This window comes from Acuticoccus mangrovi (assembly GCF_016411865.1).
Classification (GTDB): Bacteria; Pseudomonadota; Alphaproteobacteria; order Rhizobiales; family Amorphaceae; genus Acuticoccus; species Acuticoccus mangrovi.
This window is the reverse complement of the sequence record NZ_JAEKJA010000005.1, coordinates 1-112123: the sequence shown is the minus strand read 5'-3', so window position 1 is coordinate 112123 and position 112123 is coordinate 1. Positions and strand designations below refer to the sequence as shown.

Annotated in this window: 106 protein-coding genes and 3 pseudogenes (1 of these 109 cut by a window edge); 52 read left to right on the top strand and 57 right to left on the bottom strand. The window is 70.1% G+C overall.

Annotated features, from left to right (window positions below; genetic code table 11):
* Window positions 1-2809, bottom strand: partial view of a calcium-binding protein gene (locus JCR33_RS07205; RefSeq protein ID WP_198881362.1) — the 5' portion only. It extends 2549 nt beyond the left edge of the window; the window shows 2809 of its 5358 coding nt (coding positions 1-2809); the start codon lies at window positions 2807-2809; the stop codon falls past the left edge of the window.
* A 224-nt stretch (window positions 2810-3033) separates the two neighbouring features.
* Between JCR33_RS07205 and JCR33_RS25255 the strand changes: the two genes are divergently transcribed.
* The 5 genes and pseudogenes from JCR33_RS25255 to JCR33_RS07180 all read left to right on the top strand — a co-directional run.
* Window positions 3034-3165, top strand: coding sequence for a transposase (locus tag JCR33_RS25255; protein WP_198881361.1), 132 nt, complete (start codon window positions 3034-3036; stop codon window positions 3163-3165).
* Window positions 3166-3177: 12 nt separating this feature from the next.
* A pseudogene (locus tag JCR33_RS25625) lies at window positions 3178-3375 on the top strand (IS5/IS1182 family transposase); the annotation flags it as partial.
* Complete coding sequence (locus JCR33_RS07190; RefSeq protein WP_198881522.1) at window positions 3314-3586, top strand: transposase; 273 nt, start codon at window positions 3314-3316, stop codon at window positions 3584-3586. The pseudogene JCR33_RS25625 and the gene JCR33_RS07190, both read left to right, overlap by 62 nt.
* Window positions 3587-3595: 9 nt before the next feature.
* The gene (locus JCR33_RS07185; protein WP_198881360.1) at window positions 3596-3739 is read left to right on the top strand and encodes a hypothetical protein; all 144 of its coding nucleotides are present in this window, start codon (window positions 3596-3598) and stop codon (window positions 3737-3739) included.
* Between the two features lie 127 nt (window positions 3740-3866).
* Window positions 3867-4089, top strand: a pseudogene (locus tag JCR33_RS07180) (transposase); the annotation flags it as partial.
* A 240-nt stretch (window positions 4090-4329) separates the two neighbouring features.
* Here JCR33_RS07180 and JCR33_RS07175 read toward each other — a convergent pair.
* Window positions 4330-4788 (bottom strand): toxin-activating lysine-acyltransferase, encoded by a 459-nt coding sequence (locus JCR33_RS07175; protein ID WP_198881358.1) that lies wholly within the window; start codon window positions 4786-4788, stop codon window positions 4330-4332.
* 500 nt (window positions 4789-5288) lie between these two features.
* Complete coding sequence (locus tag JCR33_RS25620; protein WP_408628752.1) at window positions 5289-5564, bottom strand: recombinase family protein; 276 nt, start codon at window positions 5562-5564, stop codon at window positions 5289-5291.
* Between the two features lie 365 nt (window positions 5565-5929).
* On the opposite strand from JCR33_RS25620, the gene JCR33_RS07165 reads away from it, so the two are divergent.
* Complete coding sequence (locus tag JCR33_RS07165; RefSeq protein WP_211110132.1) at window positions 5930-8542, top strand: SH3 domain-containing protein; 2613 nt, start codon at window positions 5930-5932, stop codon at window positions 8540-8542.
* Between the two features lie 154 nt (window positions 8543-8696).
* On the opposite strand, the gene JCR33_RS07160 is transcribed toward JCR33_RS07165, so the two are convergent.
* The 13 genes from JCR33_RS07160 to JCR33_RS07100 all read right to left on the bottom strand — a co-directional run bounded on the left by JCR33_RS07160 (window position 8697) and on the right by JCR33_RS07100 (window position 21858).
* A complete protein-coding gene (locus JCR33_RS07160) occupies window positions 8697-9173 on the bottom strand; it encodes a DUF992 domain-containing protein (protein ID WP_198881357.1) in 477 nt (158 codons plus the stop codon).
* A 126-nt stretch (window positions 9174-9299) separates the two neighbouring features.
* Window positions 9300-10148, bottom strand: a complete 849-nt coding sequence (locus JCR33_RS07155; protein ID WP_198881356.1) for a fumarylacetoacetate hydrolase family protein — start codon at window positions 10146-10148, stop codon at window positions 9300-9302.
* Between the two features lie 120 nt (window positions 10149-10268).
* Entirely contained in the window at window positions 10269-11855 is a 1587-nt protein-coding gene (locus tag JCR33_RS07150) for a phospholipase D-like domain-containing protein (protein WP_198881355.1), read from the bottom strand.
* A gap of 85 nt (window positions 11856-11940) precedes the next feature.
* Complete coding sequence (locus JCR33_RS07145; protein WP_198881354.1) at window positions 11941-13647, bottom strand: thiamine pyrophosphate-requiring protein; 1707 nt, start codon at window positions 13645-13647, stop codon at window positions 11941-11943.
* A gap of 41 nt (window positions 13648-13688) precedes the next feature.
* On the bottom strand, window positions 13689-14744 hold the full coding sequence (locus tag JCR33_RS07140; protein WP_198881353.1) for an alpha/beta hydrolase family protein: 1056 nt from the start codon (window positions 14742-14744) through the stop codon (window positions 13689-13691).
* 25 nt (window positions 14745-14769) lie between these two features.
* On the bottom strand, window positions 14770-15213 hold the full coding sequence (locus JCR33_RS07135; protein WP_198881352.1) for a DMT family transporter: 444 nt from the start codon (window positions 15211-15213) through the stop codon (window positions 14770-14772).
* 19 nt (window positions 15214-15232) lie between these two features.
* Window positions 15233-16009 carry a glutathione S-transferase family protein gene (locus JCR33_RS07130; RefSeq protein WP_198881351.1) on the bottom strand — a complete coding sequence of 259 codons (777 nt, stop codon included), beginning with the start codon at window positions 16007-16009 and terminating at the stop codon, window positions 15233-15235.
* Between the two features lie 2 nt (window positions 16010-16011).
* On the bottom strand, window positions 16012-17037 hold the full coding sequence (locus JCR33_RS07125) for a branched-chain amino acid ABC transporter permease (protein ID WP_198881350.1): 1026 nt from the start codon (window positions 17035-17037) through the stop codon (window positions 16012-16014).
* 8 nt (window positions 17038-17045) lie between these two features.
* The gene (locus tag JCR33_RS07120; RefSeq protein WP_198881349.1) at window positions 17046-17924 is read right to left on the bottom strand and encodes a branched-chain amino acid ABC transporter permease; all 879 of its coding nucleotides are present in this window, start codon (window positions 17922-17924) and stop codon (window positions 17046-17048) included.
* Window positions 17924-18652 (bottom strand): ABC transporter ATP-binding protein, encoded by a 729-nt coding sequence (locus tag JCR33_RS07115; protein ID WP_198881348.1) that lies wholly within the window; start codon window positions 18650-18652, stop codon window positions 17924-17926. Before JCR33_RS07115 ends, JCR33_RS07120 begins: the two co-directional genes overlap by 1 nt.
* Window positions 18652-19392, bottom strand: coding sequence for an ABC transporter ATP-binding protein (locus JCR33_RS07110; protein ID WP_198881347.1), 741 nt, complete (start codon window positions 19390-19392; stop codon window positions 18652-18654). The genes JCR33_RS07115 and JCR33_RS07110 overlap by 1 nt, the downstream gene beginning before the upstream one ends.
* 91 nt (window positions 19393-19483) lie before the next feature.
* Entirely contained in the window at window positions 19484-20758 is a 1275-nt protein-coding gene (locus tag JCR33_RS07105; protein ID WP_198881346.1) for an amino acid ABC transporter substrate-binding protein, read from the bottom strand.
* A 65-nt stretch (window positions 20759-20823) separates the two neighbouring features.
* Window positions 20824-21858 (bottom strand): NAD(P)-dependent oxidoreductase, encoded by a 1035-nt coding sequence (locus JCR33_RS07100; protein ID WP_211110129.1) that lies wholly within the window; start codon window positions 21856-21858, stop codon window positions 20824-20826.
* A 151-nt stretch (window positions 21859-22009) separates the two neighbouring features.
* Here JCR33_RS07100 and JCR33_RS07095 point away from each other — a divergent pair, with 151 nt between their 5' ends.
* The gene (locus JCR33_RS07095) at window positions 22010-23029 is read left to right on the top strand and encodes a LacI family DNA-binding transcriptional regulator (RefSeq protein WP_198881344.1); all 1020 of its coding nucleotides are present in this window, start codon (window positions 22010-22012) and stop codon (window positions 23027-23029) included.
* A 12-nt stretch (window positions 23030-23041) separates the two neighbouring features.
* On the opposite strand, the gene JCR33_RS07090 is transcribed toward JCR33_RS07095, so the two are convergent.
* Window positions 23042-24259 (bottom strand): serine hydrolase domain-containing protein, encoded by a 1218-nt coding sequence (locus tag JCR33_RS07090; protein WP_198881343.1) that lies wholly within the window; start codon window positions 24257-24259, stop codon window positions 23042-23044.
* 382 nt (window positions 24260-24641) lie between these two features.
* Between JCR33_RS07090 and JCR33_RS07085 the strand changes: the two genes are divergently transcribed.
* The 8 genes from JCR33_RS07085 (at window position 24642) to JCR33_RS07050 (ending at window position 33931) form a co-directional block, all read left to right on the top strand.
* Window positions 24642-25940, top strand: coding sequence for a M24 family metallopeptidase (locus JCR33_RS07085; protein WP_198881342.1), 1299 nt, complete (start codon window positions 24642-24644; stop codon window positions 25938-25940).
* A gap of 13 nt (window positions 25941-25953) precedes the next feature.
* Window positions 25954-26955 (top strand): thiamine pyrophosphate-dependent dehydrogenase E1 component subunit alpha, encoded by a 1002-nt coding sequence (locus JCR33_RS07080; protein ID WP_198881341.1) that lies wholly within the window; start codon window positions 25954-25956, stop codon window positions 26953-26955.
* A gap of 296 nt (window positions 26956-27251) precedes the next feature.
* Window positions 27252-28247 (top strand): alpha-ketoacid dehydrogenase subunit beta, encoded by a 996-nt coding sequence (locus tag JCR33_RS07075; RefSeq protein WP_198881340.1) that lies wholly within the window; start codon window positions 27252-27254, stop codon window positions 28245-28247.
* Window positions 28237-29337, top strand: a complete 1101-nt coding sequence (locus JCR33_RS07070) for a biotin/lipoyl-containing protein (protein ID WP_198881339.1) — start codon at window positions 28237-28239, stop codon at window positions 29335-29337. The genes JCR33_RS07075 and JCR33_RS07070 overlap by 11 nt, the downstream gene beginning before the upstream one ends.
* Before the next feature lie 216 nt (window positions 29338-29553).
* Window positions 29554-30984 carry an NAD-dependent succinate-semialdehyde dehydrogenase gene (locus JCR33_RS07065; protein ID WP_198881338.1) on the top strand — a complete coding sequence of 477 codons (1431 nt, stop codon included), beginning with the start codon at window positions 29554-29556 and terminating at the stop codon, window positions 30982-30984.
* 4 nt (window positions 30985-30988) lie between these two features.
* Window positions 30989-31888 (top strand): 2-oxo acid dehydrogenase subunit E2, encoded by a 900-nt coding sequence (locus tag JCR33_RS07060; RefSeq protein WP_211110127.1) that lies wholly within the window; start codon window positions 30989-30991, stop codon window positions 31886-31888.
* A gap of 173 nt (window positions 31889-32061) precedes the next feature.
* Window positions 32062-33576: a sensor histidine kinase gene (locus tag JCR33_RS07055; RefSeq protein ID WP_198881336.1), complete on the top strand. Its 1515-nt coding sequence runs from the start codon at window positions 32062-32064 to the stop codon at window positions 33574-33576.
* On the top strand, window positions 33566-33931 hold the full coding sequence (locus JCR33_RS07050) for a response regulator (protein WP_198881335.1): 366 nt from the start codon (window positions 33566-33568) through the stop codon (window positions 33929-33931). Before JCR33_RS07055 ends, JCR33_RS07050 begins: the two co-directional genes overlap by 11 nt.
* Before the next feature lie 103 nt (window positions 33932-34034).
* Here JCR33_RS07050 and ppk2 read toward each other — a convergent pair whose 3' ends face one another.
* The 9 genes from ppk2 to pcaD form a co-directional block, all read right to left on the bottom strand.
* Complete coding sequence (gene ppk2 / locus JCR33_RS07045; RefSeq protein WP_198881334.1) at window positions 34035-34919, bottom strand: polyphosphate kinase 2; 885 nt, start codon at window positions 34917-34919, stop codon at window positions 34035-34037.
* Window positions 34920-35026: 107 nt separating this feature from the next.
* A complete protein-coding gene (locus JCR33_RS07040; RefSeq protein ID WP_211110126.1) occupies window positions 35027-36349 on the bottom strand; it encodes a TRAP transporter large permease in 1323 nt (440 codons plus the stop codon).
* The gene (locus tag JCR33_RS07035; protein WP_232372408.1) at window positions 36349-36906 is read right to left on the bottom strand and encodes a TRAP transporter small permease; all 558 of its coding nucleotides are present in this window, start codon (window positions 36904-36906) and stop codon (window positions 36349-36351) included. The genes JCR33_RS07040 and JCR33_RS07035 overlap by 1 nt, the downstream gene beginning before the upstream one ends.
* Before the next feature lie 221 nt (window positions 36907-37127).
* Complete coding sequence (locus JCR33_RS07030; protein ID WP_198881333.1) at window positions 37128-38162, bottom strand: TRAP transporter substrate-binding protein; 1035 nt, start codon at window positions 38160-38162, stop codon at window positions 37128-37130.
* A 58-nt stretch (window positions 38163-38220) separates the two neighbouring features.
* Window positions 38221-39291 carry a 3-carboxy-cis,cis-muconate cycloisomerase gene (locus JCR33_RS07025; protein WP_198881332.1) on the bottom strand — a complete coding sequence of 357 codons (1071 nt, stop codon included), beginning with the start codon at window positions 39289-39291 and terminating at the stop codon, window positions 38221-38223.
* A 2-nt stretch (window positions 39292-39293) separates the two neighbouring features.
* Entirely contained in the window at window positions 39294-39899 is a 606-nt protein-coding gene (gene pcaG / locus JCR33_RS07020) for a protocatechuate 3,4-dioxygenase subunit alpha (protein ID WP_198881331.1), read from the bottom strand.
* Complete coding sequence (gene pcaH, locus JCR33_RS07015) at window positions 39899-40639, bottom strand: protocatechuate 3,4-dioxygenase subunit beta (RefSeq protein WP_198881330.1); 741 nt, start codon at window positions 40637-40639, stop codon at window positions 39899-39901. Before pcaH ends, pcaG begins: the two co-directional genes overlap by 1 nt.
* Complete coding sequence (gene pcaC, locus JCR33_RS07010; RefSeq protein ID WP_198881329.1) at window positions 40636-41052, bottom strand: 4-carboxymuconolactone decarboxylase; 417 nt, start codon at window positions 41050-41052, stop codon at window positions 40636-40638. The genes pcaH and pcaC overlap by 4 nt, the downstream gene beginning before the upstream one ends.
* Window positions 41049-41846 carry a 3-oxoadipate enol-lactonase gene (gene pcaD / locus JCR33_RS07005; RefSeq protein WP_198881328.1) on the bottom strand — a complete coding sequence of 266 codons (798 nt, stop codon included), beginning with the start codon at window positions 41844-41846 and terminating at the stop codon, window positions 41049-41051. The genes pcaC and pcaD overlap by 4 nt, the downstream gene beginning before the upstream one ends.
* A 95-nt stretch (window positions 41847-41941) precedes the next feature.
* Between pcaD and pcaQ the strand changes: the two genes are divergently transcribed.
* The 6 genes from pcaQ to JCR33_RS06975 all read left to right on the top strand — a co-directional run bounded on the left by pcaQ (window position 41942) and on the right by JCR33_RS06975 (window position 46632).
* The gene (gene pcaQ, locus JCR33_RS07000) at window positions 41942-42856 is read left to right on the top strand and encodes a pca operon transcription factor PcaQ (RefSeq protein ID WP_198881327.1); all 915 of its coding nucleotides are present in this window, start codon (window positions 41942-41944) and stop codon (window positions 42854-42856) included.
* A 104-nt stretch (window positions 42857-42960) separates the two neighbouring features.
* Entirely contained in the window at window positions 42961-43317 is a 357-nt protein-coding gene (locus JCR33_RS06995) for a BufA1 family periplasmic bufferin-type metallophore (protein WP_198881326.1), read from the top strand.
* Between the two features lie 27 nt (window positions 43318-43344).
* Window positions 43345-44199 carry an MNIO family bufferin maturase gene (gene bufB, locus JCR33_RS06990; RefSeq protein WP_198881325.1) on the top strand — a complete coding sequence of 285 codons (855 nt, stop codon included), beginning with the start codon at window positions 43345-43347 and terminating at the stop codon, window positions 44197-44199.
* Entirely contained in the window at window positions 44199-44960 is a 762-nt protein-coding gene (locus tag JCR33_RS06985; protein ID WP_198881324.1) for an HvfC/BufC N-terminal domain-containing protein, read from the top strand. Before bufB ends, JCR33_RS06985 begins: the two co-directional genes overlap by 1 nt.
* Window positions 44961-45022: 62 nt before the next feature.
* Window positions 45023-45580 (top strand): DoxX family protein, encoded by a 558-nt coding sequence (locus JCR33_RS06980; RefSeq protein WP_198881323.1) that lies wholly within the window; start codon window positions 45023-45025, stop codon window positions 45578-45580.
* Window positions 45577-46632, top strand: a complete 1056-nt coding sequence (locus tag JCR33_RS06975; protein WP_198881322.1) for a threonine aldolase family protein — start codon at window positions 45577-45579, stop codon at window positions 46630-46632. Before JCR33_RS06980 ends, JCR33_RS06975 begins: the two co-directional genes overlap by 4 nt.
* A 217-nt stretch (window positions 46633-46849) precedes the next feature.
* On the opposite strand, the gene JCR33_RS06970 is transcribed toward JCR33_RS06975, so the two are convergent.
* The 3 genes from JCR33_RS06970 to JCR33_RS06960 all read right to left on the bottom strand — a co-directional run bounded on the left by JCR33_RS06970 (window position 46850) and on the right by JCR33_RS06960 (window position 51058).
* Window positions 46850-49138, bottom strand: a complete 2289-nt coding sequence (locus JCR33_RS06970; RefSeq protein ID WP_198881321.1) for a putative bifunctional diguanylate cyclase/phosphodiesterase — start codon at window positions 49136-49138, stop codon at window positions 46850-46852.
* A 126-nt stretch (window positions 49139-49264) separates the two neighbouring features.
* Complete coding sequence (locus JCR33_RS06965; protein ID WP_198881320.1) at window positions 49265-50395, bottom strand: alpha-D-ribose 1-methylphosphonate 5-triphosphate diphosphatase; 1131 nt, start codon at window positions 50393-50395, stop codon at window positions 49265-49267.
* Window positions 50396-50398: 3 nt separating this feature from the next.
* Window positions 50399-51058 carry a DUF1045 domain-containing protein gene (locus JCR33_RS06960; protein WP_198881319.1) on the bottom strand — a complete coding sequence of 220 codons (660 nt, stop codon included), beginning with the start codon at window positions 51056-51058 and terminating at the stop codon, window positions 50399-50401.
* A 200-nt stretch (window positions 51059-51258) separates the two neighbouring features.
* Between JCR33_RS06960 and JCR33_RS06955 the strand changes: the two genes are divergently transcribed.
* Window positions 51259-52224: a bacteriorhodopsin gene (locus JCR33_RS06955; RefSeq protein ID WP_198881318.1), complete on the top strand. Its 966-nt coding sequence runs from the start codon at window positions 51259-51261 to the stop codon at window positions 52222-52224.
* A 3-nt stretch (window positions 52225-52227) separates the two neighbouring features.
* Here JCR33_RS06955 and JCR33_RS06950 read toward each other — a convergent pair whose 3' ends face one another.
* Genes JCR33_RS06950 through phnG form a run of 8 tightly spaced genes read right to left on the bottom strand, consistent with a single transcriptional unit; the run spans window position 52228 to window position 57767 of the window.
* Complete coding sequence (locus JCR33_RS06950; protein WP_198881317.1) at window positions 52228-52842, bottom strand: DapH/DapD/GlmU-related protein; 615 nt, start codon at window positions 52840-52842, stop codon at window positions 52228-52230.
* Window positions 52839-53528, bottom strand: coding sequence for a phosphonate C-P lyase system protein PhnL (gene phnL, locus JCR33_RS06945; protein WP_198881316.1), 690 nt, complete (start codon window positions 53526-53528; stop codon window positions 52839-52841). Before phnL ends, JCR33_RS06950 begins: the two co-directional genes overlap by 4 nt.
* Window positions 53528-54298, bottom strand: coding sequence for a phosphonate C-P lyase system protein PhnK (phnK, locus tag JCR33_RS06940; RefSeq protein WP_198881315.1), 771 nt, complete (start codon window positions 54296-54298; stop codon window positions 53528-53530). The genes phnL and phnK overlap by 1 nt, the downstream gene beginning before the upstream one ends.
* Window positions 54295-54828, bottom strand: coding sequence for a GNAT family N-acetyltransferase (locus JCR33_RS06935; RefSeq protein ID WP_198881314.1), 534 nt, complete (start codon window positions 54826-54828; stop codon window positions 54295-54297). The genes phnK and JCR33_RS06935 overlap by 4 nt, the downstream gene beginning before the upstream one ends.
* Window positions 54825-55670: an alpha-D-ribose 1-methylphosphonate 5-phosphate C-P-lyase PhnJ gene (locus JCR33_RS06930; protein WP_198881313.1), complete on the bottom strand. Its 846-nt coding sequence runs from the start codon at window positions 55668-55670 to the stop codon at window positions 54825-54827. The genes JCR33_RS06935 and JCR33_RS06930 overlap by 4 nt, the downstream gene beginning before the upstream one ends.
* Complete coding sequence (locus JCR33_RS06925; protein ID WP_198881312.1) at window positions 55667-56755, bottom strand: carbon-phosphorus lyase complex subunit PhnI; 1089 nt, start codon at window positions 56753-56755, stop codon at window positions 55667-55669. The genes JCR33_RS06930 and JCR33_RS06925 overlap by 4 nt, the downstream gene beginning before the upstream one ends.
* A complete protein-coding gene (phnH, locus tag JCR33_RS06920) occupies window positions 56740-57315 on the bottom strand; it encodes a phosphonate C-P lyase system protein PhnH (RefSeq protein ID WP_198881311.1) in 576 nt (191 codons plus the stop codon). Before phnH ends, JCR33_RS06925 begins: the two co-directional genes overlap by 16 nt.
* Window positions 57315-57767, bottom strand: coding sequence for a phosphonate C-P lyase system protein PhnG (gene phnG / locus JCR33_RS06915; RefSeq protein WP_198881310.1), 453 nt, complete (start codon window positions 57765-57767; stop codon window positions 57315-57317). The genes phnH and phnG overlap by 1 nt, the downstream gene beginning before the upstream one ends.
* Before the next feature lie 124 nt (window positions 57768-57891).
* Between phnG and JCR33_RS06910 the strand changes: the two genes are divergently transcribed.
* Genes JCR33_RS06910 through JCR33_RS06875 form a run of 8 tightly spaced genes read left to right on the top strand, consistent with a single transcriptional unit; the run spans window position 57892 to window position 66518 of the window.
* Window positions 57892-58923: an ABC transporter substrate-binding protein gene (locus tag JCR33_RS06910; RefSeq protein WP_198881309.1), complete on the top strand. Its 1032-nt coding sequence runs from the start codon at window positions 57892-57894 to the stop codon at window positions 58921-58923.
* Entirely contained in the window at window positions 58923-59711 is a 789-nt protein-coding gene (locus JCR33_RS06905; protein WP_198881308.1) for an ABC transporter ATP-binding protein, read from the top strand. Before JCR33_RS06910 ends, JCR33_RS06905 begins: the two co-directional genes overlap by 1 nt.
* A 43-nt stretch (window positions 59712-59754) precedes the next feature.
* Window positions 59755-60525 (top strand): ABC transporter permease, encoded by a 771-nt coding sequence (locus JCR33_RS06900; RefSeq protein ID WP_198881307.1) that lies wholly within the window; start codon window positions 59755-59757, stop codon window positions 60523-60525.
* Window positions 60522-60869 (top strand): hydroxyisourate hydrolase, encoded by a 348-nt coding sequence (uraH, locus tag JCR33_RS06895; protein ID WP_198881306.1) that lies wholly within the window; start codon window positions 60522-60524, stop codon window positions 60867-60869. The genes JCR33_RS06900 and uraH overlap by 4 nt, the downstream gene beginning before the upstream one ends.
* Window positions 60870-60924: 55 nt before the next feature.
* Complete coding sequence (gene xdhA, locus JCR33_RS06890) at window positions 60925-62349, top strand: xanthine dehydrogenase small subunit (protein WP_211110125.1); 1425 nt, start codon at window positions 60925-60927, stop codon at window positions 62347-62349.
* On the top strand, window positions 62349-64685 hold the full coding sequence (gene xdhB / locus JCR33_RS06885) for a xanthine dehydrogenase molybdopterin binding subunit (protein WP_198881305.1): 2337 nt from the start codon (window positions 62349-62351) through the stop codon (window positions 64683-64685). Before xdhA ends, xdhB begins: the two co-directional genes overlap by 1 nt.
* Before the next feature lie 7 nt (window positions 64686-64692).
* Window positions 64693-65490, top strand: coding sequence for a xanthine dehydrogenase accessory protein XdhC (xdhC, locus tag JCR33_RS06880; protein ID WP_198881304.1), 798 nt, complete (start codon window positions 64693-64695; stop codon window positions 65488-65490).
* On the top strand, window positions 65487-66518 hold the full coding sequence (locus JCR33_RS06875) for a guanine deaminase (RefSeq protein WP_198881303.1): 1032 nt from the start codon (window positions 65487-65489) through the stop codon (window positions 66516-66518). The genes xdhC and JCR33_RS06875 overlap by 4 nt, the downstream gene beginning before the upstream one ends.
* Window positions 66519-66622: 104 nt before the next feature.
* Here JCR33_RS06875 and gltA read toward each other — a convergent pair whose 3' ends face one another.
* Window positions 66623-67918 (bottom strand): citrate synthase, encoded by a 1296-nt coding sequence (gene gltA, locus JCR33_RS06870; protein WP_198881302.1) that lies wholly within the window; start codon window positions 67916-67918, stop codon window positions 66623-66625.
* Between the two features lie 201 nt (window positions 67919-68119).
* Here gltA and JCR33_RS06865 point away from each other — a divergent pair, with 201 nt between their 5' ends.
* Window positions 68120-69358 carry an MFS transporter gene (locus JCR33_RS06865; protein WP_198881301.1) on the top strand — a complete coding sequence of 413 codons (1239 nt, stop codon included), beginning with the start codon at window positions 68120-68122 and terminating at the stop codon, window positions 69356-69358.
* On the opposite strand, the gene gltX is transcribed toward JCR33_RS06865, so the two are convergent.
* Window positions 69343-70767 (bottom strand): glutamate--tRNA ligase, encoded by a 1425-nt coding sequence (gene gltX / locus JCR33_RS06860; protein WP_198881518.1) that lies wholly within the window; start codon window positions 70765-70767, stop codon window positions 69343-69345. The genes JCR33_RS06865 and gltX overlap by 16 nt on opposite strands.
* 257 nt (window positions 70768-71024) lie before the next feature.
* Here gltX and JCR33_RS06855 point away from each other — a divergent pair, with 257 nt between their 5' ends.
* A complete protein-coding gene (locus JCR33_RS06855) occupies window positions 71025-73097 on the top strand; it encodes a ComEC/Rec2 family competence protein (protein WP_198881300.1) in 2073 nt (690 codons plus the stop codon).
* A gap of 57 nt (window positions 73098-73154) precedes the next feature.
* Here JCR33_RS06855 and JCR33_RS06850 read toward each other — a convergent pair whose 3' ends face one another.
* Window positions 73155-74339, bottom strand: a complete 1185-nt coding sequence (locus JCR33_RS06850; RefSeq protein WP_198881299.1) for a urate hydroxylase PuuD — start codon at window positions 74337-74339, stop codon at window positions 73155-73157.
* Window positions 74340-74496: 157 nt separating this feature from the next.
* Here JCR33_RS06850 and uraD point away from each other — a divergent pair, with 157 nt between their 5' ends.
* Complete coding sequence (gene uraD, locus JCR33_RS06845; RefSeq protein WP_198881298.1) at window positions 74497-75981, top strand: 2-oxo-4-hydroxy-4-carboxy-5-ureidoimidazoline decarboxylase; 1485 nt, start codon at window positions 74497-74499, stop codon at window positions 75979-75981.
* 2 nt (window positions 75982-75983) lie between these two features.
* Here uraD and JCR33_RS06840 read toward each other — a convergent pair whose 3' ends face one another.
* Window positions 75984-77033 (bottom strand): Ldh family oxidoreductase, encoded by a 1050-nt coding sequence (locus JCR33_RS06840; protein ID WP_198881517.1) that lies wholly within the window; start codon window positions 77031-77033, stop codon window positions 75984-75986.
* Between the two features lie 249 nt (window positions 77034-77282).
* Between JCR33_RS06840 and JCR33_RS06835 the strand changes: the two genes are divergently transcribed.
* Complete coding sequence (locus tag JCR33_RS06835; protein WP_198881297.1) at window positions 77283-77786, top strand: hypothetical protein; 504 nt, start codon at window positions 77283-77285, stop codon at window positions 77784-77786.
* Window positions 77787-77954: 168 nt separating this feature from the next.
* Here JCR33_RS06835 and ychF read toward each other — a convergent pair whose 3' ends face one another.
* The 6 genes and pseudogenes from ychF to JCR33_RS06805 form a co-directional block, all read right to left on the bottom strand.
* On the bottom strand, window positions 77955-79052 hold the full coding sequence (ychF, locus tag JCR33_RS06830; RefSeq protein WP_198881296.1) for a redox-regulated ATPase YchF: 1098 nt from the start codon (window positions 79050-79052) through the stop codon (window positions 77955-77957).
* A 103-nt stretch (window positions 79053-79155) separates the two neighbouring features.
* Window positions 79156-79752 (bottom strand): annotated as a pseudogene (pth, locus tag JCR33_RS06825) (aminoacyl-tRNA hydrolase); the annotation flags it as partial.
* A 27-nt stretch (window positions 79753-79779) separates the two neighbouring features.
* Entirely contained in the window at window positions 79780-80430 is a 651-nt protein-coding gene (locus JCR33_RS06820) for a 50S ribosomal protein L25/general stress protein Ctc (RefSeq protein WP_198881294.1), read from the bottom strand.
* A gap of 345 nt (window positions 80431-80775) precedes the next feature.
* Window positions 80776-82221 (bottom strand): sensor histidine kinase, encoded by a 1446-nt coding sequence (locus JCR33_RS06815; RefSeq protein ID WP_198881293.1) that lies wholly within the window; start codon window positions 82219-82221, stop codon window positions 80776-80778.
* A gap of 130 nt (window positions 82222-82351) precedes the next feature.
* A complete protein-coding gene (locus tag JCR33_RS06810) occupies window positions 82352-83758 on the bottom strand; it encodes a dihydrolipoyl dehydrogenase family protein (protein ID WP_198881292.1) in 1407 nt (468 codons plus the stop codon).
* Window positions 83755-84528 carry a TVP38/TMEM64 family protein gene (locus tag JCR33_RS06805; protein ID WP_198881291.1) on the bottom strand — a complete coding sequence of 258 codons (774 nt, stop codon included), beginning with the start codon at window positions 84526-84528 and terminating at the stop codon, window positions 83755-83757. The genes JCR33_RS06810 and JCR33_RS06805 overlap by 4 nt, the downstream gene beginning before the upstream one ends.
* Before the next feature lie 381 nt (window positions 84529-84909).
* Here JCR33_RS06805 and rpmH point away from each other — a divergent pair, with 381 nt between their 5' ends.
* The 4 genes from rpmH to yihA are packed head-to-tail and all read left to right on the top strand — an operon-like array spanning window position 84910 to window position 87969.
* The gene (gene rpmH, locus JCR33_RS06800; protein WP_108660728.1) at window positions 84910-85047 is read left to right on the top strand and encodes a 50S ribosomal protein L34; all 138 of its coding nucleotides are present in this window, start codon (window positions 84910-84912) and stop codon (window positions 85045-85047) included.
* An 11-nt stretch (window positions 85048-85058) separates the two neighbouring features.
* Entirely contained in the window at window positions 85059-85427 is a 369-nt protein-coding gene (rnpA, locus tag JCR33_RS06795) for a ribonuclease P protein component (RefSeq protein ID WP_198881290.1), read from the top strand.
* Entirely contained in the window at window positions 85427-87274 is a 1848-nt protein-coding gene (gene yidC / locus JCR33_RS06790; RefSeq protein ID WP_198881289.1) for a membrane protein insertase YidC, read from the top strand. Before rnpA ends, yidC begins: the two co-directional genes overlap by 1 nt.
* A complete protein-coding gene (gene yihA, locus JCR33_RS06785) occupies window positions 87271-87969 on the top strand; it encodes a ribosome biogenesis GTP-binding protein YihA/YsxC (RefSeq protein WP_198881516.1) in 699 nt (232 codons plus the stop codon). The genes yidC and yihA overlap by 4 nt, the downstream gene beginning before the upstream one ends.
* A gap of 39 nt (window positions 87970-88008) precedes the next feature.
* Here yihA and JCR33_RS06780 read toward each other — a convergent pair whose 3' ends face one another.
* Complete coding sequence (locus tag JCR33_RS06780) at window positions 88009-89244, bottom strand: hypothetical protein (RefSeq protein WP_198881288.1); 1236 nt, start codon at window positions 89242-89244, stop codon at window positions 88009-88011.
* A 121-nt stretch (window positions 89245-89365) separates the two neighbouring features.
* Between JCR33_RS06780 and JCR33_RS06775 the strand changes: the two genes are divergently transcribed.
* The 11 genes from JCR33_RS06775 to JCR33_RS06725 all read left to right on the top strand — a co-directional run bounded on the left by JCR33_RS06775 (window position 89366) and on the right by JCR33_RS06725 (window position 99479).
* A complete protein-coding gene (locus tag JCR33_RS06775; RefSeq protein ID WP_198881287.1) occupies window positions 89366-89758 on the top strand; it encodes a hypothetical protein in 393 nt (130 codons plus the stop codon).
* 70 nt (window positions 89759-89828) lie between these two features.
* Window positions 89829-90848, top strand: a complete 1020-nt coding sequence (locus tag JCR33_RS06770) for a dienelactone hydrolase family protein (protein ID WP_198881286.1) — start codon at window positions 89829-89831, stop codon at window positions 90846-90848.
* Between the two features lie 73 nt (window positions 90849-90921).
* On the top strand, window positions 90922-91833 hold the full coding sequence (argB, locus tag JCR33_RS06765; protein WP_232372407.1) for an acetylglutamate kinase: 912 nt from the start codon (window positions 90922-90924) through the stop codon (window positions 91831-91833).
* Between the two features lie 27 nt (window positions 91834-91860).
* Window positions 91861-93054 carry an FAD-dependent oxidoreductase gene (locus JCR33_RS06760; RefSeq protein ID WP_198881514.1) on the top strand — a complete coding sequence of 398 codons (1194 nt, stop codon included), beginning with the start codon at window positions 91861-91863 and terminating at the stop codon, window positions 93052-93054.
* A complete protein-coding gene (locus JCR33_RS06755) occupies window positions 93051-94385 on the top strand; it encodes a glycosyltransferase family 2 protein (RefSeq protein WP_198881285.1) in 1335 nt (444 codons plus the stop codon). The genes JCR33_RS06760 and JCR33_RS06755 overlap by 4 nt, the downstream gene beginning before the upstream one ends.
* A gap of 88 nt (window positions 94386-94473) precedes the next feature.
* A complete protein-coding gene (locus JCR33_RS06750) occupies window positions 94474-95238 on the top strand; it encodes a pyrimidine 5'-nucleotidase (protein ID WP_198881284.1) in 765 nt (254 codons plus the stop codon).
* Between the two features lie 89 nt (window positions 95239-95327).
* On the top strand, window positions 95328-96446 hold the full coding sequence (locus tag JCR33_RS06745; protein ID WP_198881283.1) for a hypothetical protein: 1119 nt from the start codon (window positions 95328-95330) through the stop codon (window positions 96444-96446).
* A gap of 76 nt (window positions 96447-96522) precedes the next feature.
* Window positions 96523-97374: a 2,3,4,5-tetrahydropyridine-2,6-dicarboxylate N-succinyltransferase gene (dapD, locus tag JCR33_RS06740; RefSeq protein WP_198881282.1), complete on the top strand. Its 852-nt coding sequence runs from the start codon at window positions 96523-96525 to the stop codon at window positions 97372-97374.
* Window positions 97375-97376: 2 nt separating this feature from the next.
* Complete coding sequence (locus tag JCR33_RS06735) at window positions 97377-97754, top strand: DUF805 domain-containing protein (RefSeq protein ID WP_198881281.1); 378 nt, start codon at window positions 97377-97379, stop codon at window positions 97752-97754.
* Window positions 97751-98890: a succinyl-diaminopimelate desuccinylase gene (gene dapE, locus JCR33_RS06730; RefSeq protein ID WP_198881280.1), complete on the top strand. Its 1140-nt coding sequence runs from the start codon at window positions 97751-97753 to the stop codon at window positions 98888-98890. The genes JCR33_RS06735 and dapE overlap by 4 nt, the downstream gene beginning before the upstream one ends.
* 31 nt (window positions 98891-98921) lie before the next feature.
* Window positions 98922-99479, top strand: coding sequence for a hypothetical protein (locus JCR33_RS06725; RefSeq protein WP_198881279.1), 558 nt, complete (start codon window positions 98922-98924; stop codon window positions 99477-99479).
* 118 nt (window positions 99480-99597) lie between these two features.
* On the opposite strand, the gene phnN is transcribed toward JCR33_RS06725, so the two are convergent.
* From phnN to petA, 4 genes are all read right to left on the bottom strand, one after another.
* Window positions 99598-100209, bottom strand: a complete 612-nt coding sequence (gene phnN / locus JCR33_RS06720) for a phosphonate metabolism protein/1,5-bisphosphokinase (PRPP-forming) PhnN (RefSeq protein ID WP_198881278.1) — start codon at window positions 100207-100209, stop codon at window positions 99598-99600.
* A gap of 166 nt (window positions 100210-100375) precedes the next feature.
* Window positions 100376-101245 carry a cytochrome c1 gene (locus JCR33_RS06715; RefSeq protein ID WP_232372406.1) on the bottom strand — a complete coding sequence of 290 codons (870 nt, stop codon included), beginning with the start codon at window positions 101243-101245 and terminating at the stop codon, window positions 100376-100378.
* Window positions 101246-101248: 3 nt separating this feature from the next.
* Window positions 101249-102550 (bottom strand): cytochrome b, encoded by a 1302-nt coding sequence (locus JCR33_RS06710; protein ID WP_198881277.1) that lies wholly within the window; start codon window positions 102548-102550, stop codon window positions 101249-101251.
* 13 nt (window positions 102551-102563) lie between these two features.
* Complete coding sequence (gene petA / locus JCR33_RS06705; protein ID WP_332461134.1) at window positions 102564-103136, bottom strand: ubiquinol-cytochrome c reductase iron-sulfur subunit; 573 nt, start codon at window positions 103134-103136, stop codon at window positions 102564-102566.
* A 313-nt stretch (window positions 103137-103449) separates the two neighbouring features.
* Between petA and JCR33_RS06700 the strand changes: the two genes are divergently transcribed.
* Together JCR33_RS06700 and hemF are read left to right on the top strand one after the other, a co-directional pair.
* Window positions 103450-103908, top strand: coding sequence for a tRNA (cytidine(34)-2'-O)-methyltransferase (locus JCR33_RS06700; RefSeq protein ID WP_198881275.1), 459 nt, complete (start codon window positions 103450-103452; stop codon window positions 103906-103908).
* Entirely contained in the window at window positions 103908-104825 is a 918-nt protein-coding gene (gene hemF, locus JCR33_RS06695; RefSeq protein WP_198881512.1) for an oxygen-dependent coproporphyrinogen oxidase, read from the top strand. Before JCR33_RS06700 ends, hemF begins: the two co-directional genes overlap by 1 nt.
* Window positions 104826-104874: 49 nt before the next feature.
* Here the strand turns inward: hemF and JCR33_RS06690 are convergent, their stop codons facing one another.
* From JCR33_RS06690 to JCR33_RS06670, 5 genes are all read right to left on the bottom strand, one after another.
* Window positions 104875-105360, bottom strand: coding sequence for an MmcB family DNA repair protein (locus tag JCR33_RS06690; protein WP_198881274.1), 486 nt, complete (start codon window positions 105358-105360; stop codon window positions 104875-104877).
* Between the two features lie 93 nt (window positions 105361-105453).
* A complete protein-coding gene (gene chrA, locus JCR33_RS06685; RefSeq protein WP_198881273.1) occupies window positions 105454-106656 on the bottom strand; it encodes a chromate efflux transporter in 1203 nt (400 codons plus the stop codon).
* A 96-nt stretch (window positions 106657-106752) separates the two neighbouring features.
* On the bottom strand, window positions 106753-107907 hold the full coding sequence (locus JCR33_RS06680; RefSeq protein ID WP_198881272.1) for an AAA family ATPase: 1155 nt from the start codon (window positions 107905-107907) through the stop codon (window positions 106753-106755).
* A gap of 176 nt (window positions 107908-108083) precedes the next feature.
* The gene (locus tag JCR33_RS06675; RefSeq protein WP_198881271.1) at window positions 108084-108650 is read right to left on the bottom strand and encodes an ActR/PrrA/RegA family redox response regulator transcription factor; all 567 of its coding nucleotides are present in this window, start codon (window positions 108648-108650) and stop codon (window positions 108084-108086) included.
* A gap of 71 nt (window positions 108651-108721) precedes the next feature.
* Window positions 108722-110014, bottom strand: a complete 1293-nt coding sequence (locus JCR33_RS06670) for an ActS/PrrB/RegB family redox-sensitive histidine kinase (protein WP_198881270.1) — start codon at window positions 110012-110014, stop codon at window positions 108722-108724.
* A gap of 221 nt (window positions 110015-110235) precedes the next feature.
* On the opposite strand from JCR33_RS06670, the gene phaZ reads away from it, so the two are divergent.
* Window positions 110236-112123, top strand: a 1888-nt coding sequence (phaZ, locus tag JCR33_RS06665) for a polyhydroxyalkanoate depolymerase (RefSeq protein ID WP_198881269.1), incomplete at its 3' end; no start/stop codon positions are given.

Below are 112123 nucleotides of genomic sequence, written 5' to 3'. Positions count from 1 at the left end.
TCGCCGCATCGAAGCTGATCGCCTCCTCTTCGGCGCCGTCGAAAAGCCCGGCGTCGAACGCGGCCGCAAGGTCGATCTCGATCGTTGTCTGGCCGACGATGCGCAGGACTTCCGCACGGCCGTCCGCGTCCGTCGCCGAAAGGTCCATGCCCTCGAACGTGATGACGCTGACCTGCCGGCCGGTCTCGATGACCGGCGCGGGGCCGGTGCCCGCAAGCTCCGCTTCCGGGAGGGACGTGTTCACTGTCACGATGAGGTTCGCGCCGTCGCGTTGGAATTCCAGATCCTCGACGGAAAGCTCGTCGTCACCGCGCAGCTCGACCACGTCACGCCCACCGGACGAGGCGGAGTCCTGCGACTGGCCGCCCTCCAGGCCGTCGAGGAGGTCGAGCGCGTTCTTCACGATCTCGGGGCTCACGCCGTCATGCACGTCGATGTCGGTGATCGTCGTCTCGGAGACGGCGTCGAGGTGGACAATGAAGGTATCGTCGCCCGCGCCGCCGATCGCGGTGGTGAGATCGCTCGCGATGCCGAACACGTCGTCGTCGTCGCCGCCCAGGAAGGTGTTGCCGGCCGGGAGGTCGAAGGTGGTCAGGAACTCGGTCGCAAGACCCGCGATGTCGTCGATGCCGGGGATAAGGGAGGTGACCGTGTCGGTGATCCCGCCCATCGCGTCACCGATCGCGCCGAGCCGGCCGGCCGGCTCGTTGACCTCGCCCACGAGCTCGGCGACCACGGCGTCGAAGAAGTCCGCCACGAGACCGTAGAAGCCGAACTCGATGCGCATGAAGGACGCGAAGTCGAGCATCACGTCGACACCGCTGCCGCCGTCGTAGAGCGATGACGGGACCACGCCGCTCACCATGAAGTCGTCGCCGTCCCCGCCGATGCCGAAGCCGCCTTCGCCGAGGTTGAGGAAGAGGTCGTCGCCGGCGCCGCCGCTGCGCACGGCAAAGTCGGCGACCATCGAGATGATGGTGTCCTCGCCGTCGCCGCCGAACTGGATGGTCGACCCGTCGATGAAGAGGGCCTTCGCCGCCGTTCCGAGTTTGCCGTAGTCCGTCAGCTCGTCGTAGCGGAAGTCGGACGAGAGCATGGCCATGACGTCGTTGCCGCTGTCGCCGAACTGGACGCCGATCGGTGCACCGTCCTTCATGCGCTGAAGGTAGGCGACCATCAGGTCATCGCCTTCGCCGCCGGACTGCATGGTTCCGCCGAGGCCCTTGTTGGCCTGCAGCGTCAGCATGAAATCCTCACCCTCCATGCCAAGCTGGAGGTTGGCCTTGCCGCCCGACACGGCGATGTCGTCGCCCGCGCCGAGGAGCTGGAGGTTGCCTTTGCCGACGCCGACGGCAATGTCGGTGCCCGACCCGCCGACCTGGAGGTTGAACTGTCCGCCGGCGACCAGAATGTTCTGGTCGGTGTCCGGCGAAATCGTGCCGACGTGCTCGTTGTAAAGGTCCATCACCTCGTCGCCGGGGAGCTGGACCTCGAGCCCTGCGATCGCCACGTCGTTCGGAAGATCGGCGACGAGCGTGCCGCCGAACTGGATGTTGCCGTTGCCCGCGCCGATCAGGATATCGTGCCCGTTCGAGCCGACCTGCACGTTGAGGCTGCCGAGGCCGACGAGGACGTCGTCGCCGGAGCCGCCATGCTGGAGGTTGAGGCTCCCGAGCGCGACGAGGATGTCCGCGCCAGAGCCGCCGAGCTGCACATTATAGGAGCCGAGGCCGAAGGCGATGTCGTCGCCGGAGCCGCCGATCTGCACATTGAGGTTGCCGAGCGCGACCATGATGTCGTCGCCATCGTCGCCGTACTGGAGGTTCACAGCAGTCGCGAGGCCGAACAACATGTCGTCGCCCGAGCCGCCGAACTGGACGTTGCCACCGCCGATGCCAACGATAGTGTCGTCGCCGGCGCCGCCGAACTGCTGATTGGCGCCGCCGAGGGCGAACATCCTGTCGTCGCCGTCGCCGCCTTCCTGCCAGTTCTCGATGCTTACGGCGACCATCAGGTCCTCGCCCGCGCCGCCCTTCATCTTCGAGGCGACGCCCGCGGCGATCATGATGTCGTCGCCCGCGCCTCCGTCCATGACGTTGACGCCGCCGACGGCGACGAGGACGTCGTCGTCCGATCCGCCATCGACCGTGTTGACGCCGCCGACGCCGATGATCGTGTCCGCACCCGCGCCGCCGGCGAGGAGGTTGACCCCGCCGATGCCGATGATGCGGTCGCTGCCCTTCCCGCCGTCGACCCTGTTGGCCGCGCCGATCGCCTCGATCTGGTCGTCGCCATCGCCGCCGTTCATGCGGTTATAGGCGCCGACGCCGATGAGATGATCGTTCCCCGCGCCACCATCCATGGCGTTGTAAGCGCCGACGCCGACGAGCTGGTCCGCGCCGTCGCCGGCCTTCATCCTGTTGTAGGCGCCGAGGCCCCGCAGCACGTCGTCGCCGATGCCGCCGTCCATGTCGTTGTAGGCGCCGATGCCGTCGAGGCTGTCATTGCCCTCCTCACCGCGCATCCTGTTGTGGAGGCCGAGGCCGAGAATCCGGTCGTTGCCCTCGCCCCCGTCGAGGAGGTTGGAGGCGCCGACCGCGCGCAGATAGTCGTCACCGTCACCGCCGTAGAGGACGTTTCTCGCGCCGAAGGCCTTCAGCGTGTCATCCCCCTCCTTTCCGTACAGCTTGTTGTAGGCGAGGTTTCGCCCGTTCATCGTGTTGTCGCCGCTGTCACCGTGCTGGATCGGATTGAACTGGTTCTCGAAGAAGTCCCCGACTTTCTTGAAGAATTTGACTGCGCGTCCCATGAAATCTCTCCGTCGTGTCCCGAGGTCCGAGCTCGCGGCGAGCAGCGGATACACGTGGGTCGGACCGGCGGCCAAAAGGTTCAATTTTTTTGATGCTGCGTGAGGAATGAGGTCACGCTAAAATAGAATCCAACGATTCTAGGCTGTAAGTGCAATCTGATCATCCGGGGGATTCCCTCGGTGCGGGTCGCGTGATTCAAGACTGATCTTTGCGGAGGTTGGCCATGACTCGCGATGACCTTACGAATGAGCAGTGGACTCGGATCGAGCCGTTGATCCGGGGCGGTCGCCGCGACGAACGTGGCCCGCGCAGCGACGACCGCACCTTCCTGAACGCCGTCATCTGGATGGCGTGATCCGGCGCACGGTGGCGAGACCTGCCCGAGCGCTACGGCAAGGTCTCGACGATCAAAAGCCGCTATTGCCGTTGGGTTCAGGGCGGCGTCCTGAAGCGTATCCTAGAGGCGCTGGCCGCGATGGCGGCCCTCGAGTGGATCTCGGTCGATCCAGCACTATCAAGGCTCATCCCCAAGCCGCTGGCGCCCGGTACGAAAAGGGGGGCCTGAGGTCGGCGGGCTGGGCCGTTCGCGCGGCGGCCTGAGCTCAAAGCTGCACGTTGCCGTCGATGCGCTCGGCCTGCCGGTGCGCGTCATCATTTCGCCCAGCCATCGCGGCGACGTGCTGTTCGCGGGCGAGCTCGTCGCCGGGCTTCGGCTGGAGCACGTCATCGCCGACCGCGCCTACGACGCCAACCACTTCCGCTTGGCGCTGGCCTAGCAAGGGGCCATGGCGGTGATCCCGCGGCGCGCCGATCGCACCAAGCGCCACCCCTGCGACGCCTGGCTCGACCGCGAACGCAATCTCTTCGAGCGGCTCGTCAACCGTCTCAAGCAGTTCCGCCACGTCGCCACCGGCTGCGGTGAAGGCTAAATTGCACATACAGCCAAGAGCACGTTCAATGAACTTGCGTTTACTGCCCGCGCTCGAGGGTCAAAACCAAATAGCGAGTTGTTTCCATTCCATGTCGGAACTTCGCCTCCGGCGCGGAAGAGCTCCGATGACAGTGCCGTGTTGGCTGACCAATGAACAGTTTGCGCGGATCGAGCCGCACCTTCCGACAGATGTCAGAGGCAAGTCGAGGGTCGACGATCAGCGGGTCATCTCGGGGATCGCCCACGTCCTCAGGTCGGGGGGACGATGGTGCGATCTGCCCGAATGTTATGGGCCCAAGACGACCATATACAATCGCTTCAAGCGATGGGCCGAGCGCGACATCTGGACGGCGGTTTTCGAGGCGTTTGCAGCCGAGGAGCAGGAGCCCGAGACGCTGATGCTCGATGCCCCCACGACAAGGCGCACCGCTGTGCGACGGGCGCAAAAGGCTCCACTTTTCCTGAACGCGTTCTAGAAGCGGTGCGAAGCCATCTAGGAACCGAGCATCAGCGCGTTGTCATTGCTCGGAGCTACGGGTTCGCGGGAAAGCCTTCACCCTGGGCGCAGGCGGATGGCGACCGCATCCCTCACATATGGAAGAGGCCGATCTTCTTGACGGTGCCATCGTCATTCCAGCGCACGGAGTGGCCCTTGGAGCCGCGGAAGTGGTTGCGGAGGTCGCGAGAGATCGCGCGCATATCGCCGTAGGGGGCGATCACGTCGATGAACCAGAGCTGGTCACCGCTCTGCCATGCGTGCGGTGCGACGCCGCCATCGCGCAACATCGCGGCAGCGGTCTCATCGTTCAGCCACGCCCACGTGGCAACGCCCACGATTCTATCCCCGCGGTGCCAGCGGCGAAGTTGGTCAAGCGCCAGAGGCCGCAGAAACACCTCGCCCATGTGCCGCAGCTCCATGCGCGACAGCACCGGCGAATGCATCGCAATTTCCACCAGTTCGCCGAGCACGCGATAGTGTTGCGCCGCCCCCGCTTCGGTCTGCGCGGCGGTGTCTCCCCCGATCCTGCGATCCGTCGCTTCTTCCATCGTCAGAGCCTTGCGCCGTCGGGAGCTTCATGGTTGGCCCATAGCCTCGACGCTTCTTCTGGTGGGCCAGCATTGCGAGCGCATCAAGTGCTTTTCCAGCCGACGGATAGGTATTTGGGCGAAGCTGCCCGGCCCGGACTAGCCCCAGCTCGCGAACGAGCACCCATTCGTCCGTCAAAGAGAGGCCGCTCCACGGACATTGCACAGAAACGGCGCATGTTGCTCGCTGGGTCGATGCACTACAGGTGCAGGCCCGAGGGAAAGAGGTCGACCTGACCCATCACGGGGGGCTCCTTGCGGGTAATCGTCGACCAAGCGGCTGGGACGTAACGATAGGGCGTCGCTGGCGAGACCCCATGCGCTTGGCGACCTCGTCCATGTTGAAGTCGTCGTCCGCCAGCATAGTCCCTACGACTCTAAGATCAGCGTTCGTCAGTTTCCTGGGTCGCCCGCCGGTCCGCCCGCGCGCCTTCGCAGCGTCGAGTCCGGCACGCGTCCGCTCAAGGATGATCGAGCGGTCGAACTCGGCCAGGCCCCGAGGATGTGGAACGCGAGCTTGCCGCCCGGTGCCGTGGTGTCGATCGCCTCGGTGAGAGAGAGAAAGCCGATCCCTGCGCCTCCAGCCCCTCAACAGTCTCGATGAGCTGCTGCTTCATCGACCGGGCCAGACGGTGGAGGTTCCAGACAACGAGGGTGTTCCCATCGCGCAGGTAGTCGATGGCTGCCGCGAACTGCGGCCGATCGCGCTGTGCGCCGGACGCTTTCTCCCGAAACACCTTTTCACAGCCGACAGCGGTCAGCGCATCGAGCGGAAGCGCGAGGCTGCTGATCCTGGGTAGAGACGCGAGCGTCGCCAACCAGCATGCAAATCTCCAAATGCGTGATCCGCCGACATCGCTCCGATCGTACCGGGCCACGGCAAGCCTGCCCACCAAACGGGAGTATGAATCACGTTTATCCCGGTATGGGAATCCGTGACCATGGGTTCACGATCTAGCCGCCGCCACAATTGCGCCATAGGGGGGTTACGTTTTGGTCATTCCGCCCTCTGGGCCCTTCCGGCATGGTGATGAGGCCGGTTACATCGCTCCGCTCGTCGCCCGCTCGCGATGCCGGTGAACGCCGGCAAGGAAGGACAAGAATGAGAAAAGTCGTCGCCACACTCCTCGCCCTCGTCATGGGAACGTCGCCCGGCTTCGCGGTGCCGGCGACCACGACCGCCAACGTCAACATGCGGTCGGGGCCCGGAACCTCCAACAGTGTGCTCGTCACCATACCGGACGGCTCCGACGTCGACCTCGGCAACTGCAACGAGGCCGGCACCTGGTGCTCGGTGACCTACAACAATCAGAACGGCTTCGTGAGCGGCCAGTATCTGAAAGAGAGCGACGATCCCAACGGCTGGCCCCGCGCCTTCGACACCGACGGCGGCGGCAAGATCGTGCTCTATCAGCCGCAGATCACCGCCTGGGACGACTTCAAGACCATCGAGGCCCTCACCGCCGTGGAATACGCCACGGGCGACCTCAAGAACCCCGTCTTCGGGGTGATCGGCTTCCGCGGCGACACCCAGGCCGATTCGGAAAATAACCAGGTGGTGATCAGCAACATCACCGTCACGGAGGTGAACTTCTCCTCCCTCGGACGCGACGACCTCTCCAAGCTGCAGGTGGCGGTGGGCAAGCTGCTGCCGACGGGACCGATCACGATCTCCGAAGAGCGCATCACCGCGAGCCTCGCCGAGCAAAAGCGGATGACCGACGTCAAGGGTCTCAACACCGCCCCGCCGCCGATCTTCCACTCCACCACCCCGGCGCTCCTCGTCCAGACCAACGGTCCGGTCACGATGGGTCCGGTGGAAAATGTCGACGACCTCCAGTTCGTGATCAACACCAACTGGGACATCTTCCAGACCACCGGCGACAAGACCTACTATCTGCGCGACGACAGCTCGTGGCTGTCCGCGAGCGCCCTCGACGGGGACTGGAGCGCCGTCGACACCTTGCCCGACGTCTTCTCCAAGCTGCCCGACAGCGACAACTGGAAGGATGCCAAGGCCGCCGTGCCGGCGAAGCCCTTCGAGAACGGCGCACCCAAGGTGTTCTACTCCGACAAGCCCGCCGAGCTGATCGTCTTCCAGGGTGACCCGAAGAAGGAGGCCGTGCCCGACACCGCTCTGGAGTGGATCTCCAACACCGAGAGCGACGTGTTCTTCGATACGGCCAACAACACCTGGTACGCGCTCCTGTCGGGCCGCTGGTTCTCGGCCGCCTCCCTCGACGGCCCCTGGACGTTCGCGACGCCGAACCTGCCCGCCGACTTCCGCCACATCCCGAGCGACGTGCCCTACTACAGCGTGCGCTACTCGGTGCCCGGCACGTCGGAGAGCGAGGAGGCGCGGCTCAAGGCGTCGATCCCGCACACGGCGCGCGTCGAGGTCGGATCGGTGAAGCCGGACGTCACCTACGGCGGCGACCCGAAGTTCGAGCCCATCGAGGGCACCTCGATGTCCTACGCCACGAACACCAATGTCGACGTGATCGAGGTCGACGGGCACTACTACGTCCTCCAGAACGGCGTCTGGTTCGTGGGCGACACGCCGACCGGCCCGTTCGAGGTCGCGACCTCCGTGCCCGACGCGATCTACACGATCCCGCCCTCCTCGCCGGTCTACAACACCACCTATGTGCGGGTTTACGACACCGAGCCCGGCGCCGTCTGGTTCGGCTACACGATGGGCTATCTCGGCGGCCTGCTCGCCTGGAACACCTTCGTCTACGGCACCGGCTGGTACTATCCGCCCTATTGGGGCGCTCCCTACGGCCCCTATCGCTGGCCGGGCTACTACCCTCGCCCGATCACCTACGGGCTCGGCGCCTACTATAACCCCGTGCGCGGCGTCTACGGGCGCTACGGCTACGCCTACGGCCCCTATCGCGGTCTCGCCGGCGGGGCGGCCTACAACCCCCGCACCGGCACCTACATCCGCGGCGGCGCGGCCTGGGGACCGGGCGGCGAGCGCGGCTTCGTCGCCGCCTACAACCCGCGCACCGGCACCGGCGCCGTCGCCCGCGGCGGGCACAACGTCTACGGCTCGTGGGGCACGGCGGGCGTGCGGCGCGGCTCGGACTGGGCGCGCATCAGCGGCGGCAGCAACGACGCCGGCGGCCGCGGCGTGCACTGGAGCCGGGGCAGCGGCGACCAGGGCTTCGTCGGCGAAGGCCGGCGCGGCAACGTCTATGCCGGGCGCGACGGCAACGTCTACCGCAACACCGGCGACGGCTGGCAGAAGTTCGGCCGCGATGGATGGAACAACGTCGACCGCCCCGATCCGGGCGACCTGCGCGGTCCGGGCGATGGACCCATCGGCGGCGGCGACCGCAATCGCCCGGCGGCCGACCGCGGACCCGGTCCGGTCGTCGGCGGCAGCGGCGGTGCCGGCAACCTCGCACCCAACCGCGGCCCCGGCCCGGCCCGTCCCGACGGCGGCCGTCCGGCCGACCGGGGCACCGGCCCGGCGCGTCCGGGCGGCGATCGCGTCGCCAACCGCGCCCCCCAGCACCTCGACCAGGACCGGCGCGCGCGTGAGCTCGGCAATCAGCGCATCATGCGCGACCGTGGCGGCTTCGGAGGTGGCGGCTTCGAAGGCGGTGGCCGCGCATTCGGTGGCGGCGGCCGCGAGTTCGGCGGCGGTGGCGGCTTCCGCGGCGGCGGCGGTTTCCACGGTGGTGGCGGCGGCTTCCGTCGCCGGTAGCTGAGCACGCACCGACCGGTTCGATCAGGGCCGGCCGGTGCACCCTCCCAGCACCGCGGATACGAAAAAAGCGCCGGTGGCCCCGCCACCGGCGCTTTCGTTTCGGTCCGTTCCCGTCGGGAGGGTTCCGATCTCTCCCGACGGGATCGCCGGATTACTGCGCGGCAACCTCGAGCCGCATCTCCGAGACGCCCGCCGCAATGTTCGCGCCGGTCTGCCCCTCGAGCGACAGGGGCTGGAGGGTGATCGACTTGTCGAACCCGCCGAGCAGCACGTTGGCGCCGGCACCGACCCCGGCGGTCGCCTGGGCGGAGACGCCGTAGTAGCGACCCTCGAGCGCGCCGGCCTTCGGCTCGGAGGTGGGCGCGAACACGCCCCATACGAGGTCGCCGCCGGTGGTCTCGCCGACATCGATCCCGAGCTTGGTGATCGTGCCGTCGTAGGTTTCCGTCAGCCCCTTGATCCCCTCGTACTTGCACTCGAGCGCCTTGCGCGAGCCAAGGATGAGGCCGATCCCACCGTCGACGTGGCATTTCAGCCGGCCAACCTGCACTCCCATGTCCGCCTTGGCGGCGGGCGCGGCCGCGAGCGTTCCGACGGCGATGGAAGCGGCCATCAATGTGCGAAGCATCGGTATCGTCCTCTGTTCTGGCATCGCCTTAGGATGCCGTTGTGATCGTTGCAGCTATCGCCACAACGTACCGCGCGAAAGATAAGTTCGCCCACGGCGACGGAAAGACCCACGTCGCGCGCTCACTCACTCTGCGACAATGCGGTTCACCAGCGTGCCCGCCTTGCCAATTCGCACCTCGACGACGTCGCCGCACTTCATCCACAGCGGCGGATCGCGGCGCTCGCCGACGCCACCCGGCGTACCGGTGGCGATGACGTCGCCCGGCTGCAGCGTGGTGAAGGAGGTGATGTAGGAGATCACCCGCGGGATCGAGAAGATCAGGTCGGACAGCGAGGCCTGCTGCACCACCTCGCCGTTGAGCACGGTGGAGATCGGCAGGGCCGACACGTCGCCGATCTCGTCGGGCGTCACCAGCGCCGGGCCGAAGGCCCCGGTGCGCGGGAAGTTCTTGCCCGGCACGAACTGCGACGTATGGCGCTGGAAGTCGCGCACCGAGCCGTCGTTGAACGGAGCGTAGCCGGCGACGTGGTCCATCGCGTCGGCCTCGGCGATGTTGCGGCCGCCACGCCCGATGATCACCGCCAGCTCGCCCTCGAAGTCGAGGCAGTCGGACGCCGCCGGCTTCACCATCACGTCGCCGTGGGCGACCAGCGTGTCGGCGAAGCGGGTGAAGAGGGTCGGATGAGCGACCTTCGCCCGCTTCGTCTCCTCCCGGTGCATCTCGTAGTTCACGCCGACGCACAGGATCTTCGCGGGGTCGGGAATGACCGGCAGAAGCGTCAGCTCGGCAAGGGCATGCTCGGCCTTGCGGCCGGCCACGTAGTCCGCGGCGGCCCCGAGGAGATCGGCGGCGATCGCCGCCTTCAGCGTGTCGACACCCGGGGCGAGACGGCCGGTGAGGTTGACCACCCCACCGTCGACGAGCGCACCAAAGCCGCACTCCCCGCGGCGGACGAAGCTGATGAATTGCATGGATGACCTTCCGTTCGTGATGGCGCCGAGCGGCGCCGGCCGGGCGCCCTGCGGCGGCGCACGGGTCCCGCCGCCGTCATAGCGAAACTCAGGGCGGCGCGACATCCCCGTTGCCGCGCATCAGACGTACCAGCCCGGCATATAGGGGCGGCAGCGGGCGAAGTCGGCGGTGTCGCGCCGGTTCCACCACATCACGAAGCGGCCCGGCCCGCTCGGCCCGGGCGCGCTCGAGGCATTCGCCGCCGCTGCGCAGCGCCACGGCGTCAGGACGTCCCGCCCGTCGGCCGCGTGGTGGTCGCCGAGATGATGACGCCACAGCGCACCGCGGAAGCGGCCGACGTGCTCCGCCCCCTCCCAGGAAATGCCGGTCTCGGTGTCCATCCGCAGCGATCGGCCGTTGAGATTGGCGCTCGCCACCATCGCCAGCCGATCGTCGACGATCGTCACCTTGGAGTGGACGTAGACGATGCCGCGGCTGCCCATAGCGGCGCGCGAGTGGTCGGCCTCGTCGCTCTCGGGGAGCTTGGCGCCGGCGAGGGTGAAGATGCCGACGCGGGGGGAGAACTCGTCCTGCAGCCCGCCGAGGCGGCGAAGCTGGAGCCATTCGCCGTGGCGCGCACCGTCGCCCCGGTCGTGCTCGAAGGCGACGACGTCGGGCGCCGCCGGCACCACGACGATGAGCTGCAGCTCCGGCACCCGGCGCATGCGGTGCTCGATCGCCGCGGCGATGCCCACGTCGCGCAGAAACTGGTTCTCCAGATAGAGGAACCAGCGCGCCTCGCCGATCAGCGACAGCATGCGCTCGTAGATGGTGCGCGAGACGGTGCGCGGCCCGCGCGCCACCGGCCAGCGCGAGCGCGTCGACTGGGTCACGTGAAAGGCGACGTTGCGCGGCAGCGCACCCTCGTAGGGCTCCGGCGCGGCGAAGCGGGGCGTCGGCGGATCACCCGCCGGAGGCAGCGTCGGCACCGCGATGGCGTCTTCCCCGCGCGTCCTGCCGGCGCGGGCGCGGCGGCCGGCCTCCTCCTGCCAGAGCCAGCGCATGAAGCGGTCAGCCTCGGCCACCACCGGACCCTTCACGTAGAGGCTCACGTCGTGCCAGGTGCGCTCGGCGGGACGGTCGTGCAGCGGATCGTCGTAGCGCCGCTCGTCGACGTCGAGGCCGCCGATCACCCCCTCGCGCGCATCGGCGACGATCATCTTCATGTGGTGCGTCGCCGGCCATAGCCGCGCCGGCGGCCAATAGCGCACGCGCTCGCCGGCGTGTTTGCGCAACTTGGGCCGCACCAGCGGCCAGAAGGCGACGCGCAGCGCCACCCCGAGCTCGCCCGGATGGCGCGCGGGGGCGACGGCGAGGCGCCCGTCGGTGTCGGCGACGATCGGGGCGAGCTCCTCCACCGTGCGCACCGTGCCGGCGTGAAGGGCACCGGCGAATTTCGGGTCGAAGTCGGCCACGAACACGCGCACGGCGACGCCGCGGCGGGCGACGTAGCCGAGGAGATCGGCCCATGTCTCGAGGCCGAGGCCGCGGGCGACCTCGCTGCGCAGCCGCGTCGAGGGCTGGAAGATGCGGAAGCACAGGAGCAGCGACCGCTCCGCCGACAGCGCCACCCTCTCCATGCGCGGATAGGCGGCGGAGGCGAGGATCAGCGGAATGATCGTGTGATCGGTGGCCTCGGGATCGGAGCCGGGAGTGGCAGGTGTCATCGCCGTCGTGGTTCGGGTTCGCGGCGTCACCGCGACGCCCCGCTCCGACAGGTAGCGCGCCGGAGCGCGGAATGAAGGCCGCGGCTCAGTCCGGCAGCACCGAAATGTCGAGGAGCGCCGGCCGGCCCGCCTCGACCGCGCCGATCGCCTCGGCGAGCGCGCCGGCGAGCTCGGCCGGATCGCTTACGCGGCGGGCGAAGGCACGGCTCGCCTCGGCGGTCCGCGTGAAGTCGGGCGTCGGCTTCAGCGCGGTGAGCGGCATCAGATTGGCCTTCGCCGCGTAGCCGTCCGGATAGAGCCCCGAGACCGATGCGCGCACCGCCCCCCACTCCTCGTTGTTGAGCACGATGACGAGCACGGCGAGCCCCAGCGCTTCGGCGATCTGATGGCAAACGGTGGGGTTTGCGAACATGTAGGAGCCGTCGCCCATGGTGGCGACGACGAGGCGATCGGGCTCGGCGAGCTTGGCGCCGAGGGCGGCCGGAAAGCTCCACCCGAGGCCGCCCGAATGGGGCTCCTGGAACCACGAGCGGTGCTCGGTGCGGGCGAGCACGCCGAGCTTGGTGCCGAGTTCGGAGAACACCGAGGAGGTCTTGCCGGCGAGCGCCTCTGACAGCTTCAGGCTGACATACGCTTTAGTGATACCGCGGGTCACGTCCGCGGCCGCCTCGGCGACGTCGGCCCGCGCGGCCGCCGTCGCCTTGGCGATCTTCTTGCGTCGCGCCGAGACCATCGTGCGGTTCCGCTTCTGTCCCGCCATCGCCGCGATGAGCGCGCGGATGGTGTCGGCGCTCTCGCCGGCGATCGCGATGTCGGAGCGGAAGGTGCGCACCGGAAAGCGGGAGAAGATCGGATCGGGGCCGATATTGATCACCGTGTGCGCGTTGGGCGCCTTGTGCCGGTCGGGCCACCACGGGGCGAGAGCGTCGAGGATCACCACCACGTCGGCCGCCTCGAGCCACGGGCCGGGCTCCGGGCCGACGTGCATCGGGTGGGTGGTGGAAATGGCGAGATGCGTCGCCCACCAGGAGGAGACGGCGATGCCCCAGTTGTCGACCCAGTCGGCGAAGGCGGCGAAGCTCGCCGCGTCGCCGGCGCCGCGCTGCGCGATGATGAGCGGCGCCTTCGCCTTGGCGAGAGCCCGGGCGGCGGCGGCGACGGCGGCCGGATCCGGCGCGATCCGCACCGGCGCGATGGTCGGCCGGGCGTCGAGCTCGCCCGCCGGCACCGCCTCGCACAACGTCTCGCGCGGCAGCGAGAGGTACACCGGCCCCTTGGGGGTGGAGTTGGCGATGGCGAACGCGCGGTCGAGGAGGTCGGCGATCTGCTCGGGAAAGCGCAGCTCGTAGTCCCACTTCGCCGCCTCGCGGACGAGGGCGGTCTGGTCGCGCATCTCCTGGCCCCAGGCGATGGGCACGGTGCGCGCGCCGAAGCGGCCTTCCTCGGTGACCGGCGTGCGGCCCGACATCATGATGAGCGGGATGTGCTCGCAGGCGGCGTTGATCGCGCCGGTCGCCCCGTTGGAGAGGCCCACGTTGGTGTGGAGCATCACCGCCTGGGCGTTGCCGGTCATCAGATAGTAGCCGTGCGCCATGCCCATCGCGGCGTGCTCGTGGGGGATCACCAGCGCCTCGGGCAGCTCGGCGTCGTGCGCGGCCGCTTCGGCGAGCCCCTCGATCACGGGCGGGAAGTCGGTGCCGGAATTGGCGAACACGTAGTCGACGCCCAGCGCCTTGAGCCGCGCGAAGATCGCGCCGCCGGCCGTCATCATGGCGGTGGCTCTCTGCTCCATCTCTCTCCCCCTGCAGCCTCTTTACGGGCCTTGCGACGCCCTTATGGCGCGAGACGATCCATCACCCAATCCGCGACCATCGGTCGATAGAGCCAGGGGATGTTGTTGCAGACGTGGTTACCCTCGGCGAGAACTTCCAGTCGTCCGCCACCCGCCCAGTCGATTTGCGCCTCCGCTTCCGCCGGGGGAAAGATCCTGTCCCGGGCGCCGTGGACGACGAGTACCGGCACGCTGGGCGCCGGCACCCCGGTGAGGGTGAACCCTGCCGCCCGCCGGCGCGTCTCGCCCCCGTCCCCGTCCCCCTCCTCGACGCCGAGCGCGAAGCGCATGTTGTCGCGATAGACCTGTGGGAAACCGTCCCACATCGCGCCGAGATCGGCAAAGCCGTTGATCGAGACGGCGCCGCGAAGATCCGCGAGCCCCGCCGCCGCACGCAGCGCCAGATGGCCGCCGAAAGCCATGCCGACGAGCGCCACCTTCCGCGGTGCGCCGGCGGCGCGCAGCGCGTCGATCGCCACCGCGACCGCCGCGGTGATGTCGGGCCGCAGCGGGCCGAGGCAGCGCCCCTCCCCCTGCCCCGGCCCGTCGAGCGAGAGGGTCGCGAGGCCGCGCCGCAGGAAATGGGCCTCGAAGGCGGGGAACTCCTCCTTGGTGGAGTCGGAGCCCGGCACGATGACGACGCTCCCCCTCGCCTCCCCCGGCACGCGCAGATAGCCCGTCAGCGCCGCTCCCTCGAAGGGAATGACGAGGCGCTTCGCCGGCGGGTCGAGGAGCGGTGCCGCCTTCTGGAAGGCGGCGAGCTTGCGCGCGGTGGCGGCCCGCTTCTGGCCGAGATCGTCGAAGAGCATGAACTGGGCGAAGTGGTGGAAGAGCGCGGCGCGGGCGTAGGCCTCGCCGGCCGTCACCGGGTGATCGGCGTCCTCCGCCGCGGCGGCGAGGCGCGCATGACGCTCACCTTCGGCCGACCACGCGGCGCACCAGTTCTCCCACGATCCCGCCGCCTCGATGACGGCGCGCGCGGTGGCGGAGGGGATGCCCGCCACCTCCATGCGCGGGAGCCAGTGTCCGGCGACTTCGAGGAGGCGGTTCTCGGCCATGATAGGCTCCCATGATGGGGCGCCGTCAGCCTCGCTGCACGAGGAGCGCCCCGCCGAGCACCAGGGCGAGACCCAGGATGCGCATCGGCGAGATCGTGCGAATCTCGAGGCCGAAGGCGCCGATGTGATCGGCGAGCATGGCGCCGAGGAGCTGCCCCGCCACCACGCAGACGAAGAAGAGGAGCGCCCCCGTCACCGGCGCGATCACCACCCCGCCGGCGACGAAGATCGCCCCCACCGTGCCGGCGAGGTAGACCCACCACGGCACCGCCGTGAGCGTGGTGCGCGTCATCTCCCCGCGCCCCATCAGAAGGGCGAAGAGGAGGGCGGTGAGGAAGGCCACGAACACCGAGATCGCCGACGCGCCGAACGGGCTTTGGATCGCCCGCACCAACATGACGTTCATCGCCGGCTGGATGGACAGAAGACCGCCGACGAGAACGGCGGCAAGCATGTAGACGATGATCATGAAGGCTCCCTCGGCCGGGTCAGACGGCCGACACTGCCTCCGCCCGCTTCGCCTCGGCAAGGTGCGGATATTTCTCGGTGAGGAGCGAGCCCGAATAGTAGGTCGGCCGGAACGCGTCCGTCGCCTTCAGTTCTTCGAACCAGCGGCCGATGGCGGGGAAGTCGTCCCACATCGGGGCCATGCCGATGTCGTCCATCCGCACGATCACCGGCATCACGGCGATGTCGGCGAGGGTCTGGCACGCGCCCATCAGCCACGGCCCGCCGCTCTCGGCGAGCCAGTGGCCCATGCGCTCCACGCCGCGCCGCAGCCGGCCCGTCGCCTCCGCCATGTCGGCCTCGGAAAAGCCGGTGCGCCCCATCTTCTTCAGGAACTCGCGGCGCAGCGGCTTCGCCTCGCACACGGCCTCGAACTCCGCCTCGCTCATCGCCTGGAAGTGGGGCAGGAAGGCGAGGTTGTAGGAGGGCACCCGCACCGCCGGCGTCGGCACCTCGTCGATGAAGCGCAGCATCGCCCGCATCCGTGCCCGCTCGAACGCATCCTCGGGCACGAGGCGAGGATCGGGTCGCGTCTCGTCGAGATATTCCATGATGACCGCCGAATCGATCACCACCCGCCCGTCGTCGACCAGCGTGGGCACGACCCCGTTGGGGTTCAGCGCCAGATAGTCGGGCTTGAGCTGATCGCCGGAGAAGAGGTCGAGGCGATGCTCCTCGAAGCCCTCCTCTTTGGCGTGGAGCACGTAGCGCACGCGCTGACTGCATGTCGACTGAGGCGCGTTGTAGAGAACGACCATCGTCAATCCCAGTTCAGGATGCGCGGCAGGCGACCCGACCGGGCGAGCGAGCCGATGATGCCGAGAGGAAAGAACATCAGCGCCAGCGCCATCACGAGGCCGGTGGCGAGGATGTTGATCTCCGAGCCGCCGAAGAAGATGACGCACGCCTCGTTGAAGGCGACGATGAGGATCGCGCCGATCACCGGCCCGGCGATGGTCCCCTTCCCGCCGAGGATGCACATCAGCACCATGTTCACCGACACGAGGATGATCAGGAAGATGTTGGGTCGGATGTAGGTGAGATATTCGCCCCACACGGCCCCGGCCATGCCGACGAAGAAGGCCGACATGGCGAACGCCAAGGTCTTGTAGAAGCGGGTGTCGATGCCGGCGCTCTCGGCCTTGATCTCGTCCTTGGAGATCGCGCGCAGGCCGAGGCCGAACTTCGAGTGCTTGATGCGGTAGGTGGCGTAGACGGTGACCGCCGCCATCACCACGAAGGCGTAGTAGTAGGGCACCTTCGCCCACTTCACCGGCAGATCGATCGCCGGCAGCGAGACCCCGGCGGCGCCGCCGACGAAGTCCCAGTTGTCGAACAGGATGCGGAAGATCATCACCAACGCCAGCGACGAGATGATGAAGGAGGGGCCGCGCACCTTCAGCGTGATGCGGCCGATGACGTAGCCCACCACCGCCGCCACCAGCCCGGCGAGCGGCGCCAGGATGATGGTCGAGACCCCGTAGCGGGCGTAGATCATCCCCGCGAAGTAGCCGCCGATGGCGAAGAACACGTTGTGCCCCAGCGAGATGTAGCCCGCGAAGCCGCCCAGAATGTTCCACCCCGAGGCCATCACCACGTAGCTCGCCGTGTAGAGGACGAGGTGGAGCACGTAGTTGTAGTTGGAGCTCGTCAGCTGCAGCAGCGGCAGCGCGAGGAGCACGGCGAGCACCGCGATCGGGAACCACACCGCCCGCGTCTTGTCGGCCTTGAGGGCGAGGCGGGCGTTATAGAGACGGCGCGCCTCGAGGACGGCGGATTGGTCCATGCTCGCCATCATGCAAGCTCCGGTTTGTCGCCGAAGAGGCCCTGCGGCCTGACGATCAGGATGAGGAAAAGGGCGAGGAAGAAGGTCATCGTCGACCAGGTGGCGCCGACATAGGCGCCCACGAAGGCGGCGATGACGGAGAGCAGGAACGCCGCCACCACGGTGCCGAGGATCGAGCCCATGCCGCCGAGCACCACGAGCGACATCAGGATCGCGATCCACTCCCAATGCTTGGCCGGAAAGAAGGAGAACACGAAGGAGACGAGCGCCCCCGCCGCGCCGGCGAGGCCCACCCCGATGGCGAAGCTCACCATGGAGACGAGGTTGACGTTGACGCCGAGCAGCGAGGCGGCGTCGCGGTTCTGCGTCGTGGCGCGGATCGCGTAGCCGAAGCGCGAATATTTCAGGAAGAGCGCCAGGCCCGAGATGATCACCAGCGACACGATGCCGGCATAGAGCTGGCCGGTGGGGATGAAGATGTCGCCGATGAAGATGGCGTCGGTCGCGTAGTCCGGCGAGGTGACGCGCTGGGTGTTGGAGAAGGCGGTGCCGAGCGCGCCTTCGATGATCATCGCAACGGCGAAGGTGAGGAGCACCGTCATCTCCGAGTAGGTGGCCGCCTTCGCCTCCTTCTCGAACACCACCTTGTAGAGGATGACGCCGACGGCGGCGAGGATGACGGCGGCGATCGGCAGCGTCACCAGCGGATCGACGCCCCACAGGCGGAAGCCCCAATAGGCGACGTAGGCGCCGCCGATGATCATCACCGGGTGGGCGAGGTTGACGATGCGCATCACCCCGAAGACGAGGCTGAGGCCGGCTCCCATCAGCGCGAAGACGCCGCCGAGGGCGAGGCCGAGAATGAGGATCTGAAGCGTATGAGCCATCACGCCGCCCTCTTGCCGCCGAGATAGAGTTCCTGGATGCGCGGGTCGCCGAGCACCTCGGCGGCGGGTCCCTCAAAGAGGGTGCGGCCGAGGTCGAGCACCACGCCCCAGTCGGCATGCTTGAGACCCATCAGCGCGTTCTGCTCCACGAGCAGGATGGTGATGCCGTCCTTCGCCATCATCGCCATGATCTCGAACATCTCCTTCACGATCTTCGGCGCGAGGCCGAGGGAGGGCTCGTCGAGCATCACGATGTCGGGCTTGATGATCATGGTGCGCGCCATGGCGAGCGTCTGCTGTTGGCCGCCCGACATGGTGCCCGCCTTCTGGTGGGCCCGCTCCTTGAGGATCGGGAAGCGCTCCATCACCTCCTCCACGCGCCGGTCGAGCTCGTGCGCGTCGTCCATGATGAAGCCGCCCATGCGCAGGTTCTCGCGCACGCTCATCTTGGGAAAGAGCGCCCGCTCCTGCGGCACGAACACGATGCCCTTCCGATAGATCTGGTCCGGCCGCAGCCCGTTGAGCCGCTCGCCCTTGAAGCGCACCTCGCCCTTGCGGATCTTCAGCATGCCGCAGATCGCCTTGAGGAGGGTCGACTTGCCCGCCCCGTTGGGGCCGATGATGCAGTGGACCTTGCCGGGCTCCACGGTGAGGTGCGCCCCGTCGAGGATCGCCGGGCCGTCGCCGTAGCCGGCGGTGATGCCGGTGACCGTCAGAAGCTCGGTCATCACGCGGCCTCCAGCGCGCCGCCGAGATAGGCGTCGAGCACGGCGGGATCCTCGCGCACCATCTCCGGTGGGCCGTCGGCGATCACCTGGCCCTGCGCCATCACTACCACGCGATGCGACAGGCGCATGATGAGGTCCATGTTGTGCTCCACGATGAGCACGGTGAGGCCGGCCTCGTTGAGCTTCCTGATGTGGCCGATGATCTCTTCGAGCAGCGACGGGTTCACGCCCCCTGCCGGCTCGTCGAGCAGGATGATCTTGGGGTCGCTCATGAGCAGCGCCGCGAAGTCCATCAGCTTCTTCTGGCCGTAGGAGAGGTTGGCGCCGTCCTCGTGGGCGAGGCGGGAGATGCCGAGAAATTCCAGGATGCCTTCCGCCTTCGCCACCTCCTCGGGCGGCATCGCCGGCTTCATGAGCCCGCGCCAGCCGCGGATCGGCGCCTGACAGACGATGTTCTCGAGCACCGTCATGTCGGCGAGATTGCGCGAGATCTGAAAGGTGCGCGACAGGCCCTTGGCGGTGATCTCGTGGGGGCGAAGATGGTCGATGCGCCCGCCGTCGAGCCAGACTTCGCCCGAGGTTGGCGCCATGGTGCGGCTGATGCAGTTGAAGGCGGTGGTCTTGCCGGCGCCGTTGGGGCCGATCAGCGCGGTGATCTTGCCGGCCTCGGCGGTGAAGGAGCAGCCGTCGACCGCCCGGATGCCGCCGAAATGTTTGCAGAGATTCGTGACGGTCAGCATCGCCGTCTTCCCCCCGATTGGTGTGTCGTTGGGCCGGGCGCGAACGCCCGGCCGGTCGGCATCAGCGCGGCGAGCCGTCCCTAGCGGGACGTCAGAAACCGCCCTTGGGGTAGCTCATCTCGGAGGTCTTGAACTCGTCGGTCGGAAAGACGAACTGCAGCTCGCCGTCGTTCCACTGGGTCATGAGGTGCGGCTTGTCGACGGGTAGCCCGCGCTCGTCCCAGGCGAAGCGGCCGAGGATGGTGCGCACCGGGTCGTCGTTGGTGCGGGCCGACAGCCATTCGCCGAGCTTGGCGTTGTCGGTGGTGCCGGTCGCCGTCATCGCCTGCTCGATCGCCTGGCAGACGGCGAAGGGGATGGCGCTGTCCTCGTCGGGAACCTCGCCATAGGCCTCCTTGAAGGCCACCGCGAACTCGGGGTTGCCGAACGGCTCGCCCACGAGCACCGACTGGAAGGGCGCATCGATATGCCAGGAGGAGTGGACGAGGATGCCGTCGGCGGACGAGCCGGTGCCCTCGGCGAACTCGGCCTGGGTGCCCTGGCTCAGATAGACGAGCTTGGGCGTCGCCCGCACCGTCTTCAGCGCGCGGGTGAGCTGCACCGCCTCCTCCGCCGACGCGGTGAGGCCGACGATCAGCTCCGCCCCCGACTGCTTGATGGAGTTGGCGAGGTTGAGCCAGTCGTTGAAGCCTTCCTCGGGCCACTTCTCGTTGAACACCACCTCGATGCCGACCTGCTCCAGGTAGCCGGGCGACAGATCGGCCACCACTGAGCCATCGGCGGGATCGGTCACCGTGGTGCCGAGGAGGCCCGCCTCGATGGCGTTGGCGAAGAAGTCGTCGGCCGCGACCACGGCGGCGGTGGTCGGCCGATTGTCCGCCGGCACGAGGGTCTCGATCACCTCTTTCAGCGACGCGCCGGCATATTCGGCGGCGTTCGGCTGGAAGTAGAAGATGTTCTTGTGACCCTGCGTGTAGATGCGCAGCGCACCGCCCGCCGGAACCGGGTGCACCATGTTGTTCTTGGCGAGGATCGAGGCCACCGGGAAGGTCAGGCGCGAGGAGAACGTCCCGTAGACGGCATCGACGTCGTCGACGTTGATGAAGCGCTCATATTGGTTGATGGCGGTGGCCGGGTCGGAGCGATTGTCCGACACGATCAGCTCGACCTGGCGGGCGTTGATGCCACCCTTCTCGTTGATGAGGTCGATGCAGAGCTGATAGCCCTGGCGGTGCTTCTGGCCGGCGATCGAGAAGTTGCCGGTCAGCGGCAACGAGGCGCCGATCTTGATGGGCCCCTCCTGCGCCACCGCACCCGCGGTCATCGCCACGGCCGCAGCCGCCGCGAGTAGTGCAATCCGTGTCATCCCTAGACTTCCTTATGTTGGGCGCCCGGGGTTTGTCCCTCGTGTGCGCCGTTATGGTTGTCGGTCTATTCGGCGGCCTCCGGCATCACTTCCAGGCCCGTCGGCACGGGCCGGCCTTCGCTTTCGAGCTTCAGCCCCGCCGCGAGCGCGGCGGTTTCCAGGAGGGCCGCGAAGTCGCCCTCGAGGTAGGCTTCGGGATCGTCCTTCAGCATCGCGGCCCCGAAGTGGGCTTGCAATTGCTCCCGCGTCGTGGCCGTCACCGGCATCGGTACACCGAGCGCGCGTCCCGCTTCGAGACCGAGGTCGAGGTCCTTGCGCAGCAGGGCCGGGGTGAAGGTGGTGGTCCAGTCGAGGTTCACGAGCGCATTGGTCTTGTAGCGCGTGAAGATGGAGCCCATCACCGAATCGTTGATGAACTCCAGGAAGGCCGAGCGCGGCACCCCCGCCTTCTCCGCCAGCACGGTGATCTCGATGAGGTTCTGCGTGACCACGCCGAGCAGCACGTTGTGGGCGATCTTGCAGAAGCGCGACAGCTCCCCCTCGCCCACGTAGGCGACGCCGCGCGGGGCGTAGACCTCGATGAGGTGCTGCACCTTGTCGAACGTCGCCTTCGGCCCCGAGGCCACGGAGGACAGCTTGCCCGCCTTGACGCACTTGCCGTTGCCCGACACCGGCGCGGCGAGGAATTCGGCACCGAAACCGGCGATCTTCTCGCGGATCGCGGCCGACTGCTCGGTGCCGATGGAGGAGCAGTCCACGAAGATCTTCGGCACCTCGGGCGCCGTCGTCACGCCGTCGGGGCCGAAATAGACCGCCTCCACGTCCTTGCCGGTGGAGACCATGGTGAACAGCACGTCGCATCCACCGAGATCGCGCGGACTGTCGACGAGGACCGCTCCCTTCGCCTCCAGCGGCTCCGCCTTCGCGCGGGTGCGGTTCCAGATATGCACCTTGTGGCCGGCCTTCACCAGGCGCTCGGCCATCGGGTAGCCCATCCGCCCCATGCCGATCCAGCCGATCGTCAACTCACTCATGCGCCGTCCTCCCGAAGCATTCTGTCGCAACGCTCGCCCCCGAGACCGGCCGCGACGAAAGAACATCGCAGACTCAGGATCGATGCGAACGATTGCGCAAACGTTTGCATGACCCTAGCAGCGAATGGCAGGCAGCGTCAATCGTTGATGCTAAGGTTTGCATCTGACATTGAGACAGCAGTCGTGGCCGCAGATTTGAATTCGAATGAATAAAAGAGTGACCCTCAAGGACATCGCCAAGGCGACGGGATTCCACGTCTCCACGGTGTCCCGTGCACTCGATCAGAACTCGCGCATCAACCTCACCGAGGACGTGGTGCGCCAGATTCGCGAGACGGCGGACGCGATGGGCTACCGGCGCAACCGCCTCGCCTCCGGCCTCCGGACCAACCGCACCATGACCATCGGCGTGGTCATTCCGGACATCACCAACGCGCTCTTCCCCCCCATCGTGCGGGGCATCGAGAGCGTGATGGAGCCGGAGGGCTACGCCTCGATCATCGTCAACACCGACAACGTGCCCGAGCGCGAGATGCGGCTCGTCGACGTGCTCACCGAGCGCGGCGTCGACGGCATCCTCCACGCCGCGACGCTGCGCGACGACGACTCGATCCAGCTGATCCGCTCCCACAACGTGCCGGTCGTGACGCTCAACCGCCGCGTGGAGCTCGACCCGCCGGTCCCCTTCGTCATCAACGACGAAGCCTTGGGGATCCGCATGATGCTCGCCCACCTCGCCGAGTACGGCCATCGCCGGATCGCCCACATCGCCGGCCCGGTGGCGCTCTCGACGGGTGCGATGCGCGTCGCCGCCTTCCATGCCGCGCGCGCCGCGATGGGGCTCGCCGAAGCCGACTGCCCCCTCGCCTACGCCGAGCGCTTCGACGAGGAGGAGGGGCACCGCGCCGCGATCGCCCTCCTCGACGGGCCGACGCCCTTCACCGCCCTCCTGTGCGCCAACGACCGTCTCGCCCTCGGCGCCATCGCCGCGCTGCGCCAGCGGGGCCTCAGCGTCCCGCACGACGTGTCGGTCACCGGCTTCAACGACCTCTCCTCGCTCGACGCGGTGACGCCACCGCTCACGACGGTGCGGATCCTCCAGTTCGAGGCGGGCGAGGCGGCGGCGCGCCTGCTTCTCGCCCTGCTGCGCGATCCGCAAGCCGACATTCCGGCCGAGACGGTGCTTCCCGTCGTGCTCGTGCCTCGCGAGAGCGTCGCCACGCCCCGCCCGCTCTGAGCGCGCGGCGCGCTATCGGGTGGCGAGGCGATAAAGGTCCGTCGCGAGGCTCTGCGCGTGGTTCTCGTCCTCCGGCGGCTGGCTGTTGAGGGCGAAGGTGATCAGCACGTCGTCGTCCGCAAACCAGGCGAAGACGGCACGATAGCCGAGCGTCTCGCCCTGGTAGAACCAGAACGCGCCGGTCTCGGGCGCATAGATCCGCACCAGCCCGAGGGCGAAGCCGCGCGGATCCTCCGCCGACACGTCCGCGATGGGCTCACCCGTCTTCATCGACACCATGCGCGTCATCTCGCCGAGCATCGCCGCGCTCATCACCTTGCCGCCGAAGAGGGCGCGCACCCAGGCGGCAAGATCCGTCGGCGTGGAGATGATGCCGCCGGCGGGACCCGCCCACGAGAGGTCGAAGCCGCGCACGTCCTTGCCGACGAGGGGGGCGAGGCTCGCCGTCTCGCAGTCCGGCGCGTAGAGATCGCAGGCTGGATTCTCGAAGTAGCCGTGCGCCATCCCCTCCTGGACCGCACCCGGCACGGCTTCGGGGAAGTAGCGCGTCCCCGTCAAGCCGAGCGGAGCGATGATGCGCTTCTGAAGCACCGTCTCGTACGTCTCGCCCGTCACCGCCTCGATGATCATGCCGGCGAGGATGTAGTTGGTGTTGGAGTAGAACCACGGCGTGTTGGGCGGCAGATCCGGCGCATTGTCGGGGACCACCACGTCGACGAGCTCCTCCAGCGTGTGGTGCGCCTCGGGGTGCGCGGCGTACGCCGCCATGAAGGCGGGGACCTCCGAATAGGTCGGGATCGGGCTCGTCATGTCGAGCAGCGCGCGGATCGAGACGTCGGCCCAGAACGGATACTGCGGCAGATGGTCGCCGACAGTATCGTCGAGCGACAGCGCGCCGTCCTCGGCGAGGAGGGCAAGGAGCGCCGCCGTCACGTGCTTGGTGTTGCTGCCGATCTGAAACATCGTCGCCGCGTCGATGGGCGTCGGGTCGTCGCGCCCTCTGGTGCCGGCGGTGACGACGACGGGGGCGCTGTCGCCGGCACAGGCGATGGTCGCCGACGCGGCGGTGATCCCCTCCGCCTCGCTCCGCTCTTCGAGATAGCCGGTCAGCGCCGCCTGGAACGCGGCGGGCTCGGCCTCGCACGCGGCGGCGGCGCCGCCCCCTCCGATCGCGCCCAGCAGGATGATCCCGGCCAGCCCCCGCACCGCGCCCCGTCGATCGCCGATCATCCGCTGTCCTCCCACGCTCCTCAACCGGGGCGAGCATAGCCGGCGGCGACCGCCGCAACCAGACGCCCGACGCCGCGGTGCGCCCCAATCATGCCAAAATGGCCATTTCGAGAATCCAGCAACGCCGGCGTGTTCCATGAACACACCGCCACCCGCTCGCGCCGTGTCACCCGCGGCATCCTCGGAAATGAAATATCCAACCCGGATATCTCACGAGTTGACTTCAAAGCCTCTCGGTGAGAAAGCTAGACCCAACGAATGCGAACGTTTGCATGCTTTGCATCGCCTCGGCAAGTCTGCCGTGCGACTGATGACATGCATGCGGCGGCTCGCGCGATCATGCCCGGCGGTGGCCGCGGCGTGACGGATTGGAGGACGCCCCATGAACGAAGCGCTCAACCCGCGCATCCTGCGCCCCGGCGACGTCGACCCGAACTGGACCTGGGATCGGCACATTCCCGCCTTCGGCCACAAGGCCGTCGACTTCGAGCGCCGCGTCGATTTCGACCGGCTGCGCGCCTACCGCCTCGGCCGCGCCAAGGAGGCGCTGAAGAAGTCCGACTGCGGCGCCCTCCTCCTCTTCGACGTCAACAACATCCGCTACATCACCGGCACCAAGATCGGCGAATGGGAGCGCGACAAGCTCTGCCGCTTCGCCCTCCTCGCCGGCGACACCGAGCCCTACGTCTGGGACTTCGGCTCGGCCGCGGTCCACCACCGCCTCTATTCGGACTGGCTGGTGCCCGAGCACTGCCGCGCCGGCGTCACCGGCATGCGCGGCACCATTCCGCCCTCGTTCGGCCTCATGAAGTATCACGCCGAGGAGATCGCCGACCTTCTGAAGCAGGCCGGCGTCGCCGACATGCCGGTGGGCATCGACCTCGCCGAGGCGGCGATGTTCTTCGAATTGCAGAAGGCGGGGATCAACGTCGTCGACGGCCAGCAGGTCATGCTCGACGCCCGCGAGATCAAGAACGTCGACGAGATCCAGCTTCTCAACCAGGCCGCCTCGATGGTCGACGGCGTCTACCACATGATCTACGAGGAGCTGAAGCCGGGCGTGCGCGAGAACGACATCGTCGCGATGTCGAACAAGATGCTCTACGAGATGGGCTCCGACGACGTCGAGGCGATCAACGCCATCTCCGGCGAGCGCTGCAACCCGCACCCGCACAACTTCACCGACCGCTACTTCCGCCCCGGCGACCAGGCCTTTTTCGACATCCTGCAGTCCTACCAGGGCTACCGGACCTGCTACTACCGCACCTTCAACATCGGCCGCGCGACCACGGTCCAGAACGACGCCTATGTGAAGTGCCGCGAATGGCTCGACGCGGCGATCGCCCTCATCAAGCCGGGCGTCGGCACCGACGAGGTGGCGAACGCCTGGCCGACCGCCGAGGAGTTCGGCTTCCCCGACGAGCTCTCCGCCTTCGGCCTCCAGTTCGGCCACGGCCTCGGCCTCGCGCTCCACGAGCGGCCGATCATCAGCCGCGTCTGCAGCCTCGAGAACCCGATGGAGATCAAGACGGGCATGGTCTTCGCGCTCGAGACCTACTGCCCGGCGGCGGACGGCTACTCCGCCGCCCGCATCGAGGAGGAAGTGGTCGTCACCGACAAGGGCTGCCAGGTGATCAGCCTCTTCCCGGCCGAGGATCTCCCGATCGCCAACCGCTACTGACGGGGGGCCGACCATGAGCCTCAGCGAGACGGCCGCGCCCGCGCGGCCCGAGAACGCCGCCACCTATCTGCGCCTCTACCGCCAGATGGCGAAGATCCGCGCCTTCGAGGACAACGCCAACGAGCTCTACCTCTCCGGCAAGATGCCCGGCCTCACCCACATGTACTCCGGCCAGGAGGCGGTGGCGGTCGGCATCTGCGAGGCGCTGACGAAGGACGACAAGATCACCTCCACCCACCGCGGCCACGGCCATTGCGTGGCGAAGGGGGCGGAGTTCAAGGAGATGTTCTGCGAGCTTCTCGGCAAGGCGGAGGGCTATTGCCGCGGCAAGGGCGGCTCGATGCACATCGCCGACCAGGACAACGGCAATCTCGGCGCCAACGCCATCGTCGGCGGCTCGGCGGGGATCGCGACGGGGGCGGCACTGGCCGCCAAGCGCCTCGGCACCCAAGGCGTCTCGGTGTGCTTCTTCGGCGACGGCGCGCTCGGTCAGGGCCTCCTCTACGAGGTCATGAACATGGCCGCCCTCTGGAAGCTCCCGGTGATCTACGCCTGCGAGAACAACCTCTACGGCGAATACACCAAGGTGGAGGAGATGGCCGCCGGCGCGCTCGCCGCCCGCGCCAAGGCCTTCGGTATCGAGACCCACGAAGTGGACGGGCAGGACGTCCTCGCCGTCAACCGCCTCGCGGAGGATCTGGTGGAGCGGGCGAGGAAGGGCGAGGGCCCGTTCTTCGTGGTGCTCCACACCTACCGCTATCACGGCCACCACGTCGGCGACATCAACCGCACCTACTACCGCTCGAAAGAAGAGGAGGCGGACTGGAAGGCGAACCGCGACCCGATCACCAACTTCGGCAAGTGGCTGGTGGCGGAGAAGATCGCGACGCCGGAGGAGCTGGGACAGCTCGGCGAGGACGTCGCCCGCGAGGCGAAGGCCGCCGTCGACTACGCCCTCGCCGCCCCCTACCCCCCGGCCGACGAGGTCGACATGCACGTCTACGTGGCCGCCTGACATGCCGGCTCATCGCGATCCGCGCCGAGCGTGGGGGCGCTCCCAACCGCGCCGTAACCTCGACGCCGCCACCATGTCCCACCGTCGCAACGTACTCCCTCCTGTTCCGGTGGAAGACCTGCCGGGAGCCCGCCGTTGCGGGCTTCCGAAGCCGGGACAAAGAGCGGAACACCGCTCTTCGGTGGCGACGTTCCGGCGGAGCCGACACCCTCAGGACCGCGCCGGCGCGAGAATTCCCCACCGAGGGAGCCTCGTGCCGCCCTCCAACAGCCGCCCCCTAAGAACGGCGACATAAGATGCGTGAAATCACTCTGTCTAAGGCCGTCAACGAGGCCATCGCCGAGGAGATGCGGCGCGACCCGACCATCATCCTGATGGGCGAGGACGTCGCCGAGGCCGGCACCCCCTTCAAGGTCCTGTCGGGCCTCGTGGAGGAGTTCGGCCCCGAGCGCATCCTCGACACGCCGATCTCGGAGCCCGGCTTCACCGGCATCGCCGTCGGCGCGGCGATGACCGGCATGCGCCCCATCGTCGACCTGATGTTCGGCGACTTCCTGTTCCTGGTGATGGACCAGCTCTGCAACCAGGCCGCCAAGACGCACTATATGTCCGGCGGCAAGCTCAGCGTGCCGATGGTCCTGCGCACCAACATGGGGGCGACGCGCCGCTCGGCCGCCCAGCACAGCCAGTCGCTGCACGCCCTCGTCGCCCACATCCCGGGCCTCAAGGTGGCGATGCCCTCCTCCGCCTACGAGGCGAAGGGCCTCCTCAAGACCGCGATCCGCGACAACAACCCGGTCGTCATCTTCGAAGACAAGCTGATGTACCAGGACAAGGCGGGGGTGCCGGAGGAGGAATATCTCATCCCCTTCGGCGAGGCGAAGGTGCTGCGCGAGGGGCGCGACATCACCTTCGTCGCCACCTCCTCGATGCGTCAGGTCGCCGAGAAGGCGGCCGAGACGCTCTCGGCGGAGGGGATCGAGGCGGAGATCATCGACCCGCGCACCATCGTCCCGCTCGACGAGGCGACGATCCTCGCCTCGGTGCGCAAGACAGGGCGCGCGATCGTCGTCGACGAGGGGCACCAGAGCTTCGGGGTGACCGCCGAGATCGCCGCCCGCATCGCCGAGAAGGCATTCTATTATCTCGACGCCCCGGTCGGGCGGATGGGGGCGATGGACGTTCCCGTCCCCTTCTCGCCGGCGCTCGAGGATCTCACCGTGCCGACGCCGGAGCGGCTCGCGGAGCGGGCGCGCGCCACCCTGCGCGGGGAGCCCGTCCATGCCGCATGACGTGTTGATGCCGCAGCTCGGCATGGCGCAGGACGCCGGGCTGATCGTCGCCTGGCACAAGGCGCCGGGCGAGGCGGTCGCCGCCGACGACGTGCTGATGGAGGTCGAGACCGACAAGGCCACCATGGAGGTGCCGGCGGGGCGCGACGGCGTGCTGGCGCTGATCCGCGCCGAGGCCGGCACCGAGGTGCCGGTGGGCGACGTCATCGCCATCATCGCCGCCGACGCCGCCGAGGCGGCGCGAGTCGCCGATACCAAGGACGGGGCGAGCACCGGGTCGGCGGCGAGCGTCGCCGATGCTTCGAAGGCGGCGAGCGTCGCCGAGGCGCCGGCCCCCGCCGAGAAGAGCGCGGGGCACGCCCCGTCGGCGCCGGTGGGGAACGGCGCTTCCGGCGCGGCGGCCTCGACCGGCAACGGGGCGAGCGCCCCGGCCGTCCCCCGGCCCGCGGCCCCGGCGGCGGGTGCCGACAGACGCATCCTCGCCTCGCCCAAGGCCCGCCGGGCGGCGGCTGAGCGCGGCATCGATCTCGCCGCCCTCGTCGCCGCAGGCGCAACCGAGCCGATCCTCTACGAGACAGTGCGCACCGCACCCGAGCCGGCCGCCACCCCGGCGCCCGCGGCAGCAGCCGCCGTCGCCGCGGCGAGCATCCTCACCGCCGACGCCGGACGGAGCGCCTTTGATGCGCTGCTCGCCGACGCCGACCCCGCGCCGCCGCGCGCCCGCGCCCTCGCCGCCTTCGCGGCAGGCGCCTGGCGCGCCGCCACCGGCGCCGCGAGCGTCACCGTCGGCTGCGCCGATCTCGCGGGCAGCCCCGCGAGCCTCGCCGATGCCGACCGCGCCGGCCTCACCCGTCTCGCCGACCTCGCCGACGCCGACGGGCCCGCCGACCTCGCCCTCGTCGACCTCACCGGGAGCCGCCTCACCCACTACCGGCCGGCGGCCGGCGGCACGACGCTCACCATCACCGGCGGCGAGGCCTTCGCCCTCTCGCTCGCCTTCGACGAGGCGAGGCTCCCCCTTCCCCTCGCCGCCCGCTTCCTCGACGACCTCGCCCGGCGGCTCGAGGACCCGATTCGCCAGCTCCTGTGAGCGCCCCGGCATGAGGAGCCCGGGCGTCGGGACCGGCGGAACGGCGGCGATATCGCCGCGGGCGAAGGGGCGTTGCGCGCCTCGCGACGTGGCAATCTCCGCCGGTACCGTTTCGCGGCGGCCCCGGCGGGTCTAGAACAGCGGGGCCGGACAATCGGCCGGACCGGACGCGGGGCTGTCGCGTTCGCAAGAGTCTGAGGGACGACGGAGGACCTAATGCAACATACCGAGCTCTATATCGGCGGCGAGTGGCGCGGCGCGTCCGACGGGGGCACCTTCGAGGTCCTCAATCCGGCCACCGAGGAGGTGATCGCCACGGTCGCCTCCGCCACGGTGGACGACGCCATGGCCTCGCTCGACGCCGCCGAAGCCGCCTTCGCCGACTGGCGCGGCCGCACGCCCCGCCAGCGCGGCGAGATCCTGCGCAAGGCGTTCGAGCTCTTCACCGCCCGGCTCGACGAGTTCGCCGACCTGATCACGCTCGAAAACGGCAAGGCCCGGGCCGACGCCATGGGCGAGGCCGTCTATTCGGCCGAGTTCTTCCGCTGGTACGCGGAAGAGGCGGTGCGCGCGGAGGGGCAGATGGGGATGGCCCCGGCCTCGGGCGCGCGCATCCTCGTCCAGCACAAGCCCGCCGGCATCGCCGTGCTCGTCACGCCGTGGAACTTCCCGGCCGCGATGGGCACGCGCAAGATCGCCCCGGCGCTCGCGGCCGGCTGCCCCGTGATCATCAAGCCGGCCTCGGAGACGCCGCTCACCATGCTGGCGCTGATGCCGCTCCTCGAGGAGGCGGGCGTGCCGCCGGGCATCGTCAACGTGCTGCCGAGCCGCTCGTCCGGCGCCGTCGTCGGGGCGATGCTGAAGGACCCGCGGGTGCGCGTGATCTCCTTCACCGGCTCCACCGAGGTCGGCCGCAAGCTCCTCCACGGCGCCGCCGACACGGTGGTGAAGCCGGCGATGGAGCTCGGCGGCAACGCCCCCTTCATCGTATTCGAGGACGCCGATCTCGACGCCGCCGCCGATGGGCTGATGATCGCCAAGATGCGCAACATGGGCGAAGCTTGCACCGCGGCGAACCGCATCTACGTGCACGAGAAGGTGCACGACTCGTTCGTCGAGAAATATGTCGACCGGATGGCCAAGCTGAAGATGGGTGACGGGCGCGCGGAGGGCATCGACGTCGGCCCCCTCGTCAACGCCGAAACGCGCGACAAGGTGGCCGACTTCGTCGACGATGCGGTGGCGAAGGGCGCCAAGGTGCGCCTCGGCGGCCAGCGCCCCAACGTGAAGGGCTTCTTCTACCCGCCCACCGTCCTCACCGACGTACCGGAGAATGCCGAGTGCGTCGCCGACGAGATCTTCGGCCCCGTCGCCGCCATCCAGAGCTTCACCGACGAGAAGGACGTGGTGCGGCGGGCGAACGAGACGATCTACGGCCTCGTCGCCTACGTCTACACCGCCGACCTGAAGCGCGGCATGCAGGTGTCGGAGGCGCTGGAGTTCGGCATGGTCGGCCTCAATCGCGGGCTGGTGTCGGACCCGGCGGCGCCGTTCGGCGGCGTCAAGCAGTCCGGCCTCGGCCGCGAGGGCGGCAAGGAGGGGATGCTGGAGTTCATGGAATCCCAGTACATCTCCGTCGCCTGGTGACGTGATGGACGTCGCCGCGAGCCCCACCACGCGACGCCTCGCCAAGGAGCGCGGCGTCGACATCGACGCCCTCGGCGCCGAGCTCGGCTCCGACACGGTGACCCGCCGCGACGTCGAGCGGAAGGCGGACGGCGGCGCCGCCCCGGCCGCGGCGCCGGCGGGGGGCATCGCGGCGAGCGCCTACTGGCAGGTCGACCACGCCGCCCACGGTCCGGTGCGCGAGGCGGCCGTGCCCCGGCGCGAGCAGGTGGCGGCGGCGAACCTTGCCGCCGCACAGGCCCTCATCCCGGCCGTGACCCATCACGACCGGGCCGACGTCGGCGCGCTCGAGGCCGCCCGCGCGCGCCTCAAGGGCGAGGCGGAGGCGAAAGGGGTGCGCCTCACCGCCCTCGCCTTCCACGTCAAGGCGCTGGCGCGCGCCCTCGTCGACTTTCCCCGCTTCAACGCCTCGCTGTCCGCCGACGGTAAGACGCTGATCTTGAAGGACTTCGTGCACATCGGCGTCGCCGTCGACACGCCGCACGGGCTGATGGTGCCCGCGGTGCGCAACGCCGACGTGAAGGGCCTCCTCGCGATCGCCGCCGAGATCGCCGACTTCGCCGCCCGCGCCCGCGAGCGCAAGCTCCGACCGGAGGAGATGGGCGGCGCCTCGATGTCGATCTCGAGCCTCGGCGGCATCGGCGGCACCGCCTTCACCCCGATCGTGAACCCGCCGGAGGTCGCCATTCTCGGCCTCACCCGCACCGAGACGGCGCCGGTTTGGGACGGCGAGGCGTTCGTGCCCCGCCCGATGCTGCCGCTCGATCTGAGCTATGACCACCGCGTCATCAACGGTGCGGACGCGGCGCGCTTCCTCGCCCACTATGTCCGCCTCGTCGAGGCGCCGACGCGGCTCCTCCATTGATGCGCTGGGGAGGCCACCGAGCCTCCCCTCCTCGCCCGGTGCCGACGGGTCCGCCGCCCGCCGATCCCCGCTGAGGCAAGGCCTGGGCAAGCCGATCCCCCCTAAGGTTCTCCCGACGAGCACGCGAGTGCCCTACGAGCGGAGAAACTTGCCCGGGAGCAGAGGGGGATCCGATGAGCCTAACGTCGGCGGCAAAGCCCATCGCCATGCCTCAGCCGACGCTTCCATCGGTGCTGATGGCCGGCACCACGGCGCTCGCCACCCTTGTGCTGGCGGTCGGCTGGCTCGGCGGGTTCGACACCATGGTCCGCTTCGGCGACGGCTTCGCGGCGATGGTGCCGAGCACCGCGCTGGGCCTGATCCTGCTCGCCGCCGGCGTCCTCTCGGTCATGCGTGGGGCGCCTTCGCGCACCGCGTTGGCGACCGGCGCCGCGATCGGCGTCGCAATCATCACCGTCGCAAGCTTCGCGCTCCGCCTCACCACCCCCGCCAACGGGCTCGACGGCGCCCTCTTTCCCGTCACCATCGGCAACGAGGGGACGGCGCTCGCCACCACACTCCTCACCCTCGGCGGGTGCGTCTGTCTCTGGCGTCTCGGCGGGGCGTGCCGGCGGACCGACCGCGTGTTCGAGGTCGTGGCGAGCATCGGCTTCGCGCTCTCACTGACGGCGGGCGTCGGCTACGTGTTCGGCGCCGAGGCGCTCTACGGCCACTTCCTGTTTTCCTCGATGGCGCTGCCGACCGCCCTCGCCTTCGCGATGCTGTTCACCGCCTTCCTGCTCGCGGCGGGCGAGCGGACCTGGATGCGCTACTTCGTCGGCCCCGGCGCGGGCAGTGCCACGGCGCGGCGCATGCTGCCGGTGGTGGTGATCGGCCCGCTCTGCTTCGTCACCCTCAGGATGGTGGACAACGGCCACATCCTCGCAAGCCTCGGCTACAGCCTCATCACCGTGGCACTCCTGGCGCTCGCCGTCACCACCGTCGCCGTCAACGCGGCGGTGGAGAACGATGCGGAGCGCCGGGCGACGGCCGCCGTCAAGGCGCTCGACCAGTCGAAGCGCGAGGTGGAGCTCCTTCTGGCGGAGGTCCACCACCGGGTGAAGAACAACCTGCAGCAGATCCAGTCGATCATCCAGATCGAGTGCCGCGCGGCCGAGGGCGAGCGCAGCGTCGAGCAGCTCAAGGCGCTGTCGGCGCGGATTCGCTCCATCGGCATCGTCCACCAGCTTCTGATGACCTCGCCGACCATCGCCGAAATCGATCTCAAAGGCTTCGTGGGCGAGCTCCTCGACGCGATCCGCGCCTCGCACGGCCTCAACAAGCGCGGCATCACCATCGACGCCTCCATCGCCCCCTGCACCCTGCCGCTCGAGACGGCAGTCACCATGGGGCTCCTCGTCACCGAGCTCGTGACCAACTCCGTCAAGCACGCCTTCCCGCGGACGGCGAGCGGGCGGATCCTCATCTCGTTCGAGCACGCCGGCACGACCGCTCGCCTCACCGTGCGCGACGACGGCGTCGGCGGCGCGACGGGCGCGACCGACGCCGGCAAGGGCGGCGGCAAGGGCATCGGCAACACGCTGATCGTCGGCCTCGTCCACAAGCTCGGCGGCAACATCACCGTGACGACGTCAGAGGGAACCACCTCGTCGATCGTCTTTGACCTCGGAGCCGACCATGCACGCTGACGAACCTTCCATCGTCATCATCGAGGATGATCCGTTCATCTCGCTGTCCAATCAGTACATGTGCGAGGACCTCGGCATGCGTGTCGTCGGCGTCTGCGACAACGCCGACGACGGCATCCACGCGATCCTCACCCACAATCCCGACTACGTCCTGCTCGACGTTCGCCTCAAGGGCGATCGCGACGGTGTCGCCATCGCCAACGAGGTCATGCGCCAGGGCTTTCGCGGCGGCATCATCTACGCGACGGGATCGAACGATCCGGGCACCATCGCCCGCCTGCAGGCGACGAACCCGCTCGACATCCTCGTGAAGCCCATCGTCGATTCGCAGTTCTCGTCCACCATCCGCGTATAACGACGGGCGATGCGGGCGAGCACGGAGGATGCGGACGGGCGAGGGTGCGATTGGGCTCCGGTACGAATACGCGAGGGTGTGGACGGTCGGCGGGTGCGGGCGGTCAACCGTCGCCCGTCGGCAGGATCTCCGGCCCGCCCACGATGGCCGGGTCGGGCTTCGTCACCACCTTCTCGCTCCGCCCCGCATAGTCGATCGCCGATAGAACGATCCGCTGCGTGGCGAGCCGGGCCCGTCGCTTATCGTCCGCCCGAACCACGCTCCATGGCGCTTCGGCCGTGTTGGTGAAGACGAAAGTCTCGTCGATCGCCTTCGAATAGGCCTCCCACTTCGCAAGGCCCTCGACGTCGATCGTCGACAGCTTCCACTGCTTCAGCGGGTCCTTCTCGCGCGACAGCATCCGCCGCATCTGCTCCGCCCGGCTGACGGTGAGCCACACCTTGAAGAGGCGGATGCCGTCGGCCACCAGCATCCGCTCGAACTCCGACACCTGGCGGAAGAAGAGGTCCCGCTCGTCCTTGGTGCAGAAGCCGAACACCCATTCCACGACGGCGCGATTGTACCAGGAGCGGTCGAAGAAGACGATTTCGCCATAGGTCGGCAGGTGCGCGATGTAGCGCTGAAAGTACCACTGCCCCGCCTCCGCGTCCGACGGCTTGGAGAGCGCCACCACCCTCGCGCCGCGCGGATTGAGGTGCTCGCGGAACCGCTTGATCGCACCGCCCTTGCCCGCCGCGTCCCGCCCTTCGAACACCACCGCGACGCGCTCGCCCTTGGCCTTCACCCACGCCTGCAGCTTCACGAGCTCGATCTGAAGCGCATCGCGTGCCTTGTCGTAGGCCCCGCCGTCCATCCTTTCGGCGTAGGGGTAGGTGCCGGCGAGAACGTCGTTCTTCTCCGCCTTGCGCACGCGCTCGCGCAGCTCGTCCGGAAACTCGGTGTCGAAATAACGGCTGATGGCGCCGTCGAATGGGAGGTCGCGGGTCATCGTCGAAGGTTGGAGCGGATCGGGCCCGACGGCAAGTGCCGCGCCCGCGACCAGCCGGGCCGCGCGCTCCGGCGACGGGAGCCGGACGCGCCCCCACCCGGCCTCGCTCAGCCGGCGAGGAGGCGCGGCAGGAGGAGGGTGACCGCGGGAAAGGCGACGAGCAGCGCCACCCGCACGAGCTCGGAGGTGAAGAAGGGCATCACCCCCGCGAAGGTCTGGCGCATCGGCACGTCCTTCGCGAGGTGGTTGATGATGAAGACGTTGAGCCCGACCGGCGGCGTGATCAACCCGAGCTCCACCACGATGAGGATGATGATGCCGAACCAGATCTTCAGCTCGTTGGGTCCGAGGCCGAAGTCGAGATCGGCGATGACCGGCCAGAAGAAGGGGATCGCCAGGATCACCATGGAGAGGCTGTCCATCAGGCAGCCGAGGATCAGAAAGGCGACGATCACCAGGACGAGGACGGTGTAAGGCCCCATACCGCTGGTGGACAGGAACTCGGCCGCCGCCTGCGGCACGCCGGCCCGCGCCATGAAGATCTTCAGGAGCTCGGCGCCGAAGAGGATGAGGTAGATCATCCCCGTGGTGCGCGCCGTCTCGAGCAGCGCCTCGACGAACTGGCGCCAGTTGAGGCCCGCCCGCACGACGCCGTAGAGCCCCACGAGCACCACGCCGATGGCGGCCGCCGGCGTCGGGTTGTAGATCCCGGCATAGATGCCGCCGATGACGATGGCGAAAATCACCACCACCGGGATCACCCCGAGCGAGGCGGAGATCAGCTCCTGTCGCGGCACCCGCTCCCCCGGCGGCCCGGAGCCCGGCACCAGGCGTACATAGAGCCACACCGTCGCCATGAAGAAACCCACCGCGATGAGCCCCGGGATGAGCGCGGCGGCGAACATCGTGACGATGTTCACCTCGACGATGATGGCGTAGACGATCAGCACCACCGAGGGCGGGATGAGGATGCCGAGGGTTCCGCCCGCCGCGATGGTGCCCGTCGCGAGCTGCGGCGAGAAGCGGTAGCGGCGCAGTTCGGGCAAGGCCACCTGCCCCATGGTGGAGGCCGTCGCCGTGGACGAGCCGGACAGCGCCCCGAACCCGGCGCAGCCGACGAGGGCCGCCATCGCGACACCCCCGCGCAGGCCGCCGAGCCACGCGTTCGCCGCCCGGAAGAGGTCGCGTGACAGGCCGGTGCGCGCCGCGAGCCCGCCCATCAGGATGAACATCGGCAGCACCGAGAGGTCGTAGTTGGAGAACTGGGCGTAGCCGAGATCCTTCAGCTGGTTGAGGAGGATCGCGGGCCGCGCCTGGATCATCGTGCCGACGACGCCGACGAGGATCATGGTGTAGGCGATCGGCACCCGCACCGCGATGAGGAAGAGCAGCGCCAGGAGGCCGCCAACGCCGAGGATCATGCCGTCCATCAGGCCGCCTCTTCCGCACGCGGCGCCGTGAGCCAGGCCGGCCGGCCGAGGAGATGGCGCACTCCCTCCGCCGCGGTGATCAGCGCGGCGAGGAGGAGGAAGCCGAGCGACACCAGGATCGGCGGAAACGCCGTCCACAGCGGCAGCTTCAGGACCGGCGTCACCTCCACATAGCGCATGTAGCTCCCCATCCCCTTCCACATCTGGACGAGGAGGAGAGCGGCGAAGGCGAGCGCGAAGAGCGAGGCGAAGACCTCCATCGCCGCCTTGGTGCGCTCCCCCATTCCCTCGGTGAAGATGTCGACGGTCACGTTGGCGCCGACGAGCTGGCAGTAGGGCAGGAACATGAAGATGACGATGGCGATGATGTGCTTGGTGAGCTCGTGATCGGCCGCGAAGGGCCGCGCGAAGAGGAGGTTCGACACCGCGCTCGCCGCCGTCATCAGGGCAAGGGCGGTGGCGAGCAGGCCACCGGCGATCGCCCACAGCTTGATGAGGAGGGCGAGCGTGCGGACGACCTTGGCGAGCCCGCCCCGCGGCCGGGTCGCGACGCTCAAGACGCCGACGCCGCGATGCGGCCGCGCGCCGTCTCGATCGATGCGCGGCCGCCGTCGTGCGGATCGTCCGTCGCCGCCCGCGCCGTGGCGGGCGCGGTGGTCACGGCGGCTATCGCCGCGCGCCGCAAGGTGCGTCGAGACATGGTCCCCTTCCCACTGTTGTCGCCCGCGGTTCCGGTGCCGCGGGGGAAGGGCGGACGAAGCGCCCGCCCGAGGCCGGTTCAGTCGCCGGACTTATAGTGCGCGATCTCGTCCTTCGCCTTGGCGACGATCTCGCGCGCGTCGAAGTCCTTGTGCTCGGAGATCCACTGCTCCACCACCGGCAGGAGGTCGGCGTTGAAGTCCTGCATCTCCTCGCGCGACAGGACGACGTGCTCGTTGCCGGAATCGACGGCCATCTTGATGCCGGCATTGTCGGCGTCGCGCCAAATCTTGGCCACCTCCTTCAGCCACGCCTCGCCCGAGTTGTCGGTGAACACCTTCTTCAGGTCGTCGGGAAGCCCGTCCCACTTCGCCTTGTTCATCGACACCTGGAAGGTGGTGGTGCCGAAGCGCTCGTTGTCCGGCCCCTCGATCTGGTACTTGGTGGTCTCCTGGAGCTGCAGCGGCGGGATGATCTCGAACGGGATCAGCGCACCGTCGACCGCGCCGGTCGACAGGGATTGCGGCAGGTCCGGCACCGGCATCGTCACCGGCGTGGCACCCATCGCCTCCACCACCGCGTTGCCCGTCGGGCCGGGCACGCGCAGCTTCAGCCCCTTGGTGTCGTCCGGCCCGTTCACCTCCTTGCTGGCCATCTGCAGCGCCTGGCCGGCATGGACGTGGAGGAAGAGCACGTGGACCGCCTCATATTCGGGCGCCAGATAGTCGTCGAACATCGCCCGCATCGCGAGATTGGTGGCGGCGATGTCGTTGGTGAACACCGTCGGCAGCTCGAACGCCTCCGAGCGGGGGAAGAGGCCCGGAGTGTAGCCGTTCACCGTCCACACGATGTCGACCACCCCGTCGGCCACCTGGCGGAAGAGCTGCGGCGGCGATCCGCCGAGGCTCATCGACGGGTAGATCTCGATCTTGATGCGCCCGTTCGAGGCGTCCTCGATCCGCTTCGCCCAGGGCACCAGCATCTTGGTATGGGCGGGCGCCTTGGGGCCGAGGAAATGGTGAAGGGTGAAGGTGAAGTCCTGCGCGAGAGCCGCGCCCGACAACAGCGTCGCAGCAACGGCACCCGCCGCTGCAGCAAGGATTGTACGTCTCATATCTCTCCCTTTCGATCGGCCTGTACGGCCTTCTTTTCGTTGTCATTCGACGTGCCCGCTAGGGGGTACTCCCCGCCGAGCCCATCATCTCCACCGCGGCGACCAGGCGCAGGGCGGTGGCAAGTCCGGCCCCGGTCGCCACGCACATCTGCGGCAGGATCATCCATTCGAGCGCCCACGCGGTGCCGGAGCGCTCCTGCTCGTGGACGGCGGATTGGGCGAAACCGCCCAACCCCGCCGCCGTGAAGCGCGCCAGCGTCACGAGGAGCTCGGCCGCGATCGGGTTCGCCTTGTGCGCCATCGCCGACGAGCCGCCGCCGCCCGCGAGGCGGATCTCGCCGATGCCCTGCTGCGCCATCAGCGCCACGTCGGCGCCGATCTTGCCGAGCGCGGCCGACACCGCGGCGAGCCACGCGGCGTAGGCGGCAAGATTGCCGCGCTCGGTATGCCAGGCGGCGCCGGGATCGGCGAGGCCGAGCGCCGCGGCCATGTGGCGGGCGACCGCGTCGCCCTTCCCCTCCCACCCCTCGCGGGTGCCGACGGGACCGCCAAACTGGAGCACCTCGAGCCGCGGTCGCAGCCCCTCGAGCGCCGCCACCTCCCGGGCGAGCGGCGTCCGCCACTCCTTGATGCGGTGGCGCACGGTGACCGGCAGCGCCGCCTGCATGCGGGTGCGGCCCATCAGCGGCCGATCGCCGAACCGGTCGGCGAGCTCGCCGAGGGCGACGATCAGCGCGCCGAGCCGGGTCTCCAGCATCGCGTTCACCGAACGCAGCGCCAGCACGAGCGCGGTGTCCATGATGTCCTGGCTGGTGGAGCCCTTGTGGACGGCCACCGCATCGTCGCCCGCCGCCGCCTTCAGCGCCTTGACGTAGCCGGGCAGCGGGATCCCGTCCCGCAGGGTGGCGACGGCGAGCGCGTCCATGTCGGGGCGGAAGTCGGCGAGCAGCGCCGCGACGCGCTCGGCGGCGGCATGGTCGGCGAGCCCGTTGGCCGCGAGCGCCCGCGTCAAGGCGAGCTCCACCGTGTTGTAGAGCGCCAGCGTGTGATCGGGCGCGAACACCGCGGCCGTCTCCGCGTCGCCGAAGAGCGGCGCGAACAGGCTGTGCTCGAAGACGGTGACCCCCATCGTCAAACGTCGAGGAAGACGGTCTCGCCGTCCCCCTGCAGGCGGATGTCGAAGGTGTAGACGTTGCCTTCGCGCTCGGCGATCAAGGTCGCCCGCCGCGTCGGATGCTCGATGCGGTTGAGCACCGGGTCGACGGCGTTGGCCTCGCTCTCCTGCGGAAAATACATCCGCGTGTGGAGGCCCACGTTGATCCCTCGCGCCACGATCCAGAAAGCGATGTGGGGAGCCTGCACCCGTCCGTCCCCCAGCGGCACCTTGCCGGGCACGATGGTCTCGAACACGTAGACCCCGTTGTCGCCCGACACGGCGGCCCGGCCCCATCCCTTGAAGTGACGGTCGGAGAGCCCGCGGCGCTCGGCGGGCGAGTTGTAGAGGCCGTCCGCGTCCGCCTGCCAGATCTCCACGCACGCGTCGCGGATCGGCGCGCCGGCACCGTCGAAGATGCGGCCCTTGATGGTGATCTTCTCGCCCTTCACCCCGTCCGAATAGAGCGGGCCGGACCCGAGGTCCTCGGGATAGGTGTTCTCCACCCCGGCGAAGGTCGGCACCATGCCGATATGGACATAGGGTCCGGCGGTCTGCGACGGGGTCTCTCTGAGGCGGGCCATCAGTTGCCCTCCGGCCGGTTCTCAAACGGCGTCGAGCGGCGGCCCCGCAGCACGATGTCGAAGCGCCAGGCGCGGGCGTCGAAGGGAACGGTGGCGTCCATGTCGAGTGTCGCCGTCATCATCGCGATCCCCTCCGCGTCGGGCACGGTGCCGACGATGGGGCAGAGCGGGATCGACGGGTCGCCCTCGAAATACATCTGGGTGATGAGGCGCTGGGCGAAGCCGTGGCCGAACACCGAGAAGTGGATGTGGGCGGGCCGCCAATCGTTCGCCCGGTTGGGCCAGGGATAGGCGCCGGGCCGCACCGTCATGAAGGCGTAGGAGCCGTCCTCCCTGGTGAGCGTGCGGCCGCAGCCGCCGAAGTTCGGATCGAGGGGGGCGACGTAGGTATCGCGCACGTGGCGGTAGCGGCCGCCGGCATTGGTCTGCCAGATCTCGATGAGGGCGTCGGGCACCGGCCGCCCCTCCCCGTCCATCAGCCTGCCGTGGACGATGATGCGCTCGCCGATGGCGCTCAACCCGGGTTGCGCCCAGTTGCGCGTCAGGTCGTGATCGAGCGGGCCGATGGTGTCGTGGCCGAACATCGGCCCGGTGATCTCGGTCGGCGTGTTCTGGAACGAGATCAGCGCCTGACGCGGAGAGCGCAGCACGCTCGTCTTGTAACCGGGGTCGAACGCAGCAGGGTGCAAAGCGAGATCGCGCGGAATGAAGGGGCGCGCGTCGCCGGGATCGTTTCTCACGTCGTTCCTCCGCTCATTTCGCTCTCGCGCTCGGCGTCCATTGCGGCGAGCGTCGTCTTGGCGATCTTGATCGCATGGTTGGCGGCCGGGATGCCGGCATAGATCGCGACATGCATCAGCACCTCGGCGAGGTCTTCGGGCGTCGCGCCGGTGTTGCGGGAGGCGCGCACGTGCATCTCCACCTCGTCCCATCGGCCGAGGCTCGCGAGGATCGCGAACGTGACCATCGAGCGCTCGCGAGGCGTGAAGTGATCGTTCGACCAGACATGGCCCCACGCGGCCTCGGTGATCATCCGCTGGAAGCGTTCGTCGAACGACGTCTTCGCGCCCTCGGCCCGATCGACGTGGGTCGTCCCCAGAACGCGACGCCGCGTTTCCATCCCGGCGGTGAAGGGGTCGAAGCCATCGGTCATCGGGAGAGGCCTTTTCTGGTCATGAAGTCGACGAGCGCGTCGGCGACGGCGTCCGGCCGCTCCACGCAGGGAATGTGGCCGGCCCCGTCGATCACGTGGAGCTCGGCGCCGGCAATGAGATCGATGGTGCCGCCGACGAGCGCCGGCGGCGTCGACCCGTCGGCGGTGCCGGCGATGCCGAGGGTGGGCACGGCGATCGCCGGCGCATCGGCGGTGAGGTCGGTGTCGCGCAGCATGGCGCAGATCGCGGCGTAACCCTCCGCCGGCTGGCGCACCAGCATGTTCACCATGCCGTCGAGGATGGCGGGCTCGGCCTCGCGGAAGGCGGGCGAGAACCACCGCTCCATGATCGCGTCGGACATGGCCGCCAGCCCCTTGCCGCGCACCGTCTCGATGCGCGCGTTCCAGTCGGCGGCGGTCCCGACCTTCGCCGCCGTGCAGCACAGGACGAGACCGGCGAGGCGGTCGGGATGGGCCTTGGCGAAGCCCTGCGCCACCATGCCGCCGACCGAGAGGCCGCACACGACCACCTTGGCGAGGCCGAGATATTCGACGAGGCCGGCGAGATCGGCGACGTTCGCCTCCAGCGTCTCGGCCGGCGCGAGATCGGTGAGGCCGTGGCCGCGCATGTCGTAGCGCACGATGCCGTAGCTCTCCGGCAGCCGGGCGACGACGCCACCCCAGATCCGAAAATCGGTCCCGAGGGAGTTGGCGAACACGATGGTGGGTGCGCCCGGCGCGGCAGGACGCTCCTCATAATGGAGGGTCACGCCCGCAAGGGTGGCAAACGGCATAGCAACCTCTTCCGGCGACATCCGGGCTCAGAGGTTGCCACCGCTTCACGCGAATGAAAAATGACGATTCAGGTTTTTTCTATACCGGAATCGATATGAGTGAGACGAGCCGATTGAGGGTGCGCCATCTGGAAGTCCTCGTCGAGGTGGCACGCCATCGGAGTGTCAGCCGCGCGGCCGACACGCTCAACATGACGCAGCCCGCCGTCTCGCGCACCCTGCGCGAATTGGAGGCGGTGTGCGGCAAGCCGCTGGTGGAGCGCGACGGCCGCGGCATCCGCATCTCGCCGGACGGCGAGATCTTCCTGCGCCACGCGGGGGCGAGCCTCGCGGCGGTCCGCGGCGGCCTCGCCGCCCTCTCGGAGGGCGCGGTGGGCGACGGGCCGCCGGTGCGCATCGGCGCTCTGCCCACCGTGTCGACCACCATCGTTCCCGCGGCGGTCGATCTCTATCTGCGGCAGGGACGCGGCAATCGGCTCCGCATCGCGAGCGGCGACCAGGACCTTCTCCTCGACCGGCTGCGGCGGGGCGGGCTCGACCTCGTGGTCGGTCGCCTGCCCGCCCCGGAGGACATGGAGGGGCTCGCCTTCGAGCCCCTCACCCACGACCGCGTGGTGTTCGTCGTCCACCGCGACCATCCGCTCGCCGCCCCCGGCGCCGGCGCCCTCGACGGCATGGCGCACTATCCCGTGCTCCTGCCGCCGCGCGGGTCGATCATCCGCCCCATGGTGGACCGCCTCTTCGTGGAGCACGGCATTCCGGAACCGCCGCGCGCGGTGGAGACGGTGTCGGACTCCTTCGGCCGCACCTTCGTGCGGCGCTTCTGGGCGGTGTGGATCATCTCGCGGGGCGTCGTGCTGGCGGAGATCGACAGCGGCGAGTTCCGCCCGCTCGCCATCGACACCACGTCGACGCTCGGCGCGGTGGGCCTCACCACCCGCGCCGGGGTGGCCCGCAGCGCCGCGGCCGAAGTCTTCATCGAGGCGGTGCGCAAGGTCACCGTTCGGTGATCCATCGAACACCGACGCTCGCGGACGCTTTATTTCGGCGTGATCCGGGCTCTACTGTAGAGTGCATCCCGATCCTGCAGAACAACAACCACAGGGATGCCGCCATGACCAAGCCTTGGACCCTGACTGCCCTCGCCGGTGCGGTCGCCGCCGCCGCGGCGATGGCGACGAGCCCGGTCGAGGCCGCCAACGAGAAGTGCTTCGGCGTTTCGCTCGCCGGGGACAACGATTGCGCCGCCGGTCCCGGCACCACCTGCGCCGGCACCTCCACCGTCGACTATCAGGGCAACGCCTGGAGCCTCGTTCCGGAGGGCACCTGCGCCACAACCGAGCTGCCGGGCGGTCGCCACGGCGCCACCGAGGCGAACCTCAAGGCGGAGGGCTTCACCGGCCTCGATCGCGACCTGCCCGCTGGCACCGCCACCACCGGGTTGAAGCCCGTGCCCGAGCCTTCGGCCTGAGCCGCGCCGCAGGCGAGCGAGGCGACGATGACCTTCGCCCCCGGCGACGTCCCGCCCCGCGCGGGGATCGGCTTCAAGCACGCCCATGCCGAGGCGCTGCTTGCCGATCCCGGCCGCGTCGGCTTCGTGGAGATCCATGCCGAAAACTATATGGGCGCCGGCGGGCCGCCGCACCGCGCCCTCGCGGCGGTGCGCGAGGTGCTGCCGCTGAGCCTCCACGGCGTCGGCCTGTCGATCGGGGCCGAGGCGGGGCTCGATCCGGCCCACCTCGCCCGCCTCGTCGCGGTCGCCGAGCGCACCCGTCCGGGCCTCGTCTCCGAGCATCTCGCCTGGTCGACCCACGAGGGCGCCTACTTCAACGACCTCCTGCCGCTTCCCTACACCGATCGGGTGCTCGACCGCGTCGCCCGCCACGTCGACGAGGTGCAGACGGCCTTGGGGCGCACGATGCTGCTTGAAAACCCCTCGCGCTACGCCGCCTTCGAGGCCTCCACCATGAGCGAGACGGCGTTCCTCAGCCGCCTCGTGGCGATGACCGGCTGCGGCCTCATCCTCGACGTCAACAACGTGGCGGTGTCGGCGGCGAACCTCGGCTTCGCCGCCGAGGACTATCTCGGCGCATTCCCGCTCGCCGCCGTCGGCGAGATCCACCTCGCCGGCCATCGGGAGGACGCGGCCGGAGACCTCCTGATCGATACCCACGACGGGCCGGTCTCGGCCGACGTCTGGTCGCTCTACCGCAACGTGGTCGAGACGATCGGCCGCCCCCTCCCGACGCTCATCGAGTGGGACGCCGCCGTGCCGCCGTTCGACACTCTCGCCGCCGAGGCGGAGAGGGCGGAGGCGATCCTCACCGCCGTCCGCGCCCGCGAGGCCGTCTGATGGCGGAGCCGCCGCCCCGCCGCGCCGAGGCTCAGGCGGCGTTCGCGGCGGCGCTTCTCGACCGTTCGCAACGGGTCGCCGGCCTCGTCGACGGGCACGGACGGGCGGCGCCGGAGCGCTTCATGGTGTGGCGCAACACGATGCGCGCCTCCCTCGCCGACGCACTCGGCGCCGCCTTCCCCGCCACGCGCCGGCTGATGGGGGACGACTATTTCCGCGCCGCCGCCCTCCACTATGTCGAACGCGAGCCGCCTCGCTCGCCGCTCCTCATGACGTACGGCGGCAACTTTGCCGACGCGATCGCGCGCCTTCCGGGCCTCGCCCCCTACCCGTTCGTGCCGGAAGTGGCGCGGCTGGAGTTTTGCCGCCTCACCGCCTACCACGCCGCCGACGCCGCACCGCTGCGGCCGGAGGATCTCGCGGCGCTCGCCGCCGACGCCCTCCCCACCGCCCGCTTCGATGCCCATCCGGCAGCCGCCCTCCTCCCGCTCCCCGCCGGAGGGCTCGCCGCCTGGCAGAAGAATGCCGACCCACCCGCGGATCCCTCGCCGGAGCCCGCCGCCCTCGTCACCCGTCCTGACCTTGACGTGCGCGTCACACCCCTTTCGGCGGCGGCGGCCGATTTCGCCGCACCTCTTCTCGCCGGGCGACCGCTTGGCGAAAGTGCCGCGTTGGCCGAGAATGCCGATATTGTCGAGGTCCTTAGCGTCCTTCTCCGCGAAGGTGCGTTCTGCCGCGTGAGTGTGACTTCGCCGACCTAGCCAAAGGCCGCCGCGTCCGCCACGACGTCGAACATCTCGGGCTATTCTGGGAGGCCGGCTCCATGCTCATCCTCGCGCGTGTCTACCACGTCGTCTTCTTCTCCATGCAGCGCCTGTTGGAGGACTGGCTCATCGGCACCCTCGGCCGGCTCGTCTTCGCCGGGGTCCTGCTCGTCTATTTCCTCAACAGCGCCCTCACCAAGTTCGGCGACGGCGTCATGGGCCTCGTCGACCTCGACGCCGGCGCCTACGCGCAGATCCTGCCCAAGCAGATGGAGGCGGTGGGCTACGACCCGACCGAGCTCGGCCTCTTCGAGCACATCACCGTCTACGTCGGGACCTATGCCGAGCTGATCCTGCCCTGCCTCATCGTCGCCGGCTTCCTCACCCGCTTCGCCTCGCTCGGCATGATCATCTTCGTCATCGTCATGACCTGGTCCGACATCACCCAGCACGGGGTGGATGCGTCGGCGATCGGCTCCTGGTTCGGTCCCCAGTCCGGCTCACTCATCGCCGACCAGCGCGCGCTGTGGCTCTTCCTGCTGGTGACGCTGGTGCTGAAGGGGCCGGGCCCGATCTCGCTCGACGCCCTCTTCGGCCGCATGTGGCTGCGGCGATGAGCTTCGCGTCCGACAACTGGGCCGGCGCCTCCGACGCGGTGGTCGCCGCCCTCGCCGCCGCGGCCGACGGCTTCGCGCCCGCCTATGGCGGCGATCCCCTCACCCATGAGGCGCATGCGCTCGCGGCCGCCTTCTTCGAGCGCGAGGTGGCGCTGTTCTTCGTCTCGACCGGCAGCGCGGCGAACAGCCTCTCCCTCGCGGCGGCGTCGCGGCCCGGCGGCGTGGTGATCTGCCACGTCGATGCCCACATCGCCCGCGACGAGGCCGGCGCGCCAGGCCTCTTCGCCCCCCACCAGACGCTCGATCCGATCGACGGCGCCGCAGGCCGCCTCACCGCCGACGCGGTCGCCGCCCGCCTTGCCGAATATCCCGAGGGCGTCGTCCACCACGGTCGCCCGACCGCGATCAGCCTCACCAACGTCAACGAGTTCGGTCAGTGCTACGGCGGTGGCGAAGTGGCGGCGATCGCCGACGTCGCCCACGCGCGGGGCGCGATGGTGCACCTCGACGGGGCGCGCTTCTTCAACGCCCTCGCCCATACTGGCGCTGCGCCGGCCGACCTCACCTGGCGCGCCGGCGTCGACATCATGTCGCTGGGCTTCACCAAGGTCGGGGCGTTCTGTGCCGAGGCGGTGGTGCTGTTCGATCCGGCGATGGCGGAGGACTTCGCCTACCGCCACAAGCAGGCGGCGATGCTGTTCTCCAAGAACCGCTTCGCCGCGGCCCAGGCGGTGGCGCTGTTGAAGGACGGTCACGCGCTCGCCCTCGCCGCCCACGCCAACGCGATGGCGACCCGCCTCGCCGCCCTCCTCGAAGCGAGCCCGGAAGCCGCCCTCCTCTTCGCCCCGGAGGCCAACGAGATGTTCGCCTATCTGGCGCCGGCCCTCTCGGCACGGCTTGCCGCCGCGGGCATCGTCGCCCATGCGATCGGCGTGCGCAGCCGCCTTCTGCCGCCGGCTCCCGGGCCGGACTGGACGTTGCAGCGCTTCGTCACGAGCTTTCGCACCGACGCGGCGCAGCTCGACGCCCTCGCTGCCGCGCTGTCCGAGTAGCGCACCTTCCGGCTAGCGCGCTTGCCGCTCAGGTTGGATCAACCTGAGCGAAGAGCAATCGCACCGAATCTGGAGAGCGAGCACGCTTTCCCCGCTCGACCTGACCCAGGTTGAGCGGGACGTACTCCAGCGCGCCCTTGGCGGGGCGGCGCCGATCTTCCGCCGACAGCCCGCGACCGCAGTCCGACCCGGCGCAGGCGTCGGGCATCATCCGAGGTCAGGCCGTGTCGCTGCCGACGAGCATCGCGGCGATGCGGTTCTGCCGGCTCACGAACTCCTGCGCCTCGTGCAGCGGGAGGGCCGGGGCGAAGATGAAGCCCTGCCCCACGGTGCAGCCGATCTCGACGAGCTGCTTCAGCGTCGCCTCGTCCTCGATGCCCTCGGCGACCACCTTCAGCCCCATCTTGTGCGCCATTCCCACGATGGAGGCGACGATCTCACGATCGTGCCGGTTGTGCGTCGTGCTCGCGACGAAGCTGCGGTCGATCTTCACCTCGCGGATGAAGGGCTCACGGATGTGGGAGAGGGAGGCGAAACCGGTGCCGAAATCGTCGAGCGAGAGGTGGAAGCCGCGGGCATAGAGATCGGTGAGGTTCTCGTAGGTGGTCCGTTTCTCGCGGATGAGGACATTTTCCAGGATCTCGAACACGATCTCGTGCCGCTCCACCCCGTACTCCCGTTGGAGGCGCTGGACCTGGGGCAGAAGGTCGACCCGCTCGAGCTGGGCGCAGTTGAGGTTGACCGCGATGTGGCCGACGGGAATGCCGCGCCGATGGAAGGCGGCCACCGCGGCGAAGGCGCCGGCGAGGCTCACGTCGGAGAGGGTGCCGGCAAGGTCGGGATCCTCGAGAGCGGCGAGGAAGTCGCCCGGGCCGAGCACGCCGCGCTCCGGGTGGCGCCACCGGCACAGCGCCTCGAAGCCGACGACGCGGCGCGACGACAGGTCGAGCTTGGGCTGGAAGAAGGGCATGAACTCGCCGCGCGCGAGCCCCTGCCGCGCTTCGGCGATGAACATGCGATGGCGTGCGCGCCGCTCGCGCATCGCCGGATCGAACCGCAGGATGGTGCCCGACGCGGCGCTCTTTGCCTCGGTGAGGGCGTAGTCGGCGGCGCGGTAGAGGTCGACCGGCACGCTGGTGTCGTCCGGAAACACCGCGACGCCGATCGACAGGGACAGCGCCACCGTCTGCCCCGCGACACGCACGTGGCAGCACAGGATGTCGTGGATGCGGCGCACCAGCGCCATGACGCTCTCGGCGCTGCCGGCGTCGTGCAGGATCACGGCGAACTCGTTGCCCGAAAGGCGCAGCACCACGTCGCTGGCGCGCACCAGGCTGGTGAGCCCGCGCGCCACGAAACGCAGCACCTCGTCGCCCGCGGGATGGCCGTGGATGTCGTTGATTTCCTTGAAAGCGTCGATATCGACGATGAAGAGGCCGACGCGGGTGTGCGACTGCGCCGCCGCGTCGACGGCGGCGGCCGCGGCGGTCTCGAGCACGTTGCGGTTCTTCACGCCGGTGAGCTGGTCGCATTCGGCGAGCTCGCGCATCTCGATGGTGCGGGCGCGCTCCACCGTCACGTCGTGGAGGGTCGCGAACAGCGTCGCGGGCCGGCCGCCATCGCCCCCCCAACGATCCTCCCCCCACACGTGCTCGCCGTGGATGTGGACGTGGCGGACCTTGCCGGCATCGTCGAGGAAGGGGCGCTCGACGTCGAACGCCGCCTGACGCGCGTCGCCATAGGCGAAGAGGCGATAGAGGCGATGGCGGTCGAACGGGTCGAAGACGCCGAGGAATTCCTCGAGCGAGCCCACCGCCTCCCGGCCGAGCACGCGCAGACCGGAGGGGGAGATGTCGATCGCGCCGCTTCGCACGTCGTAGGTGAGGGTGCCGATGCCGGTGACGCGCTCCGCCCGCGCCATCTGCCGGTTGTCGCGCTCGAGATGGGACAGCCAGAGCGCGGCGGCCTCCATCTGGCCGGCGCGGTCGGCCGATAGCTCGGCGATCAGCTCGGTGAGGGCCGCAAGCTCCGGCGGGGTCGCACGATCGGGCGCGTCGATCCCGGCAAGCCAGGCCTCGCGCCCGCCGAGCATGATCGGCAGCGCGAAGAAGCGGGCGAACAGCGCCTCCCCCTCGCCCGAGGCGGTCAGGGTGGCGGCGCTGCGCACGTCGGGCCGCCTCCAGGCGGCGGCGAGGCGATCCGCGCAGTGGCCGAGCGCGGCGGTCACGACCGGCCGCTCGCTGCCCCCCGGATCGACGAGACCGCCGGAAACGCCCAACACCTTAGCGACGAGACGGGCGAGCCGATGCGGGCGCGTGAGCCCCGAGGATGCCCCATCGGCGCCGAACGGCTCCGCCCCTTCGGCGGGGCCAGCGGCCCGCCCTGACGTCCTGCGCGGCGGCTGCGTCTCGCCGTTGGTCTGCGCCTCGCCCGTTGTCTCGGTTCCGCCCGTGGTATGGGTTCCGTCCGTCGTCTGGGTTCCGCGCATCGCCTGCGTTTCGCGCATCGCCTGCCTCCGTCGCTCACAGTCGCGACGCCGACCGCCGTGCCGACCCCTGGGCAGCCCCGCGCGGCAAGCCGCACGGCTATTAGAGGGACAATGGCTTGCGCGAGGCTTGCGGACGCTGCGCGATCAGAGGACGCGCATCCCCTCGCGCCAAACCGAGCGGACCACGGGAATCTCGCCCGCATCCTTGCGGCGCACCCGCACCATGTCGGCCCGCAGCCCTTCCGCGAGGCGGCCGCGATCGTCGAGCCTCACCGCCGCCGCAGGAGCGGCCGTCACCGTGGCGATGGCGGCCGGCAGCGTCCAACCCTCGCGCTCGCTCAGGACGAAGGCCGCCTGCAGCATCGAGAACGGCACATAGTCGGACGACAGAATGTCGAGCGCCCCGGCATCGGCGAGCTCGCCCACCGAGACATTGCCCGAGTGCGACCCGCCGCGCACCAGATTGGGCCCGCCCATGAGGACCCGCATGCCCGCCGTCCGCGAGGCCTCGGCGGCCTCGATGGTGGTGGGAAACTCGGCGAGGCTCACCCCGTCCCGCACCGCCTCGGCGACGTGCTCGACGGTGGCGTCGTCGTGGCTCGCGATGACGACGCCGCGACCCTTGGCGCGCTCGGCGAGCTCGCGGCGATTCTTGTCCGACCAGATGGCGGCGCGGGCCCGCCGCTCGGCCTGGAACACCTCGAAGTCGGGGTCCGACATCCCGGTCTTGCCCTGGAAATAGGCGCGGTAGGCGTCGAGGCAGCGGAACTGCCGCTGGCCGGGCGTATGGTCCATCAGCGAGATCAGCGAGACGCCGTCGAGATCGTCGAACAGCTCGAATCCCGGAATGGCGTACTCGTCCGACACCTCGCAGCGCATGTGGAAGCGATGCTCCACCCGCAGCCGCCCGTCGGCCTGGGCGGCGTTGATGGCGTCGGCGATCGCGCGGGAATCCTTAGAGGTCAGGCTGGAATCGGCCTCGAGCCCCACCCGCAGCGCGTCGAGCACGGTGGTGATGCCCGAGGCGGCGATCTGCGCGTCGTGCGCCTGGATCGCCGCCGTGGTGTTCCAGCGCACCCGCGGCCGGGGCGCGACATGGGTCTCGAGGTGGTCGGTGTGGAGCTCCACCAGCCCCGGAAGGAGATAGTCCCCTTCCATGTCCTCACCGTGCGCCGCGCCCTCGCCGATGGCGGCGATGCGGCCGTCCTCCACCACGACGTGACCGTCGAGAACGGCGTCGGGAAGAACGATGCGGGCGTTGGTGAATGTGGTCACGGCTCAAGTGTCCAAGTCGTCTTGGGTGGCGATGATTGAGAACGGCCCGTTGGGCTCGTCCTCGCGGAAAATGGCGTGCACCAGGGTCCTTGGTGTGTCGAGCAGGGCGCCGAAATGGGCGGTCGCCGCCGCTTCCACCGCCTCGAGGCCGGCAGGATCGACGGACCCGGTGAGCGTCATGTGAAAGACGAATCTTTCCAATACATAAGGGTAACCATAGGTGTCGAGAAGCTCCCGCAGCCGCGAATCGAGCGCACCTGGGTTGCGTCGGCTGCGCTCCGCCTCGGTGAGCGGCGCCCGCAGCGGCTCGAAGTGGAGCACCCCCTTCTTCTCCGCCGCCGCGACGGGTTCGTGGTCGACCGCCATGAGGGCGAGGAAGCGGGCGAGCGGGCGCACCGCGAGCCGCACCTCGAGCGGCGGCGTGGTCGCCGCGAAGACGGCGAAATGGGCGAGGAGGTCCGCTTCCGTGCGCCCCTCGGCGAGGCGGAACGGAGCGCGCATCGTGCCGTGGAAACCGTAGCGGGCGGGGGTGGCGGCGTGCGCGGCGATCGGCGCCTGCGCGTCGCCGGTCGCGCCGGTGAACGCGGACCGTCCGAGCCAGGCTTCGGCCGCCGCGGTCAGGGGGTCGTCTCGCCGCGGCGTGAGGTAGAGGGCGTATCGCATGGCGCACGCTTCCTTCGAATTATCGAACCATTTCGCTGTGCACGCCATTCGTGGGGCAACAACCTTCAAAGGATTGGAGCGCCGATGGGTCTCGGAAAAGAGCGCAAGTGGATGGAAGCCCCTTGCTCCCACATTTTGGTGACAGGTTGGCAACAGGTGGCCGCGATCGGGCGTGGCCGATCGGCGCCGGGAGGCGCGCCATGAGCGAGACGACGCTTCTGTGGGTCGGCGCCGGGGCGATGGCGGTGGGCGCGCTCGCGATCCTCCTCCTCGGCGGCGCCAGCACGCGCCGGCAGGCCGGGCGGACGGGGCTCCACGGCCTCGTCTGCGTCATCACCGCGGCGGCCTATGTGGGCCTTGCGACCGGCGCGCAGACCATCGACGTCGCGATCGACGTGCCGGTGCGGGTGGTGGACCTGTCGTTGACGGCGGCGCTCCTCCTGCTCGCCCTCGCGGTGACGGCGGCGCCCCGCGGCACGCGCATCGACGGCCTCGCCATCGCGAGCGCCGCCGCCGCCGTGGCGATGGTCGTCACCGGCGCGGTGGCGCTCGACGCCCACGGCGGCACGGCGCTCCTCTTCCTGGCGCTGAGCCTTGCGGCCCTCGCGGCGGTGCTCGGGCTCCTCTGGGGACCGATGGCGCGCAGCGCCGCGGCGGGCCACCCGGTGCGGCAGGAGCTCTACCGCCGCCACGCCGGCCTCCTCACCGTGCTGTGGTGCCTCTACCCGCCGCTGATGATCGTCGGGCCCGGCGCCCTCGATCTCCTCGACGCCACCTGGACGCTCGCAGGCCTGATCGCCCTCGACGTCGCCTCGCGCGCCGCCTACGGGCTGCTGGTGGTGCTGGAGGACGACCGGCTCATCGCCGTGGAAAAGCACGAGCGCGTCGGCCCCGGCCGCCCGCCGACGCCGCCCGGCGCCTCGGGCGGACCGCAGGGAGCCGCCTCCCCGCGGGGCGGACCGGACGCCGACGGTACGCCACGCCGCGACGCGACGCCGGACCCGGCGAGGCTTTCGCGCGCGAGACCGCCACGTCGCCCCCTGCCGCGTCACCCGGCCCTGCGCAGCCTCCACCGCCTCAGGAGCATGGAGCGGGACGACCTGCTGCCCGTCGCCGTCATCGCGGCGAGCCTCTTGGTGATCGCCTGGCCGCGGCGTTCCCGGTAGGGTTCAGCCGCCGTGGCGGTCGAGGAATTCGGCGGCCGAGAGATTGCGGAAGTCGTCCAGCGCCGTGCGCAGCCTCGCGTGCGGCCAGTCCCACCAGGCGAGCGCCGCGAGGCGATCGGCGATGTCGACGGGAAAGCGCCGCCGCAGGGGCCGGGCCGGAACGCCGGCGACGATGGTGTAGGGCGCGACGTCCTTCGTCACCACCGCGCCCGCCCCGATCACCGCGCCGTCGCCCACGGTGACGCCCGGCATCACCGTGGCGCCGTGGCCGATCCACACGTCGTTGCCGATGGTGACCCAGTGCTCGCGGCGCCAGGCGAAGATCGCGCCGTCGTGCTCGGCGTCGTCGAAATAGTCCGCGGAGCGGTAGGTAAAGTGGTGCGAGGTCGCCCGCTCGATCGGATGGTTGGGCGCGTTGATGCGCACCTGCGAGGCGATGGAGCAGAACTTGCCCACCGTCGCGAACAGGATGTCCCCGAACTCCACGATGTAGGAGTAGTCACCGAAGGTGACGTCCTTGAGCTTGGTGAAGGCGCCGATCGCGGTGTAGCGGCCGAGCGTGGCGCCCTCGATGCGGGCGTCGGGGTGGATCGTCGGCTCCGGCCCGAGCGCCGTCATGCGGCGACCGCCGGAGCGAAGCCCGTCACGTCGACGAGGCGATCGCAAACCCGAGCGCGCACCGGCTCGTCGTGGAAGATGCCGAGGATCGCGACGCCGGCGCGCTTCTTCTCCTCGATGAGCTCCATCACCACCTCGCGGTTGGTGGCGTCGAGCGAGGCGGTCGGCTCGTCGACGAGAAGCAGGCGATGGCCGGTGATGAAGCCGCGGGCGACGTTGACGCGCTGCTGCTCGCCGCCGGAAAAGGTCGCCGGCGGCAGTCCCCAGAGCCGCTCCGGCAAATTGAGCCGGGCGAGCAGCGCCCGCGCCTCGGCGAGCGCATCCTCGGCCGGCCGGCCCTCGGCGATCGCGAGCTCGGCGACGATCTCCTCCGCCGACACGCGCGGCACCACGCGCAGGAATTGCGACACGTAGCCCATCACCTCGCGCCGCAGCCGCAGCACCGTGCGCGGATCGGCGGTCGCGACGTCGATCCCGTCGACGAGGATGCGGCCGCCGTCGCTGCCGTAGTTGCCGTAGATCATCCGCATCAGCGTCGACTTGCCCGCACCGGAGGCGCCGACGAGACCGACGCACTCGCCCGCCTCCACCGTGAGCGAGGCGCCCCGCATCACCGGCAGGCGCACCCCGCCACGATTGTGGAGGACGAACGATTTGGCGAGATCGGCGACGTCGAGGATGGGCATCACAGTATCGAGGACACGAGGAGCTGGGTATAGGCGTGCTGCGGATCGTCGAGCACGCGGTCGGTCAGGCCGTCTTCCACGACGCGGCCCGACTTCATCACCATCATGCGGGTGGACAGGAGACGGGCGACGGCGAGGTCGTGGGTGACGATGATCGCGGCGAGCCCGGTCTCGGCGACGAGCCGGCGCAGGAGGTCGAGAAGCCGCGCCTGAACCGACACGTCGAGCCCGCCGGTCGGCTCGTCCATGAACACGAGGCGCGGGTGGGTGACGAGGTTGCGGGCGATCTGCAGGCGCTGGCGCATGCCGCCCGAAAAGGTGCGCGGCCCGTCGTCGATGCGGTCGGCGGCGATCTCCACGCGGCCGAGCCAGTCGATGGCGGTGGCGCGGATCTCGCCGTAGTTGCGGGCGCCGACGGCCATCAAGCGCTCGCCGACATTGCCGCCGGCCGACACGTTCATGCGCAGCCCGTCGGCGGGATGCTGGTGGACGAAGCCCCAGTCGGTGCGCGCGAGGAAGCGCCGCTCGGCCTCGCCGAGGGTGGCGAGATCGCGCACCGTGCCGTCACGCATCAGGTAGCGCACCACGCCCTCGCTCGGCGCCAGCCGCTGGGCGACGGTGTTGAGGAGCGTCGTCTTGCCGGAGCCGGACTCGCCCACCACGGCGAGCACCTCCCCCGGCCAGAGGCGGAAGGAGACGTCGGCGCAGCCGATGCGGGCCCCGTAGCGGCGGGTGAGGCCGTCGACCTCGAGGAGCGGCGTGTCGCTCATGCTGCGTCTGCCGGCCGGTGCAGCGGGGCGGGACGGATGCGCGCCATCAGGATGACGTCGATGAACACGCCGTCGCGCAGCGTCTCGGCGCGCTTCAGCCCCTCCCTCTCGAAGCCGAGGCTTTCGTAGAGGGCGATGGCGGGGCCGTTGTCGGTGTTCACGTCGAGCTCGATGCGCACGAGCCCCAGCCAGTTGTCGGCAAGGTCGAGGAGACCCGCCATCATCGCGCGGCCGACGCCCCGGCCCTGGTGGTCGTCGTGGACGGCGATGGCGAGCCCGGCGACGTGCGCCTGGCGGCCGACGCGGCGGAAGAGCGCCGCCCAGCCCACGGCCGTGCCGTCGACGTCGCCGACGACGAGGTGGGTGTTGGGGCCGGGCTCGAGCATGCGCCGCCGCACCTCCTCCTCGGAGGTGAACGGCAGGCGCAGCGTGCCCCGCCGCACCCCGGGGCAATTGTTGACGAGGGTGAGGGCCGGCACGTCGTCGGGTCGGGCCGCCCGCACCGTCGCCTTCACGGGCGTCGGGCTCATTCGGCCGCCTCTGCGCGGGCGGCGCGCACCCGCTCGCACCAGTCGGTGTCCGAACAGGCATACATGCGCCCGCCCCGGTCGTCGGTCACGATCTCGTCGAGATAGACGCCGGTGGAGCCGCACAGGGCGCACGGCTCGGTGAAGCGCTGGACCTCGAACGGGTGGTCCTCGAAGTCGAGGCTGATCACCTTCGTGTGGGGCGGCAGGGCGTAGATCCGCTTCTCCCGGCCGGCGCCGAAGAGCTGCAGCGCGGGCGAGTCGTTCATCTTCGGATTGTCGAATTTCGGCGTTGGCGACGGGTCCATCACGTAGCGGTCCTCGACGAGCACCGGATAGGCATAGGTCTTGGCGATCCGGCCGTGCTTGGCGATGTCCTCGTAGAGCTTCACGTGCATCAGCCCGTACTCGGCGAGGGCGTGCATGATGCGCGTCTCCGTCTCGCGCGGCTCCAGAAGGCGCAGCGGCTCCGGAATCGGTACCTGATAGACGAGGATCTGCCCCGGCGAAAGCGGCGTCTCGGGGATCCGGTGGCGCGTCTGGATGATCGTCGCCTCGGTGGTGGAGGTGGTGGTGGCGACGTCGGCGACGCGGGCGAAGAACTGGCGGATCGAGACCGCGTTGGTGGTGTCGTCGGACCCCTGGTCGATGACCTTGAGAACGTCGTCGGGGCCGGTGATCGAGGCCGTGACCTGCACCCCGCCGGTGCCCCAGCCATAGGGCATCGGCATCTCGCGCGAGGCGAAGGGCACCTGATAGCCGGGGATCGCCACCGCCTTCAGAAGGGCGCGGCGGATCATCCGCTTCGTCGCCTCGTCGAGATAGGCGAAGTTGTAGGTGGTCATTCGGCGGCCTCCGACCGCTCGGCGGCGCGGCGCCGCTCGCGCTCCTGCAGCGCGCGCATGTCGCGGATCATCGCGAGCTCGGCCTGGAAGTCCACATAGTGCGGCAGCTTCAGGTGCTCGACGAAGCCCGTCGCCTGGACGTTGTCGGCGTGGGCGAGGACGAACTCCTCGTCCTGGGCCGGCGCCTTCTTCTCCTCGCCGAGCTCCTCGGCCCGCAGCGCGCGGTCGACGAGCGCCATCGACATCGCCTTGCGCTCGATGCGGCCGAACACGAGGCCGTAGCCGCGGGTGAACTGCGGCGGCACAGTGGCGCTGCCCTTGAACTGGTTCACCATCTGGCACTCGGTGAGGGTGATCGCGCCGAGCGTCACCGCGAAGCCGAGCTCGGGCACGAACAGCTCCACCTCCACGTCGCCGGTGCGGATCTCGCCGACGAAGGGATGCGTGCCGCCATAGCCGCGCTGGGTCGAGTAGGCGAGCGCGAGGAGGAAGCCCTCGTCGCCGCGGGCGAGCGCCTGAAGGCGCAGATCGCGCCCGGCGGGAAAGTCGAGCGGCTCGCGGGTGAGGTCGCCGGGCTCCCCCTCCCCCTCGCCGTCGGCCTCCACGAGGCCCTGGTGGCCGAGAACGTCGGTGACGCGGGGGCTCTCGCCGACGGGTTCGGCGGTCGCGACCTCGCCCGGCTCCTGAAGCTCGGGCTCGATGAGGCGGTGGGTGTAGTCGAAGGTGGGGCCGAGCACCTGGCCGCCGGGGAGATCCTTGAACGTCGCCGAGATGCGCCGGTTGATCACCATCTTGCCGGTGTCGACGGGCTCCGACGCGCCGAGCCGCGGCAGCGTGGTGCGGTAGGCGCGCAAGAGGAAGATCGCCTCGATGAGGTCGCCGCGCGCCTGGCGCACCGCGAGGGCGGCGAGCTCGACGTCGTAGAGCGAGCCCTCGGCCATCACGCGGTCGACGGCGAGCGACAGCTGGCCCGCGATCTGCGCCACCGTCAGCGCCGGCACGTCCGGATCGCCCCGCCGCTCCTTGGCGAGCAGGCGGTGGGCGTTGCGGATCGCGGCCTCGCCGCCCTTTACCGCGACGTACATAGAAGCTCCGTGGTGCGCGGCAGACCGATCACCCCTTCACCGCCGACGATGAGGAGGTCGAGCCCGCGCGGGAAGAGAGCTCGGTTCTCCGCCCAGGTCTCGGCGAAGGCGGCGGGGAGCGGCAGCGCGGCCGCCCTGCGCCCGTCGACGCCCGGCCCCGCGAGCGCGAAGGGCGTCGCCCCGTCGGCGGTGAGGATCAGGGTGGCCGAGCGGTCCGGATAGGCGTCGCTGCCCCGGTCGAAGCCCGCAAGATCGGGCGTGTCGAGCACCGCGAAGCGGGCGGCGGCGCGGTCCTCGGTGACGGGAGCACCGGTCTGGAAGGTCGTCCATTCGCGGACCGGAGCGCCGAAGGCGGGAGCGAGCCACACCGGCGTCTCCTGGTCGAGGAGGGTGAGGAGGATCGCCCCCGCAGCCGGGCCGAGCGGCGCGGGAGGGGCGGCCACGGCGGTGACGGGATGCACCGTGCCGGGCTCGGAGAGGGCGGAGAGGATCGCGCGAAAGGTCGACTGGCTGTCGCGGGCGGCGTCGGCGAAGCCGCCTTCCAGAACGGCGGCGTCCATCAGTCGTCGCCCCGCGCCATGGTGAAGAAGTCGACGCGGGTGGCCGCCGTCTCGCGCGCCTTCCGATGGGCGGCGGCGGCGCGCTCGGCGGCGAGCGGCACCAGCACCTCCCGCGTCACCCTGTCGCGGTGTTCGCTCTGCCCCAGCGCATCGAAGAGGGCCACGAAGCGCGCCCGCTCGCCGTCGCGCCCGAGAACGTGGCCGAAGCCCACCTCCCCCGTCGCGAGCCGCACCACGCAGCGCGTCGCCGTCGCCTCGCCCACGTTGAACGGGGCACCACCGCCGCCGGTGCGACCGCGGACCATCACGAGGCCCGTCTCCGGCCCCTTTACGACGCGATGCACGGGCTTCGGCTCGAACGCCTCCCAGCAGGCCTTCAGCCGATCGGCGTCGGCGCGCGCAAGGGTGGCGAGCGCCTCACGGCGTGCCGGATCGGGACGAGGGTGCGACATGCCGCCTCTCTATGAGGAAATGATGACGATCGCATGAAAACCCGACGGCATCGAGGCGGCTGCCATCACCAATCGACCGGCACGCGAATTGCAATCGAATGGGAAAACATAAGCAGGAGCCACCATGTCGAAGCTCTCCCGCGCCGCGCTCTTCGCCGGAGCACTGGTTTTTGCGACGCCCCTCGCCGCCCCCCTCGCCGCCGAGGACCTCACCCCGGTTCGCTTCACGCTGGACTGGAAGTTCGAAGGCCCCTCCGCCCCCTTCTTCGTCGCGATCGACAACGGCTACTTCGAGGACGAAGGGCTCGACGTCACCATCGACACCGGCGCCGGCTCGCGCGAGGCGATCCCGCGGGTGGCGACCGGCGCCTACGAGATGGGTTTCGGCGACCTCAACGCGCTGGTGAAGTTCCTCGCCGATCAGCCCGACGCCGCCGTCGAGGGCATCTTCATGGTGTACGACAAGCCGCCCTTCGCCGTGATCGGCCGCAAGAGCCAGGGCGTGACCGAGGATCCGAAGTCGCTCGAGGGCAAGACGCTCGGCGCCCCGCCGCCCGACGCCGCCTTCGGCCAGTGGGCCGCCTTCGTCGACGCGGCGGGCATCGACACCTCCGACATCACCATCGAGAATGTGGGCTTTCCCGTGCGTGAGCCGATGCTCGCCCAGGGCAAGGTGGACGCGATCTTCGGCTACTCCTTCTCCTCGGTGCTGAACCTCCTCGCCCAAGGCGTCGCGGAGGACGACATCGTCGCCATCATGATGGCCGACAACGGGCTCGACCTCTACGGCAACGCGGTGATGGTCAACACCGAGTGGGCAGAGGCGAACCCGGAGGCGGTCGAAGGCTTCGTCCGCGCGCTGGTGAAGGGGCTGCAGGCGACGGTCGCCGACCCCGAGACGGCGATCAAGTCGGTGATGAGCCGCAACGAGATCGCCGACGAGGCGACCGAGCTCGCCCGCCTCAAGATGGCGATCGCCGACAACATCGTGACCGAGGCGGTCGAGACCGACGGGCTCGGCGCCGTGGACATGGATCGGCTCGGCGCCTCGATCACCCAGCTCCAGACCTCGTTCGACATGCCGAACCCGCCGGCGCCCGAGCGGGTCTTCGACCCGGCCTATCTGCCGCCCGTCGAAGATCGCCTGCCCAACTGATGTTCGTCTCGCTGGACGGGGTACGCCTCGCCTACCCCTCCGACTACGGCGAAGTGCTCGCCCTCGACGGCCTCACCATGGGCATCGAGGAAGGCGAGTTCGCCGCCGTGGTCGGCCCGTCGGGCTGCGGCAAGTCCTCGCTGATGCGATTGGCGACGGGCCTGCACCTGCCCCAGTCCGGTGCGATCCGCGTGGCCGACAAGCCCGTCACCGGTCCCCTTTCGATCACCGGGATGGCGTTCCAGAACCCCTCCCTCCTCCCCTGGCGCACGACGCTCGCCAACGTGATGCTGCCGCTCGAGATCGTGCGCCCGCACCGCCGCCGGCTGAAGCACGAGCGGACGGCCTACACCCAGAAGGCGGAGGACCTCCTGTCGCTCGTCGGCCTCGAGGGCTTCGGCGCACGCTTTCCCTGGCAGCTCTCCGGCGGCATGCAGCAGCGCGCCAATCTCTGCCGCGCCCTCATCCACGACCCCGTGCTCCTGATGCTCGACGAGCCGTTCGGCGCGCTCGACGCCTTCACCCGCGAAGAGCTCTGGGCGGTGATGCAGGACCTCCACGCCCAGAAGCGCTTCACCGTGATCCTCGTGACCCACGACCTGCGCGAGGCGATCTACCTCGCCGACAAGATCTTCGTGATGAGCGCCCGGCCCGGCCGCATCATCTCCGAGCATCGGGTGCCGTTCCCCCGGCCGCGCCCGATGGACATCACCTACGAGCGCGAGTTCGTCGATCTCGTGCAGGAGCTGCGCGGCGAGATCGCCGACGCGCGCAAGGAGGTCGCCTGACGATGCGGGACATCGCGACCGGTCCAGCCCGCGGAGGCCCTCGATGATCCTCACCCTCCTCAAGTCTCCCCGCGCCGCCCCCTTCATCTACGCGGTGGCGCTGATCATCCTGTGGGAGCTGGCGGTGCGGATCGGCGACATGCCGGTCTACATCCTGCCCGCCCCCTCGGTGATCGTCGGCGCCATCGTCAAATACTGGTCGCCGATCCTGAAGAACTCGCTCGTCACGCTGTGGACCACCCTCGCGGGCTTCCTGCTCGCCCTCGTCGGCGGCCTCGCGCTCGGTCTCCTCGTCGGCTGGTCGAAGGCGATCTACTCGGGCCTCTACCCGCTGATGGTCGGCTTCAACTCGATCCCCAAGGTGGCGGTGGTGCCGATCCTCGTCATCTGGTTCGGCATCGGCGTGGTGCCGGCGATCATCACCGCCTTCCTCATCGCCTTCTTCCCGGTGGTGGTGAACGTCGCGACGGGCCTTGCCACCATCGAGCCCGAGACCGAGGACGTTCTGAGAGCCCTCGGCGCCTCCAAGTGGGACGTGATGACGAAGATCGGCATCCCCCGCGCCCTGCCCTACTTCTTCGGCTCGCTGAAGATCGCGATCACCCTCGCCTTCGTCGGCTCGGTGGTGTCGGAGACCATCGCCGCCAACGCCGGGCTCGGCCACATGATGCTGGCGGCCCAGTCCCAGTTCAACGTACCCTTGGTGTTTGCGGGCCTCGTGATGCTCGCGGTGGAGGGGATCGTGATGTACGCGGTGATGGCCGAGATCGAAAAGCGTACCACCGGCTGGGCGAGACGCGGCGGCGTGCGGTGACGGGCTGCCTTACCACCCACGTCCTCGACACCGCCCACGGAACGCCCGCCACCGGCGTGGCGGTGACGTTGTGCGACGAGGCCGGCACCGAGATCGCCCACGGCACCACCAACGCCGACGGACGGCTCGACCAGCCGATCCTCGACGGTGAGGCCTTCGAGGTCGGCACCTACACGCTGGAGTTCGAGGTGGGCGACTACTTCCGCCGGCTCGGCATGGAGCTACCGGAGCCCGCCTTCCTCGAGACGGTGGTGATCGCCTTCGCCGTCTCCGACACGGCGGCGCACTATCACGTGCCGCTCCTCGTCTCGCCCTACGCCTACTCGACCTACCGCGGCAGTTGATGAACGGCTTGAGGGGCGGGCCGATCGGGGCGACACTTCCCGGAGGAGGTGCGCGATGACCGCGATCATGTTCCATCTGAACGGCGCGCCCGTCGCGGTGCGGGACGCCGCGCCGACCACCACGCTCCTCGAATATCTGCGCGGCCGCCCCCTGCCCGGCACCAAGGAGGGCTGCGCGGAGGGCGACTGCGGCGCCTGCACCGTGATCCTGCGCACACCCGCAGGAGACGGGCTCGCGACGCGCGCCGTCAACGCCTGCATCATGCCGCTGCCGATGGCCCACGGGGCCGAGGTGATCACGGTGGAGGGGCTCGACGACCACCCCGTCCAGCGCGAGATGGCGGCGCGCCACGCCTCCCAATGCGGCTTCTGCACGCCGGGCTTCGTGATGGCTCTCGCCGCCCGTCCTCCGGGCGCGCCGGCCGACCGGGCGGCGACGGAGGAGCGGCTCGCCGGCAACCTCTGCCGCTGCACCGGCTACGGCCCGATCCTCGCCGCCGCCGAAGCCTCCGCCGACGATGCCGACGCCCGCGCCGACCCCGCGGCCGACGCCGCGACGGCGGCCACCCTCACCGCCATCCCCCCGCTCGACTACACCTGGAACGGGCGGCACTTCCTCGCCCCCACCAGCGAGGCCGCCTTCGCCGAGGCCGCGGCGCGCGATCCGGTCATCCTCGCCGGTGCCACCGACGTCGGCCTCTGGATCACCAAGCGCCTGTTCGATCCGGTGACGATCCTCTCCACGCTGCGCGTGCGCGAGCTCGCCACCATCGAGGAGCGCGACGGCGCGCTGATCGTCGGCGCGGCGGTGACCCATACGGCCTTCCACGCCGCGATCCGCGACCGCTTCCCCGCGCTCGGCGAGCTGATGCAGCGCTTCGCCGGCCTTCAGGTGCGCAACGCCGGCACGGTCGGCGGCAACATCGCCAACGCCTCGCCGATCGGCGACCTGCCCCCGGCCTTCATCGCCGCCGGCGCCACGTTGGAGCTCGGCCACCATCACGGCCGCCGTACGCTGCCGCTGGAGGACTATTTCCTCGCCTACGGCAGCCAGGACCGGCGGGCGGGCGAATATGTCCGCGCCGTGCATCTGCCGCTCGACGGGCTCGCCCGGCTCACCTGCCACAAGGTCTCCAAGCGCTTCCAGTCCGACATCACCGCGGTGCTCGGCTGCTTCGCGCTGCGGCTCGACGGCGACACCGTCGCCGAGGCGCGCCTTGCCTATGGGGGAATGGCGGGGATACCGGCCCGCGCCCGCTACGCCGAGGCGGCGATGGTCGGCCGCCCCTATAGCGCCGAGACGGTGGCCGCCGCCGGCGCCGCCCTCGCGCAAGACTTCGCCCCCCTCACCGACCTGCGCGCCTCCGCGGCCTATCGCCTGCGCATCGCCGCCAACCTCCTGCGGCGCGACCATCTGGAGCGCACCGGCACCGCGCGCACGCGCCTTGCCGGCGAGGCCGGAGCGGGGCTCGCCGCGTGATGGACCTCCCCCTCGCAGAACAGGGCCGAGCCCACCCCGACGGAGCCGCCGCGCAGGGCGCCGCCAAGGGGGTGACCCACCACCCCCACCGGCACGATTCGGGCGAGAAGCATGTCGCCGGCCGCGCCGTCTACGCCGACGACATCGCCGAGCTGCCGAGTCTCGTCCACGTCCACATCGCCTACGCGGGCTTCGCGCGGGGCCGGGTGCGGGTGGACCTCGCGGCGGTGCGCGAGGCGCCGGGCGTCCTCGCCGTGCTCACCGGGGACGACGCCACGGGGGAGAACAATATCGGCCCCGTCGTCCACGACGAGCCGATGCTCGCCGTCGAAGGCGGCGCCGGCGAGGTGCACTATCACGGCCAGCCCCTCTTCGCCGTCGTCGCCGAGACGCGGCGCGCCGCCCGCCTCGCCGTCCGCCGCGCCCACGTCGACGAGACGCCGGAGCCCGCCATCGTCACCATCGCCGACGCGATCCGTGCCGGCAGCCGCGTCGACGACGACTACGTGATGGCGGTCGGCGACGCCCCCGCGGCCATCGCCGCCGCCCCCCATCGCGTGTCGGGCAGCATGGAGATCGGCGGCCAGGAGCACTTCGCCCTCGAAGGCCAGGTCGCCCTCGCGACGCCCGGCGAGGACGACGACGTCCACGTCGTCTCCTCCAACCAGCACCCGTCGGAGTGCCAGGAGGTGGTGGCGCGCGTCCTCGGCGTGCCCAACCACGCGGTGACGGTGGAGGTGCGCCGCCTCGGCGGCGGCTTCGGCGGCAAGGAGACGCAAGGCAATCTCGCCGCCGCCGTCGCGGCGCTCGCGGCCCGCCTCACCGGGCGACCCGCCAAGGTGCGCCTCGACCGCGACGACGACTTCATCATGACCGGCAAGCGCCACGACTTCCGCATCGACTACGAGGCGGGCTTCGACGGCGAGGGCCGCCTCCTCGGCGTCGTCTTCGAGCAGCATGCCCGCTGCGGCTGGTCGCTCGACCTCTCGCGCGCCATCGCCGACCGGGCGATGTTCCACGCCGACAACGCCTACTTCATCCCGGCGATGCGCGTCCTCTCCCACCGCTGGCGCACCAACACGTGCTCCAACACCGCCTTCCGCGGCTTCGGCGGACCGCAGGGAATGGTGGGGATCGAGCGGGTGATCGAGCACGTCGCCCACCACCTCGGCCGCGACCCCCTGGAGGTGCGCCTTCTCAACGCCTACCGCCCCGAGGCGCCCGCGACGCGGCGCATGACCCACTACCACATGGAGGTGGAGGACGCCGTCGCGGCGGAGATGATGGAGGAACTCGCCGGGAGCGCCGACTATCGCCGCCGCCGCGCCGAGATCGCGACGTGGAACGCGGCCTCGCCCGTTCTGAAGCGCGGCATCGCGCTGACGCCGGTGAAGTTCGGCATCTCCTTCACCACCACCTTCCTCAACCAGGCCGGCGCGCTGGTGCACGTCTACAAGGACGGCTCCGTGATGATCAATCACGGCGGCATCGAGATGGGCCAGGGCGTCTACATCAAGGTGGCGCAGGTGGCGGCCGACGCCTTCGGCCTGCCGCTGGAGCGGGTGAAGATCACCGCGACGCGCACCGACAAGGTGCCCAACACCTCCGCCACCGCCGCCTCCTCCGGCGCCGACATGAACGCCATGGCGGTGCTCGACGCCTGCGAGACCATCAAGGCCCGCCTCGCCGCCTTCGCCGCGGGCCGCGACGGAGCCGTCGCCCGCTTCTCCGGTGGCGCGGTGGAGGTCGCCGGCCGCACCCTCGCCTTCGGCGATCTGGTGATGGAAGCCTATCTCGCCCGCATCTCGCTGTCGGCGACGGGCTACTACGCCACCCCCAAGATCCATTGGGACCGCGAGGGGGCGTGCGGCCGGCCCTTCTACTACTTCGCCTACGGGGCGGCCGTCTCCGAGGCGGCGATCGACACCTTGACCGGCGAGACGCGGCTGTTGCGCGCCGACATCCTCCACGACGTCGGCCGCTCGCTCAATCCGGCGGTGGATCTCGGCCAGATCGAGGGCGGCTTCATCCAGGGCCTCGGCTGGCTCACCACCGAGGAGCTCTATTGGGACGACGGCCGCCTCAAGACCCACGCCCCCTCCACCTACAAGATCCCCACCGTCGCCGATCGCCCGCCCGATCTGCGGCTCGCCATCTGGGCGAAGGGGGAGAATCGCGAGCTGACGATCCGCCGCTCCAAGGCGGTGGGCGAGCCGCCCTTCATGCTGGCGATCTCGGCGCATCAGGCGATCGGCGCCGCGGTCGCAGCCGCCGGCGGCGATCCGACGCGCCTCGACGCGCCGGCGACCCCCGAGCGCGTCCTGATGAGCCTGTGAGCCGCCGATGAGCGAAGCCGACCTTGCCACCCTCGCCGCCCGTGTCCGGGCCGGCCCCACCGCCGTCGCGACCCTCGTCGGGATCAAGGGCTCCACGCCGCGCGGCATCGGCGCCTACATGATCGTGACCGCCGACCGGACCGACGGCACCATCGGCGGCGGCGAGGCCGAGCACCGGGCGGTGGAGGCGGCCCGCACCCTCCTCGCCGCCGGGCAGGAGGAGACCACGCTCGACGTCATCCTCGGCCCCAATCTCGACCAGTGCTGCGGCGGGGCGATGACGATCTATATCCGCCGCATCACGACCCCGCCGGAGGGGCCGTTCGAGATGGGTGGCGTCACCATCACCGACCCGCCGATGCGGCCCGTCGTCGTCTACGGCGCCGGCCACGTCGGCACCGCCCTCGTACGGGCGCTGACGCCGCTACCCTTCGCCGTCGAGTGGATCGACGCGCGCGCCGAGAGCCTGTGGCCCACCGACCTCGCGATCGCCTGCCGGCGCGTCGCGATCCCCGAGGCCGTCGTCGCCGAGGCGCCCGACAACGCCTTCCACCTCGTGATGACGCACAGCCACGCGGTGGACCTCGAGATCGTGGCTGCGGTGCTCGCCCGTCCGTTCGCCTTCCTCGGCCTCATCGGGTCGAAGAGCAAGAAGGCGACCTTCATCCACCGCCTCACCGAGCGCGGCCTCGCCACGGACCGCCTGACCTGTCCGATCGGCCTCGACGCCATCACCGGCAAGTCGCCGGCGATCATCGCCGCCTCGGTCGCCGCCCAACTCCTCATTCTCGACGGCACGCCATGACGATCATCGAGCGCGGACGCCTGCGCCCCTTCACCGGCACGATCACCGGCGCCGATCCCTTCGCCGAGATCGAGGACGGCGCGGTCGTCGTGGAGGAGGACACGGTGATCGCCTTCGGCCCGGCGCTCGAGATCATCGCCGACAATCCCGACATTCCCGTCGTGCCGGTCGACACGCTGCTGACGCCGGGTCTCGTCGACGTTCACATCCACTATCCGCAGACCCGCATCGTCGGCACCTTCGCCGGCGAGCTCCTCGAATGGCTCGAGACGGTGACCTTCCCCGAGGAGGCGCGCTTCGAGGATCCGGACTACGCCGCGGAGGTCGCGGTGGAGTTCTTCGACCGCCTGGAGGCCGTCGGCACCACCGACGCCACCATCTTCTGCACCTCCTCGCCGGTCTCCGTCGACGCCCTCTTCACCGAGGCGATGACGCGGACGATCCGCGTGCGCGCCGGTCTCGTGATGATGGACCGCAACGCCCCTTCCGCCCTCCTCACCCCGGCGCAGGACGCCTACGACCAGTCGAAGGCGCTCATCGAGCGCTGGCACGGCGCCGACGACGGGCGCCTCAGCTACATGATCACCCCCCGCTTCGCGCCCACCTCCACGCCAGAGCTGCTCGAAGCGGCCGGGGCGCTGTGGCGCGAGCATCCGACCTGCGGCATGCAGACACACCTGTCGGAAAACAGCGCCGAGGTGGAGTGGGTCGCCCGCCTCTTTCCCGACGCACCCGACTATCTCGGCGTCTACGAGCGCTTCGGGGTGCTGGGGCCCGGGGCGATCTTCGCCCATGCGATCCACCTCGCCGACCGCGAGGTGGGCGCGCTTGCCGAGCACGACGCCGTGGTGGCGCACTGCCCGACGGCCAATCGCTTCCTGAAGTCCGGCCGCTGCGACGTGACGCGCCTCCTGAAGGCGGGCGTCACCGTGAAGCTCGGTACCGACATCGGCGGCGGCACCACCTTCGACATCATGGAGGTGGCGGCCGAGGCCGAGGGAGTTCCGCGCCGCTCGCGGCCGCAATAGCCCACCGCGCGACGCCGTCCACGCCGAGCTGTCGCCCACGAAAAAGGCCCGCCGAAGCGGGCCTTTCCGATGTCTGCCGCGTACCGCGCCGCGGGTGCCGCGGATCAGCCGCGCTGGGCGCTCGGCAGATAGTCGCGACGCTTGGCGCCGGTGTAGAGCTGGCGCGGACGGCCGATCTTCTGGCTCGGATCCTCGACCATTTCCTTCCACTGCGCGATCCAGCCGACGGTGCGGGCGAGCGCGAACAGCACGGTGAACATGGTGGTCGGGAAGCCGAGCGCGCGCAGCGTGATGCCCGAGTAGAAGTCGATGTTCGGGTAGAGCTTCTTCTCGACGAAGTACTCGTCGTGGAGGGCGAGCTTCTCGAGCTCCATCGCGACTTCGAGGAGCGGATCGTCCTTGATGCCGAGCTCGGCGAGCACCTCGTGGCAGGTCTTCTGCATGATGCGGGCGCGCGGGTCGTAGTTCTTGTAGACCCGGTGGCCGAAGCCCATCAGGCGGAAGGGATCGTTCTTGTCCTTCGCGCGGTCGATGAACTCGGGGATGCGGTCGGCGGAGCCGATCTGCTCCAGCATGTTAAGCGCCGCCTCGTTGGCGCCGCCGTGGGCCGGGCCCCAGAGGCAGGCGATGCCGGCCGCGATGCAGGCGAACGGGTTGGCGCCGGAGGAGCCGGCGAGACGCACCGTGGAGGTGGAGGCGTTCTGCTCGTGGTCGGCGTGCAGGATGAAGATGCGGTCCATCGCGCGGGCCAGCACCGGGTTCACTTTGTACTCCTCGCACGGCACCGAGAAGCACATGCGCAGGAAGTTCGCCGAGAAGTCGAGATCGTTGCGCGGGTACACGAAGGGCTGGCCGATCGAGTACTTGAACGCCCAGGCGGCGATGGTCGGCATCTTCGCGATCATGCGGATCGAGGCGATCATGCGCTGATGCGGATCGGAGATGTCGGTGGAGTCGTGATAGAAGGCCGACAGGGCCCCGACGCAGCCGGTCATGATGGCCATGGGATGCGCGTCCCGCCGGAAGCCGGCGTAGAAGCGGTTCATCTGCTCATGGATCATCGTGTGGTAGGTGACCGACTTCACGAACTCCTGATGCTGCTGGAAGGTCGGCAGCTCGCCGTAGAGGAGCAGGTAGCAGGTCTCGAGGAAGTCGCCCTGCTCGGCGATCTGCTCGATCGGATAGCCGCGGTAGAGAAGAACACCGGCATCGCCGTCGATGTAGGTGATCTTGGATTCGCAGGAGGCGGTCGAGGTGAAGCCGGGGTCGTACGTGAACATCCCGGTGTCTTTGTAGAAAGAGGCGATGTTGACGACGCTCGGTCCCTCCGTGCCGTGCATCACCTCGTAATCGACCGTCTCGGTGCCGACGGCAAATTGCGCGTTATGGTCCGTAGTCATCGTCGGCCCCGCTTTCTTTTTTGTCCATGAAGGGAACGTCGGTTCGCGGCCATGCGCCAGAGGATGGTCGCCACCCGCGATGCGTTCAAACTTCTCCCCTGCCGATTATCCGATGAGCCCCTCCCCATCAAGCCTTACCAACATCGCCGAGCGATGCAGAAGCGCCCTATCGCAATCCTGACGCCAGCGATAGGACAGGACATGCGCACCGCCTTCTATCGCCAAAACGCTTGGTGGCTCGGCACCGGGGCTCTCTTCGCCTTCGGATCGGCGTTTGGGCAGACCTATTTCATCTCGTTGTTTTCCGGAGTGTTTCGGAGCGAGTTCGGACTGAGCGACGGCGAGTGGGGCGGGCTCTACACCATCGCCACGCTGGCCTCCGCCGTGCTCCTCATCAACATCGGCCGCCTCGCCGACACGCTGCCCCTGGTGCGGCTCGCCGTCGCGATCCTGATCGCCTATACGGCGGCCGCGCTCGTCATGATGGTGGCCGCCGGACCCGTCATGCTGGCAGTCGCCGTGTTCGGCCTGCGCTTCTGCGGCCAGGGCATGATGAGCCACCTCGCGATGACCGCGATGGCCCGCTGGTTCCGCGCCAACCGGGGCAAGGCGGTGGCGGTCGCCGTGCTCGGCTATCCCGCCGCGGAGTCGCTCTACCCGCTCCTCGGCGTCTCGGTGATCGACTGGGTCGGCTGGCGCGCCACCTGGGGGCTGGTGGCGGCTGCGGTCGGCCTCGTGCTCCTGCCGACCTTCTTTGTCCTCCTGCGGCACGGGCGCACACCCGGCGGCGAGGGCGGGGAGGACGCGGCGAGCGGCATGCAGGCGCGCCACTGGACGCGCCGCGAGGTGCTGCGCCACTGGTCGCTGTGGGCGCTGCTGCCGGGGATCCTCGCGCCGCCCTTCATCGGCACCTGCGCCATCTTCCACCAGGTGCACATCGCCACCGTGCACGGCTTCGCGCTGACGACACTCGCCCTCGCCTTCCCCCTCTATGCGGGGCTGACGGTGGCGACGTCGCTCGTCGCGGGGCCGCTCATCGACCGGATCGGGCCGGTGCGGGTGCTGCCCTTCTTCCTCCTGCCCATCGCGGCGGGGGTGGCCGCGCTCGCCGCGCCCGGCGGCGCCGTCGTGTGGTTCGCGATGCTCTGCGGGCTCGGCCTCACCCAGGGCTTCTCCGTCACGCTCCTCGGCTCGGTGTGGGCCACCCTCTACGGCACGCGCCACATCGGCAGCATCAAGGCGCTCGCGACGGCGGCGATGGTGTTCGCCACCGCCGCCGGCCCGGGCATCACCGGGGCGCTGATCGACGCGGGCATCACCTTCCCCGAGCAGGCGCTGGTGATGTCGGCCTACTGCCTCGCGATGTCGGGCCTCTTCCTCATCACCGCGCCGCGGCTCGCCCAGGCCCTCGCGGCGCCGGTGCCTCAGGCGGCGGCCTGATCGGCGATGCGGGCGAGTGCCTCCTCCCGGCCGAGCGCCACCAGCACGTCGAAGATGCCGGGCGAGGTGTTGCTGCCGGTGAGCGCGGCCCGCAACGGCTGCGCCACCTTGCCGAGCTTAACCCCCGCCTCCTCGGCGTAGGCGCGCACCGCGGCCTCGAGCGGCTCCATCGCCCACGCCTCGACGGCGGCGAGCTTCTCATGCAGCGCCTTCAGATGGGCGGGCGCGTCGCCCTCCAGGAGCTTCGCCGCCTTGTCGGTCATCACAAGCGGCCGCTCCGCCCACAGGAAGGCGGCGTTGTCGACGAGCTCCACCAAGGTCTTCGCCCGCTCCGCCAGCGAGGGCAGCGCGACGGCGAGGCGCTCGCGCCCACCCGCGGCGAGCGCCGCCTCGACCGCTTCGGCGTCCTCGCGGGCGGCGATGACCGGCGGCAGCGCCGCCATCAGCCGCTCGGGCGCCGCCTCGCGCATATAGTGGCCGTTGAGATTTTCGAGCTTGGTGAAGTCGAAGCGCGCCGGCGAGCGGCCCACCGCCTCGAGGCTGAAGAGCTCGATCATCCGCTCGGTGGAGAAGATCTCCTCGTCGCCGTGCGCCCAGCCGAGGCGGACGAGATAGTTGCGCAGCGCCTCCGGCAGATAGCCCATCGCCCGATAGGCGTCGACGCCGAGCGCACCGTGCCGCTTGGAGAGCTTCGCCCCGTCCGGCCCGTGGATGAGCGGGATGTGCGCCATCGCCGGAACCTCCCACCCGAGAGCCTGATAGATCAGCGTCTGCCGGGCGGCGTTGGTGAGGTGATCGTCGCCCCGGATCACGTGCGTCACGTCCATGTCGTGATCGTCCACCACCACGGCCAGCATGTAGGTGGGCGTGCCGTCGGAGCGCAGCACGACGAGATCGTCGAGGTCCTTGTTGGGAAAGCGGACCTCGCCCTGAACGAGGTCCGGCACCATGGTCTCGCCCTCGAGCGGCGCCTTGAGGCGGATCACCGGGTCGACGCCGGCGGGGGCCTCGGCGGGATCGCGGTCGCGCCAGCGCCCGTCATAGCGCGGCGGGCGGCCCTCGGCGGCCGCCGTCTCGCGCATCTCGGCGAGCTCCTCCTGGGTCGCGTAGCAGCGGTAGGCGGCACCCTTGTCGAGCATCTCCATCACCGCCTCGCGATGGCGCGCGGCGCGGGTCGACTGGTAGACGACGTCCCCGTCGCCCTCGAGGCCGAGCCAGGTGAGGCCGTCGAGGATCGCGGCGATGGCGGGCTCGGTGGAGCGGGCGCGATCGGTGTCCTCGATCCGCAGCCGCATCTCGCCGCCGTAGTGGCGGGCGAACAGCCAGTTGAAGAGCGCGGTCCGCGCCCCGCCGATATGGAGAAAGCCGGTGGGGGACGGGGCGAACCGCGTCACCACCTTGGGTTTCATTGTCATCGCACACACGCTAGTATGGAGGCCTCGCGGGTGGTGTAGCGAAATGCGGGCGGTCCCGTCGACCCTATGGTGCGCGTGGCAGCTCGTCCGTCACCGCACAGGCGCGCAAATGTCGGGACGATTGCCGGATCGATCACCGGGGAGACGACCCATGGACCTGGGAGGTCACCCATGACCCGCCGACCGGGGAGGTCGCCCATGCAAGGGGCAGCCGAGGCGAACGAGGTGACGAGGGTGCGCGGGGCGGCGCCGTGAGCCTCGTCGCGGCCGGCCGGCCCGCGAGGCGCGGCGCCGCGTGGCGCTGGCTCGCCCGCTCGGCGGCGCGCGATGCCGCCTTCGGCCGCTTCGCCCTATGGTTGCCGGTGGTGATGGCGGCGGGCGTCGCGCTCGCCGTCGAGGCCCCGTTCGATCCGCCGCCCGGGCCGCTCGCCGCCGCGCTCGTGGCGCTCCTCGCCGCCCACCATCTCCTCGGCCGCTCGCGCCTTGCCGCCCTCTCGGGGCCGGCGATGACGCTCGCCGCCCTCACCCTCGGCGCCCTACTCCTCGCGCTGCAGAGCGAGTGGCGCGGCACCCCCCTCCTCGCCTTCAGCCAGACGGTGCGGCTCGAGGGCCGCGTCGTCGCCGCCGACACCCGCGGCGACGGCGGCATGATGGTGGTGGCGCCCGACGCCGGGCGCTTCCGCGGTCCCCGCCCACGCCGGGTGCGGATCTCGCTGCGCGGCCCGCCGCCCCCGGTCGGCGCCCGCGTCGGCGTCACGGCGCGCCTCTTCCCGCTGCGCGGCCCGGTCTATCCGGGCGGCTACGATGCGGCGCGCCGGCTCTATTTCGACGGCATCGGCGCCACCGGCTTCGCCTATGGCGCGCCCGAGATGATTGTACCCGCGGACGGCGGTCTCGCCGCCCGCGTCGACGCTCTGCGGCGGGCGATCTCGGCGCGCGTCGCCGCCACCTTGGGGGCCGGCGCCACCGCCGGCTTCGCCGACGCCCTCCTCGTCGGCCAGCGCGGCGGCATGGCCGAGAGCGACGTGGAGGCGCTGCGCCGCTCCGGCCTCGGCCACATCCTCGCGATCTCCGGGCTTCACATGGCGCTCGTCGCGGGCACGGTGTTCGCCGCGGTGCGCCTCGCCCTCGCCCTCCTGCCGGGCGTCGCGCTGCGCTTCCCGATCCGCAAGTGGGCGGCCGTCGCGGGCCTCCTCGCGGCGACGGCCTACCTCGCCCTCTCCGGCGCCTCGGTCGCCACCTTGCGCGCCTACGTGATGCTCGTCGTCGGCCTCGTCGCGATCCTCGCCGATCGACCGGCGCTGACGATGCGCACCGTCGCCGTCGCTGCCGTGGCGGTGATCGTCGTCGACCCGGTCAGCGTGGTGGAGCCCGGATTTCAGATGTCCTTCCTCGCGGTCGTCGCCCTCGTCGGCTTCTACGAGGCGTGGGCGACGCGGCCCTGGCGGCGGCGGGCGCTCCATCCGATGGCGGCCTTCCTGTGGGGCCTCGCCCTCACCTCGCTCATCGCCGGGCTCGCGACGCTGCCGGCGGCGGTCTTCCACTTCCACCGCCTCGCCCCGCTCGGCCTCCTCGCCAACCTTTCGGCGATGCCTCTCCTCACCTTCATCGCGATGCCCGCGGGGGTCGTCGCCCTCGCCGCGATGCCCTTCGGCCTTGAAGCGCTGCCGCTGGAGGCGATGGGGCTCGGCCTCGCCGCGATCCTCGCCGTCGCGCGGCAGGTCGCGGCATGGACGGGCGACGCGGGTCTCGTCGGACGCATTCCGGCCGCGGCGGCCCTCCTCGCGTGCGGCGGCATCCTCTGGCTCGCCCTCTCGGTGGCGTGGTGGCGCCTCCTCGGCCTCGCCCTCCTCGCCGCGGGGCTCGCCCTCGCGCCGACGACGCCGCGTCCCGACCTCTACGTGTCGGACGACGGGGCCACCGTCGCCGCGCGCGGCCCCGACGGCCGCCTCGCCCTCCTCGGCCGCGCCACCGGCTTCGCCCCCACCCTGTGGCTCGGCGCCGACGGTGACGCCCGCCCGCCCGACGCCATCGCCGGCGCGCGCTGCGACCGGCTCGGCTGCACCCTGCCGCTCGCCGCCGGCCACCTCGCCATCGCACGCTCCCCGCGCGCCCTCGCGCAGGATTGCGCCCTCGCCGAGGTGGTGGTGAGCACCGACCGCGTCGCCCGGTGCGCGGCGCCCCTTGTGATCGACCGCCGCGTGCTCGTCGCGAGCGGCGCCGTCACCGCCCGCCGCACCGCGCGCGGCTGGATCCTCGAACGCGCCCGCCCCGGCGGGAGCCGCCGCCGCTGGCACGCCCCGCCGGAAGTCGCCCGCGACTGAGGCCGCCGAACGCCGCGAGGGGGCAGGATGCGGCGAAGGAGCGGGATGCGGCGAGCGCTACTTCGCGGCCCAGGCGGCGAGCGTGGCGCGCTCCGCTTCGGTCATGCCGGTGATGTTGCCGAGCGGCATCGTGTGCGTCGTCACCGCCTGTGCGACGATGGCGTCGGCGTTCGTCGCCATCCGCTCCGGGGTGTCGAGGAACACGCCGCCCGGCGCGGCATTGAACGCCGCGAAGGTGGGCGCCGCGGCATGGCAGGGGGCGCAGCGCTCCGCGACGATCGCGAACGCCTCGGTATCGGCCACCGTCCGCCCGGCCGAGGCGACCGGCACCGAGGGCGCGCTCGCAAGGCCCGCATACGCCGTCATCGCCACCGCGAGGGCGAGCGCCAGCGGCCACTGCCAGGCGACCGCCACGCCCTTCGCCCCCGTCTCGTAGGTGTTGAACCAGTGGCGCACGATGGCGCCCAGACACAGCGCGATCGCCACGATCACCCAGGCGTGCGGACTGCCGAACGTCATCGGATAGTGATTCGACAGCATCAGGAAGAGGACCGGCAGCGTGAGGTAGTTGTTGTGGGTGGAGCGCAGCTTGGCGATCACCCCATACTTCGGGTCGGGGGTGCGTCCGGCCTTGAGGTCGGCCACCACCACCCGCTGGTTCGGAATGATCACGAAGAACACGTTGCCCGTCATCACCGTGGCGATCATCGCCCCGGTCTGCAGAAAGGCGGCGCGGCCGGAGAAGACGTGGCCGTAGAGATAGGCCGTGAAGGTGATCAAGACGAAGAGCAGGCCGAAGAGGACCATCGGCGCGCGCGCCAGCGGCGAGCGGCAGAGGAGATCGTAGACCACCCACCCCGCGACGATCCCGAACACCGACCAGAAGATCGCCACGCCCGGCTCGACCCGTCCGCCGGGCGCCACCAGATAGAGCTCGGCGTTCGCCCAGTAGACGACCGAGAGGAGGGCGAAGCCGGTGAGCCAGGTCGCGTAGCTCTCCCACTTGAACCAGTGGAGATCGTCCGGCATCGCCTCCGGCGCCACCATGTATTTCTGGGTGTGGTAGAAGCCGCCGCCGTGCACCGACCAGTTGTCGCCCTTCACCCCGTCGGGCATGCCGGCGCGGCGCTTCAGCGAGGCGTCGAGCCACATGAAGTAGAACGAGGAGCCGATCCAGGATATTCCGGCCACGACATGGGCCCAGCGCAGGAAGAGGGCGAGGAAGTCGTGTGCATATCCCATGCGTGTTTCTCGATCGGCGCCGGGGCGCTAGGCTGCGTTGACGTTCGGACTTGGCGTACAATCCGCATGCCAGGCTGACCGCGAACCGTTTCGGCGAGCCTAGCCCATCCCTCCCCCGCCCGCATCCGCCGGCGCGGTTTCCCGACCGGAGCCCTTCATGACGCCAGACGACGCGCGCGCCGCCTTCATCGCCCGCTATGGCTCGATCTACGAGCACAGTCCCTGGATCCCCGAAGCGGCGTGGGACGGCGGCGTCGACCCTGCCGACGATCTCGCCACCGTGTTCGCCCGCGTGGTGGACCGGGCGGGCACCAAGCGCCAGCTCGCCCTGTTGCGCAGCCACCCCGACCTTGCGAGCCGGCTCGGCCTCGCCCTCACCGAGCACTCGGCCGCCGAGCAGGCCGGCGCCGGGCTCGACCGGTGCACCGAGGCCGAGTTCGCCGAGTTTCAGACGCTCAACGAGCGCTATGTGCGCCGCTTCGGCTTTCCCTTCATCATCGCGGTGAAGGGGCTCGACCGGGCGGCGATCCTCGACGCCTTCCGCCGCCGCGTCGAGGGCGAGCCGGCCGCCGAATTCCGCGCCGCCCTCGACGAGGTGCACAAGATTGCGCGCCTTCGCCTCGCCTCGCTCTCCGCAGGGCCGGAGCCCCTGCGCGAGCCGGCCGAGCCCGCCGCGCTGCGCGCTCTCGTCGAAAAGGCCCTCGCCCGCCACGGCGCCGACGCACCCAACGTCGCCGCGATCGCCGACACCGTGCTCGCCGCCGAGCGGGACGGCTCCGAATCGCACGGCCTCTTCCGCCTGCCCGCCTATATCCGGGCGATCGACCTCGGCGTGATCAACCCTACCGCCCGCCCGCGGCGGATCGACGGCCCCGAGGGCGCGGTGGTGATCGACGGCGACGGCGGCGTCGCCCCGGCCGCCTACGCCATCGGTCTGCCCGCCGTCGCCGAGACCGCCGAACGGCTTGGCACGGGCGTGCTCGCCGTCAAGAACACCCGCCACTTCGCCGCCCTCTGGCACGAGGTGGAGTATCTCGCCGAGCGCGGCCTCGCCGGCTTCGCCTGCACCGCCAACTTCCCCTATCTCGCCCCGGCGGGCGGCAAGCGGCCCTTCTTCGGCACCAATCCGCTCGCCTTCGCCTATCCGCGGGCCGACGCTCCGCCGGTGGTGTTCGATCTCGCCGCCTCGGCGATGGCGCGCGGCGACATCATGATCGCCGGCCGCGACGGGCGGCAGGTGCCGCCGGGCGTCGGCATCGACGCGAACGGCGAGCCGACCACCGACCCCGCCGAGATCCTCGCCGGCGCGCAGCTCCCCTTCGGCGGCCACAAGGGCTCGGCGATCGCGCTGATGGTGGAGCTTCTCGCCGGCGGCGTGGTCGGCGAGGTGTTTTCCGACGAGGCCCCGCTCAACGAGGCGGGCGTGCCGCCGGGCGGGGTGTTCGTGCTCGCCCTGTCGCCGGAAAAGATCGGCGGGCCGGGCACGCTCGCGCGGGCCGACGCCTTCCTCGCCCGCCTCGCGGCCGAGCCCGGAGTGCGGCTCCCCGGCGCGCGGCGCCACAAGAACCGCGCGAGAGGTGGACCGCTGATGGTCCAGTCGGCGCTCCTCGCGACGGTCCGCCTCCTCGCCGGCGAGGCTTGACCTCAGCCGGCCGGGCGGATCGGCAGCGGGTCGAGACCGTGGGCTTCGGCGAAGCGGGCGAACGCGGCCTCGGTGTCCGGATCGATGGGAATGCCGGCGACCTCGCGCCGGTCCCACTCGGCCCACTCGCGGTCGCCGGGCGCCATCACGATGGTGCCGGGGCGGGCGGGTGAGGAGCGCAGATTGGCGAGATAGCGCGTCATCGTGTCGTCGAACACCGGCCGGTCCACGAAGGCGTCGGGATTGATCGCCATCATGTAGCCGCCGAGGGCGCGCGGCGTGGTCTTGTCCTGCGAGCTCATCGGCAGGAGTTCGGTCGAAAGCTGCATTCCGGTGAGGACCGCGCTGAACACCTCCGCCACCCCCGCGAGCCCCGCCCCCTTGAAGCCGAAGGCGGCACCGAGCGGGGCGAGCATCGCGGTGGCGTGCGGATCGGTGGTCGCCGCGCCCGCTTCGTCGGACGCCGTGTCCGCCGGCATCGCGAGGCCGAGGCTGCGGTAGAGGAGCACGCGATTGAACGGCACCGCGCTCGTCGCCATGTCGAGAAGCCACGGGCGCTGACCCTTCACCGGTGCCGACCAGGCGAGCGGGTTGGTGCCGTGGAAGAGGGCGGCGCCGTCGTGCAGGCGCACCAGACTGTCGGAGTTGCAGGTGGCAAAGCCGATCAGCCCCGCCTTGGCCGCCTCCACCGCATAGGCGCCGGCCGGACCGAAGTGGGACATGTTGCGGATCCCCACCGCACCGATGCCGTAGGTGCTGGCGATCGAGATCGCCTTCTCCATCGCCCGGTAGCCGGCGAGGGCGCCGTGGCCGAAGCCGGCATCGAGCGTCGCGACCGCGCCGAGCTCGCGCACGATGGTGACGTATGGCGCGCGGGCGACGCGGCCGGCCTCCAAGACCCCCGCATAGTGCTCCAGAAGGCGCACCCCGTGGCTGTCGACGCCGAGCCGGGAGCCGTGCATCATCGCCCGCGTCGCGGCGTCGGCGGTCGCCTCGTCGGCGCCGACAGCCCGGAGCACGGCGTGGCAGAACGCCGCGAGATCGTCGGCCATCACCCGGCTGCGGCGGTCCTCCTGGGCGACAGCGGCGGCGCTGGCGCTGGTATCGCTCTCACTCACGGCGGACATCCCCTCTCGCTCCCGTTCAACGAGGCATACTGCGGCAGCGATCGGCGCGGAAGAGGCGGCCCCAGTGTGGCCAAGCGGTCACGCATCCGCCGGTCCGTGCTGCCGCCCGGTTGTGCGGCGGGGCCGGCTCGTCCAATAACGGGGGTGATCATTGATGAGATGGCGGGGTAGGCCGTGTTTGGACGAATCCTCTCAGCGTTCGTCGTCGTGATGATGACGGCCGTCGCCGCCAGCGCCGCCGACGTTCCCGCCGAGCCGGTGAAGAAGTCCGGCTTTGGCAAGTGCAGCACCTTCAACAACATCTGGCTCTGGGGCGATCCGACCGACTGCCCCAACGACGCGGTCGCCCCGGCGTGCGACGCCCAGCCGGTCGTCACCGCCGCGGTCAGCTTCGCCAACCGCGCGGAAGCGGTCTACCGCATCCCCCGCGTGGTGGAGTTCGTGCCGACCGGCGAGGCGATCCAGCCGCTCTATAGTCCGAGCCCCCTCGCCCGCCGCTACTGCACGGCCTCCGTCTCGCTCGACAATGGCGCCCGCTCCACCGCCCACTATTTCGTGGAGGAGGACGCGGGGTTCGTCGGCTTCGGCTGGAAGGTCTATGTCTGCATCGACGACTACGACGCCTGGCACGTCTATGACGGGCGCTGCCGCATCGCCCGCCCGGCGCCGGACCAATAGGCGGGCGCGGCCGTTTCGGCCGGCGCCGCCCGTCGTCCCGGATCCTACGTCCTAGAGCACGTCCCGCTCAACCTGGATCAGGTTGAGCGGGACGTGCTCGCTCTCCAGATCTGGCGCGATTGCTCTTCGCTCAGGTTGATCCGACCTGAGCGGCAAGCGCGCTAGGCCCTACGTCGCGAACTTGAAGTGGATCACGTCGCCGTCGGCGACGGTGTAGTCCTTGCCCTCGTCGCGCACCCGGCCCGCCTCGCGCGCGCCGCTCTCGCCTCCGAGCGACACGAAGTCGTCGTAGCCGATGGTCTGGGCGCGGATGAAGCCGCGCTCGAAGTCGGTGTGGATCACGCCCGCGGCCTGCGGCGCGTGGGTCCCGGCGCGGATGGTCCAGGCCCGCGCCTCCTTCGGCCCCGCGGTGAAGTAGGTGATGAGATCGAGGAGCCCGTAGCCCGCCCGGATCAGCCGATCGAGACCCGGCTCCTCGAGACCCAGCGTCTCCAGGAACTCCGCCTGCTCCTCGGCCGGGAGCTGGGCGATCTCCGCTTCGATGGCGGCCGAGATCACCACCGACGCCGCGCCCTGGCGCTTCGCCATCTCCTCGGCGCGGCGGGAGAGGTCGTTGCCGGTCGCCGCCGACGCCTCGTCGACGTTGAGGACGTAGAGGAGCGGCTTCGAGGTGAGGAGGTTCAGCATCTTGAAGGCGCGCCTGTCCTCCTCGGCGACGGCGAGCTCGCGCGCCGGACGGCCCTCGCGCAGGAGCTCCAGCACCGCGTCCATCAGCGCCACTTCGGCCTTGGCGTCCTTGTCGCCGGACTGGGCGCGCTTGCGTATGTTGGTCGCGCGGCGCTCCAGGCTTTCGAGGTCGGCGAGCATCAGCTCCGTCTCGACCGTGTCGGCGTCGGCGATCGGGTCGATCTCGCCGGCGACGTGGGTGATGTCGTCGTCCTCGAAGCAGCGCAGGACGTGGGCGATGGCGTCGACCTCACGGATATTGGCGAGGAACTGGTTGCCGAGCCCCTCCCCCGTGGAGGCGCCGCGCACGAGGCCGGCAATGTCGACGAAGGTCAGCCGCGTGGGCACGATCGCCGCCGACTTGGCGATCCGCGCGATCTCGGTGAGGCGCTGATCGGGCACCGCCACGTCGCCGGTGTTCGGCTCGATGGTGCAGAACGGATAGTTCGCCGCCTGCGCCGCGGCAGTCTTCGTCAAGGCGTTGAACAGCGTCGACTTGCCCACGTTGGGCAGGCCCACGATGCCGCATTTGAATCCCATGGTGCTACTTCCGCAAAAGGTGCGCGAGTGCGGCGAAGGGGCCGCCGGAGGATTTGCCGTCGCGCCCTTGGCGCGGCTCGGGCGCACGGCTGGCGGGCGGAGCGGCGGGCTTGTCGCCCTTCGCCCGGCCCGCGCCCGCGAGCGCGGCGTGCACCTTGGAGGCGAACGCCGCGTCGTTGCCCTCGACGAGGATGGGGGCGTGATCGGCGAAGGCGTCGAGCATCGGATCGAGCCAGGCGAAATCGGCCTTGGCGAAGTCGTGCAGGACGTAGCCGGGCACCATCTCCTTGCGGCCGGGGTGGCCGATGCCGATCCGCAGCCGGCGGTAGCCGTCGCGCATGTGGGCGGAGATGGACTTCAGGCCGTTGTGGCCGCCGGTGCCTCCGCCGACCTTCATCCGGAACTTGCCGTGCGGGAGATCGATCTCGTCGTGGGCGACCACGATGTCGGTCAGATCGACCTTGTAGAATCGGGCCGCTTCGGCAACCGAGCGGCCCGATTCGTTCATATAGGTCATCGGCTTCAAGAACATGACGCGCTGGCCGGCGATGTCGGCCTCCGCCACCTCGCCCTGAAACTTGCGACGCCAGGGACCGCCGTTCCACCGGTCGTGGATGCGGTCGATCGCCATGAACCCCACGTTGTGGCGGTTCATGGCGTACGTCCCGCCGGGATTTCCGAGGCCGACGAAGAGCTTCATCATCATCTCGCTCGGCCTCGCAGCCGGCTAGCTTTCGTCGGACGCTTCGCCGTCTTCGGCGGGCGCCTCGGCTTCGGCGGCGGCCTCGGCCTCTTCCGCCTCTTCCTCGATCTCCACGGTCGGGGCGGAGATCGTGATGATCGGGAAGGCCTCGGCGTCGGTGAAGACCACGTCGGCCGGCAGCGTCACCGCGTCGCTCGTCACGGTGTCGCCGATCTCGCAGCCCGCGACGGAGACTTCGATGGCCTCCGGAATGCGGGTCGCCGGCGCCTCGACGGAGACGGTATGGGCGACGAGGTTCAGAACGCCGTCATGCTTCAGGGCGGGGCAGTCGTCCTCGCCCACGACGTGCACCGGCACGTCGACCGAGACGCGGCTGCGGGCGGTGATGCGCAGGAAGTCCACGTGGAGCAGCCAGTCGCGCACCGGCTCGCGCTGATAGTCGCGCGCCAGGGCCTGGATGGTCTGCCCGTCGACCTCGATGTTCCACACGTGCGTGGTGAAGCCGCCGCCATAAAGGGCGAGGCTGACCTGCTTGTGCGGCACCGCGATCGCGATCGGGGCCTCCTTGTTGCCGTAGATCACGGCGGGAATCTGTCCTTTTCGCCTCAGTGCGCGCGCGGCCCCCTTGCCCGTCCGTTCGCGCACCTCGGCCTTCAGCGTAAAGCCAGTGGCCATCGGTACTCTCCTCATCGGTGTTCGGATGAAGCCGGGTGCCCAAAAAACGGCTGCCGGCTTCTGCGCGCACGTCGGCGCGTCCCGCCTCCAGGGGTGCGGGAGACGGGTGTATAGGTGACGAGCCGCCGGAAGACAACCCGCCGAGGTCAAGTTTGGAGCCGACACTGCGCCCCGCGCGCAGCGGCCTTGGGCGCGGACGGCTTCAGGCCCGGGGGCCTCAGGGAAAGGTGATCTCAGGCGCTGGCGGTCTCAGGCGCTGGCGGTCTCAGGCGCAGGCGGTCTCAGGCGCTGGCGGTCTCAGGCGCAGGCGGTCTCAGGCGCTGGCGGTCTCAGGCGCTGGCGGTCTCAGGCGCTGGCGGCTCGCCGCGCCGAGGCGAGATCGATCGGCCGGTCGGGGATCGTGATCTCGAACGAGGCGCCGGTGCTGCTGTCGAGGAGCACCAGCGAGCCGCCGTGGGCGCGCACCAGCTCCGCGGCGATCGCGAGGCCGAGGCCGGTTCCGCCGCGCCGCCCGTTGCCCTGGAAGGGCTGGAAGAGGTTCTGGCGCACCGCGTCCGGCACGCCCGGGCCGGTGTCGGACACCACGATGCGCACCACCGATCCCGCCCGCTCCGCGGCGATCGCCAGGCGCCGCACCACCGCCTCGTGCGGGTTGCTCTCGAGCGCCTCCATCGCGTTGCGGCAGAGGTTCATCAGGACGCGGTAGAGCTGGTCGGGATCGGCGTCGATCTCCATCCCCTCCGACACGATGATGCGGAAGTCGATGTTGGGGTGGGCGTCGAGGCCGAGACCCTCGCCGACGTCGGTCGCGAGGCGCGCCACGTCGATCAGCCGGCGCGACGGCGGCGCCTCGCCGGAGCGGCCATAGGCGAGCACGCCGCTGGTATAGCCCACCGCCCGGTCGAGGGCGCGCACGAGCTTGGGCACGAAGCGCTGCACCGTGGGATCGGGCACCATCGCGAGACGGTCGGAGAAGAGCTGGGCCGAGGCGAGCAGGTTCCTGAGATCGTGGTTGATCTTCGACACCGCCATGCCGAGCTCGGCGAGGCGGCGGCGCTGCACCATGGTGTCGGTGAGCTGGCGCTGCATCGCCGCCAGCGAACGCTCCGCCTCGCCGATCTCGTCGCTCCGGCGGGAGGGGACGATGGTGCGCTCCTCGTCCTCCGGATCCTCGGCGAAGTCGGCCATGGCGTGGGCGAGGCGGCGCACCGGCCGCACGAAGAGCCAGCGCAGGCTGATATAGACGAGCATCGCCGTCATCATCGAGATGACGAGGGACAGGCCGAGGATGTTGCGGGCGTAGGCCAGCATGTCTTGGCGCAGCTGGGTCTCGTCGAACACCACGTCGACTTCCTCGTGGCGCCCCTCGGGCATCGCCGTCACGCGGATAATGCGGCCGTTGGGGGCGAACAGCGTGTCGAACGCCGCGACGATGGACTGAAACACCGTCTCGTTGCCGAGCTCCACGTGGCGGTCGACCATGGTGGGCGGCGCGGCCATGGCGATGAGGCGGCGCCGGTTGCCCTCGCGGTGGGCGATGGCGATGGTGTCGGTCGCCTCGAGGAGGCGCATCTTGAGCTGCTCGGGCACGTTGGCCGTTCCGGCGATGATCGCCGCCGCCACGGAGGCGTTGCGGTGAGCGTCCTTCAGCCAGTTGTCACGAAAATTGGCTATCGAGGGAACGAAGATCAGAACTTCCGACAGCATGACGAATACGACCGTGAGGACGAGAAGCTTGGTCCCGAGCCCAGGCCGTGGTCCGCGTCGCCATTCCTCCGTGTCGGGTCCCATGACGACCCCTTCCGCCCATTAGGAAGGTTGGCAATACACGCTCCGGCGATGCGGATACAAGTTAGAACGTACCCGAGATCACAACATCGACAGGGGCGCCCGGCCTGTCCTCCACGCCTGCCGCGCCCCCTCAGAGACGCTTCAGCACCATGAGGAGCTTGCGCACCCAGCCTTTCGTGAGGCTTGCGGCGAAGTGGTTCACCGCCGCCCGCTTCCCCGCCTCCGCCCGCGTCGGATAGGGCGGCACGAAGGAGGCGATGGTGGAGAGCTTCACCTTGCCGGCGAGGGCGAGGGCGTAGGGGGCGATCATCTCGCCCGCATTGGGGCCGACGATCGTCGCCCCGGCGAGCTTTCCCCGACCGTCGATCAAGAGCTTGACGAAGCCGCGCGTGTCGCCGTCGGCGACGGCACGGTCGTTGTGGGTGAAGGCGACCGTCTCCGCCCGCGCCCGGGCGTCGCCGGCGCGGAGCTCGGCCTCCGTCGGGCCCACCTGCGCGAGCTCCGGTGCCGTGTAGGTCACCCGCGGCATCAGCTCCGGTCGGTAGCGCACCGGCAGGCGGAACACGATGGCACGCACCGCAAGGCTCGCCTGGTGGCCCGCGACGTGGGTGAACTGCAACCCGCCCGTCACGTCGCCGATCGCAAAGACGCGCCGGTTCGCGGTGCGCAGGCCGTGGTCGACCACCACGGCGCCCTCGCGCGTCTCGATACCGGCGGCGGCGAGATCGAGGTCGGCCGTCGCCGCCCGCCGGCCGACCGCGACGAGAACGTCGTCGGCGACGATCGTCCGCCCGTCGGAAAGGGTGGCCTCGATCCCGCCATCGACGCGGACGCAGCGGGCGATGCCGACGCCCTCGATCAGCCTCACCCCGTCGTCGGCGAGCGCACCGCGCACGACGTCGACGGCCGCCGGATCCTCCCGGCCGAGGAGGCGGCTCGCCTCGACCACCGTCACCGCCGCGCCGAGCCGGGCGAAGGCCTGCGACAGCTCCGCCCCGATCGGCCCGCCGCCGATGACGAGGAGCCGCGCCGGCAGACGGGTCAGATCGAACACGCTCTCGTTGGTGAGCGGGCCGACCTCGGCGAGGCCCTCGATCGGCGGCACCACCGGCCGGCTGCCGGTCGCGATCACAAAGCGACGGGCGCGGATCGTCGCCTCTCCGGCAACGACCGTCCGACCGTCGAGGAAGCGGGCGCTCTCGCGCATCACCCTCACGCCAAGCCCCTCGAACCGCTCCACCGAATCGATGGGGGCGATCGTGGCGATGGCGCCGGCGACGTGGGCGTGCACGGCCGCATAATCCACCTCGGCGCTGCCGGCGACGCCGAAGCGGGCGCCGGCGCGCGCGGCATGGGCGTAGCGTGCGGCGGCGATCAGCGCCTTGGAGGGCACGCAGCCGGTGTTGAGGCAGTCGCCCCCCATCTCGCCGCGCTCCACGAGCACGACGTCGTGGCCGAAGCTCGCCCCGGCCGCCGCCACGGTGAGGCCCGCCGAGCCGCCGCCGATCACGCAGATGTCGGGCGTGAGGGTGCTCATGTCCGCCGCCCCCGCGTCGCCCGCCAGCGCTTCAGCGCCACCGGGATCAGCGCCGCGAGCGACAGGAGGACGAGCGCCACGCCGAGCTTGGGTGTCGCGAGGGCGGCGAGATCGACCTGGCACGTCCCCGCCTCGACGCATCCGGGGCGAGCCGCCTCCTGCGCCTCGATCAACCCGCCGAGCCCGTCCCCCAGAGCAGCGTAGGCGATGGTGCCCGGCACGATGCCGATCGCCGTCGCCGAGAGGTAGGTGCCGAGGCGAACCGAGAAGAGCGCCGGCGCCACGTTGACGAGCCAGAAGGGAAAGAGCGGCACGAGGCGCAGGAAGAGGAGGTAGTGGAACGCGTCCTCCTCGAACCCCTCGGCGAGGCGCTGGGTGAAGCGGCCGGCCCGCGCCCGTAGCGCCGCCCCCACCGACGTGCGCGCGGCGAGGAAGACCAGCGCCGCTCCGACCGTCGCCGCCAGTACGGTGAGGATCGACCCGCCCACCATCCCGAAGAGGAAGCCGCCGGCGATGGTGAGGAAGCTCGCGCCCGGAAAGGACAGCGCGACGGCGACCACGTAGACGACCAGGTAGGCGGCGACCGCCGGCACCAGATGCTGATGGACCGCCGCCTCGAGCCGGGCGTGCTCGCGGATCACCGTCTGCAGCGACAGCGCGCTCGACAGGCCGCTGGCGTAGAACACGACCATGGCGGCGAGGATGAGGGCGAGAGGCCACCACCTCAGCCAGCGCCGTCGCGCGGGGCGCGCCTTGTCGGGGATGGCCATGGGCTCCGGTGAACTCACTCTTTCCTCGCAGGGTCGTCGTTCGAGACGGGTTCGGCCGATCCGTCGGCCCACTCCGCCGCTCGCGACATGTCCGACCCTCGCGAAAAGAGTGTAGCCGGGACCATCGGGAGACAAGCAGCAGACCACGGCGGTGATGGTCAAGGTTGGGTGATGCGGGCGTGAGCGCCGCGGCGCCGCGCTCGGGCGCGCGACGCGTGCCGCGGCGACGGGCAAAGACGACGGCGACGTCGCGCTTGCGTTGACAGGCTGCGTCGCCATTTCTATACGACCGACGTCGGGGAGCGCGTGCGCTCCTCTTTTTCACTTTCCACCCCTGTGTCCCGCGCTGCGGCGTGCGCTAGGCCACGGCGAGAGGCTGTCATGACGAAACGAACCTATCAACCGAGCAAGCTGGTGCGGAAGCGCCGTCACGGTTTCCGCGCCCGTATGGCCACCAAGGGCGGCCGCCGCGTGATCAACGCGCGTCGGGCCAAGGGTCGCAAGTCCCTCTCGGCCTGACGGGCCGATCGATGCCGCGCCTCAAGCGACGCGCCGAATTCAAGGCCGTCGCGAAGGGCGTGCGCGTGAACCGGGACGCGTTCACACTTCAGGCGCTGCGCCGCGCGGGCGACGAGACCGTCGGCGATCCGGCGCCGCGCGTCGGTTTCACGGTGACGAAGAAGGTGGGCAACGCCGTGGTGCGCAATCGCATCAAGCGTCGCCTCCGCGCACTCAGCGACCGGATGCGCGATGATTTTTCAGCCTCGACCGACTATGTGATCGTGGCAAGGCGCGCCGCACTCGACGCGCCTTTCGCCGGCCTTGGCGACGACCTCGCCGCGGCGCTCGAAGCCGCCGGCGCCAAACTCAACCGACCTGCCGTTCGAAAGAGAGCGTAATGGGCGACAACCGCAACATGTTCCTCGCTATCGGCCTGTCGCTGGCGGTGATCATCCTGTGGCAGTTCTTCTTCATCGAGCCGAAGATGCAGGCCGAGCGAGAGGCTCAGCAGGTGGCGCAGCAAAGCGCCGAGACCACGACGAGCCCCACCGCGACGCCGAACAGCGCCGTGAGCACCGGCCCGAGCGACATTCCGTCCGCGCCCCAGTCCGCGACGAGCAACGGCGCAACCCCGGCGACGGCCGCCGTCGCGCCGGCCGCCGGTGTCGAGGCACCGCGCGTGCCGATCGACACGCCCCGCGTGGACGGCAGCATCAGCCTCGTCGGCGCCCGCATCGACGACGTGAAGCTCAAGGACTACCACGTCACCGTCGACGACGAGAGCCCGGAGATCGTGCTCCTCTCGCCCGTCGGCACCGCCCACCCCTATTTCGTGGAGACCGGCTGGGTGCCGGCCGACACCACGCTCACCGTGCCCGCGTCCGACACGCTGTGGACGCTCGAGAGCGGCGAGACGCTGACGCCCGACACGCCGGTGACCCTCGCCTGGGACAACGGCGCCGGCCTCGTCTTCCGCCGCACCATCTCGGTCGACGAGAACTACATGTTCACCGTCTCCCAGAGCGTGGAGAACACCTCCGACGCGGCCGTCACCCTCTACCCCTATAGCCGCGTGCGCCGGCAGGGCGAGGTGAAGACCTCCGGCTTCTTCATCCTCCACGAGGGCATGATCGGCGTGGTCGGCGACGACGGCCTCGTCCAGACGAAGTACAAGGATCTGCAGGAGGCCGGCGTCGAGAAGCTCTCCGAGGCGAGCGACGGCTGGCTCGGCATCACCGACAAATACTGGGCCACCGCCGTCATCCCCGATCCGGGGCAGACCTTCACGCCGCGCTTCCTCTATGCCGGCAGCAACGGCGTGCCCGCCTATCAGGCCGACTACATGGCCGCCGCGGTGGAGATCGCCCCCGGCACCACCGGCGAGGCGGTCAACCGCGTGTTCGCCGGCGCCAAGGAAACCAACCTCATCCGCAGCTACGAGCAGACGCTCGGCATCGATCGGTTCAACCTGCTGATCGACTGGGGCTGGTTCTACTTCATCACCAAGCCGATGTTCTTCGCCCTCGACTTCGTCTACGGGCTCGTCGGCAACTTCGGCGTCGCGATCCTGATCGTGACGGTGATGGTCAAGCTGCTGTTCTTCCCGCTCGCCCAGCGTGCCTACGTCTCCATGGCCAAGATGAAGGCGCTGCAGCCGAAGGTTCAGCAGATGCGGGAGCGGTACAAGGACGACCGCATGAAGCAGCAGCAGGCCATGATGGAGATGTACAAGAAGGAGAAGGTGAATCCGCTCGCCGGGTGTATCCCGATCGTCATCCAGATCCCGGTCTTCTTCTCGCTCTACAAGGTGCTGTTCGTCACCATCGAGATGCGGCATGCGCCCTTCTTCGGCTGGATCAACGATCTGTCGGCGCCCGATCCGACCACCGTCTTCAATCTCTTCGGCCTCATCCCCTGGGATCCGTCGACGGTGCCGATGATCGGTCACTTCCTCATGCTCGGCGTGTGGCCGATGATCATGGGCGTGTCCATGTGGCTGCAGATGAAGATGAACCCGACGCCGCCCGACCCCACGCAGGCGATGATCTTCAACTGGATGCCGGTGTTCTTCACCTTCCTGCTCGCCTCCTTCCCGGCCGGTCTGGTGATCTACTGGGCCTGGAACAACTCGCTGTCGGTGACGCAGCAATACGTCATCATGCGGCGCCAGGGCGTGAAGGTGGAGCTGTGGGACAACATCGCCCGCCTGTTCCGCCGCTCCAAGAAAGAGAAGGGCGCGACCTGACCGCGCTCCTCCCCCCCACCGAGGCCGGCGAGAACGAGCCGGACGCGGCCGCCGCAGCCGCCGAACATGCCGCCCGCCTCGAAGCCGGGCGGCTGCTTTTTGCCGGCGAGTGGGGCTACCTGCGCTCGTGCCACGCCATCGATCAGCTGCCGGCCACCGGGCCGGCCGAGGTCGCCTTCGCCGGCCGCTCCAACGTCGGCAAGTCCTCCCTCCTCAACGCGCTGACCGGGCGCAAGCAGCTCGCCCGCTGGTCGAACACGCCCGGCCGCACCCGCGCCCTCAACCTCTTCGCCCGCACCGACGGCGTCGGCCCGGTGGTGGTCGACATGCCCGGCTACGGCTACGCCAAGGCTCCGAAGGTGGAGGTGGCGGCGTGGACCAAGCTCGTGTTCAGCTACCTGCGCGGACGGCCCAATCTGCGCCGCGTCTATCTCCTCATCGACGCCCGGCACGGGCCGAAGCCCGTCGACGTCGAGGCGATGGGGGTGATGGACGAGGCGGCGGTCAGCTATCAGGCCGTGCTCACCAAGGCCGACAAGATCGGCAAGGCCGCCCAGCGCGAGGTGGTGGCCGCCACCGAGACGGCGTTGCGCCGCCGCGCCGCGGCCCATCCTGACGTGCTCCTCACCTCCTCGGTGAAGAACGAGGGGCTCGACGAGCTGCGCGCCGCCATCGCCACCCTCGTCGCCGAGTAGCCCGACCTCACGAGGTGTCGGGCACCGCCCGATCGGGCCTCAGGCGCCCCACCGCTCCAGCAGACGACCGACGAGACCGCGCCGACGGGGCGCGCGGGGCCGCTCCATGGCCACGGGATCCGGCGCGGCGGGGTGCACGTAGCGCCGCACCGCCGCCTGGGAGCCCTGCCGCCGGCGCTCCATCAGCACCTCGATGGGCTCGGTGATCTCGGCGTTGATCTCGGCGAGCGCCGCCGCGACCGCCGCGACCTCGCCGTCGTCGAAGTGGGCGAAGTCGGCGGCGGGGATCGTCTCGCCGAGCGGCGTGTCCCCGCCGAGGACGTCGAGGCCGAAGGTGTCGGCGAGCCAGCGCGCGCCGTCGCCGGTCTCGGCGAGGTGCGCGGCGATCTCGCACGGCAGCGCGAAGCGGGGTCCGGGGATCGACACCAGGTGGTGCATCAGCACCGGCGGCAGCGCCGGCGGGCGCCCCTCCGCCGCGCTCGCGTGGGCGAGATAGGCGCCGACGGGCCCCGCCTCCATCGCCCGCACGATCGGGTCGGGGAGCGCCACCCTCCGGCGGGCGGCGAGGCTCGCGTGGATCGCGGAGAGAAACTTCGCGGCGGTGAGGCTCATCGACGAGTTCGCCCGCGCGGCGCGCAGGTCCGCGAGCGCCGGGCGCGGGGTGTCCATCAGCCCCAACAGGGTCTGGAAGGGGCACCCCTCCACCAGCAGCCCGGGGGCGAACACGGCAAGGCGCACCCGGTCGCGGCCGAAGGCGTCCACGTGGGCGGCGAAGCGCTCGCGGTAGCGCGGCAGCCGTGGCGCCTCGACCACTTGAGTGATGGCCTTGCCGTCGGACAGGGCCTGCTGGGCGGCGCTGACGACGTAGGCGGCGGGCGGCCGCACCAGGGCGAGGATCGTCACCGGGCCGAGCCGCGGGGCGAGCGCCTCCCGCGTCGCGACCGCCTCGGCGGCGGACATGGTGCTCGCCGTCTCCGCCGACAGGATGGCGTCGCTGCCCGCCCCGATCGCCGCTTCCATTTCCGCCAGGAAGGCGGCACGCATCGCCGCCCGCTCGCTCACGTAGACGGCGTCGCCGCGGGCGGTGAGCACGGCGTCGAACCGGTCGAGCGGAAGGCGGAACTGGCTATCCACGAAGTGGCTGTGGTTGGGCGAGGGCAGATGCGGGCTGACGAGGCCGGCCTCGGCAAGGCGCGCCCGCTCCAGATGGAGGGTGCGCTGGATCGACGTCGTCCCCGTCTTGTCCATGCCGATGTGGAAGTAGAAGCCCGCCACCTATGCTATCCTCCCCACCCGTGCGGCCAGTCTCACCGGTCGCACGCCCTCAGCGCAAGCGGCCTCTCGCCCCGCCGACGAGCAATCCTCGCCGGAGCCGGCCGAACCATGGGAGATATGTGTGCGTCTATCGATCGCCTTGGCGGCGAGCTTGCTCGCACTCGGCTTCACCGTCGCGCCCGCCGCGGCCACCTCCGGCTTCGGCTGCTACGCCATCAACCTGCCGCAGAAGCGCGCACTCGACGTGCGGGCGAAGCCGCGCGGCAAGGCCGAGATCGTCGGGAGCTACAAGGCCGACAATCAGCCCGTCATCGCCTTTTCGGGAAAGAGCCTCAGTCGCGGCGAAGGCTCCAGCCCGGAGCTCGTCGACGTGTGGAAGGCCGAGTTCCAGGACTGCATGCCGAAGAAGCGGCCCGTCGGCGCGCGCTTCTGCCCGGTGACGGTGTATGACGGCGACAAGAAGGTCAGCGGCTGGATCACGCGTCGCCTCGTCGACTATGCGGAGTGCCCCTGAGCCTTCAGCCCGCTGCGGCAATTCGCACCGCGGCCTTTGCCGGCGCGCCGGCCGCCACACATCTCGGCGCATGCCCCACGCGACCGCCGCGCTCCTCCTCCTCGTTCTGACGCTTCTCGGCGCCAGTCCGCCCGCGATGGCGCAGCTCGACCCGTCCGGCGCGTGGCCGGGCGGCAGCGTGCGACCGATCCGGCCGGAGATCGCCTCGTCGAGCCCCTTCGGTCTCGCCGACCGTGCCGCCGGCAAGGCTCCGGCCACCCCCGCCGACGTGCGCTTCTACCCCGCCCGCGGCGCCAGCCCCGAGAAGCCCGCGCCGGCGGTGATCCTGCTCCACGGCGCCGGTGGCGTCAGCGAGCGCCGCGAGGGCCGCTACGCCCAGGAGTTCGCCGCCCAGGGCGTCGCCGTCGCGGTGATCGACGTGTTCGGCGCGCGCGGCGGCGGCCGCTTCGTGGAGCGCCTCATCAAGACCACCGAGGCGATGGCCCTCGCCGACGCCTTCGCCACGCTGCGCTGGCTCGAGGGGCGGCCCGACGTCGACGCCCGCCGCACCGCCCTCATCGGCTTCTCCTATGGCGGCATGTCGGCCGTGTTCTCGGCCTATCGCCAGGTGGTGGACGCCTACGCGCCTCCCGTCCCCTTCGCCGCCCACGTCGCCTTCTACGGCCCCTGCATCGCCCGCTTCGACGATCCCTCGACCACCGGCGCCCCGGTGATGATGCTGTGGGGCGAGCGCGACGCCATCATCGACGCCGCAGCCTGCGAGACGCTCGCCGCCGATCTGCGCCGCGGCGGCTCGCGGGTCGAGATCCACCGCTACGACGCCCGCCATCGCTGGGACGGCTCCGGCCGCACCTGGCGCGCGCCCACCCACATCGCCGACTGCCGGCTCCGCGTCGCCTCCGACGGCACGGTGCACGACGAGAACTCCTTCTTCACGATGACCGGTCCCGCCTCCCGTGCGCTGATCCTCGGCCTCTGCGCGAACGGCGACGGCTACCTCATCGGCGGTGACGAGGCGGTGAGGATCCGCTCCAACGCCGCGCTCGCCGACTTCCTCAACCCCATCCTGTTTCCCGAGCGCGAGAGCTGACCCCTAAGCCCGCTTGCGCCTGTCCCCGCTGCGGGATAGGTCTCGCCGATACCTCTTGCCGCGCTGGACCGACATGACCGACGCCCCCGCGACCACCGACCTGCCCCACGACGCGCCCCAGCGTGCCGAGATCATCGCCACCGCGCTGCCCTACATGCTGCGCTACGACGAGAAGACGATCGTGGTGAAGTACGGCGGCCACGCCATGGGCGATCCGGAGCTCGCCCGCGACTTCGCCGAGGATATCACCCTCCTCACCCTCGCCGGCATCAACGCCGTGGTGGTGCACGGCGGCGGCCCGCAGATCGGCAACATGCTGGAGCGGCTCAACATCAAGTCCGAGTTCCGCGACGGGCTGCGCGTGACCGACCGGGCCACCGTGGAGGTGGTCGAGATGGTCCTCGCCGGCGCGATCAACAAGGACATCGTGTCGACCATCAACGCCGCCGGCGGCCGCGCCGTGGGGCTCTGCGGCAAGGACGGGCGCATGGTGCTCGCCGAGCCGCTGAAGCGCACCAAGCGGGACCCCGATTCCAACATCGAGAAGGTCGTGGACCTCGGCTTCGTGGGCGAGCCGGTGGAGGTGCGGCGCGACGTGCTCGACGTTCTCGCCCGGCAGGAGATCATCCCGGTGATCGCCCCCGTCGCCCAGGGGGCCGACGGCGAGACCTACAACATCAACGCCGACACCTTCGCCGGTGCCATCGCCGGCGCGCTCGGCGCCACGCGCCTGCTCTTCCTGACCGACGTCGACGGCGTGCTCGGCCCCGACGGCGAGCTGATCCGCGAGCTGACCGTCGCCGAGGCGCGCCGCCTGATGGCCTCCGGCGTCATCTCCGGCGGTATGGTGCCGAAGGTGGAGACCTGCATCGCCGCGCTGGAGCGGGGCGTCGAGGGCGTCGTCATCCTCAACGGCAAGACGCCGCATGCGGTGCTCCTGGAGCTCTTCACCGACGGCGGCGCCGGCACTCTCCTGAAGCGGTAGGCCGCCACGACTCGTTCTCGCTCCCGAATTGCCGTCATCGGCGCCGGGATCCAGGGCGCGACGATCGCCCTGGAGCTCGCCGAGCGCGGCTTCCCCGTCACGCTGATCGAGCGGGGCCCCCACCCGCTCGGGGCGGCGAGCCGATGGAACGAGGGCAAGATCCACCTCGGCTACATCTACGTGAACGACGCGCCGGAGCGCACCGCCCGGCTGATGGCCGAAGGCGCCACCACCTTCGAGCCGCTGCTCGCCCGCTGGATCCCGGCCCGCGTGCTCACCGAGGAGGTCTCGGACGGGTTCGACTATCTCGTCGCCCGCGACAGCCTCCTCGACCCCGACACCCTCGCCGGCCGCTATCAGATGGTGAGCGCCCTCGTCGACGACGCCCTCGCCGTGCCCGGGCGGCGCTACCTCGGCCGCCGCAAGGTCGAGCCGCCGCGCCGCCTGCCGCCGGAGCGCGTCGCCGCCCGCTACGACACTCGCCACGTCGTCGCAGCCTTTGCCACCGAGGAACGTTCGGTTCCCCTCGCCGCCATCGCCGATCACCTCGTCGCGGCGGTCGAGGGGACGGCGGCGATCGAGCTCGTCACGGGGCTCGCCGTGGAGCGGGCGTGCCGGCAGGGCGAGCGCATCGCGCTGCACCACGCGGACGACGAGATCGGCGCGTTCGATCACGTCGTCAACGCGACGTGGAGCGACCGCCTGCGGCTCGACGCATCGCTCGGCGATGCGAGCCGGCGGGCGCATCTCTTCCGCCTGAAGCTCGCCGTCCATACCACAGTCACGCCAGGGGTCCTGCCGACCGCCACCATGGTGCTCGGCCCCTATGGCGACGTGGTGGCGATGCCTGACGGCACGGCCTACCTCTCCTGGTACCCGACGGGCTGCATCGCCCGCTCGGCCGAGCTCGCGCCGCCGGCCGACTGGCTCACCCCCCTCGCCCCGGCCGAGGCCGCACGGCTCGCCGACGAGACGGTCGCCGAGCTCGCCGCCCGCATCCCGCAGGTCGCGCTTGTCGCCGACACGCCGCGGACGATCGAGGGCGGCATCATCTTCAGCTGGGGTGCCAGCGACGTGGACGATCCGAACAGCGAGCTGCACGCCCGCTACGAGGTCGGCCCCACCACGCATGGCGGCAACTGGCACAGCGTCGACACCGGCAAATACACGCTGGCGCCCCTCTTCGCCCGGCGGCTCGCCGAAAGGATCGCTCTGCGATGACGGTCACTCTCCTCACCCCCGCCTACAATGCCGAGGCCTTCATCGGCCGCGCCATCGAGAGCGCCCGCGCCCAGACCGACGACGACTGGGAGATGATCATCTCCGTCGACCCCTCGTCCGACGACACCGTGGAGATCGTCCGCGGCGCGCTTCCCGATCCGCGCATCCGCCTCGTCATCCAGGAGCATCGGCTCGGCTGGGTGGGCAACACCAACGCCCTCCTCGGGATGGTGGAGACGCCCTATTTCGCCTTCCTCTGGCACGACGACCGGCTGCATCCGGAGTTCTGCCGCCGCCTCGTCGGCCTGCTCGACGCTCACCCGGAGGCGGTGGCGGCGGGCGGCGCCATCGAGCGCACCACCGGCGAGGCGAACCGGCAGAACCAGTCGATCCGCGGCACCCCGTTCGAGCGGATGCGGCAGATCCTCGCGAACCCGCTCGCGGGCTACGACCTCAAGAGCATCTACCGCGCCGCCCCGATCGCCGCCGGGCTCAGGTTGCGCCACATCGCACCGAAGGACTACCACGCCGACCGCGTCTTCGCCCTCGAGGCGGCCGCCTACGGCGACTATCTCGCCCTCGACGAGGTGCTCTACTATAAGCACTTCGATCCCGCGACGCTGTCGGCCCAGTGGATGCGCGACACCCACGGCCCCGCCTATATGAGCGCGGAAGTGGCGCAGCGGGCCGAAGAGCTCGCCGTGATCCTCACCACCGACCTCACCGACGGGCAGAAGCAGCATCTGGTGGAGCTGGTCTTCGCCAAGGGCGGCGGGCGCGCCCTCCTGTCACGCGATGACGAGGTCGCCGACGCCGCCACCGCCGCCGACTGGCAGAGCCGCGTCGCCGCTGCCGCCGTGGTGCGCCTCATGACCGCCGACCTCGGCCCCACCGACCCGGTGCCGCCGCTCGAGGCCGATCCGGCCCAACGCGCGTTCGCCGCCGCCGAGCTCGCCGACCTCGCCGCCCACGCGATCCGCCATGGCCACCGCGCCGTCGCCGAAGCCCAGGCGACGCTCGCCCTCGCCCGCGATCCGGGCTGCGCCGAGGCCCACCGCCACATGTCGCGCCTCCTCATCGAGGACAAGGAAACCCTCGCGGAGCGCCACGCCCGCGCCGTGGCCCACGCCGAGGCCGCCACCGCGCTCGCCCCCGAGGACAGCCGCGTCTGGGAAGCGCTCGCCCGCGCCCGCTACGGGGCCGGCGACATCGACGGGGCGCGCGAGGCGATCCTGCGCACCCACGCCCTGCCGGGGGGTGATCGGCCGCCGGTTCGCCGCTTCGCCACGACCATCGGCGTAACCCTCGATCCAGTCACGGATAAGCCGTAATTTGGCCGCTCCGCCGAAAGGTGTAAGATCGACCCCCGGCGTGCGCGCACCTCACCCTCGCCGGAAGAGGAACGGATCCTGCGCCACCATGAACCATCCGACGCCACTGCCGTCCGAATCCGCCGTCGCGAACCCGCGTGATCTGACGCCGTTCCGCGACGTCGACACGTGGATCTTCGACCTCGACAACACCCTCTATCCCGCCCACACGAACCTCTTCGCCCAGGTCGACGAGCGGATGAGCGAATATGTGGCCGGCCTCCTCAATCTGGAACGGGACGCCGCCCACTCGCTGCAGAAGGACTACTATCGCCGCTACGGCACCACGCTGCGCGGGCTGATGCTGGAGCACGGCATCAATCCCGACGGCTTCCTGGAGTTCGTCCACGACATCGACCACTCCAAGGTGGTGCCGGACGATCGGCTCGCCGCCGCCGTGGAGGCGCTGCCGGGCCGCCGCTTCATCATGACCAACGGCACCGTGGCGCACGCGCGCGCCATCGCCGAGCGGCTCGGCGTGCACCACCACTTCGAGGACATCTTCGACATCGTCGCCGCCGACCTCGTGCCCAAGCCGCATGCCGACACTTACGCCCGCTTCTGGGATCGGCACGCCATCGATCCCACCCACTCGGCGATGTTCGAGGACCTGTCGCGCAATCTCGCGGTGCCGCACGAGAACGGCATGCGCACCGTGCTCGTGGTGCCCGAGGGCACGCGCGAGGTGTTCCGCGAGGACTGGGAGCTCGAAGGCCGCAACGCCCCCCACGTCGAGTATGTGACCGACGATCTCGCCGGCTTCCTGCAGCGCATCATGGCGCGGCCGCGCCAGCCCATCGAGGCGTCCCGCTGAGCCCGTTCGGTTGCCGGACCGGGAGCCACCTCTATCTCTCGTCTCTGAAGGGTCCGCACCGTGCCGGACGCCCGGCACTGGGGGAAATGATGAGGAACCTCGCCCGCCCTCTCCTCGGCTTCACCGCGCTGGCGCTCCTCGCCGCCGCGCCCGCTAGCGCGGACGATCTCGCCACGCGCTTCGCCAACGAGGCACCCCGCCTCGACGAGATCAGCATCGGCAATTGGCGCGGCTACGCCTTCGCCGACCCCGACACCGGCGCCTTCACCGACTGCGAGATCGGCATCGGCACGGCGTCGGCCGACGCCTATCTGAATTTCTGGATGACCGGCAACGGCGCGCTCAAGATCAACCTCCATCGCCTCGGCAGCGACCTTGCGGTGGGCGACACCGTCGAGACCGCCCTCGCCTTCAACCGCAGCCGCGCCCACCCCTACATGGCCGAGGCGGCGACGACCGAGACGCTGACCCTCGCGATCGACGACATGGACCGCGTGAGCGAGCGACTGCGCAACGCGAACCGCCTGACGATCCGGGTGGGTGACGCCCTCTACCCCGTAAACCTCGCCGGCTCACGGCGGGCGCTGGAGTGGCTCGCGAGCTGCGCCGAGCGCGGCGTGCGGGCGAACCCGCCGCAGCCCTCCCCCGCCCCGCGCACCGCCGAGTCCGCGATCCTCGACGAGCTCGATGCGGCCGCGGGCGCGGCCCCGAAGGGCGAAGCGCCGACGCCGCCGGCAGCACCCGCCACCGCCCTGCCGCCGCCGCAGGCCGCGCCCCTCGCCGCCGACACGCGCACCGCCGTCGCCCTTGCCAACGCGCTGTCGGCGGCCGAGGTCGGCCTCTTCCGCCTCGCCGTCACCGACGCGGTGGTCAGCTTCGCCTCGGGCTCCCTCACCGGCACCCTCCGCCCCCTCACCGCGGCGGAGGCCGGCGACATGCACGCGCTGCGCACCCGCCTCATCACCGAGAGCGCCGGCGCCTGCCTCGGTGCCTACAGCGCCCAGAACGAGACGCCGAAGGGCCTCGTCACGCTCTCCCTCGCGACCCGCTGCACCACCGAGACGGGGCAGACCGGGCGCCTCATCGCCGTGTTCGGCTCCGGCGAGGGCGGCCTCGTCCTCACTGCGATGAGTGCGGAGAGCGACGCCAGCACGCTTGCGGAGGCGCTGGTCGCAAGGCTATCGGATGAGCTGTCGACACAGGAGTGACCAACCGGGCACGGCAACCGCTAGGCGGCGGTGCGCTGATCGCCTAAGGTCCGGACCAAAACCAGTCATAGAGCCCATGCACCTCAGCCCCTCCGAACGCGACCGCCTCGCCGCGACCATCGACAGCGCCTTCGACGAGCGCGCCACCATCACCGCCCGCACCACCGGCCGCGTCCGCGACGCCGTCGACAAGGCGCTCGGCCTCCTCGACCGCGGGGTGCTGCGCGTCGCCGAGCCGACGGCGAACGGCTGGCAGATCAACGAATGGCTGAAGAAGGCGGTGCTCCTGTCCTTCCGCCTCACCCCGATGGACGCCATCGAGGGCGGCCCCGGCGGCGCTCATTGGTGGGACAAGGTGCCCTCGAAGTTCGAGGGTTGGGGTGCGGTGGACTTCGAGGGGGCCGGCTTCCGCGCCGTGCCGGGCTCCATCGTGCGCCGCTCCGCCTTCATCGCGCCCGGCGTGGTGCTGATGCCGTCCTTCGTCAATCTCGGCGCCTACGTCGACGAGGGCACCATGGTGGACACCTGGGCCACCGTCGGCTCCTGCGCCCAGATCGGCAAGAACTGCCACATCTCCGGCGGCGCCGGCATCGGCGGCGTCCTGGAGCCGCTGCAGGCCGCCCCGGTGATCATCGAGGACGACTGCTTCATCGGCGCCCGCTCCGAGGTCGCTGAAGGCGTGCGCGTCGGCCGCGGCTCGGTGCTCTCGATGGGCGTCTTCCTCGGCGCCTCCACCCGCGTCGTCGACCGGGCGACCGGCGAGGTGTTCCGTGGCGAGGTGCCGCCCTACTCGGTGGTGGTGCCCGGCACCGTCGCCACCAAGAGCGCCAGCAACGAGCCGATGGCCCTCGCCGCCGCCATCATCGTGAAGCGCGTCGACGAGCGCACCCGCGCCAAGACCTCGATCAACGACCTCCTCAGGGATTGACCGTGAGCGCGGGCGGCAGGGAACCCACCGTCCTTTGGGCGTTGATCGGGCTCGACGGGCGCGTCAACCGTGAGGTCTTCTGGCTCGGCAACCTGATGTGCGGCTTTCTCGGCGTCGTCTTGATGCTGCCGCAGATCAACCCGAACACGGGGGAGATCGAGTTCTCGATGATCGCCCCCTTCGTGTTCGTAGCGCTGTTCTGGACCGAGGTGGCGCTGTCGGTGAAGCGGCTGCACGACCGGGGGCTGACGGGGTGGTTCGCCGCCGCCTTCGTGATCCCCGTGGTCGGCTTCATCGCCTTCTTCGTCATCGGTCTCATCCCCGGCACGCCCGGCCCCAACGCCTACGCTCCGGCAACCAACATGCGCGGGCCGCGATGAGCACCGATCCCCTCCCCCTCGCCGAAGCGCTGATCCGCGCCGAGAGCGTCACCCCCGCCGGGCCCGAGGTGTTCGACATCGTGGAGCGGACCCTCGCCGGCGCCGGCTTCGCGGTGGAGCGGATGAGCTTCGCCTCCGAGGGCACCACGCCGGTGGAGAACCTCTTCGCCACGCGCGGCTCCGGCCGCCACCTCGCCTTCGCCGGCCACGTCGACGTCGTGCCGCCCGGCGCCGTGGCCGACTGGACGCACCCGCCCTTCTCCGCCGCCATCGACGGCGACACCCTCTACGGCCGCGGCGCGCAGGACATGAAGGGCGCCGTCGCCGCGATGATCGCCGCCGCGCTCGACTGGGCGGCCGCGGACGGGCCCGGCCAGATCTCCTTCCTCATCACCGGCGACGAGGAAGGGGTCGCGATCAACGGGACGATGCCGCTGCTCGAGTGGGCCGCCGCCCACACCCGGTTCGACGCCGCCATCGTCGGCGAGCCCACCGCCCGCGCGGTGCTCGGCGACACCATCAAGATCGGCCGCCGCGGCTCGCTCTCCGCCGCCGTCACGGTGGAGGGCAAGCAGGGCCACGTCGCCTATCAGGAGCGGGCGGAGAACCCCGTGCCCGCCCTCCTCGCCATCGGCACGGCGCTCAACCTGCCGCTCGACGAGGGCTCCGAGCACTTCGCCCCCACCAACCTCGAGATCGTCTCGGTGGACGTCGGCAACCCGTCGTGGAACGTTATCCCGCCGCGCGCCTCGCTGCGCTTCAACGTACGCTTCAACGATCACTGGACGTTCCCGACGCTGCAGGCCGAGCTCACCCGGCGCATCGAGGAGGCCGCTGCCGGCGCCCGCGTCTCGATCGCGTGGGAGCCATTTCTCAGCGACTGCTTTCTCACCCGCGACGAGGCGTTGGTGGCGGCCGTGACCGATGCGGTGGAGCAGGCGACGGGCGTGCGCCCGGAGGCGACCACCGGCGGCGGCACGTCCGACGCGCGCTTCATCAAGAACTACTGCCCGGTGGTGGAGTTCGGCGGCGTCGGCAGCACCATGCACCAGGTCGACGAGCGCACGTCGGTGACGGAGCTGCGCACCCTCGCCAACGCCTACCGGGCGATCATCGCCGCCGTTCTTTCGGCATGAGGGGCGCCCATCCGTCATCCGGCGACCTCGCATGTTGAGCACGGCGGAGATCACCGGCTCCCTGCGCGGCGCCTGGCAGCTCTTCTGCAACCGTCCGGACGGGCTCCGCGCCCTCGACCGCAGCGTGACGGGCTTCTGGCGCTCGTTCCGCGTCATCGTGCTGCTCCTGCCCATCAACGCCATCACCATGTTGGCGGTGTCGCGCATGGGGCGGGGCACGGAGAGCTTCGGCGATCTCTTTCTCGGCGGGCTGCCGGTGCTGCTCCTCGACTGGATCGCCTTTCCGGTGGTGATGGCCGTCGCCGCCGGCTCGCTCGGGGTGAAGGCGACCTACGTGAGCTACGTGGTCGCCCGCAACTGGGCCGCGCCGATCAGCTCCGCCATCCTCGCCATCCCCTTCATCCTGCAGGGCGCGGGGTGGGTGGAGCCGACGCTCGCCGTCATCCTGTCGCTGATCGCGATGGGGCTGGTGCTGCGCTACCACTATCTCATCCTGCGCATCGCCCTCGGGACCACGGTGCCGATCTCCATCGGCCTCGTGATCGTCGACATGCTCCTGTCGCTGCTCCTCGTCGCCCTGTTGGGCTAGCGCGCGTTCAGGAAAAGTGGAGCCGGTTTTCCGCTCGGAACGCGCGCAGACAAGGAAGCTGGAGCCGGTTCGGAGAACGCGAGTTCATTGAACCAGCTCTAGGCGCCGGCGAGCCATCTCACTCCCCGGACGAAATCCTCACCGCCGAGACGTCGCCGGCTGCGCGGAGGGCGGCGAGGAAACGGGCGACCCCCGTGTCGACGTCGGTGTCGTTGGCGATCTCCACCACCGGGGCGACGGGAGGGATGGCGACCTTGCGGGCGAGGCGGTCGGCGACGGCGGCCGCGTCCTCCCGCCCCCGCGCCTCGAGGCGGGCGCGCACCAGCTCCGGCGGCGCCGTGATCGACAGGACGACGATGCGGGGCGCGACGCCGGCAAAGGCCGTCAGCGCCTGGCGCGAGGTGTTGGCGACGACGTCCCGTCCCGCCCGCAGTGCGTCGAGAAGCTCGCGGCGCAGGCCGTAGCCGAGGCCGTGGGCCCGCCACCACGCCATGAAGTCGCCGGCGCGGGCGGCGGCCTCGAAGGCGTCCGGCGCCATCTCCTCGTGCGCTTCGCCGCCAGCGTCCGCAGGACGGGTGATCACCCGGCGGGCGAATACGACGGCGCTGCCGGAAAGGCGGACGCGGGCGGCGTCGATCAGCGTGTCCTTGCCGACGCCGCTCGGGCCGACCACCAGGAAGAGGATGCCCCACGGGTCTCGCCGGTCGCCGTCGGGGTGCGCATCGCTCATCGTGGTTCGCCCGTGATCTGCCGCTCGCCCTCGGGAGACCGGCGGCCGTCATGCGATGGCGACAATGCCCCCGCGGCGGTGACGTCGGTGCGACAGGAGGCGCGGCCTCGAACGAAAAAGCCCACCCGATGGGGTGGGCCTTCCGAGAGCAGAGCGGCGGGGCCGATCAGTGCTCGACGTTGCGCCAGAGCTTGCGCTTGGTGAGGTAGAGCAGCACCGCGAAGACGATGAGGAAGATCATCACGCGAAAGCCGATCTCCTTGCGCTCCTCAAGCTTGGGCTCGGCCGCCCACATCAGAAAGGCCGAGACGTCGGCGGAATACTGCTCCACCGTCTCGGACGTGCCGTCGGTGTACTCCACCTGCCCGTCGCTGATGGGTTTGGGCATCGAGATCCAGTCGCCGCTGAGGAAGACCGGGTTGTAGTGCTTGCCCGGCACCGGCTCCACGCCGGCGGGCGGGTCCTCGTAGTGGGTCAGCAGCGCGTAGATGTAGTCCGGCCCGTTCTCCGCATAGTTGGCGAAGGCGTCGACGATGAAGCCGGGGAAACCGCGGTGCTCGGCGCGCGCCTTGGCGATCAGCGAGAGGTCGGGCGGGTAGGCGCCGCCGTTCGCCGCCTGCGCCGCCGCCTTGTTCGGGAACGGCGCGGGGAAGTGGTCCGTCAGCGTGCCCGGCCGGTCGAAGGGCTGGCCGGTCTCGTTGGAGATGTCGGGGATCTGATATTCCGACGCGATCTGCTTCGCCGCCTCCTCGGAGAATTCCGGGCCGCCCGGCTGATGGAGGTTGCGGAAGGCGAGCCGGTCCATCGAGTGGCAGAGGCTGCAGACCTCGCGATAGACCTTGTAGCCGCGCTGCAGCTGCGCCCGTTCGTAGGTGCCGAAGACACCGCCGAAGGACCAGTCCTGCTTTTCGATCAGGGAGTGACCCTCCTCGGCCGCGAGGGCGGCGCCGGAAAGGCCTGCCGCGAGCCCTCCCGCCAGCGCCAGGCGCGCGAAGCGGGACAGAAGGCCGGCTGCGGTCATGGATTTAAGCGGCATGGATCAATCCTTCTTCGGGGCGGCCGGAGCAGCGTCGGGCCGGCCCTCGCCGGATCCGACGGTGGCGGTCGACCCGTGATGACGGGCGAGGACCGATTCGGCGATGGAGTTGGGCACCGGCTTGGGCGTCTCGATGATGCCGAGGAGCGGCATCAGGATCAGGAAGAAGGCGAAGTAGTAGAAGGTGAAGAACCGCGCCAGCATCACGTAGACGCCTTCCGCCGGCTGGGAGCCGAGCCAGCCGAGGGCGATGCACGAGATCACGAACACCCAGAAGGCGATCTTGAACATCGGCCGGTACTTCGCCGAGCGCACCTTCGACGTATCGAGCCACGGCACCACGAAGAGGATCAGGAGCGAGGAGAACATCACCACCACGCCGCCGAGCTTGGAGGGGATGGCGCGCAGCATGGCGTAGAACGGCAGGAGGTACCATTCCGGCACGATGTGCGCCGGCGTCACCAGCGGGTCGGCTTCGATGTAGTTGTCCGGGTGCCCGAGATAGTTCGGGATGTAGAACACGAAGTAGGCGTACAGCACCATGAAGCAGACGAGGGCGAAGAAGTCCTTCATGGTGAGGTAGGGGTGGAAGGGCACCGTGTCCTTGGAGGACTTCACCGAGACGCCGGTGGGGTTGTTGTTGCCCACCTCGTGCAGCGCCCAGATGTGCAGCACCACCACGCCGGCGATCACGAACGGCAGCAGGTAGTGGAGCGAGAAGAAGCGGTTGAGCGTGGCGTTGTCGACCGCGAAGCCGCCCCACAGCCACTCCACGATCGAGGGACCCACCAGCGGGATCGCCGAGAAGAGGTTGGTGATCACGGTGGCGCCCCAGAACGACATCTGACCCCAGGGCAGCACGTAGCCCATGAAGCCGGTGGCCATCATCAGGATGAGGATGACGACGCCGAGCATCCAGAGGATCTCGCGGGGCGCCTTGTAGGAGCCGTAGTAGAGGCCGCGGGCGATGTGCATGTAGACGGCGAAGAAGAACATCGACGCGCCGACCGCGTGGATGTAGCGGATCAGCCAGCCGAAGTTCACGTCGCGCATGATGTGCTCGACGCGGTCGAAGGCGAGCTCGGTGTTCGCCGCGTAGTGCATCGCGAGGACGATGCCGGAGATCATCATCGTCGCGAGCATGAACGACAGGATGGCGCCGAACGTCCACAGGTAGTTGAGGTTCTTCGGCGTCGGAAAGACGATCGCCTGTTCATTCATCAGCGAGAAGATCGGAAGGCGCGAGTCGACCCAGCGGACGACCTTGTTCTTCGGCTGATAATTCGATGTTCCGTGACCGGCCATGTCTCTCCCCAAATCAGCCGACGACAATGGTCGTGTCGGATGCGAACGTGTACGGCGGAATGTCCAGATTGGCCGGCGCCGGACCGGAGCGGATGCGGCCCGCCGTGTCGTAGGTGGAGCCGTGACACGGGCAGAACCAGCCACCGAAGGCACCCTGCTGGCCGAGCGGCACGCAGCCGAGGTGGGTGCAGATGCCGATCATCACGAGCCAGGGCTCGCGGTCGACGGCGGCGCGGTTGGCGTCCGTCGCCGGCTCGTCGGAGCCGATGTTCGGGTTGCGGGCGAGCGGGTCGGGCAGATCCGCCACCGGCGTCTCCTTCGCGGCTTCGACCTCCGCGTCGGTGCGGCGGCGGATGAAGACCGGCTTGCCGCGCCACATGATGGTGATCGAGTCACCCACGTTCATGCTCGACACGTCGACCTCGACCGAGGCCATCGCCTGGGCCGAAGCGTCCGGGTTCATCTGGTCGATGAACGGCCACGCGAGACCCGCCACGCCGACCGCGCCGACTGCGCCTGTCGCGATGTACAGGAAGTCGCGCCGGGTCGGCTCCTGGTGTTCCTCAGTGTGCTCCGTCGTCGCCACGCCGATCTCCTTAATCTCTCGCGGACGCCCGCAGGCCCATGCCATGCCTTTCGCCGCGCGCTCTGTCTAGATGACATTGCGACAAGGACCTTGTCGCAAACCATTCTAAAGCGGCAGTCCTTCTAGAAAAGTCTGAAAGGAGTAAGCAAGCTCTACTCGCAAGCGCAAGCCGTCGGGTCGATAAGGGATCGCCGCGTGTGGCATGAACGCCCCGCAATCCTGCCTCGACAGCCCTGCCGTCCTTTCGAGATCGACGCACGGTTCTTGATCCAATCCCTTGTTCGGCCCTGGGGAAGGTGCCAATCCGACGGTCATGGACCTTGCCCTTTATGAGCCCGACATCCCCCAGAACACCGCCGCAATCTTGCGCACGGCTTTCTGCCTGGGCGCGCGCGTCCACATCGTCGGTCCGGCCGGGTTCGACCTTTCCGACCGCGCCATGCGCCGCGCCGGGCTCGACTACGCTCCTCGTGTGCCCCTCCTGCGCCACCCCACCTTCGAGGCCTTCCAGGCAGTGGCCGGCCGCATCGTGCTCTTCACCACCCGCGCCACGACCCCCCTCACCGCGTTCGCCTTCACCGCGGGCGATACGCTTCTTTTCGGTCGCGAGAGCGCCGGCGTGCCCGAGGCCGTCCACGCTCTCTGCCCTCACACGGTGCGCATTCCGATCGTCGGAGACGCCCGCTCGCTCAATCTCGCCGTCGCCGTCGGCATCGGCCTCTTCGAGGCCGTGCGCCAGACCGGCGGGATCTCACCCGAAGGAACCCCATGATGGACAACCACGCCCCCGCCGTGAAGGGCGGCGAGAAGCCGGACGAGGCCACCCTCGCCGGCTGGCAGGCCCGCGCCCGCGCCTGGTTCGAGACGCTGCGCGACGACATCCACGCCCTCTTCGAGACGCTCGAGGACGAAGCTCCCGGCGACGCCGCCCCTGGCCGCTTCACCCGCGATCCCTGGACGCGCCGGGCCGGTGACGAGGAGGACGGGGGCGGCGGCGTGATGGGGATGATCCGCGGCCGCCTGTTCGAAAAGGCCGGCGTCCACACCTCCACCGTCCACGGCACCTTTCCCGAAGGCTTCCGCAACCAGATCCCCGGTGCCGCCGAGGATCCGCGCTTCTGGGCCTCCGGCATCTCGCTCATCGCCCATCCGACGAACCCGCACGTGCCGACGGTGCACATGAACACCCGCTTCGTGGTGACGACGCGCCACTGGTTCGGCGGCGGCGCCGACCTCACCCCGATGCTCGACCGCCGGCGCGGCCAGGACCATCCCGACAGCGTGTTCTTCCACGAAGCGTTCCGCGACTGCTACGCCCGCCACCCGCACGCCGACTACGCCCGCGACAAGGCCTGGTGCGACGAATATTTCTCGCTCCCCCATCGCGGCGGCGAGATGCGCGGCATCGGCGGCGTGTTCTACGACTACCTCGCCTCCGGCGACTGGGAGGCCGACTTCGCGCTGACCCAGGACATCGGCCGCACCTTCATCGCCGCCTACGGCGAGATCGCTCGCCGCACCATGCACGAGCCCTGGACAGAGGCCGACCGGGAGGAGCAGCTCATCCGCCGCGGCCGCTACGTGGAGTTCAACCTCCTCTACGACCGCGGCACCATCTTCGGCCTCAAGACCGGCGGCAACACCGTGTCGATCCTCTCCTCGATGCCGCCGACGGTGCGCTGGCCCTGAGCCGACGCCCCCTCCCATCACCCCGTGCGCAGGGGCGAAGCGCTCGAGCTCACAGGGGTACCGACAGGCGTGGGCTCGGGTCCTCGAGCTCGTGCAGCCGGCGCGCCGCGGTCTGCGCGATGCGCAAGGTCAGTGCCCGCCGCGCGGCCGTGGCGAGCCGATCGAGCGGCGCCTCGCGCACGATCTCGGCCGCATAGCCGTCGGTCATGATCAGCCCCACCTCGACGGGAAAGATATCGCCCACCTCGGGAAGCGAGGCGAAGAACAGGCGGTCGCAGGCCGTGCGATAGTGCGGCCACTTGGTGTCGGCGCGGAAGTCGGCGAGCGAGGACTTGATCTCCACGATCCAGATCTCGCCGCGCCCGTTAAGGGCGACGAGATCGGCCCGCCGGCCGGAGCTCAAGGTGACCTCCGGCACCACCGCGGCGCCGAGATCGCGCAGGAGACGCGCCACGCCGCGCCGCACCTTCATGGCGGCGGGAGACTGGCGCCCGTCGATCATGGGCTCGACGTCGAAGGCGGAGAGGAGCGGCATAAGGGTACTCGAACGAAACGAGACCATGAAACGCCGACCCGCCGCCGGGATCAAGCCTCGCCGCGGCTCCTCGCGCCGACCGTCGCGCCCGCCTCAGAGAAGAACGCCGCCCGCCCCCGCGGCCGCCACCACCACGAGCCAGGGCGGCACCCGCCATATCTTCAGCGCCACGAAGGCGGCGATGGCGAGGGCGAGTGCCGCGACCCCGCCGATCCCGCGGACGAAGACCGGATCGTAGAATGCCGCCGCGAGGAGCCCCACCACGGCGGCGTTGACGCCGGCGAGGAGCCGCCGGGCGAGCCGGGCCCGCCGCAGCTCCTCCCAGAACGGGATCACCCCGAGGACGAGGAAGAGCGAGGGCAGAAAGATGCCGACGAGGGCGACGGCCGCCCCGGCGACGCCGCCGAACGGCTCGGCGACCGCCCCGAGGAAGGCGGCGAAGGTGAAGAGCGGCCCCGGCACGGCCTGCGCCGCGCCGTAGCCGGCGAGGAAGGCCGTCTCGTCGACCATCCCGGCCATCTCCCCCTGGAGGAGGGGGAGCACCACGTGGCCGCCGCCGAACACCAGCGCCCCGGCCCGGTAGGTGCGGTCGAGGAGGTCGAGCGCCGGCGACAGGCCGGCGAGGAGCGGCAGCACGACAAGGCCGCCCGCGAAGGCGATGAGCGCGGCGACACCCACCGCCTTGCCGACGGGAGCGGCCGGCGGCGCGCTGCCCTCGCCGGCCGGCACGTCGGCGAGGGCGAGGCCGGCGAGCCCGCCGACGGCGATCGCCGCGAGCTGGGCCGCGACGAGGCTCGGCGACAGCAGGATGGCGATCGCCGCCCCCGCCGCGATGGTGGCGCGGCCGCGCGTCGCCGCGAGCGATGCGGCCATGCCGAGGAGCGCGTTCGCCACCACGGCGACCGCCGCGGCCTTGAGGCCGAGGAGCCAGCCCGCCCCCGCCTCCACCCCGCTCACCCCGAGAACCAGCGCGAACAGGGTGAGGGCGATCGCCGAGGGCAGGGTGAACGCCGTCCACGCCGCGAACAGGCCGCCGAGCCCCGCCCGCCTCAGCCCCAGCGCCATGCCGACCTGGCTCGAGGCGGGCCCGGGCATGAACTGGCAGAGGGCGACGAGATCGCCGTAGGCGGCATCGCTCAGCCAGCGCCGCCGCTCCACGAACTCGGTGCGAAAAAAGCCGAGATGGGCGACCGGCCCGCCGAACGCGGTGAGGCCGAGCGGCAGGAAGGCCGCGAACACCTCGCCGACGCCGCCCGTCGACGCCGTCGCCCGCTCTTCCTCGGTGGGTGTCGACATGGTGCCCTCTCCTGCCTCGGCGCAGGGTGTCGATGCTCGCGATGACAGAGCGATGACACCCTCGTCTCTCGCCCCTCGTTTGCGTCCGCGACGATCCTAGCGCCGGCTCGGCCAGCTCCAGGTGGGAGGCTCGACGCCTTCGGCGAGCGTCTCGCCGAGCGGACGGGTGAGGTGGACGGCCTCGGCCCCCTCTTCCACCAGCCGGTCGACGAGGCTCGCGGCGTGGCTCACCACCACCACCTGGCTGCGGCTCGCCGCCTCGCCGATCAGCGCGGCGAGCGGCGCGATGAGATCGGGATGCAGGCTCGTCTCGGGCTCGTTGAAGACGAGGAGCGGCGGCGGCCGGGGCGTCAGCAGAGCGGCGAGGAGGAGGAGGTAGCGCAGCGTGCCGTCGGAGAGCTCCGCCGGCCCGAGGGGGCGCAGCAATCCCGGCTGGCGCATCGAGAGGTGGAACAGCCCGTCGCGCTCCTCCACCGCCACTGCGGCGCCCGGGAAGGCGGCGTCCACCGCCCGGTCGAGGGCGTCCGCGTCGCCGATCTCGCGGATCGTCTGGATGGCGGCGGCGAGGTCGCCGCCGTCGCCGGCGAGCGCCGTGGTGCGCGTGCCGATCCGCGGATGACGGGACGGCGCCGCCCGATCGGTGCGCAGATGGTCGTAGAAGCGCACCGCCCGCAGCCGCTCGCGCACCGCGAGCACCTCCGGCGCGCCTTCGGGATCGGCCGCGTGCGTCATCATCGTCTCGAAGGGGGGAAGATCGCCGATCGCGACATGGCGCTCACGGCCGCGCAGCACCGTCACCGACGGGCCGGTGCGGCGGGCGAGCGTGTTGGCCGGCCGCAGGACGGGTCCGGCCCACACCGCCTCCGCCTTGATCTCCGGGTCGCGGTTGAACAGCGACCCGCGCGCGGCGACGGGAAGGCCGAGGTCGATGGCGTAGCCGAAGTCGTCGAACGCGACGCCGAGCTTCAGCGCCACGCGCTCGCGGCGAACGGCGCCCTCCACCGGCACCTCGCCGCGCGTCATGCGGCGCGAGATCGTCTCAGGTCCCGCCCAAAGGGTCGAGCCGAGGCCGCCCTCCTCGGCGAGCGCGGCCACCACGCGCCCCTCGGCGACGTCGCCCAGAAGGCGCAGCGCCCGATAGAGGCCGGACTTGCCGACGCCGTTCGCCCCGGTGACGACGGTGAGCCGATCGAGCGGCAGCACGAGACGGCGGAGCGAGCGGTAGCCCTCCACCGCCACGGTCAGGATCATGTCGCGGTCGAGATCATCGCTTGCGCTCCCGCCCCGGTGACTGTGACGACGTGCGCCGACGGCGCCCCGGATCACCTAATCGCGATCAGGCGCGAAGCTAGGGCGCGCATCGCGCCGGTCATCGCGGGGCGCGCAAAGACGCCCCGTCGATCCGTCCGGGGCGCGCTTTGGTCGGATCAGCGCGGGGCGCGTTTGGCGAGGATCCGCTGCAGGGTGCGGCGATGCATGTTGAGCCGGCGCGCCGTCTCCGACACGTTGCGGTCGCACATCTCGTAGACCCGCTGGATGTGCTCCCAGCGCACCCGGTCGGCCGACATCGGATTTTCCGGCGGCGCGGGATGGTCGGCGCTCTCGCGGGTCAGCGCGGCGAACACGTCGTCGGCGTCGGCCGGCTTCGACAGATAGTCGACGGCGCCGAGCTTCACCGCCGTCACCGCCGTGGCGATGTTGCCGTAGCCGGTCAGAATCACGGCCTTGGCGTCGGGCTTCTTGCGGCGCAGGCGCTCCACCACGTCGAGGCCGTTGCCGTCGCCGAGGCGCATGTCGACCACGGCGTAGTCCGGCGGGTTGCGATCGGCGAGCACGGCCGCGTCATAGGCGCTCTCGGCCACCTCGGTCACGAAGCCGCGCTTTTCCATAGCCCGCGCCAGGCGCTGGCCGAACGCCGCGTCGTCGTCCACGATCAGGAGACGGCCCCCCGCGAACGGGGCGGTCTCGGTGGTGGGTTCGGCGATGGTCTCCATGGGCACGCTCCAACAGTCTATTGTCTATACCTAGGACAAATGGACCCGGGACGCTTGAAAATGGCAGAAATTTAATCTTCGCGTATCGGCCCGGCCAGCGCCGCCCGGGGCCACCGGACGATGGCCGTCGCGCCCGGCCCGCGGCGGAAGGCGATGGTGGCGCCGGAGCGCTCCAGCAGCGTCTTGGCGATGAAGATGCCGAGCCCCAGCCCACCGCCGCTCGGCGCCTCGCTGCGACTGCGGCTCGACACGAACGGATCGCCGATGCGGTCGAGAACATCGTCCGGATAGCCCGGCCCATCGTCGCAGATCCGCATCACCAGATCGAGCTCGTTCCAGTCGGCACTCACCGTCACCAGCGTCTCGGCGAAGTCCACCGCGTTCTCGATGAGATTGCCGAGCCCGTAGAGGATCGCCGGATTGCGCCAGATCACCGGCGGATCCTCGCGCGGGCCGGCGATCACGATGTCGATCTCCACCCCCATCCCGCGGTGCGGGGCGACGACCTCCTCGAGAAGGGTCGCGACGGATAGGCGCGTCAGCGGGCTCTCGCGGTCCTCCGACAGCGTCTTCAGCTTGCCGAGGATCTCGCGGCAGCGCTCCGACTGGGAGCGCAACAGGCGCACGTCGTCGGCGATCGGCGAATCGGACGGCGTCTCGCGCTCCAACTCGCGCGTCACCACCGAAATGGTCGCAAGCGGGGTGCCGAGCTCGTGCGCGGCGGCGGCGGCGAGACCGTCGAGCGCCTGCAGATGCTGCTCGCGCGACAGAACGAGCTCGGTGGCGGCGAGCGCGTCGGCGAGCTGGCGCCGCTCCTCGGCGACGCGGAACGCATAGGTGCTCATGAAGGTGAGGCTGCACACGAGCGCCAGCCATACGCCGCCGACAAACAGGAAGGGCGGATTGAAGCTCTCGCCCTCGTACCAGGGAAGCGGCAGGTGAAACACCGCGAGGAGCGTGCCGCACAACAGCACCAGCGCCCCCAAGGTGACGGTGCGCCCGGCCGACAGCGTGGTGGCCGACACCATCACCGGCGCGATGATGAGGAGCGCGAAGGGGTTGGTGAGCCCCCCCGTCAGCGCCAGCTGGAGCGTCAGCTGGACAATGTCGAACGCCATCACGCCGGCGGTCCAGGTCTCCGGCATCCGCCGGTTGTCGGCGAAGCGCAGCCGCAGAAACACGTTCGACCAAGCCGAGAATGCGACCAGCCCCAGACAGGCCGTCGTCGGCATGGTAAAGTCGAGCGCAATGCCAACGAAGAGTATCGCCGCGAGCTGCCCGATCAGCGCGAGCCAGCGCAAGAGCAGCAGCGTGCGTACCCTGACGACGCGCTCGGTCAGCGCCGGTACGTGGGGGTGTGTCATGGCGAGCCGTCGTTCATGGCAGAGACACGGTGTTCATGGCGGAGCCACGGTCATGATCGTCGTACGCCCTCCCCGCGGCGCAGGGTTACATCCTTGCCAACAGAGCTGTGCCGCGCGATATGTTGCAGCGCAACACAAACGCCCGCCGAGGGAGCGCTCCCAACGACGGCGGCGCGAGTCCCACGGGCGGCCCAGCCGTCGCATAACCGGTTTGAGGTCCCATGTACTACCACTTCTATGAATGGAACCATGCCTTCCTCAGTCCCGCGCGTGCGCTGAACGACGCAATACGCCTCTACTACAGGAACCCGCTCAACCCGCTAGCCCACACCTCGTTCGGCCGGCAGGTGGCGGCAGCGGGCGACGTGTTCGAACGCCTGACGCGGCGCTACGGCAAACCAGAATTCGGCCTCGAGACGACGGTGGTCGACGGCGAGACGGTCGACGTCGAAGAGCACATCGTCTGGGAGCGACCCTTCTGCCGGCTGATCCACTTCCATCGCGACCGGCCGGCCGACGCAGCGAAGCAGCCCAACCTTCTCATCGTCGCCCCGATGTCCGGCCACTATGCGACGCTGCTGCGCGGCACCGTCGAAGCGCTCCTACCCTATCACGAAGTCTACATCACCGACTGGATCGACGCGCGGATGGTGCCGCTCGCGATGGGCCGCTTCGACCTCGACGACTACATCGACTACGTGATCGACATCGCCGAGTTTTTGAAGGGCGACCTCCACGTCGTCGCCGTGTGTCAGCCGGCGGTGCCCGTGTTCGCCGCGGTGGCGGTGCTCGAGGCGACCCAGTCGCCCTACTGCCCGAAGTCGATCACGCTGATGGGCGGCCCGATCGACACCCGCGTGAACCCCACCGAGGTGAACACCTACGCCGCCAAGCACGACCTCGGCTGGTTCCGCCGCAACGTCATCATGACGGTGCCGTTCCCGCACCCCGGCGTGATGCGGCAGGTCTACCCGGGCTTCCTGCAGCTCACCGGGTTCATGACCATGAACCTCGACCGGCACCTCAGCGCCCACTACGACTATTTCGATCACCTCGTGAAGGGCGACGACGACGATGCGGAGAAGCATCGCGCCTTCTACGACGAGTATCTGTCGGTGATGGACCTCACCGGCGAGTTCTATCTGCAGACGGTGGACACCGTGTTCCTGCGCCACGCCCTGCCGAAGGGCGAGATGGTGCATCGCGAGACGCCGGTCGACCCGTCGAAGATCCGCAAGACGGCGATCCTCACCGTGGAGGGCGAGCAGGACGACATCTCCGGCGTCGGCCAAACGAAGGCCGCCCATACGCTGACGCCGAACCTTCCGGCCGAGATGCACGAGCACTACGAGCAGCCGGGGGTGGGTCACTACGGGGTCTTCAACGGCTCGCGCTTCCGCCGCGAGATCGCCCCCCGCATCACCGCCTTCGTGGCGAAGTGGGACAGACCCGTCGAGACGCTCGAGGCGCCGAGCCCGACGGCGCCCGAGGCTACCCCCGCGGTCGAGACGCCGGCGGAGACGACGGCCACGGCTTCCGCCGACACGATCGCGACGCCGGAGCCGACCGTCGCCGAGACGGCGCCCAAGCCCGCCCCGACGCGGCCCCGCCGGCGCACCGGGGCAAAGCGCACCGTGCCCGACATGTCGGCGGCCGACACCCTGTCGACGCCCGACGTCGAGGAGACGAAGCCCGAGGACGCCGCATCGGCCGATGCCGTCGCTCCGGACACCGCCCCGGCGGCGGCGTCCGACGAGGCGAGCGCCATGCCGGCGGCAGCCGCGCCCGCGCCGACCGTCGCGGAGCCGATCGCCGAACCCGCGCCAACCGAGGCCGTCTCGCCCGAGCCGGTCCTCGACAGCGCCGGCAGCACCCCGGCCTCCGCGGGGAGCGCCGAGCCGACGCCGGCCGAGGCGCCCGCCCCGGAGCCGACCTCCACGGCGGCGCCGGAGAGCGCGCCCGCGGTAAGCGAGGCCACCCCCGCCGGAGCCACCCCGCCGGCAACGGACGCAACGCCGGAGGTGGCGGCGACGCCAGAGGTAAAGGCGACGCCAGAGGTAAAGGCGACGCCAGAGGTAAAGGCGACGCCAGAGGTAAAGGCGACGCCAG

Excerpts from the sequence above, each read along its gene's own strand:
- gltX (WP_198881518.1), bottom strand. The coding sequence starts at position 70,767 with ATGAAACCCAAGGTGGTGACGCGGTTCGCCCCGTCCCCCACCGGCTTT.
- chrA (WP_198881273.1), bottom strand. The coding sequence starts at position 106,656 with ATGTCGACACCCACCGAGGAAGAGCGGGCGACGGCGTCGACGGGCGGC.
- JCR33_RS07030 (WP_198881333.1), bottom strand. The coding sequence starts at position 38,162 with ATGAGACGTACAATCCTTGCTGCAGCGGCGGGTGCCGTTGCTGCGACG.
- JCR33_RS06865 (WP_198881301.1), top strand. The coding sequence starts at position 68,120 with ATGCGCACCGCCTTCTATCGCCAAAACGCTTGGTGGCTCGGCACCGGG.
- rnpA (WP_198881290.1), top strand. The coding sequence starts at position 85,059 with ATGCCGCGCCTCAAGCGACGCGCCGAATTCAAGGCCGTCGCGAAGGGC.
- JCR33_RS06930 (WP_198881313.1), bottom strand. The coding sequence starts at position 55,670 with ATGACCACCTACAACTTCGCCTATCTCGACGAGGCGACGAAGCGGATG.
- JCR33_RS06850 (WP_198881299.1), bottom strand. The coding sequence starts at position 74,339 with ATGGGATATGCACACGACTTCCTCGCCCTCTTCCTGCGCTGGGCCCAT.
- JCR33_RS06910 (WP_198881309.1), top strand. The coding sequence starts at position 57,892 with ATGTCGAAGCTCTCCCGCGCCGCGCTCTTCGCCGGAGCACTGGTTTTT.
- hemF (WP_198881512.1), top strand. The coding sequence starts at position 103,908 with ATGGACAACCACGCCCCCGCCGTGAAGGGCGGCGAGAAGCCGGACGAG.
- JCR33_RS06970 (WP_198881321.1), bottom strand. The coding sequence starts at position 49,138 with ATGCGCGAAACGCAGGCGATGCGCGGAACCCAGACGACGGACGGAACC.
- JCR33_RS07185 (WP_198881360.1), top strand. The coding sequence starts at position 3,596 with ATGGCGGTGATCCCGCGGCGCGCCGATCGCACCAAGCGCCACCCCTGC.
- JCR33_RS06770 (WP_198881286.1), top strand. The coding sequence starts at position 89,829 with ATGCCCCACGCGACCGCCGCGCTCCTCCTCCTCGTTCTGACGCTTCTC.
- JCR33_RS07075 (WP_198881340.1), top strand. The coding sequence starts at position 27,252 with ATGCGTGAAATCACTCTGTCTAAGGCCGTCAACGAGGCCATCGCCGAG.
- JCR33_RS06755 (WP_198881285.1), top strand. The coding sequence starts at position 93,051 with ATGACGGTCACTCTCCTCACCCCCGCCTACAATGCCGAGGCCTTCATC.
- JCR33_RS06700 (WP_198881275.1), top strand. The coding sequence starts at position 103,450 with ATGGACCTTGCCCTTTATGAGCCCGACATCCCCCAGAACACCGCCGCA.
- JCR33_RS06675 (WP_198881271.1), bottom strand. The coding sequence starts at position 108,650 with ATGGAGACCATCGCCGAACCCACCACCGAGACCGCCCCGTTCGCGGGG.
- JCR33_RS07155 (WP_198881356.1), bottom strand. The coding sequence starts at position 10,148 with ATGCAATTCATCAGCTTCGTCCGCCGCGGGGAGTGCGGCTTTGGTGCG.
- JCR33_RS07115 (WP_198881348.1), bottom strand. The coding sequence starts at position 18,652 with ATGACCGAGCTTCTGACGGTCACCGGCATCACCGCCGGCTACGGCGAC.
- JCR33_RS07105 (WP_198881346.1), bottom strand. The coding sequence starts at position 20,758 with ATGACACGGATTGCACTACTCGCGGCGGCTGCGGCCGTGGCGATGACC.
- JCR33_RS25255 (WP_198881361.1), top strand. The coding sequence starts at position 3,034 with ATGACTCGCGATGACCTTACGAATGAGCAGTGGACTCGGATCGAGCCG.
- JCR33_RS07165 (WP_211110132.1), top strand. The coding sequence starts at position 5,930 with ATGAGAAAAGTCGTCGCCACACTCCTCGCCCTCGTCATGGGAACGTCG.
- JCR33_RS07135 (WP_198881352.1), bottom strand. The coding sequence starts at position 15,213 with ATGATCATCGTCTACATGCTTGCCGCCGTTCTCGTCGGCGGTCTTCTG.
- JCR33_RS06955 (WP_198881318.1), top strand. The coding sequence starts at position 51,259 with ATGAGCGAGACGACGCTTCTGTGGGTCGGCGCCGGGGCGATGGCGGTG.
- phnN (WP_198881278.1), bottom strand. The coding sequence starts at position 100,209 with ATGAGCGATGCGCACCCCGACGGCGACCGGCGAGACCCGTGGGGCATC.
- JCR33_RS06975 (WP_198881322.1), top strand. The coding sequence starts at position 45,577 with ATGAGCTTCGCGTCCGACAACTGGGCCGGCGCCTCCGACGCGGTGGTC.
- JCR33_RS06820 (WP_198881294.1), bottom strand. The coding sequence starts at position 80,430 with ATGGCCACTGGCTTTACGCTGAAGGCCGAGGTGCGCGAACGGACGGGC.
- JCR33_RS07130 (WP_198881351.1), bottom strand. The coding sequence starts at position 16,009 with ATGGTCGTTCTCTACAACGCGCCTCAGTCGACATGCAGTCAGCGCGTG.
- pcaC (WP_198881329.1), bottom strand. The coding sequence starts at position 41,052 with ATGACCGATGGCTTCGACCCCTTCACCGCCGGGATGGAAACGCGGCGT.
- JCR33_RS06750 (WP_198881284.1), top strand. The coding sequence starts at position 94,474 with ATGAACCATCCGACGCCACTGCCGTCCGAATCCGCCGTCGCGAACCCG.
- JCR33_RS07120 (WP_198881349.1), bottom strand. The coding sequence starts at position 17,924 with ATGGCTCATACGCTTCAGATCCTCATTCTCGGCCTCGCCCTCGGCGGC.
- JCR33_RS07050 (WP_198881335.1), top strand. The coding sequence starts at position 33,566 with ATGCACGCTGACGAACCTTCCATCGTCATCATCGAGGATGATCCGTTC.
- JCR33_RS07140 (WP_198881353.1), bottom strand. The coding sequence starts at position 14,744 with ATGGCCGAGAACCGCCTCCTCGAAGTCGCCGGACACTGGCTCCCGCGC.
- JCR33_RS06900 (WP_198881307.1), top strand. The coding sequence starts at position 59,755 with ATGATCCTCACCCTCCTCAAGTCTCCCCGCGCCGCCCCCTTCATCTAC.
- dapE (WP_198881280.1), top strand. The coding sequence starts at position 97,751 with ATGAGCACCGATCCCCTCCCCCTCGCCGAAGCGCTGATCCGCGCCGAG.
- JCR33_RS07125 (WP_198881350.1), bottom strand. The coding sequence starts at position 17,037 with ATGGACCAATCCGCCGTCCTCGAGGCGCGCCGTCTCTATAACGCCCGC.
- JCR33_RS07110 (WP_198881347.1), bottom strand. The coding sequence starts at position 19,392 with ATGCTGACCGTCACGAATCTCTGCAAACATTTCGGCGGCATCCGGGCG.
- JCR33_RS06960 (WP_198881319.1), bottom strand. The coding sequence starts at position 51,058 with ATGCGATACGCCCTCTACCTCACGCCGCGGCGAGACGACCCCCTGACC.
- ychF (WP_198881296.1), bottom strand. The coding sequence starts at position 79,052 with ATGGGATTCAAATGCGGCATCGTGGGCCTGCCCAACGTGGGCAAGTCG.
- JCR33_RS06715 (WP_232372406.1), bottom strand. The coding sequence starts at position 101,245 with ATGCCGCTTAAATCCATGACCGCAGCCGGCCTTCTGTCCCGCTTCGCG.
- xdhA (WP_211110125.1), top strand. The coding sequence starts at position 60,925 with ATGACCGCGATCATGTTCCATCTGAACGGCGCGCCCGTCGCGGTGCGG.
- rpmH (WP_108660728.1), top strand. The coding sequence starts at position 84,910 with ATGACGAAACGAACCTATCAACCGAGCAAGCTGGTGCGGAAGCGCCGT.
- JCR33_RS06995 (WP_198881326.1), top strand. The coding sequence starts at position 42,961 with ATGACCAAGCCTTGGACCCTGACTGCCCTCGCCGGTGCGGTCGCCGCC.
- JCR33_RS06935 (WP_198881314.1), bottom strand. The coding sequence starts at position 54,828 with ATGAGCCCGACGCCCGTGAAGGCGACGGTGCGGGCGGCCCGACCCGAC.
- phnG (WP_198881310.1), bottom strand. The coding sequence starts at position 57,767 with ATGTCGCACCCTCGTCCCGATCCGGCACGCCGTGAGGCGCTCGCCACC.
- JCR33_RS06725 (WP_198881279.1), top strand. The coding sequence starts at position 98,922 with ATGTTGAGCACGGCGGAGATCACCGGCTCCCTGCGCGGCGCCTGGCAG.
- uraD (WP_198881298.1), top strand. The coding sequence starts at position 74,497 with ATGACGCCAGACGACGCGCGCGCCGCCTTCATCGCCCGCTATGGCTCG.
- JCR33_RS06925 (WP_198881312.1), bottom strand. The coding sequence starts at position 56,755 with ATGTACGTCGCGGTAAAGGGCGGCGAGGCCGCGATCCGCAACGCCCAC.
- phnH (WP_198881311.1), bottom strand. The coding sequence starts at position 57,315 with ATGGACGCCGCCGTTCTGGAAGGCGGCTTCGCCGACGCCGCCCGCGAC.
- JCR33_RS07175 (WP_198881358.1), bottom strand. The coding sequence starts at position 4,788 with ATGGAAGAAGCGACGGATCGCAGGATCGGGGGAGACACCGCCGCGCAG.
- JCR33_RS07160 (WP_198881357.1), bottom strand. The coding sequence starts at position 9,173 with ATGCTTCGCACATTGATGGCCGCTTCCATCGCCGTCGGAACGCTCGCG.
- pcaD (WP_198881328.1), bottom strand. The coding sequence starts at position 41,846 with ATGCCGTTTGCCACCCTTGCGGGCGTGACCCTCCATTATGAGGAGCGT.
- JCR33_RS07150 (WP_198881355.1), bottom strand. The coding sequence starts at position 11,855 with ATGACACCTGCCACTCCCGGCTCCGATCCCGAGGCCACCGATCACACG.
- JCR33_RS07060 (WP_211110127.1), top strand. The coding sequence starts at position 30,989 with ATGGACGTCGCCGCGAGCCCCACCACGCGACGCCTCGCCAAGGAGCGC.
- JCR33_RS07070 (WP_198881339.1), top strand. The coding sequence starts at position 28,237 with ATGCCGCATGACGTGTTGATGCCGCAGCTCGGCATGGCGCAGGACGCC.
- gltA (WP_198881302.1), bottom strand. The coding sequence starts at position 67,918 with ATGACTACGGACCATAACGCGCAATTTGCCGTCGGCACCGAGACGGTC.
- xdhB (WP_198881305.1), top strand. The coding sequence starts at position 62,349 with ATGGACCTCCCCCTCGCAGAACAGGGCCGAGCCCACCCCGACGGAGCC.
- ppk2 (WP_198881334.1), bottom strand. The coding sequence starts at position 34,919 with ATGACCCGCGACCTCCCATTCGACGGCGCCATCAGCCGTTATTTCGAC.
- JCR33_RS07080 (WP_198881341.1), top strand. The coding sequence starts at position 25,954 with ATGAGCCTCAGCGAGACGGCCGCGCCCGCGCGGCCCGAGAACGCCGCC.
- pcaG (WP_198881331.1), bottom strand. The coding sequence starts at position 39,899 with ATGGCCCGCCTCAGAGAGACCCCGTCGCAGACCGCCGGACCCTATGTC.
- JCR33_RS06680 (WP_198881272.1), bottom strand. The coding sequence starts at position 107,907 with ATGATCCTGACCGTGGCGGTGGAGGGCTACCGCTCGCTCCGCCGTCTC.
- JCR33_RS07090 (WP_198881343.1), bottom strand. The coding sequence starts at position 24,259 with ATGATCGGCGATCGACGGGGCGCGGTGCGGGGGCTGGCCGGGATCATC.
- xdhC (WP_198881304.1), top strand. The coding sequence starts at position 64,693 with ATGAGCGAAGCCGACCTTGCCACCCTCGCCGCCCGTGTCCGGGCCGGC.
- phnK (WP_198881315.1), bottom strand. The coding sequence starts at position 54,298 with ATGAGCGACACGCCGCTCCTCGAGGTCGACGGCCTCACCCGCCGCTAC.
- JCR33_RS06840 (WP_198881517.1), bottom strand. The coding sequence starts at position 77,033 with ATGGCCGACGATCTCGCGGCGTTCTGCCACGCCGTGCTCCGGGCTGTC.
- JCR33_RS06815 (WP_198881293.1), bottom strand. The coding sequence starts at position 82,221 with ATGGGACCCGACACGGAGGAATGGCGACGCGGACCACGGCCTGGGCTC.
- JCR33_RS06810 (WP_198881292.1), bottom strand. The coding sequence starts at position 83,758 with ATGAGCACCCTCACGCCCGACATCTGCGTGATCGGCGGCGGCTCGGCG.
- JCR33_RS06710 (WP_198881277.1), bottom strand. The coding sequence starts at position 102,550 with ATGGCCGGTCACGGAACATCGAATTATCAGCCGAAGAACAAGGTCGTC.
- pcaQ (WP_198881327.1), top strand. The coding sequence starts at position 41,942 with ATGAGTGAGACGAGCCGATTGAGGGTGCGCCATCTGGAAGTCCTCGTC.
- JCR33_RS06805 (WP_198881291.1), bottom strand. The coding sequence starts at position 84,528 with ATGGCCATCCCCGACAAGGCGCGCCCCGCGCGACGGCGCTGGCTGAGG.
- JCR33_RS07100 (WP_211110129.1), bottom strand. The coding sequence starts at position 21,858 with ATGTTCTTTCGTCGCGGCCGGTCTCGGGGGCGAGCGTTGCGACAGAAT.
- yidC (WP_198881289.1), top strand. The coding sequence starts at position 85,427 with ATGGGCGACAACCGCAACATGTTCCTCGCTATCGGCCTGTCGCTGGCG.
- argB (WP_232372407.1), top strand. The coding sequence starts at position 90,922 with ATGACCGACGCCCCCGCGACCACCGACCTGCCCCACGACGCGCCCCAG.
- phnL (WP_198881316.1), bottom strand. The coding sequence starts at position 53,528 with ATGCCCATCCTCGACGTCGCCGATCTCGCCAAATCGTTCGTCCTCCAC.
- JCR33_RS07025 (WP_198881332.1), bottom strand. The coding sequence starts at position 39,291 with ATGGGGGTCACCGTCTTCGAGCACAGCCTGTTCGCGCCGCTCTTCGGC.
- JCR33_RS06670 (WP_198881270.1), bottom strand. The coding sequence starts at position 110,014 with ATGACACACCCCCACGTACCGGCGCTGACCGAGCGCGTCGTCAGGGTA.
- JCR33_RS07085 (WP_198881342.1), top strand. The coding sequence starts at position 24,642 with ATGAACGAAGCGCTCAACCCGCGCATCCTGCGCCCCGGCGACGTCGAC.
- JCR33_RS06745 (WP_198881283.1), top strand. The coding sequence starts at position 95,328 with ATGAGGAACCTCGCCCGCCCTCTCCTCGGCTTCACCGCGCTGGCGCTC.
- JCR33_RS06980 (WP_198881323.1), top strand. The coding sequence starts at position 45,023 with ATGCTCATCCTCGCGCGTGTCTACCACGTCGTCTTCTTCTCCATGCAG.
- JCR33_RS06985 (WP_198881324.1), top strand. The coding sequence starts at position 44,199 with ATGGCGGAGCCGCCGCCCCGCCGCGCCGAGGCTCAGGCGGCGTTCGCG.
- bufB (WP_198881325.1), top strand. The coding sequence starts at position 43,345 with ATGACCTTCGCCCCCGGCGACGTCCCGCCCCGCGCGGGGATCGGCTTC.
- JCR33_RS06875 (WP_198881303.1), top strand. The coding sequence starts at position 65,487 with ATGACGATCATCGAGCGCGGACGCCTGCGCCCCTTCACCGGCACGATC.
- JCR33_RS06950 (WP_198881317.1), bottom strand. The coding sequence starts at position 52,842 with ATGACGGCGCTCGGGCCGGAGCCGACGATCCACCCCGACGCCCGCATC.
- dapD (WP_198881282.1), top strand. The coding sequence starts at position 96,523 with ATGCACCTCAGCCCCTCCGAACGCGACCGCCTCGCCGCGACCATCGAC.
- JCR33_RS07040 (WP_211110126.1), bottom strand. The coding sequence starts at position 36,349 with ATGGACGGCATGATCCTCGGCGTTGGCGGCCTCCTGGCGCTGCTCTTC.
- JCR33_RS06905 (WP_198881308.1), top strand. The coding sequence starts at position 58,923 with ATGTTCGTCTCGCTGGACGGGGTACGCCTCGCCTACCCCTCCGACTAC.
- JCR33_RS06690 (WP_198881274.1), bottom strand. The coding sequence starts at position 105,360 with ATGCCGCTCCTCTCCGCCTTCGACGTCGAGCCCATGATCGACGGGCGC.
- JCR33_RS07055 (WP_198881336.1), top strand. The coding sequence starts at position 32,062 with ATGAGCCTAACGTCGGCGGCAAAGCCCATCGCCATGCCTCAGCCGACG.
- JCR33_RS07065 (WP_198881338.1), top strand. The coding sequence starts at position 29,554 with ATGCAACATACCGAGCTCTATATCGGCGGCGAGTGGCGCGGCGCGTCC.
- JCR33_RS07145 (WP_198881354.1), bottom strand. The coding sequence starts at position 13,647 with ATGGAGCAGAGAGCCACCGCCATGATGACGGCCGGCGGCGCGATCTTC.